The following is a 101,995-nucleotide window of genomic DNA, read 5'->3' on the forward strand; positions in this document are numbered from 1 at the left end:
TGACAATATACAGCCTCTTTCTGAGCTTCAGATAGGGGCTTTGTTGTTTTTGCTGAAGTTGCCCTACCTGTTAAACTGTAGTTTATACCATTTTTTTAAAGATGTGATAGAGATAAAGAATGTAAAATCCAAGACCATCCGGTGAGAAAACCAATGACGCGAGCGGTGAAAGATGCCAAAATTTCACAATAGAACAATAAACAATATTCTTTGGAGGTGGAACAGTTAATGAAGTTAACTCCTTCTAAACGCCGCTTTTATCAATCAACAAGGTATGCGGGCTGCAACCCTTCTACAGTCTATCTCGTAGACCTCTTTGTCACCCCCCCAGAAACAAGCTACAAAACTCTATCTCCAAGAGTATTCATTATTAGAGTCCCGACTTCTTAAAGAAGCCGGGACTCTAGCTACTTTTACAAATTGCAACTCATATCCCCAGATAATTGACTGAAACGGGCATTTTCCCGATAGTCTACCGGACAATCAATCACGCAAGGGACATCTTGAGCCAGGGCTTCTTTCAGAATCGGAATAAAATCGGTTGCAGATTCCACTCGATAGCCTTTTAAACCCATACTTTCCGCAAATTTCACAAAGTCGGGATTGCCAAATTTGACGAAATCGGAATGACCAAAATAATCTTGCTGCTTCCATTCAATTAACCCGTAACCGCCGTCATTAAATATCAGCGTCACAAAATTAGTACCGACTCGCAAAGCAGTTTCTAACTCTTGGCAATTCATCATAAAACCACCGTCGCCGGTGGCTGCTATTACTTTGCGATCGGGATAAACGAGTTTTGCAGCCACCGCACCGGGAATCGCAATTCCCATGGCCGCAAATCCGTTGGAAATCAAACAGGTATTCGGGCGATCGCAATGATAGTGCCGCGCGATCCACATTTTGTGAGCTCCCACATCAGAGATCAGAATATCTTCCGGGCCCAGGACTTGCCGCAAGTCGTAAATGAGTTTTTGTGGCTTAATCGGGAAACCGTCGTCGGCTGCATATTGTTCGTAGCCAGCGCGAATATCCGCCCGCAATTGCTTAGCAAAAGGGTCTACTTTCTCCATGCGATCGGCCCGCTGCAAAATTTCATTGAGGGAATCAGAAATATCTCCCACAACTTCTATAATAGGAATATAACTGCTGTCAATTTCTGCTGGCAAAGATCCAATGTGAATAATCGGAATTTTTCCTTCTGGATTCCACTTCTTCGGGGAATATTCAATCAAATCGTAGCCGACAGCAATCACTAAATCCGTTTCTTCAAAAGCACAGCTAATGTAATCGCGTTTTTGCAAGCCCGTCGTCCAAAGCGCCAAAGGATGAGTGTAAGGAATTACACCTTTGCCCATGAAAGTATTAGCTACAGGAATATTCAATCGAGTAGCAAATTGTGTCAAAGCATCGCTGGCGTTAGCGCGGATCGCGCCGTTTCCTACTAAAAGCAGAGGACTTTTTGCCTTGGAAATTGCCACAGCGGCTTTATTCAAGCTTTGGTAAGCGCCAAAAGTTTTTTCGCGGTTGTCCTTGGTGAGTGGCTGTCCTTCAGCAGGCATTGCTGCGATGTTTTCAGGTAAGTCAATGTGAACTGCTCCCGGCTTTTCACTTTGAGCTACTTTAAAGGCTTTGCGGACAATTTCTGCCGTCGTGCTGGGGCGAACAATTTGAGCATTCCACTTAGTAACTGGCGCAAACATGGCGACCAAATCTAAATATTGGTGCGATTCTATGTGCATTCTGTCTGTGCCGACTTGTCCGGTAATTGCTATTAAAGGAGCGCCGTCTAAGTTGGCGTCAGCAACTCCTGTCATTAAGTTAGTTGCGCCAGGGCCCAAGGTGGACAAGCAAACGCCGGCTTTGCCAGTGAGACGACCGTAAACGTCTGCCATGAAAGCGGCGCCTTGTTCGTGGCGAGTAGTAATAAATTTAATTGAAGAGTTTCTCAGGGCTTCTAAAACTTCTAAATTTTCTTCTCCAGGAAGTCCGAAGACGTATTCGACTCCTTCATTTTCTAAACATTTTACCAATAGTTGAGCTGTGTTCATTTCCGTTTTTTTCCTCGGTTTATGGGGGTTTTGGGTCTTTTTAAACCGATCGCAAAAATACTAAATGGGAATTTTTAACCGCAGGTAAACGCAGATAAACGCAGATTTATGTAGATTTGTGCGATCGGTTGATAGAGTGGGAGCTTATTTCACCCACACTGTTTTTATGTTAACAAATTCGTGCATTCCTTGGATGCTCAATTCGCGTCCGTAACCGGAGCGTTTGATGCCACCAAAGGGCAATCTGGGGTCGGATTTTACTAAACCGTTGATGAATACCGCGCCGGCTTCTAGTTCGGAAATAAAGCGATCGCTCTCTGAGTTTACTCTAGTCCAAGCTGACGCACCCAAGCCAAAAGATGTGCTATTTGCCAGTTCGATCGCCTCATCGATGCCTGCAACCCTGAATACTAAAGCTACGGGCCCGAAAAATTCTTCTTGACGGGCAGAGGCTTTCGGCGGAATATCTGCCAGAATAGTTGGCAAGTAGAAATTGCCGGCATTCTCTGACAATGGGCTGCCACCTGTCAGAAGTTTTGCTCCCGATTGGATGCAAGTTTGCACTTGATTGTTCAAGTCTTTGAGGATTGCAGGAGTAGCTAAAGGGCCGATATCTGTTTCTGGCAACATCGGATCGCCTACTTTTAATTGCTCGAATTTTTCGACAAATCCTGTGATAAATTCGTCGGCAATCTCTTCTGCTAAAATAAAGCGTTTGGCGGCGATGCAAGATTGACCGTTATTGAGCATCCGGGATGTCACAGCAGTTGATAAAGCTGCTGCTAAATCGGCGCTGGACATCACAATAAATGGGTCACTTCCTCCCAATTCCAGGACTACTTTTTTCAAATTTTTGCCCGCATTTGCTGCCAAACTTTCACCCGCTGGTTCGCTACCGGTGAGAGTTGCTGCTTTTATGCGATCGTCCGCAACGATATCAGCTACTTTGTCGGCGCCTACTAACAAAGTTTGAAAAACTCCTTCGGGAAAGCCAGCAAGCGTAAAAATTTCTTCGATTTTCAAAGCGCACTGAGGCACGTTGGAAGCGTGTTTGAGCAAGCCGACATTGCCCGCCATCAGTGCTGGCGCCGCAAACCGAAAAACTTGCCAAAATGGGAAATTCCAGGGCATAACGGCTAAAATAGGACCCAGCGGTTGGTAGCGGACAAAGCTGCTGCTAGCGTCGGTGGTTGCGGGTACGTCTGCCATAAATTGAGCGGCATTTTTGGCGTAATAGCGGCAAACTAAGGCACATTTTTCCACTTCGCCGAGCGCAGATTTGAGCGTTTTGCCCATTTCCAAGGTCATCATTTCAGCGTAAATTTCGCGATCGCGCTCCAAGATGTCGGCAGCTTTTTGCATCCACAGGGCCCTCTGCTCAAACGGCAGTTGGCGGTATTTTTTAAAAGCTTGCTGTGCTAATTCCAGCTTAGCTTCTATTACCTCATCCGCGATCGGCTCGAAAGTTTTCAGCGTTTCTCCCGTTGCCGGGTTGATAGTAGCAATAGCCATTGTTTCATCTCCTGTGTGAAAAACACAAAACTCCCTGCTAGTTTTGAGCCGAGGCAGGGAGTTGTATCAAGGTATTACAAAATAGGAATTTACCAGCCACGTTTTCTTTCAGATGTTGCCAAGTTGCAACTGCCGCGATTTGTTTAAATTTCTCTACTTTTAATTATAGTTCAGAGTCTCGATCGCAAATCTTAAGAAAATTTGTCTTTCTGAAATCACGCACAAATCACCAGAACACGCTAGACGGCCTGTTCTGTTCCACAAAAGTTAAATGTTCTTGTGGGGCGTCCCGCCCCTGACAGCTTGATTCACAATTAAAGGTGCAAGATGGAGGAAATATCTTGTCGGGTATCCCGCCCGCCTTGCATTCTCAAGAACAGGCTTTCCGGCCTGTTCCACTACAAATTTCTCAATTCCTCTCCCTCAAACAGACTGTTCCTGGACGTAATCCTGCACGTAAGACTGATAGTAATACCTGCTGCCTTTATCGTTATTCGCCACCATTCCCAACAGCGGAATTCCCGCCATTTTCAAATCTTCAAAAGCCAACACCAGCGCCTCCCGCTCAGTTTGATGCAGCCCTACTACCAGCATCAATCCATTAGTGTGAGCCGCCAACAAATTCGCATCCGCCAAACCTAAAAGCGGCGCAGTATCGTAAATAACCAAGTCAAAATGACTTGACAAAGCTGTCATTAAATGCTGCATTTTTCGGGAAGAAAGCACCTTTGTGGGATCGAGAGGAACCGGGCCGGAAGTTAACACAAACAAATTTTCATCGCGGGGCGATCGCACAATCACCTGTTGCACATCCACATCATCAGCAATAACATTGTGCAAGCCTTGCCAATTCGGTAAACCCAGCATTTCGTGTACCTGCGGGCGCCGTAAATCCCCATCCACCAACAGCACTTGCTGGCCCATTGCAGCCGCCGCCCGCGCCAGATTTACTGCTACCGTAGACTTGCCGTCACCTACTTGACAAGAAGTAATTACGCAAGAATTGATCGGAGTTTCAACGTTTAGTAAGCGAATATTCGCATTGAGCGATCGAAAAGCTTCCTGAAAAGCATCCGTCGGCATCGGCGAAATTGCCACATCCACCTGGCTTGCCTCAGCAGGAGGAAGTCTCAAAATTTTATCGCTAGCAGGAATTACCCCCAACAAAGGCAGGCGAATCGACTGTTTAACATCCTCTGGAGTTTGGAACACCGTTTTATTTTTAAACCGTTCCGCCAACTGCGCCGCCAGCATACCAAACAGCAAACCAGCCAATCCCCCCAAAGCCAAATTCAAAGGCATAATCGGAGCAACAGCCATCAACTCGCCATTTTTGTTACGCGGAATTTCCGGCTTAGCAATAACTTCCCAAGCCACCTCTTTTTTACCCACAGCTTCAAGCTGCAAAGCTTGCTGTTTTGCCAGCAAACCATTCAGCGTACTGTTAGTTAAATCCAACTCGCGCTGCAAATCCGAATAGCGCCGCAAAATCACCGGTAATCCTTGAGAGTATTGATTCAACTGCTTAGCAGCTTGTTCCAAAACTTGATTCCGCACGCCCAGCACCTGAATTAAATTAGCAGTACCAATAAACTGCTCGATTAACTTAATCCGCACCGGATCTTGAAAAGTTAGCACTTGCGAACTTACCTTAGCCAAATCAGTTCCCAAAACCTGTTGGGCTTCTTTCTTCAACAAAGGAATCAGGTTCTTGCGCTGTTCTCGCAACAATTGCATTTGCGGAGTTTCGTCTGTAAACGTAGCCGAGTTAATCGCAATTTGCCCTTCTAATTGCTGCAATTGAGTCAGCATCGCTTGATAGCGGGGAGCTTGACTTAGAGCCGAGGCCATCAGCGCTTGCTTCTGGTTCAGTCCGAGCTGATTTTGTAGATTGGAATAGAGCAATCTCTGCTGATTTAGCTGCGTTTGCGCGTCCAATCTTTGCGCTTGCAGTTGGCTGATTTGCTGCGCCAGTTGTTGGGTTTGAATTTGCGGGTCGATGAAATTGTACTGCTGCCGCAACTTTTGAATTTCTGTTTGCAGAGCTTGTTGGCGCTTTTGCTGGTTGGGAATTTGCGATTTCACAAAATCCAGAGTCTGACTAATTTGAGTTGTGGTATCTTGCACGCTGTAGTTGCGGTAGCCTAGCGCAACTTTTTCCAAAACAAACTGAATCTTTTTCGGGTCATAATCCCGATATTTAACTTCTATAATCTTGGTATTTTTGAATCGATTAATTGACAGCCTGGTTTCCTGAGACAACGGCAAATTATCTGCTTTTTGGTTCAAGAGGTAGTTGTAATTTATTTCGGGATACTTAGCCTGCAACTGTTTAATAATCGGCGACATTACTTGCGGGCTTTGCAAAACTTGAATTTGGGATTCGTAGTCAAAACCGCCCTTTTCTTGCGTCGCGGGGGCCGCTGGTTGCAGTTTCAGCTCACCCGAGTATATTTTAGCTAAAGTATTTTCCGTAACGGCTGGTTCTACTAATAATTGAAACCGCCCTTCGTACTCGCTTTTTTGATTTAGCGTCCAGGCAAAAACCCCGGTGGTTACTGCCGCTGCTACGCCGATGACTAAGATGGAGCGACTGCGGCAGACTTCCCAAAAACTTAACTCTTCTGCCTCGGTTTTGTTTCTGCCTAAAAATTGATCTTCTTCATAAAGCCCAGAAGACAGTTTTTGCAGATTAGCGGCTTTTTTATGATTAAACAGTGCTACTTGAGATTGTTTCCCTGGTTTCATTTGATTTCTACAACTTATTAGTTTAAACGTCTGTATTGGTAGCGGAGTTTCAGGAAATCGGTTGATTCCTAGATATTTCATTACCAAACCGCAATTTTTTTTATAAAGCGGGTTTCTGAGGTCTTAATGCCAGTCTATTCAAATTACCGAAAAATATCGAACAACCGAAATATTCCTAACAGCGGGCTGAGGGGAGCGAGAGTCCCGCCTACATTATCAGAGAACGTAGCGCGACCCGATCGCCTTACCATAATTACATCATTATTTTGCAATTTGGGATTAGTTTCTTCATTGGCAGTTGCGGAAAAATCAACCTTAACATTTAGCTGCGAAACGGTGCCGTTAGGATTGAGGCGAATTAAATTCACCGAATCCATTTCGGCCCGCGCTTTATTAAAACCTCCCGCTGCTACCAGCGCTTGATTTAAAGTAGTGTTGGGCAGCACCGCAATTGCTCCCGGTTTCACGACTTCTCCTACAATGTTCACCCTAATCGTATCCGGTGAAAAATTAGAATTAGCAACTTGTTCGTCTTGGGTTGCATCGAGATTTTCGGCTTTGGGGACGATTACTGTATCTCCCTGTTGTAGCGCTAAATCTTGAGATACATCTCCCCCTTCCAAAAGTTGCCACAAATTCACATTAATAATTTGTTCTGTACCCGCCCGCGTCAGGCGGCGAACTTGTATTTGTCTGATATCAGCTACCGGCGTAATGCCGCCCGCCATTTTAATTGCCCTCGTTACAGTTTGCTGCAAAACAGTTTCCCCGCCGTTGGTTTCCCTGGCAGCAAACAAACCAGAATTTTCCCCCATTTCATTCTCTTGTACCCTACTTTGAGCCTCTTTTGCCAAAGTATAAGTACCGGGGCGAGTTACTTCGCCCACCACAGCAATATTAATTGGTTGAGTGCTTTGTCCGGTAATGTTAGCTACTGCTAAAGTCGGTGCTTCTTGGCGGTTGAGGCTAGTTACAGTGGGAATAAATATAGTATCGCCGTCGCGCAAAGTCATATCGGCCCGCAAATCGCCGTTTTGCAATAATTCCCACAAATCCACACTAATAATTTCTTCCGGTGCGTTGCGCTGGGGGCGGCGGATTTTGATTTGCCGCACGTCTGCTGACTGGGTAATTCCCCCGGCCATTCGCAGAGCCCGCGATATTGTTGGCATTTGAGTTCCCATTTGCTCTGCTGTGCCTCCGGGGCCTGCTGCTGAGGATATTGTATAGGCTCCGGGGCGGTTAATTTCGCCCGCGATCGCAATTTGCAAAGGACGCGGCGCCAGCAGTTTGAGGGTAATCCAAGGACGTTTGAGGTATTTGCCGTATTTGTCTTTAACAGCATTAGAAGCTTGTTCTAAGGTCATCCCGTACACCGAAACGCTGCCAATTAACGGCAAACTCAGAGAACCGTCTGCCTGTACTTGGTGTTGACCGTTGGGGCCGCTGTATTCCGGGACGTTGAAGATGTCCATTTGAATACGATCGCCCGCGCCTAAAGTGTAAACTTCCGATCGTACACTTGAAGGTTCACTTGCCGGAAATCCCGGAAATCCCGGCGTTGCGGGTACTTGTACAGGAACAGGAGAACCCGCATCAGCAGGAGGAGGAGGAGGAGGAGGAGGCATAAACTGGGCCGCCGCAGGAGATGAACCCACCGCCGCGAACACTGACACTGTTAAAAATTTGACCGTGAAACCTTTGACAGTATTGAATTTTGAATAGTTTTTGCTCGCCATCGCCTTTTGCCCCTATCCGCTTCCTACCCCGCCACCATCAAATGTAACCCAACTCTTCTAACTTGCTCAGAACTTTTTTAACACTCTCTTCCACACTTTCTCGCTCTGTGTAACAAATAATCTCAGGATTGAGCGGTTCTTCATAAGGATCGTCAATTCCCGTAAAACCCTTAATTTCTCCGGCTCTGGCCTTAGCGTACAGCCCCTTGACATCGCGAACTTCGCACACTTCTAACGGCGCTGTGACATATACTTCCACAAAATTTGGCTCCATTGCTCTAATTTCGTCGCGAATTGCTCTGTAGGGGCTAATAGCTGCCGTAATTGCCACAACTCCATTGCGACTCAGTAAGTTGGCGACAAATCCAATCCGCCGAATATTAGTATCTCGGTCTTCTTGGCTAAATCCCAAACCTTTTGACAAGTTGGTGCGAACGACATCTCCATCCAATATTTCAACTTTGCAACCTCTTGCCTTCAATTCAGGTTCGAGAGCTTTGGTGATAGTTGTCTTGCCGGAACCGCTGAGTCCGGTGAACCACAAAATAAAACCTTTTTCCATTTTCAGCCGTTAATTAGTAACTCGGAAATTATTAAGACGTAAAACTTTATAGATGCAGTTCCCTTTTTTCTATTATCGTTATTCGCGGTGTCATATTGCCAATATTGGCGCGCCAAAAGTGAGAAATCAAAATTTGCGATCGCTCCTGCGGTCATTTAGTAACAAAATTGTGCGATCGCTCCATAATTCCCGATTTATTATTTGTCAAGTATTTACACAGTAAAATTCACTTCGCGATCGCCAACGCCGAACATCTATCCTCTGGGTGCTTGTGGTCGCACCTTACATGATGAATGAGCCTCTTGCAATCTAAAATCTAAAATCTAAAATCCTATTCCCCATGTCCCCAACCTTAAAAGCAGATGTTTTAGTAGTCGGTGGTGGCACCGGCGGCACCGCAGCAGCCGTCCAAGCAGCTCGCCGAGGTGCCAAAACTATTTTAGTAAGCGAATTCCCCTGGCTGGGAGGAATGCTTACTGCCGCAGGCGTTGCTGCCCCCGATGGCAATGAATTAGCAGCTTTTCAAACCGGTTTGTGGGGCGCGTTTTTGCGGGAACTCCAGCAGCGACAGCCGGGAGGTTTGGATTGGGGCTGGGTAAGTTTTTTTACTTACGATCCCCGCATCGGTGCTGAAATTTTCGCTGATTGGGTTAAATGTTTGCCGAACTTGCGCTGGATTTCGGGACAAAAAGCTGACGATGTGCTGTATGAAGGAGATCGCATTTCTGGTGTTCAGTTTGCAGATTTTACGGTTGCGGCCAAAATCACTTTAGATGCAACGGAATTGGGAGATTTGCTGGCTTTAGCGGAGGTTGGGCACCGCTGGGGTTGGGAATTCCAAGCTGAGTGGGGAGAACCCAGTGCGCCGACAGCCTCTAATGCTCTGACAGAGCGGTATTCGGTGCAAGCTCCGACTTGGGTGGCAATTATGCAGGATTTTGGTAAAGGTGCGGCCGGGCCAGAAATTCCCGCGCCGCCAGTTGAAAATCCCGATCAATTTATCGGTGCTTGGGACGGTTACACTCCCGAACAATTTCTCAATTACGGCAGGCTGCCGGGGGGATTGTTGATGATTAATTGGCCGATTCGAGGTAATGATTATGGTGAAGGAGTTGATCGACTAATTGCATCTGAAGCATCTCGACAAGAATTCCTGCAAGAAAGTCTGTGGCACACTCAAAGTTTCGCCCGCTTCATTCAAACGCAACTTGGCCGCCGGTACGGCTTAGCACAGAATATTTTCCCGATTTCAACGATCGAACATCAAAAAAAATCTTCCCTTCTTTCTTCCTTTGCCTTACATCCTTACTACCGAGAAAGTCGGCGCTTGCGAGGGATAAGTACAGTCACAGAAAAAGATATTTTGCCTATTGTCGGTGGCAGAGTCGCGAAGTTGCCGATAAATTCTGAGGGCATTTGTGAAACAATTGCGATCGGCAACTATGCCAATGACCACCACTACACCAGTGGCGACATTCCTCTGCAGCCAAAATCGATCCGCTGGGGCGGGCGCTGGACGGGAACTCCGTTTACCATTCCTTACAGCGCCCTAATTCCTGCGAGTACAGACGGTTTGCTAGTCTGCGAAAAAAATATTTCCGTCTCTCACATCGCCAACGGTGCAACTCGCTTGCAACCGACGGTAATGAATATTGGACAGGCGGCGGGGATGGCGGCGGCTTTGTGCGCCGAATCTGGATGTCAGCCGCGGGAGTTGCCGGTGAGAGTTTTGCAGGAAGCTTTGCTGCAAGATTCCGAGGCGAGTGCGGCAGTTATTCCTTTATTTAATTTGACACGGGGGCGATCGGACTGGCTGGATTGCCAACGCTATTATCTCGATCGACCCCAAGCATATCCCGCCAGCGGCGAATGTCAGGAGTCAGTAGAGAAACAAAGCAGTCAAACAGCAAATACCCAAAGCCAATTTTCTGGCATTTTCCGTCGCCTCGGCGAACAAGACTGGACACTAACGCTGACAAGCCCTGCATCCTTAGCCGGTCAAACTTGGCAACTCGTGACTTTGGACTCGGAAACCGACAGATTTTTACAGAATTGTGAAACCGAAAAGCCTCTGACAGTATGGGGCAGGCTGAATTCGGCAGGTGCTTGGCTGCTGGCGGGCTCAGTAGAATTGAAGGGGTAAGGTTTTTTGCAGAGATCCGAAAAATTCACAGAAATTTATCCTGATCGATCGGGGAGGGCCCGTATCAGTTAATAGACACTGACACGGATACTAACCCCATGCAAACTTACACACCAATTGCTTTACACAGTCTTTTGGGCGTTACTTTGAGCGCCACTGTCGTTCGAGCCTTTGAATCCCTAGTCGGACTGCTCGAAGTTGCCACCGCTTCATACATTTTATCCGCCCAAACCGAACAAAGGGGCGATCGTTCTCCAGAAAGAGGCAGCGGACGCCGAGAGTTCATTGAGCCTAATCTTTACACTCATCAACTACAAGCATTTTAATGACATTGGACGAAAGCTATTTCCGTTATTGAGTTAGTTTCTGCCGCCCGTGTCGAGCGCTCAATCTGATTTCCTGGGATGCTAGTTTTTTAGGTTTCCAAGGCAACTGCATTTCTTGTTTACAGTCATTAGGCTCTTCTTTTATGTGAGTGATGATAGCATATAAACCTTAAACCGCCATCTATAGAGAGATTGAATCTCCTATTTGGCGGTTTTGTAATTATTGCAACCGTCTGGGTAGTGCAATTAGGAATTGTTTTATTAGTGAAGCCAGAGATTGTATTTATTCGCTTTTACATCGACTTAAGACAGCTCTCATATATCAGATGCTACGCATCTAAAGTGTCTGTTGCTTCGGGAGGGGGAGATGGTGAGAAAGGGAGAGGGAACGATAATTTTCCGCTTTTTATACAAGGATTTTAGGAGACAGTTTAAATGCGCGATAGCTTAACTAAAGCCTGATTCCTTCTTCCTTTGTCCTTCTTTTTCTTCTTCTTCCTTCTGATTCCTGATTCCTGATTCTATAGTTTGATAATTTCAGGAAAATTAATCCTGATCAGCCTGGGTAATCTCGTATCTCTAAATAGATACTGACACGACGAATACTACCCATGAAAACCTACACTGCAATTGCTTTACTGAGCCTGTTGGGCATTACCTTGAGTGCCAGCGCCGCTCAAGCTTTTGAATCTCCACTCCCCATTGTCGAAACTGCCACCGCCCAATATATGTTATCAGCCCAAACTCAACAAAGGGGCGAGCGTGGTCCTGAGAGAAAGCGCATCCGCAGAAATTTTACTGAGCCTACTGTTTACACTCATCCGCTACAAGATTTCTAAGGGCATCGGACGCAAGTGATGACCACAACTGAGTTGCTTTGGGCCGTTCATTGGATCACTCGATCGGATTTTCTGGAATTCTAGTTTTTCAGGTTAAGCGACAACTGCACTTTTTGTGGACAGTTCTGAGGAGATTCTTTTTTGTGTTAAAAATGTTACTATATAAACGGGGAACCGCCATCTACCTAGAGATAGATTTAAGTATGTGGCGGTTTTGTATTGAAAATGCTTCAATTAAACCAGCACTAACCACAGGCCTCTGAGCATCTGGGTTTTTCAACCAATATCCCTCGCCTTCCACGCCTTATTTTAGCGTTGCACAATTTGACGAGGATTTTTGTGGGGTGTCCTGCCTGCTGTGAAAATACAGCGGACGGGCTACGAGATCCCATCCCACAAAACCATCAAAATCTTCCCGCAATTATGCAACAGCCTTATTTTAGTAGATCGAACCGGGTTTCGGCCTCCATGACTATTCAAGAATTAGGGGCTCGCAGTCACCTCAAATTCCTGGCATCGCAACAGTTATTTACCTTCTCCCCCCCACAGGTAGGGTTTAATTTTCAACCGCTGCACTATAATTAACTTGCGATAACTAACTTATATATAGGTAAACTGTCAGCGCAGAGGGTGCAGCAATCTACTTAAATTGGCCACCAATAAGAACCACTTATGCGGTGTGGATAGCCTTTAAGCCCATGCCCCTGTTACCTCAGGGAAATTAACTAACCTGAATATTAGGGTAGCTGGCAAGCTTTCCGGCGACAGTCGGCTATGCTTGATTCGGCGCTCTCGCAATAATTTAATGGAGGATGACAAAATGCCTCCAAATTTGGCTATTTCGGGGATAGTGATGAAAAATGACTCTTTGGATCTGGTCAAAAGCCTCAGCCCTAGTGCAATGGATCAGATCATGCTATATCTGGCGTTTAGCGCCATGAGAACCAGTGGGCACAGGCACGGGGCGTTTCTAGACGCGGCCGCAACGGCGGCTAAGTGTGCCATTTATATGACTTATATGGAGCAGGATAACAACCTGCGGATGACCGGACACTTGCATCACATTGAGCCTAAACGGGTGAAGGTGATTGTTGAGGAAGTCCGGGAAGCTCTGACTCAGGGAAAATTGCTGAAAATGTTGGGTTCCCAAGAACCTAGATATTTGATTCAGTTTCCTTATGTCTGGCTGGAACAGTATGGTTGGATGCCGGGACGCCCTCGCATTCCGGGAAACAATTTGACTGTAGATGAAAAAAAATATCTCGAAAGCAAGATTCCTCCGAATCCCCCAGACGCTCAACTGATCAATTCTTTTCAGTTTATGGAGTTGATCGAGTTTCTGCACAGGCGATCGCAAGAAGATATGTCTCCAGAAAGGCGAATGCCTTTGAGCGAAGCTCTAGCAGAACACATTAAGCGGCGCTTGATATATTCTGGGACAGTCACTCGCATTGATTCTCCTTGGGGAATGCCGTTTTATGCCCTCACCCGCGCTACTTACTCTCCCGCAGAGCAGGAAGAGCGGACATTTACTATGGTGGAGGATACGGCTAGATATTTCCGGCTGATGAAGGATTGGGCGGAAAAACAACCGAAGGTGATGCGAATTATGGAGACTTTGGATATTCCGCCGGAACGGCTCGACCAAGCTCTTGAAGAATTAGATGAAATTATTCGCAATTGGGCCGATCGCTATCATAAGCGGGGCGAACCGACGATGATTTTACAAATGGTTTTTGGGCCGCAAGACGACGCTTAGTTTGATTAACTATTAATCATTAGTCATGAGTTGATTGCTTGATACTAATGACTAATGATTAATAGCTAATAGCTCGCAAGGCAGAAACCTGGTTTCTCTGGAAAAATACTGCGTTAAGACCTTGAATTATCGTAACAAAGCCGGTTTCTTGGGTCGCGAATGCGTCCTAGCTTAACTAAGCTAAAAAAGCTCTCCAGGTCGCCGCTAAAATAATCGCTGCGATCGCTCCTATGAGTGTATTGAAAAAATTTACCACCTCGTTCGTCAGCCATTCAAACTTTGATTGCACCGTCGCCCCAATCACACTCTCGATGTTCGTGGCAATAAAAGCTGCAATAACACAAAAAACCATTCCTGTCAAGTCTATTAAACCGACGGCCCAACTTAAAAGCGCAATCAAAATTGAGCCGACAATACCTGCGATCGTTCCTTCCAAACTTACGGCTCCTTCAGTACCCCTAGGTACAGGCTGCAAACTGGTAATCAAAAAAGTCCGCTTCCCGTAAGCTTTGCCGATTTCACTGGCGCTGGTATCGGAAAGTTTGGTGCAAAAACTCGCCGCGTAACCCAGCAATAACAGGGAAATAGCATCTTGTGGCACAGGCATCTTGCCTGTCTCTCCTAAAATAGATAATACCAAAACTCCCACAGCGCTCATAGTAGCGGTCAAAGCAGAACCCCAGACATTTTCCGGGCCTCGCGCGCCTGAACGCTTTTCGGCTATGCCTTCTGCTTCTTTTTGGGCTTTTCCGATGCGGGTAACTCCCGATCCGACAAGAAAGTAAAACATCACGACAGCATAGCCTTGCCATCCCAAACAGCCCCAGATGAGGACGCCCAATACCCAGCCGTGAAATTGGCCAGCGGGAGTGAGCAATTTTTTAGGGGCAATGGTGGCGATCGCGAGTAAAACTGTATTTAGGGCGATCGCCACCAACCAAGGATTAGACCAAGATAAATAATTAAAGAACAATTCTGAATTCTGCATTTACTATCTCCATGAACCAAGTCTTATTTCATCTTGCCTTCCCCGTGACCGATATCGCCCAAACCAAAGCGTTTTATGTAGACGGGCTGGGCTGCGAACTAGGTCGCGAATCCCCGAATTCTGCGATTATGGGTTTGTGTGGCCATCAAATTGTCGCCCATGTCAGTCGCGAACCTTTAACGCCTCAGCGAGGCATCTATCCTCGGCATTTTGGGTTAATTTTTACTTCCGAAGCTGACTGGGAAGGGTTGCTAGAAAAAGCCCAGCAAAACAACTTAAATTTCTATCAAGAACCGAGACGGCGATTTGTCGGTTTGCCTACAGAACACCGTACTTTCTTCTTAGAAGACCCTTTCCACAATATACTTGAGTTCAAGTATTACTGCGAAGCTGAAGCAATTTTTGGTCGCAGCGAATACGCTGAAGTTGGGGATGCTGTTTGATTGCTGCGCGAAATAACAACCAGTTGCAGCATAAGCTGTTGGGCATCTAAATTGTCTTTTTGGGGCGGGCGAGACGCCCACCCCACAAGAATTTTCTTAAATTTGACTATACAATTTAAATGCACTTCAGCATATCAACTTTCGGATTGAATCAAATCACCTACTGGTGGATGTCGCCCTATAGCTTTGTCAGCAGTACGAATATTAATAACTCTTTCTCGATTTAAGACTAATGCTGTAACTGTAGCTCGTCCAATTGTAGTTAAACCAACTATTGATAATCCATCCGCCGACCAAATAAAATGTTCGTTCCAGGTATCTAGTCTGGGATTAAACAATGGTACTTCTACACTCGACTGGGTATCTATGGCTGTAGTTTTATCGGATTTTTGACGGTTGCAATGAAAGCAAGCTAGTGCCAAATTGTCAATATTGTTACTCCCTTTTTTAGTGAGAGGAATGATGTGCTCGATCGTAAACTCTACATACTGCCATTGTTCGGAAGCATGGCAATATTCACACAGACAGTTTGCTCTCTGACGAACTTGATTTTGGATATTCTCAGGAATTTGACGGCGAGCTGACATTTCTATACTGTAGGCTGAATCTGGCCCAAGAAAAGATTGCGGACAGTTCGATTGACAAAACTGAGGTAATCGTCGATTTCTTCGTAAAGATTCAGTTCTTGGTCTTCTTCGGGATTGAGTTGCAAATTTTGTTGTTTTTCCAACAGTTCTTCTATGCGATTTTTGACTGTTGTAGAGGCTCGAAAAATCGGTATTCCTTCCACTAATTCAATGCGAACGGCTCCTTCTATAGGCAGAGTGTCTCGCAGCTTTTCCAGTTTTGGCAGGACGATCATAATTGTTGATTTTATGGGTGTCAATTAAGATTATATCAATAAATTTTAAATCCGTCTAGCTAGACTCGAAAATACCGAAGACCGAACCCCTACTTTTAAAAAAAAATCGAGGTTTTCAAAGCAGAGCGTTTTACTTTACAGCCAGCTATTTATCAATCTTTAATGGTTCTGACAGTGCTTCAGCGACCGCTTTTAAACTGCTGGAATGCCTCGCCATCATGGCATGGGCAAAAACCGACAATTTTACTTCTTTGGCAACAGATATTTGGGAACTAGAAGCCGGTACGATGATGAAATCCCAATCTGTCCAAATCGAAGTAAAATTGAGCTTTTCCAACAAGGCAGAATCTCGATTTAAATCTTCCAGAAAAGCACTGCCAGGACGCATTTGGATACAGCCTTTTCCCCAGAGAGTGTAAGCCATCCAAGTACCGCTGTGAGGAGAAGATATGGCAATAAAGCGCTGCACTCGCTTAATGCCGCCTAACCTTTGCAGGTAGTAGCGAGTTACTAAACCGCCCATGCTCAATCCTACTATATCTATATACTGTTCTGGCGCAAAGGTTTTGTCTATATAATCTCCTATTTGTTTGGCTAATTCGTCTATGCTGGCGTTGCCCCAATGGGGCGAGAGATTGAGGGTGTAGACTGACCATCCCAGTTGGGTCAGGTAGGCAGACATTTTGTGAAAAATTCCCGATTTTCTGAAAATTCCGTGAATTAGCAAGACTGGATTGCGGCTGAAATTGCTATTCATTTTTAAGTGGGAATTTTATTTTCTATAGGTGCTTTGAGTTCTTCAACTAATGCGTTAATACTTAGGGGTTCTGTCACCATTTGGCGGTGCAGCAAAACGTTGACTTTAACTTCTTTACCTACTGGCATTTGGGAGCTGTTCGCCGGTACAATCATGATGTCAAATGGCGTCCACATTGATGTAAAATTTATGCGTTTGAGCATTGTCACATCTTGATTCAAATCGCGCAGCAAGCCACTATCGGGGCGCATATCCAGGTATCCTGGTAGGCGTAGGGAATAGGCGGTGATGGTGCCGTGGTGAGGGGATGATAGGGTGATGAAACGCTGTACGCGGTTGATTCCTCCGAGTCGCTGGACGTAGTAGCGACTGACGATGCCGCCCATGCTGTAGCCTACTATGTCTAAAGGCTGTTCTGGATCGAAGGTTTCAGAGATGTAGTCTGCGAGTTGCTTGGCCAGTAAGTCGAGCCCGAGGCTGCCGTCGTTGGGGGTGAGGTTGAGGCTGTGGACTGACCATCCGAGTTGGGTGAGGCGGGCGGACATTGTGTTGAAAATAAGCTTTGTGTCCCAGATGCCGTGTAGGAGGATGACGGGATTGCGATCGAGCGAACTGTTCATTTGAAAAGAAAATTGCTGGCTGATTACAGCATAAATCACTCCCCTAGGCAGTTTTACCCGTACTAGGACAGCTAGCGAATCGGATCGAGGTACGATCGACAATTAGTGGGAATCGCTAACAAATTCTGAGATACTTGTAAATAAGTGCAAAGCACTGCGAGTATTTATACCTAAAATTTGCTTTGATGAGCTAGCTTAGATATAGCCCAATGTAAATTTTGATGAATAAATGTAGACAAAGGTTGCCCTAGCTCGTAATCTAACTTTGTTGACAAGCTTGTACAAATTTCTCTAAAAGAACAAAAGGAGTAAGTCTAATGTTTGGTTTTATCAAAAATTTCTTCGGCGGTATTTTCGGCTTTTTTGCCAGACTGTTGGGCTTGAAAAAGTCTGAATATTTCCTAGATTTGGGCGAATCGGGAGCGAAGGAACCAGCAAAAGTTGCGCCTGCGAAAGCTGAGCCTGTTGCGATCGCACCGGCAAAAGTTGAGTCTGTTAAGTCTGAGAAGTCTGAACCAGCTAAAAAGGCTAAGGTAGAGAAAAAGTCGCAGAAAGAAAACGAACCAGTCGCTAGCGTTCCTGCTAATAATGCAGCACCCGCGAAGGTACCGGCAGCGGCAGCAACTAACGGCAAAGTGCCGAGTAAAGCTGAATCGAATGGGACTTTTGCTCCTAATAATTTAATGCCGACACCAACAGCAAGTCGTCGCACCCCCGGCCCTAGCATGAACAATTTCCGGGAAATGGCTCGTCAGGTAAAAACGAAGTAGAAAATTGGGAATTGATAATAGGGAATTGGGCATTGGATAATTCCCAATGCGGGCGTTAAAAATTTTAAAAATGGTATTACTCATTTTTAATTTTAACTCTTGGTTCTATTCCCTATTTTCTTGGTTTCTGAGGAAGGCTAATCCGCTGTATAGCTGAAAAGCTGAGTCCCAAGGAGTTTCGGATTTCCGCTCGACTTCTATATGGGATTCTATCTTGCTCAACATATTAGTGTAATCGAGCACGGTCTCGGCAAAGGGCGTAAATTCTGACCAAACTGTAACGTCAATCTGGCGATCGAATATTTCCAGTAAGTTATTCCAGTTAATTCTGGTGGTACTTTGAGGAATTTGTGGAGAGTTTTTGACTCTCGATGTTTTGTTTTTCTGGTTCGGTGAAGTGGGGATCTCGGCTGAAGCTTTGGTGAAGTCAACTCCTTGTTGAAATTCGTAACTTTGGTCGCAAATTCGCAGAATGCAGTTTCTGCTGGGAATGTGTAAGTCACAGATTTGAGCGTAATCTTGCCTGATTTCTCTGTGGCGAAATTGCTCGGTTCTTCGGTTGGGGGAGTAGTCCATGACTTCGATGAACATCGGCAACAAGCCTTCTACTCTTTGGGTAACTTCTGACCAGCTAAATTCGATCGCACCGAGTCGTGAGAGTTTATCTTTGCAAACAACGGCTGGGGAAGAGAGAGACTGGAAGTGTTGCACTCGGAAGATTTGGATTTTTTGAATATCGCTTAAGGTTGCCCAAAATACGGGAATGCCGGCGTTGAGGAGTTCTTGACCATAAATTCGGAGTTCGGCGATGGGGCCAGTTTTGTAGAGTCTCCAGCCGCGGCTTTGGATTTGCATCCGGGTTGTGTAGGCGTCGATTTTAAAGATTCTGCTGATATTTTGAATGGCGGCGGGTTTGTTTTCGGGACTCACGGGTTCGAGGATGAGGAGTCCAGGTTCGAGGTTGCTGGGGTCGTTTTTGGCAGTTTCTATGGCTTTTTGGCGGAGGTTTTGTTGTGCGATTTCAATCCGTTGAATAGCTTGGCGGGTCTGGGAGACAATTTTGGGGTTGGTGATGTCGCGGAGTATTTGTTTATAGGTTGTTTGGGCTTTTTCGAGGTTGTTGGTGAGTTCGTAGTAGCGGGCGATATAGTATTGCACCCACGGACTTTCGGGGGATTCTTTTTGTAGTTGTTTGATGAGTTGGGCAGCTTGTTTGTAGTCTTTACCCTCTAGGGCGGCGGCTATTTGGTTGATGTCTGTCATGGCGATTGTGGGAATGGCGTTGTTTCTATCTTGGCTGATGTTTGGTTGGTTCCGCCACTGGTTAAAAATTTTTGCTGTTGTGTTAACTTATAGATATGATATGAAACTATGACAATCATTGAAAAAATACGTGTCAAAATTGTCAAAAATGATTTTGAGCTTTCACAACACGCAGTAAACCAAAGCATAGTTCGCCGTATCAGGGTACAAGAACTCCGGGAAGCAATAATGGCTGGTGAAGTTATCGAAGAGTATCCCGATGACAAATATGGCCCAAGCTGTTTAATTTTCGGTTTGACCATTGCCAATAGACCTTTGCACGTTCAGTGCAGTTATCCATCTCGTCCTTTGGTAAAAATCATTACTGTATACGAACCAGATCCGAAAATTTGGATTGATTTTAAGTTAAGGATAAATCAAAATGAACAATAATGTTTGGCAAGAAACAATGGTGCAAGAAAAAGTAAGTTATACCCTGGAAATCAATGGTAAGTTTATTATTATTGAAAACGTTCCTGCTAGAGTGTGTGTGGAAACGGGAGAGCGTTTTTTTTCACCTGAAACTGTGGAACATTTGCAGAAGATGATTTGGGAAGATAGAAAGCCTATTAGGGTGATTGAAACACCTGTTTTTGAGTTTGCTTAGCACTTAGTTTAAATTGAGTTAAAGCTGATTGGAATTAACGCTTAATGTGTAAGTACCTTTGCTTGTGCGATCGCTTCCTTTAAAAACTATTTTATAAGTGCCGTTACTAGGCAATTTTATGGTGAGTTGAGACTCTCGGCGATTCTGGGAGTTACCTGTTGTTTGGGCAATATTTTTGCCGCTGGTGTCGAACAGTGTTATGTTGTGGTCGAATGCTCTGCTTTTAAGGTCGATCGTAATAGATTGACCTGCCCGTCCTTGAAAGGTGTGTTCGCTGGGGCCGCCGTCTTTGAGGGTTCCCCGCTGCTGTAGGATGGAAAGGGAGGTGAGTTTGGGGCGATCGACATTGCTCAATTCTAAGCCGTAATTGGTCACGGGTGCTTCAGGGCCATTTCCTTCTCTGACTACGATGATAAAAGCTGTTTTGTTGTTGATATCTCGGACTATTTTGTCAATAAAATTGGCTTGTATTTTTTGTTCATTTATAGGTTTTGGTTGATTAAAATTTGGTTTCGATATACAGAGAAGTACGCCTCCATCTTGATAGCGGGCGGCGTAGAACCAATAGTTTTGACCGTTAGTTGTAAATTCGTTTCTGCTAAAGATAGTGAATCTTTCAAGTTGCGGTAATTGCTGGTTGCGCTGGCAATTTTTATCGATGTAGATTGGGTTGGCTGATGGCTGTTGCTGGGCCAAAACTGCTGGTACGATGGTGGTTAAAATTGCTGAGATGACGGTGAGGGTGAGGGTGAAGGTCGATCGGCTTTTCATAAATACTTGTTTCTCTTTATGGTTGTCAGGTTTTGTACGCTGTACTTCCTATTTTATCTCTGTTTTACATACTGTTCTAGTTCCGCAGTGCGCTGTTTCGTCATCCGATCCAAACATTCAGTGAGGAAACCTCCATAACCGCTACCACCACGACTTTTATAAACTTCAAATTCACAGGTTTTATCTCTTAACTGAATCCACCCTAATTGTGCTTCGGAAAGTAGCGATCGCTCTTCTTCGCTCAATTGCGACATCAGTTGTTTGTAAACCTCGTTCAGTCGTTGATCCGAGGCCTCATACTTCAACCGAATACAAGTTCTGACTTGTGCATCTCCTTGGGGGCGATCGCAATTAATCTGTTGAGCAATGGGAAAAATCGGAGATTGTGCAGAAACTGATGTTGTACCGAAATTTGCCAAAAGTGCGATCGACCAAAAGGGCCAGCGACTTTTCCTCAACTCTATTTTCATGACTCGTCAACCCATTTATCTGATAATTCCTCTTAACACGAGACAGAGTGGATTTGATTAATTTAAGTATTTTTTTATATTCACTGAATAAAAACGCCTTTTTTTATCAGATTCCCAAAGTGTGCTTGAGTGCTGCATCTACTGCCACCATATCCGACAAAATACCAATTTTGCGATCGATTTCAACTTCTAGAAGCGTCACAAGATTGTCTGTCATAATTACCGAGTCAGCTAGCAATCCCGTTTGCTGCCCTTCCGGTGTTGCTAGGGAAACAAAAACCCGGCTTGGGTGTCCTGAACGGGCTAAGTTGCTAGTAATCATTGCCGTAATTGTTTGCCCTAAACCAGTCCCCAGATTATTAGCTTGAACTATCAAAGCTGGACGGCGTTTGGCAGTACGCAAATCCGAACTGGGGAACAAAACCAAAACCACATCACCGCGACTATAAGGCATCGTAAGCATCCATCTCCGGTAGTTCCCAATCAGGAGCAAATCTACTCAACCGAACCCGTAAATCTGCTGCTTGTTCCTGGTTGATACCGCGAGATTGCAAGTTTACTAACCCTACTTTTGGCATGAAAGTAACAATAACTTGCGCTTCTTCTATGTCGGCGGGCATTTCCAATAACTCAATTTTGCCATTTCGGTATATCCCCTCTACTGACTGTAACATATTACTCCTCTGATAATTATCTATTTACATTTTAGCTGCGATCGCCAAACCCATCAAGTCTCCGATCGGCTTGGTGGATATTAGCACTTCTCAAAAGCCGCTCCAACTAAAGATAAAGCCACAATCGGTGCTGTCACCGCTCTTAAAATTCTACTGCCCAAAGAAACAGCTTCAAAGCCCAATTCGATCGCCCTTTGCACCTCACCTTCAGTCCATCCACCCTCCGGCCCAACAGCAATCACAATCGCTAATTCTCCCCCAGGGGGCGGGCACGGGGGCACCGCCCCTACAAAGGGGGGATAGAAAATACCAATCAAACAATCCCACAAATGCCGATTCTCCCCGCGAGCAACACAAATATATCGATATTTTTGACCGCAATCTTTCATAGCAACATCAAACGAAACAGGCTCTAAAATCGTCGGCACAATTTGACGTTCCGACTGTTCCGCCGCCTCCGCAGCAATTCTTCTCCACCGCTCAACTTTTTGATCGCTTGGTTTGAGCAAAGTTCGATCGCTCGTCACCGGCACAATACTTACCACACCCAACTCCGTGGCTTGTCTCACAACCTCGTCAAAGCCGTTTCCTTTGGGCAATGCCGCCATCAAAGTCACTTCCACGGGTAGCTCCCTGTTCACAGCAATCTCCTCGACTATCAAGGCAAATAGCCCGGTTTCCCGTACTTCTAGGACTGCTAACCACCAATGCCCTCGACCGTCCATCGCAATAAATCGATCGCCCGCTTGCAAACGTAGCACTCGATTTAAATAATGCTGCTGTTCTCTAGTTAAGTCGATTTGGCGATCGCAAATTTGAGCGGCAGTAATTGCTAATCTTTGTAATTGAGGCATTGAATTTGGGATTGTTAGTTTTCTATTAGAGATTTTTTTTATTTAACCGCAGAGAACGCAGAGAACGCAGAGGAAGAGAGAATGAGAGGAGATAGGCAGGCGGGGTTTCAACTGTTCAAAAAACAATAAAGGCAAAGCATCTACAACCCGAATTATTTTACAAATTCAAGTTTTTTTTTGCAAATGCTCTGCCTTTATATTACTTTTGCCAGAAGTCTATTGAATACAATCGAAAATCACAAATTGAAAATCGAAAATCGGCTTATCCTTCCTCCTTAATCTTCTTTAAATAAGTGGAAATGGCTTCTGTAGCTAGCTGCGTGATTGGCTTGCCCTGACGGGCTGCTTCTTCCTTGAGCTCGTTGTAAATTTCATCGCGGACGCTAATTCGACGGCGGACTTTGCCACCGCCAGCAGTGGCAGTCTCGTTTTCATCGCCGTTACTAGACGTAACTTCTAATTCATTAATCTCAGTTGTCATCGAGTCAGCAGATTGGTAGTTGGTTACAAATTGACGGATAGATTCTAACCCGACGCGATCGCAAAAATTGCCAAAACTCTCGCTCAGTTGCCGTTTTTGCTTGAAATAAACAAAAATTGGCTCCAGAAAAGCTTCAAAATCCTTGACGTGCAGCTTTTCCTCAATTGGTTTTGCCAGCCGCGTTTGGTCGGGAGAACCGCCCAGCCAAATCTGGTAGGATTCCGGCGAACTCCCGACAAACCCCAATTCTGCCATATAAGGGCGGGCGCATCCATTTGGGCAACCAGTCATCCGCACCACTAAATGCTCGTCTTCCAAGCCCACTTTGGTCAAAAGTGCCCGAATCCGCTCTAAAATACTCGGCATCACGCGCTCAGACTCGGTAATCGCCAGCCCGCAAGTCGGCATTGCCGGACACGCCATCCCATAGCGCACCAAGGGGTCGATCGCAGTTTCCCGCTGAATGCCGCATCGATCGAGTATTCCCTGAATTTCTTCTTTAATATCCGGCGAAATATCGTAAATCAGCACGTTTTGGTGTGGCGTCGCCAGTATCGGCAAGTTGTACTTCTGCACAATTTCCCGCAAAGCTGTTTTTAGCTGAAATGAACCTTCATCTTTAATCCGGCCATTATCCACAGAAATGCCGACAAACAGTTTACCGTCTCCTTGTTCATGCCAGCCCAAGAAATCAAAATACTTCCACTCAGGCAGCGGTTTAAAGGCTTCTAGCGGCTTGCCAAAATATTCGGCTACTTTTTCGCGGAACCACTGTACGCCTTTGTCGTTAATCAGGTACTTTAGTCGCGCGTGCCGTCTGTCTGTGCGATCGCCAAAATCTCTTTGGGTTGCTACAATTGCCTTGACCAAATCGTAAACATCATCCTTGGCAACATAGCAAATCTCGTCCGCCACCCGCGCAAAAGTCTCTTCTTTGTTGTGAGTACGGCCCAAACCGCCGCCAGCAAACACGTCAAAACCTTGCAACTCGCCAGCTTTATTGGTAATTACCACCAAGCTCAAATCCTGAGAGTACAAGTCTATTGAATTGTCTCCCGGCACGGTAACGGAACACTTGAACTTGCGCGGCATATAATGGCTGCCGTAAATCGGTTCTTCTTTGTCGTCGCTAAAGATTGTGCCGTTGGCGTTTTTCTGTCTCGCGGCCTTCACTGCGGGGTCTTCCTCAGCCGAAACAGCTTTTTCGCCATCCAACCAAAGTTCATAATAAGCACCGGTTTGCGGTGTCAGCAAATCGGCGACATTGTTAGCGTATTGCAGCGCATACTTGTATTCTGGGCGATTTTTGTACGGTGCTGGAGGTGCCATGATGTTGCGGTTCAAGTCGCCGCAAGCTCCCAAGGTTGACCCCATATTTTTAATAATTGAGGAAAACACTGCTTTAAGATTTTTTTTCAACACGCCGTGAAGTTGGAAACCTTGGCGCGTTGTGACGCGGAGTGTGTGGTTGCCGTATTCTTCAGATAGCTTGTCTAAGGCTAGGTATAATTGCGGCGGAGTGAACCCGCCGGGATTGCGGGTGCGGAGCATGAACTGATAGTCTTTTTCTTGTCCTTTAACTCGATTGTCGCGGTTGTCTTGCTGGTACGAGCCATGAAATTTGAGAATCTGAAGCCCCTCTTCGGTGAAGTGGGTAGTTTCTTGTAACAGTTCAGTCGCAACGGGTTCTCGTAAATAATTGCTGCGTTCTTTGAGACCTTCTGATTTAGAGGGCTTGCGCGCAACTGGGGTTGAAGTGGAAGATGTGATCATGGGAATGTATAGTGCCAGTTATAATTAGATACAGCCGATCGAATATTTCTTGACAATTTGACACTTGACAAATTTGCACTTGACAAATCTCCTCAGAAATGCTGTGTCGGATATGTTGACAACTCGGTTAACAAGTCAGTTAACAAGTAAGTTAATAACGGTAATCCGGTAGGAATTCTGATGTTGTTCAATTGTAACACGATCGAGCCGGGCCTGAAAAATTGTAATTAAGAGTTTATACTTTGGTTTGCTTAAGTGTACGAAACTTTAGAAATAATTAACCTCAACCTTTGAAACTATGTCACTGTATGACGAAGACACCTTTGTGGTGTTAGAAACAAACCAGCCAGAGCAGTTTTTGACTGCGGCGGAACTGTTAGAAAAGCTGAAAGCCGTGTTAACTGAGGAACACGAAGATTTGCCGCAGGACTTGCATAAAATATCTGGCGTGGAAGCTCAAGCGAAGTATTTGATTGATACTTATTGTGAATTAGATGTCGGGCCTGGAAAATTTTTGCAGTGGTATGCAGTGCGCTTAGAAAAGTAATTTTGGGCATCGGGCATCGGGCATCGCGCATTGGGCATCGGGCATTGGTTATTAGAACCAACCAGTAACAAATAACAACCAACAGGTAACAAATAGCAAATAGCAAATAACAACCAACAAATAACTTATGCCCGATGGCCGATGCCCCATGCCCGATTCCCAATTCCCAATTCCCAATTCCCGATTCCCAATTCCCAATGGTTAATCTTCTAACTGTTGAACCGATGATACTTCTACTGCGGTAACATCGATCGTACCGGGCGGTGTCAAGCGACTAAAATGACCTTCCTCTATTTGCAGAGGTTCGCCGCAGTTGGCACACTGAAACTGAGTTTGATTTAAAGCTGTAAATTCGTATTGACAAACTGGACACTTATCTTCAATTAAATTGCGTTTCAGCCACCACTGAAGCGCGAAAAATGCGACCACAGGTGTCAGCAACAAAAAAGCTACTACAATCAACACTGATTTAACTATCCAACCCAAACCAATAGACACCAACAAACACGCGATGCCCAGCAGTATCAGCCAATTACTAATACGGGGTAGCTTGAAAGATATTTTGGGGCTGCCTTGGTTCACGGTGGTCTCCTTGGGTGTCTTTGCAGGTAGGCATAACTCTATCCTACTCAGAAATTCAGGCGGTCGATCGAGTTAATTTTCCCATTGTACACCCAGAAACCGCTCTCTACGGCATAAGCTTATCTGAGTCAGAGGGTTTAAAAATTCCTAGTAAGGATTGACAAAGGGATTCAAAACTAAATCTTGCGAGGGTTTGTTCCCTCAACCAGTGGCGATCGCACCTTTTATCCTCTCCTCGCAGCATTTCCACACAAGCAAGCGCTACTGCTGCTGAATCTCGGTGAGGAACTCGCCATCCCAGTTTACCATCTTGCAGCGGATCGGCAGACCCGTCCGCGTCCCCCGCAAGTACGGGTACTCCGCAAGCCAGCGCTTCCAAATAAACTATACCGAACCCTTCCTGGGAGGGCATTACATAAGCATCGGCCAACTGGTAATGTGCTGGTAAATTTTCTGTCGGTACAAAACCGGCAAATATTACTCTTTCGGTAACTCCCAAATCATCAGCGAGTTTCGCTAATCTAGAGCGATCGTCTCCGCGTCCAATAACTAAGTATTTCACATTGGGAAACGTTTTTGCTATTTGTGGTAAAGCTTGAATTGTGACATCGACGCCTTTGTAAATATCCGTCGATCGCAATCTGGCTACAGTCATCAATATTTTAGCATCAACCAGATTGTACTGCTCTAATAAATCCTGTGGCTTGGGCCCAGTGGTAAATATATTTTCATCTACAGTACAAGGCACTATTTGGAATTTTTCGGGATTTAAGTTGTTAATTTCGCAAGTACGCGCGGCGAAGCTATCCCGTAGGGAATCGCGCGTGTACCTGCTAATAGTCCAAATACTGTCAGCTTTACTCATTGCTGTTTGATATTTGGGCCCAAGCGGTTCCCACACTTCCTTGCCGTAAGTTAAGATTGTGTAGGGAATTCCCAAGGGTTGGCACAGAATTTGAATTAGCGGTGCGAGTTTGATGTGACCGCAAAAAACCCGCTGCGGTCGTTTTTGCAGCAAGCGAGTTAGTAATAGTGTAGCAAACTTAAGACGACCTAAGCCGGGATTCTGGGTTTTGAGGTAATAAAATTTCAGATTTCTTGACTCGTAAGCATTGTTGCAGTGTGGGGAATCTCGCAGCAGCAAAACTTCAGCTTGCGGCGAGTTTGTCCCTGCGGTTATGGACAGGTAAGCTTTGAAAATGTCTTTAACGTAGGATTGAATGCCACCTTCGCTGGCAAATATTTCTAGGAAACAGAACACGTAATTTGTCGATCGCATCTCAGATTTACCCATTGACAGCGCAGACAATTATTGCAGTATAGTGATTTTGCCAATCCGGGCGATCGCCATTGTCCAGAGCTTTTAAACCATGTCATGATGACTGTAATTGCAGGTTTTACAGACAAATATTAGACTCCCCCACTCTCACCGTTGGTTTTGAGCGACAATCTGCTTTTTTACTATGGCTTTTTAACGGGTGGCATGGGTGAGTGCGAAACTTTGTTTGCAGTTTACTATAATCTACCGTAATTGACTGTAAACTTAATGATTTTTTACAATATCCTACCCCAACCAAAATTTAAGATTTATTGAGTTGGTGCGGTGCATCCGACCAGACTGCGGAGCAGCATATCGGTGTCGATCGAGGCTCTCCCATCATTAGTTTTTGCTAAAAGTTTTGTCTATCCAAAGATAGATATCGAGCCAGTATTGAACTGTTATCATCAGCAAACATAGAGAGTTAAATTCAATATGACTCTGCCAGGTTTTAAAAACAATTTCTGAAAAATTTTGTCGAAAATATTCTCCTAAAATTTTCTCAACCACTGCAAAATTTAATGCTCATAAAGCATTTAAAAAAAATCAAGCATCGTTGATTTTTTTTGCAGGGAGGACAGAGACTGGATATTTGTATCTTGTCTGTTTGCAAAAGCAGTCTAACGAGCCGAGCCAGAAAGTTTTACGAGAAGAAAAGAAACAAGGTTTGGTACAATCATGTACGAAGAAAAGCCTGTCACCTAAAACATTAGGTATTTGAGCTTAAACCTAACAAAGCTAATGTTAGGTTGGCAACGTCATATTTACGAGCGACTCTCTCCAAACGAGCCTTCATTGGAGTTTGAGGTGAAACGAGTAACGATCGCACTCAGTCTTTTTAGTCTACTCAGCAGCACTCTGGCAAGTTGCACCGCAGCTTCCCAGAACGCTCAAAACAGCACACAACCAAGCAACTCCGAACTTTCATCAGTTGCTGTAGCAGTCCGTGACCTCGGCAATCCATTCTTCGTACAAGTTGGCAAAGGTGCTGAGGCCGCAGCCAAGAAAATCGGCGGTCCAAACGTGAGGACAACTCTCGTTTCCAGCGGCGACGATTTAAATCAGCAATTTAATCAAATCGAAAACTTTATTGCCTCTAATGTCAGCATGATTGTACTCAATGCTGCGGACACCAAAGGCATTGCACCCGCTGTCGAAAAAGCCAAGCAAGCCGGAATTCCGATAATTGCAGTTGATACCGCTGCCGAGGGAGGCGTTGATGCCACAGTTACTTCAAATAACGTGCAAGCTGGCGAAGTAAGCTGTCAATATATAGCCGATCGCTTGAAAGGAAAAGGCAGCGTTGTGATTATCAACGGGCCTCCCGTCGCTTCAGTGGTCGAGCGAGTTCAGGGTTGCCAGAATGTGCTCTCCAAATATCCCGATCTCAAGGTTCTTTCCAAAGATCAGAACGCTGAAGGCAGCCGCGATGGCGGATTGAGAGTCATGAGCGATTTGCTTACTTCCTTCCCAAAAATTGATGCTGTTTTTGCAATTAATGACCCCTGTGCCATCGGTGCAGAATTAGCAGCCAAACAAGCACAAAGAAGCGAGTTTTTCATTGTGGGAGTTGATGGTGCACCTGAAGCTTTAGATGCGCTCAAGCAGAACAACAGTCTCTTTGTGGCTACAGCAGCTCAAGATCCATTTCGCATGGCAGCCAAAGCCGTTGAAGTCGGGAACGACATTCTGAAAGGAAAAAAGCCAGCCAATCCAAACATTCTGATTCCAGTCGCGCTGATTACTCGCGAAAACGTCAATCAACATAAAGGCTGGACAAGTGAGTGACCTTCTTCGTGTCAAGTTAAGACTAAAACCCTTGAGGAATCCCGTTTTTTCCCGAGTCTAGATCCCCCTAAATCCCCCTTAAGAAGGGGGACTTTGAGAAGAATCTTCTCCCCCCCTTGTTAAGGGGGGCTAGGGGGGATCTAAGTTTAATAGTCCAGCAGATTTTCTTACGGTATTTACGATGGTAAATAGCACTCAACCTTCAATTAAAACTAAGCCCGTCCTGGAAATGCAAGGTATTAAAAAAACCTTTAACGGTTTTGTAGCCTTGCACGATGTAAATATCACCGTTTACCCGGGCGAAGTCCACGCCCTCATGGGGGAAAACGGTGCGGGCAAAAGTACGCTGATGAAAATTCTGGCCGGAGCTTACATAGCCGATGCAGGCGAAATCAGAATTGACGGCGAAGCTGTTAAGATGACCGACCCCGGTCAAGCCAGAAATTTAGGGATAGCGATTATTTATCAAGAACTCAATCTCGCCCCCAATCTGACAGTTGCTGAAAACATTTTTATGGGCAGCGAGCTGAAGAAAGGAGGTACATTTTTAGACCAAGATGAAATGCGGCGTAGGGCCGCTGAGGTATTAAAAAACCTCGATGCAAATTTTGAGGCTGGAGACCTGGTTTCGACACTTTCAATTGCCGAACAGCAGCAAGTGGAAATAGCTAGGGCGCTCAAAGACAACAGCCGAATTTTAGTGATGGACGAGCCGACCGCCGCGCTTTCAGACCGCGAAACAGATAAGCTTTTTGAAGTGGTTCGCCGCTTGCGGAATGAGGGGATTGCTATTATTTATATCAGCCACCGGATGGCAGAAATTTATGCCCTTGCCGATCGCGTGAGCGTCATCCGAGATGGCGGGTATATTGGCTCTCTTGAAAAGCACGAAATTTCTGCCGAACGCCTGGTGGAAATGATGGTAGGTCGTTCTTTACAGGATTTGTACGAACACAAGCATCAAATAACACCGGGTGCAGTAGTTCTTGAGGTAACAAATTTAAGCGACGGCCACAAAGTAAAGCCGGCCAGTTTTCAACTTCATGCGGGCGAAATTCTGGGTTTGGCGGGTTTAGTTGGCGCTGGCAGAACAGAACTTGCTCGCCTAATTTTTGGTGCAGATCGGAAGGTAAGTGGTGAAATAAAACTGGAAGGTCGCCCTCTCAATGTCTCGACACCCAATGAAGCAATGGCCGCAGGAATTGCTTACGTGCCAGAAGATCGCAAAGCTCTCGGACTATTTTTAGAGGCTAGTTCGGGTGAGAATATTACCATGAATGTCCTCGATCGAGAAACAAAAGCTGGCATTATTAACTCAAATTTTCTGTTAAAAGTTGTCAATGATGCTATTAATAATTTGCAGATTCGCCTTGCAAGTCCGAGCATCAGGGCAATGGATCTTTCTGGGGGAAATCAGCAGAAGTTGCTGCTAGCGCGTTGGTTGGCTATCAACCCAAAGGTACTTTTGCTAGATGAACCGACGCGAGGTGTGGACATTGGCGCAAAAAGCGAAATTTATCGAATTATTAGCGATTTGGCAGCCAAAGGTGTAGCTATTTTGATGATTTCCAGCGAACTGCCTGAAATTGTGGGAATGAGCGATCGCGTCTTAGTGATGCGCGCAGGAAGCCTTGTCGGTGAAGTAGGCGGATCGACTGGGGAAAAGATTACGCAAGAAAACATTATGGCTTATGCCACTGGTGCAAAAGAGGTAGTAAAATCATGAGTCAAACGCAAACAAAAACCAGCAGAAGTTCAGGGAGCGATCGCCAAAAAGCCAGTAAATCTCAAGCTTGGAGAAATTTTATCCAAGTGGCCGGTATCCTGCCGATTTTGGTTGGCATCTGTATAATTTTTTCCCTGGTAACGCCCAACTTTCTTTCCGTAGGAAATTTGATCAATGTCATCCGGCAAGCATCGATCAATATTGTCCTAGCTACCGGCATGACTTTTGTGATTTTGACGGGCGGGATTGATCTTTCTGTCGGCTCAATTTTGGGTGTGACTGCCGTAGTCGGGGTACTGGTTTCCTTAGTCCCAGGTCTGGGTTGGTTTGCCGTACCGGCGGCGTTAATAGCCGGAGTCTTTTTGGGATTGCTTAACGGCTCCCTAGTTGCCTATTTAGGTTTGCCTCCGTTCATCGTAACCCTGGGTTCTTACACAGCTTTGCGGGGAGTTGCTTATTTAGTAGCTAACGGCACTACAGTTATCAATAGAAATTTGAATTTCGCTTGGGTAGGTAACAATTATGTCGGGCCAATTCCCTGGTTGGTTATTATCGCTTTTCTAGCAGTTTTAGCGAGTTGGTTTGTCTTGAGACGGACTGTTCTAGGGAGGCATATTTACGCCGTGGGAGGCAACATTCGGGCAGCACGATTGACAGGTATTAAGGTGAGTCGCGTGCTGTTATTTGTCTATGGCGTGAGTGGGTTGCTTTCTGGTTTAGGTGGAATTATGAGCGCGTCGCGCCTCTACAGTGCGACGGGAATGTTGGGGCAAGGCTACGAATTAGATGCGATCGCTGCTGTAATTTTGGGAGGAACGAGTTTTACAGGTGGAATTGGCACTATTTGGGGTACTTTGCTGGGGGCTTTAATTATTGCCCTGCTCAACAATGGACTAACTCTCATGAATGTGTCTTTCTTCTGGCAGTTAGTTGTCAAAGGTCTGGTGATAATTATCGCCGTGACGATTGACAAAGTTCGCACCGGTTCAAGCGCAGCGTAAAGGTATAGAAGAAGGAAGAAGGAAGAAGGAAGAAGGAAGAAGGAAGAAGGAAGAAGGAAGAAGGAAGAAGGAAGAAGGAAGAAGTCCCCTGCCCCCCTTGGGGGGAAGGAAGAAGGAAAAAGGCAAATGCAATAATACCAAGGGTTACAGCTATTAAGAACGTCCTAACAGTCTAGAAGGTGGCTGTATTGCTCATTCTGGCGATCGGTTCCTTATGCGGAGCTTTGTCCTATGCACATCCAGCATTTTTTTCACCTGATTACTGCTTTTATACTCGGAACACCTGGTGTATTTCTACTAACATCATCCCCAAGTTTGGCGGCCCCAATTGATAGATTAGTTGCTCCTGAACCGTTAAATACCTTGACAGAAAAACCCTTCGCGCAGGTGAATTCTGTCTCTCAACTCTCGGATGTAAAACCCACTGACTGGGCGTTTCAGGCGCTGCAATCTTTAGTTGAACGCTACGGCTGCATTGTCGGTTATCCCGATGGAACTTACAGAGGAAACCGGGCGCTGACGCGGTACGAATTTGCCGCAGGATTGAATAGCTGTCTCGATCGAGTCAGCGAACTAATTGCCGCAGGAACAACCAACCCGATTACTGCGGAAGATTTAGCGATCGTCCAAAAGCTGCAAGCAGAATTTGCCACTGAATTATCGGTGTTGCGGGGTCGAGTCGATGCTCTCAATGCACGCACAGCCGAACTAGAAGCGAATCAGTTCTCGACTACGACGAAGCTGAATGCGGAAATTATCGTGGTGGTAACAGATACCTCCGGCAACAGTGTTGGGGATTCGCGCGATCGCACCAACACTATTGTTGCCAACCGGGGGCGATTAAATTTTGAAACCAGCTTCACCGGTCGCGATATGCTGAGAACCCGTTTGGAATTCGGCAACTTGGGCAGGATTGCCGATGAGACGGGTACAAATATGACGGCCTTGAACTTTGATGGCAATGTCGATAACACAATCACCGTCCCTCACGTATTGTATGTCACCCCGCTGACCTCTAATCTGGCGCTGACCGTCGGCCCCACAGGTGTCGGGTATCCCGATATTACGGATTTGCTGACTCCTCCCACGATCGCCAGCGATAGTGAGGGAATTCCCTCGAAGTTCGGACAATACAATCCCCTCTACCGCCGGGGAGGTGGCGGTGCTGCTGTCAACTGGACGATCGTCAAAAACCTCACCCTGACTGTGGGCTATGTCGCAGGCAATCCCAACCTCTCGCAGCAAAGTAACGGTTTATTCAACGGTTCGTACAACGCTCTGGTTCAGCTTGCCTACCGGGGCGATCGCGGAGCAATTGGCGTAGCCTATTCTCGAACCTTTGCACCAAGCGGTAAAGCCGATCTCACAGGCGGTACGGGCAGTTTTCTGGCTGCGCGACCGTTTGGCGACAATATTGCTACATCCAGCGATTCTGTAGGCGTACAAGGATTTTACCGCCTTGCTCCCCGCTTCCAAGTTCACGGCTGGGGCGTTTATACTCGCGCTAATGCTGAAAATTCCGGTGTTAGCAGCGTTTCTGATGGTAGAGGTGGCGTGGTTTTGCTAAATGTTGACGGTGACGATCGCGCCGATGTTGTGTATGCAGCGATCGGGATCAGTTTCCCAGATGTTGGAGGTCAAGGCAACCTACCGGGGATTTTGGTGGGTTTGCCAGGTCGCGTGACGAGCAGTAATGTGCGCCGCGAGCGAGATACTTCCTATCACATTGAAGCGTTCTATCGCTTTCAGGTCAACGACAACATTTCCATCACCCCTGCTGCTTGGGTCGTTGTTAATCCTGAGAATGACAGCCGCAACGACACTCAATGGGTTTGGTTGCTTCGCACGGGCTTTAACTTTTAACCGGACAGATATTTTAGTAACCTAGTCTTGGACGCAAAAACCCAGTTTCTTGACGTAATTGCCTCATTTGAGACGATAATCGCGAGAAACCGGGTTTTTTAGACTGAGAGTGCATTCAAGGCTTCAATTCTATGCCACACAACAAAAAACCCCTACCATCGCTGGCTGGGGTAGAAAATTATCAGGGTGCATCTACTAATATTTGCAACTATAACATACATTTGCGGGGTGTCACCCTCCAGGGGTGACACCCAACGAAGATTTTGAGTCAGAATAAATTATGATTCAATATGCCAATGATTAACAAAGCTGCTATATCATCTCGTTCTGTCCCAGCCGCTCTAAAATTTAAGATTTAGAATAAATCTGTGCTAGACCTCAAATTAATCCGAGAAAACCCGCAAGCCGTGCAAGAAAGCCTCAACCTGCGCGGAGGTAACTATGAAATCGAGCCGATTTTGCAATTAGACAAACAGCAGCGGGAGTTGGAAGGCAAGCGATCGCAACTACAAGCCCGCAGCAACGAAATTGCCAAACTCATCGGTCAAAAAAGAAAATCGGGTTTACCCCTCGAATCACCCGAAATTCAGGAACTGCAGGCAGAAGGCAACGCAGTCGGCACCGAGTCGAACGAATTGCAAGCACAGGAAAAAGAACTAAAAGCTCAAATAGAAGCTTTATTGCTACCGCTGCCAAACTTGCCGGGTTCCTCAACGCCGATCGGCAAAAATGAAGAAGAAAACGTCGAAATCCGGCGCTGGGGAGACGAATACATTCCCCAAAATACGGGAATTTTGCCACACTGGGAAATCGGCGAAAAATTAGGAATTATCAACTTTGAACGGGCAGTAAAAATTGCTCAGCCCCGCTTTGTAAGCTTAATGGGAGCTGGTGCAGCCCTGGAAAGAGCGATTATTCAATTCATGCTCGATCGCCACACAAAAGCAGGTTATGTAGAAGTAATTCCCCCATTTTTAGTTAACACTGAATCCCTGACTGCTACGGGTCAATTACCCAAATTTGCTGAAGAAAGTTTCAAGTGCGACCAAGATGATTTGTGGCTGATTCCTACTTCGGAAGTTCCGGTTGTCAATTTGTACAGAGGTGAAATTTTGACAGCCGAACAGTTGCCAATTTATCACTGTTCTTATACTCCTTGTTTTCGGCGCGAGGCTGGCAGTTACGGCAAAGATACGAGGGGATTAATTCGATTGCACCAATTTAATAAAGTTGAATTGGTAAAACTCGTGCATCCGAGTACCTCCGAGGCAGAACACGAAAAGTTAGTGCAGGATGCTGAGGGAGTTTTGCAGGCGTTGAAATTGCCTTATCGGGCGATCGCACTGTGTACGGGCGACTTAGGTTTCGCGGCGGCAAAAACCTACGATTTAGAGGTGTGGCTGCCATCTGCGGGCAAATACCGCGAGATTTCCAGTTGTTCCAACGTCGCAGATTTTCAGGCGCGACGGGCAAATATTCGCTTTAAAGAAGCTGGTAAAAAAGGCACTCAATTCGTTCACGCCCTTAACGGTTCCGGTTTAGCTGTGGGCCGGACAATGGCGGCTATTTTGGAGAATTACCAGCAGCCAGACGGAACTGTAAAAGTGCCGGAAGCCTTACAACCCTATTTGGGACGGGAAGTTTTATAGACAACAAGATGATTCGGCAATTAACTGGTTGCCCAGGCTATGCCTGGGAACCGATGTCGAGAGGCTCTGCCTCGCTTGCTTGCGAAAATTGGAGGCAGAGCCTGGTAACGAGTAGAACTCTTGTGGTGTAGGCATCCTGCCTGCCATTGACTGGCTATTTACCAGATGTCTATTACAGTTTGAGCAACGCTTCTTTGATATTTAATGCCAAAAATCTATCCAATGCTAGATACATCCAGTAAACAGATAACTGACTATCACTGCTAGTCTTATGAAATCCTAAAGCCAGGGACTGTTTTTCGTACATGGGGTGAATCATCAGCGTGTACAAGTCGCAAAGATTTGGAAAATCTGTTTGCATTTCGCCTAAAACTTTTTGTGCGTCTTCGAGAAAAGCAATGCGGTATTCTGACAAATACTGCGGATCGATCATCCAACTGCGGACAAATACTGACTGGCAATTTATATCTCCTGGTAGCGCCATCTTGAAAGGATCGATATCGGAAATAGAACTTAAATGAAGCCCTTTACTAGGAGCATTAAAAAAATTTACTTCAGATTCGCTAGCTGTGGGATAAAGTAAGTAAAATCCGACTGGATTGAAATTATCTGAACGGCGTAAAACTCGCATTCCCTTTGAGTATTGACTGGCAAAAAGGCGGAGAATTTTAGCAATTTTGTGGGGAACGGCGTTAGTGTTGCGGTTCATCCAGTTGTAATTTGTGGCTAATAAATTGGCAACGGGAATCGCGTCGCACCGAGGGTTGAAGTCATCTAATTGGAGTTGTACTGGCTTTTGAGGTTCGGCGGTTTCTAAAATTTCTGAAACTGGTTGAATTTGAATTGCCGTAGCGTTACCATCAAAGTGTTTTGCGATTAATCCGAGTGCTGCTAATTTATCTAACATCATTCCGGCGGCGCGATCGCTCCCGCGATCGGAATCGGAGTAAAATAGTTCGGCGGCTTCCCGGTGAGTGCACTGCACTTCTGTTGCTGGCACTTCCAGTTTTGCCAGCGGTGGTTTGAGACGGGGCTGGCTTTCCTGAAGCTGTTTCACCGATAAGTAAACCCAAAGCCTGATAAAGCATTCAGCCCTAGTGCGAGTTACGCCTACTCGTTTCATCAACAGCGAAACAGCCGTGCGGCGTTGAGAAGAAGAATACCAAGTATCTAGTTTTGCAATATCCATTTCAGTCCGGAAGCTGCGAAGGAACTCTAGTTACATATTGGCTCAATTACATAAAACTTCACCCCGCTTCAGGTAACTTGTTGTCGCTGTTGCTCAACTTGCCTGATTTCCGGCGACTCTACAAGATAGCTGCTTCCTCCTTGCAAGTTCACTGCTTCACAAAGCACCATCAATTTTAGATATTTTATGGCTTGATTTAACAAAGCAACGAACCTGAGTAAATTAGCAACTTTGGAGGTTTACCCCATGTACAGTGCTTATATCAATCGGATGGGAAAATTTTTGCCGGGAGAACCGATTAATAATGATGAGATGGAAGAATATCTCGGTAAAGTTGCCTCGCGCCCTTCGAGAGTCAGGCAGCGAATTCTCAACAGTAACGGCATTCAACAGCGCTACTACGCGATCGACAAACAGCAGCAAACACTATATTCTAACAGCCAAATGGCAGCGTTTGCCGTCCGTGACGCGATCGCCCAGGCAAATCTGGAACCAGGGGCGATCGACTTACTGGCCTGCGCTACTACTTTACCAGATTTATTAGTACCGGGATTTGCCAGCACAGTACATGGGGAACTTTCCGAATTATCTCCCCTAGAAATAGTGTCAACTCAAGGAGTTTGCTGTGCCGGAGTTAGTGCTTTAAATTACGCCGCCTCTCAAATCGAACTCGGCAAAAAACAAACCGCCATTGCCGTCGCTTCCGAATTTCCCTCGCGCCTGTTCAAAAACACCAAATTTGAAACAGAGACTTCACTGCAAGCGGGAAAAACCCTGTCTTTCGATACAGAATTTCTCCGCTGGATGCTCTCCGACGGTGCCGGAGCATTGTTGCTCCAAAACCATCCCAGCGCAACAGGAATTAGTTTAAAAATAGAATGGATTGAACTCGTTTCTCACGCCAATGCTTATCCTGTTTGTATGTATTCAGGATTAGCAAACGAAACATCCACTAAAAGCTGGTTAGATTATTCCTCCTATCTCGATGCAGCCACAGCGGGAGCTTTTGACTTGCGGCAAAATATTCGCTTGCTGGACAATGTAATGAAATTAGGCGTTGAAGGTTGGCTGCGGTTGATTAAAGCCGGGAGAGTTTGTCCGCAGGAAATCGACTGGCTGCTGTGCCACTATTCGTCTCACTTTTTCCGGGGGCAAATTGTGGAACTTCTGGAACAAGCAGGCTGCATGATTCCTGAAGAAAAATGGTTTACCAACTTATACACAAGGGGAAATACAGGCTGCGCCTCGATTTATTTAATGTTAGAGGAATTGTTCAATTCTGGCAAGTTGCAGCCGGGACAGAAAATCTTTTGTTTTGTCCCGGAAAGCGGGCGCTTTACAACGGCATATATGATGTTAACTGCTGTGGAAAATACCCATAAGCCTATGAGTTCTCAATTTTCTAACTTTCATGAGGTTCCCGAAGCTTCGCCTCTCGAAAGCGTTAAACCCGAACACCCCAACTCTCCGCAAGCTTATTTGTTGCGGGAGTTAGCATGGATTTGGCTGAAGTTCGATCGCGAAATTCGTTCTGTTCCTATTGTCCGCAAATTGTACCGAGGAGAGTTTACAATAGAAGATTATCAAGCTTTGCTGTGCAATCTCCGGCCACAAGTTGTAGAGGGAGCTCGCTGGATTGCTCGCGCTGCTTCTAACATGAGTGACTTTCGCCTGCGATCGACTTTTATCGGCCACGCCCAAGACGAACACCGCGACTATCAAATGCTAGAACAAAATTATGTTTCTGTGGGCGGTGAATTGGCAAAAATTGTGGAATATGATAAGAATATTGGCAGCGAAGCACTATCAGCTTTTATCTTCCACCAAGCATCGCGGGAAAATCCGGTTGATTTAATTGGCAGTATGTTTATTATCGAAGGATTGGGAAATCAGTTGGCGGGAAAGTGGGCAAAACAAATTCAAGAAACTCTCGGTTTACAAGATGAACAAGTATCGTTTTTAGCGTACCACGGAGCTAATGACGAGTCGCATTTAGCCAAACTGGAAAATTTGATTAATGCCGAATGGATGACAGATGATATTGCCCGCCGCATTGTCAAAACCGCTCGCGTCACTGCTCGTTTATATTTGCTGCAATTGGAGGAAATTCGCTAATGCAAAAGCTGCAAAAACAAGATACCGAAAATCTCCCAGATCAGCGAAAAATACCTTACGCTACCAAACCCTACAATCGCCGAGATCCGAATGTTTGGGATGTGCTGTTTTGCGATCGATCTATTCCCGTCGATTTAGTAGCAAAAGCATATATGATCCGGGATTTGCAAAACTGGACTCGTAGTTATTTGCTGATTCCGATAAAAGTAATTGCTAACTTGTTGCTGGCGGTAATTATGACAACAAAGCGTTTGTTGCCATTTCAATTCCGCGCTTACACTTTAATGCACAAATCGGCTGCATTTTTCCTAAATAATTTTGTATCGCCAGAAGCTTGTTATTTAATTGTCCGACACATCTGCATCGGCTCCAACATTATCAACTTCTTGATTGACAACGGGCCCGACACCCAGATAGAAAAGTCAAAGCTTTATCCGCGCACTGTTAACGATTTAGCTGAAAATGCGTTTCTCGAACACGACTTAATTCTCTATAATTTTGTCTGGGATTACAACCAGGCAATGCTGACACATCCTAACTGGTTGCAACTCGTCAAAAAACGGGGAATAAATTATGATAGCATTCAACCAGTAGAAGTTGCTATAGATTTTGAAAAACGCAGATGGCTAAACATTCTGGATTTAGAATCGGCGATCGAATTGTTTAAAGTATTTTATTCTCTGTGTTTGACTAGCGACGAATTTGCGCGAGCAGTGATGTCGCTTCAGTTAGATGAAAACTTCGGAGTGTACGTCAGCGAGATTACCGGAAATTGCGACTGGAATCATGTAATTGTCAATCGCCATCCGCTAGCGCCCAACAGTCCATTTAATGCGGCACGCGACTTGTTTTTGCACGGGATAATTTCGGAATATCTCTATCGGTATTTGGAACTGCAAAAAGAGATGAGAAATGTTTCAAAGTAAGGTGCTTAGGTAAGCACCTTACGAATATAAGTAGCGCGTCCAATAACTTTTTGCGTAAGTCCTGCAGTTTGAAATAATGGTTAATTTTTAGGTCAAGAATTAATATGAGAACTCAAGCTGCTGCTAGCTGTGCTTGTTCTGCTGCTTTGGGCAAAGTCTGATTTACCACAATCCACTTGCCTGTAAGTGGGTCGCGATAAGTAATAAACGGATTAGATTTTAAAGGTTGACTGCAAGGTTTAGCGGCCATTTCTACACACTCCCAATAAATGGTATTGAATAACTACTACAACACCATACCTTTAATAATCGGCTATTTTGCCTCAAATCCGCGTGATTTATACCTGAACAATAGGTGATATTTTAGGTATATTTTGGTGACATAGAACACTGCATGATGTGATTTAAAACTGCGTTGGCAGTGAGCAGTATCACCAAAAACCTTCCGTAAAAAAAATCTGCCTTCTGGTTTTTACCTTCTACCTTTAAGAGGGCCACTATTTTTAGTATACATCTGATATTATTAAGTAAGGTAAAGACGTTTATCATAGATCCCCTCACAAACTTATGGTGCTATTTGGATTTGGCAAAAAGTCGAGCCTGCCCTCTCCCCAAGAGGCATTACCAGGACGGGCAGAGTCGATGTCGGTACCGGCAAGTCACTTTGTTAACGGCAATCCGCTCAAACCTCCCTTTCCAAACGGCATGGAGACTGCGTTGTTTGGCCTGGGCTGTTTTTGGGGAGCGGAACGCAAATTTTGGCAGCAAAATGGAGTTTTTTCGACTGCTGTTGGCTACGCAGCCGGGATTACTCCGAATCCTACTTACAACGAAGTTTGCAGCGGGATGACGGGACACAATGAAGTAGTTCTGGTTGTGTTCGATCCGAAAGTAATTAGTTACGAAACGCTGCTCAAAGTTTTTTGGGAAAGTCACAATCCTACTCAAGGAATGCGTCAGGGCAATGATTCTGGTACTCAGTATCGATCGGGCATTTACACGTATTCAGCCAGCCACATGCAGTTAGCTGAAGCTTCGCGAGATGCTTACCAGCAGGCTTTGACGGCGGCCGGTTACGGCAAGATTACTACTGAAATTATTGATGCTCCTGAGTTTTATTACGCAGAAAGCTATCATCAGCAGTATCTTGCTAAAAACCCGAATGGTTATTGCGGTTTGGGCGGTACAAAGGTTTGTTTGCCTGCTATGTCTCAGGCTTAAAACTTTTACAAGGGGTATTTTGAGGCGGTGGCAATACTCCGGCAGTCTGGCAGGGGTTTAAACCCCTGCCTCAAAGCTTAAGTCGTCTGAAGACGACTGAAAGGTTATTGAGATGGTAAAAGGGATTAGTTGAAAGCAGGTAAAATAATGCTGGCTGGTGTGGTAATTATCAATTTAATGATATCTCTGGTCTGTTTTTATATCGCTGCGAAAGTGTGGAAAATCAGGCGGACGATCGCACGTTTGGAACTTCGGATCGCAGCAATCGAACGCTGTAGCAGCAATGTCCTCACTATGTCGCCGGATTTCCTTGGTAAAAGGCAGCAAGGTACCCACCAACTGCGACTACGTTATCAACAACTAGAATTGCAACTGCAACAGGTTCAGCAACTTTTGGGATTGCTGGGTTTGGGGCGGATGCTTTGGTCCAGGCGCGATCGACCTTTCAGGTAAGCTATCCTAAAATTGCCGCCCGTGCTGACTCCCTAGGATTTTCAACAATATTTCTACCTTTGTAAATGGCTGCGATCGGGCAAACGCCCCTAAAATTGGTGTATGGAGAGAAGTTATACAAATGTCAACTAAACGTTCAGGATTCTTTATTGGCGGTTTACTTGTAGGTTCTGCGATCGGGGCCGTGACTGGCTTGCTGATGGCACCGCGACCAGGCAAGGAGACGCGGCAGATATTGAAAAAATCGGCCGATGCTTTGCCGGAGTTGGCGGAGGATTTATCCACTAGCGTGCAGTTGCAGGCCGATCGACTTTCTGAAACTGCAATCCGAAATTGGGACGAAACTTTGATTAGACTCAAAGAGGCGATCGCGGCGGGTTTGGAAGCGACTCAGCGGGAACGGCAAACACTGTCGGAAGCTGAAACTGAAGTGAGTCCCCCGTCGCGCCCTCCCATCCGCTAAATGGCATGAAATTCTCAACCCCCAATCCCAGATTCAAGTGAGTGATCCCATATTTTGGCTAGGACTTTCAATTTTGCTAGTAGCAGTTAGCCTGACTGCTGTTTTAGTGACTTTAATACCTGCGGTGCAAGCGCTGGCACGCGCAGCCCGCAGCGTGGAAAAGCTCGCTGACACGCTTTCTCGCGAATTTCCGCCCACTTTGGAGGCGATTCGGTTGACGGGGCTGGAAATTAGCGAGTTGACGGATGATGTCAGCGAGGGAGTGCAAAGTGCGGGCGAGGTTGTCAAACAGGTCGATCGAAGTATTGGTAGCGCCAAAAAGCAGGCGCAAAACGTGCAGGTAACTACTCGCAGCGTGGTGACTGGGATTAAGGCTGCTTGGAAAACTTTAACTCGCAAGCCACCGATGTCTGGGACAAATCGCCGTTCAACAGAGAGATTGTCGCCGAGTCAAAGAAGTGCGCTGGCGCTGAGGGAGTCGGGTTTGGAGGACAGATATTCTGGGGGTTACGGTGCCGGTGCGAGTAATGGGGAATCGCCCAGGTTGAGGAGTAGCGAGGGTTCGGGTTTGCCGGGGAATGCTGAAGAGTTTGAGGAAGTGCGATCGAACGATTCTTGATTGCACCCAATTCCCGATCATCCCTCGACAGCACAGCCATCCCACCAGCAAGGATTCTTATCAATAAAATCCATCAAAGCATCATACTTAGGCGAACCCTTTTGTTCCACATACTCCAAAGCGCCCCAACTTCCCCACTTACTAAATGAACTCACATCCACAAAGTGCATGAAAAGAGTCCCTCCAGCTTGTTTCCAACTATTCAGTAATTGGGTGTAGATATCATACATTTCTGGACGCCTATTTAATTCCATAAAAAACTGAGTCAGTTTTTCGTTATTCTCAACTCCTTCAATACCTACAATATGTTGACCGCCCTCGTAAACAAATAACTTGAGGCCTTTTTTTTGAGCCACATCTAAGAAATACTTAAAGTCATTCTCAACATCGGGCAAACTATCTTTGAACCCCGGCAGTAACCCGCCCTCTCTTAATTGCTTAAAAGCTTTGCTAAATCCGCCATCTGCGTCATTCAACCAAGACTCTACTGTACTAACACTTTCTTTCGCGCCCAAGTTTCCGCTAAAATATCCCGCTATGGCTACGGCATCAATCCCGTGTTGATAACAAGGTTTATTGCCCTCAGCTACCCAATAGGAACACTCTAAAGCATAAGTTTCTAACTCTCTCCAGGCTCTTTGAGTTCCTAACACGCAGACAACTCGATTCTTTTGATCCCCAAAAACACCTTTCCAGATATCGCACATTTGAGCCGTACGCATTCCGTACCATTGCATAAAAGCATCGCCTTTATCTCCCCACTTCGCTTTACCTTGTTCCAAAGCATAATTCGATTGTGGAAATGACCAATTCCAAACCTCATTAGAATACTCTACATAAACTTTCAGCTTGGTATCTAAACTATCTTTGACCATTTTAGCAAAGTTAGTCATATATTCATCCGTAGCCTGATGTGGCATATTAAACCAGGGTTCTTCTTGGACTTTGTTAGCTAAATTCACCATAACTTCTATGGGAACATTTCCTCTGTCAGCATAGGATATACTCTCTGGTTTAGGTCTGTTTGACCATTCTTTTTGTTCTGAACCATTTGTCCCCATCCAGTCCATAAAACGCAAGACTCTAAATTTTTTAATCTTGTCTATAAACAGCGGATTAAATATTTCACCACGTTGAAAAAGCTGTTCATCTTGGGAGTGAACAACTTTAATATTGCGGATATAGTTCCCTGTTTTCTTGGGATCGGTAGCAGTAATTATAATCATGATGCCTCCGCCTTGCGTGGCATCGACATTAAGGATATCCCTCCCAGGTTTCGACGCAGCCTCATCTTTTTTGGCATCAAAGCCATATTCGATCGCACCTTCACCCTCATAAGTAACAATATATTGCCCTGAAGGATAGCGATTGGGGATTTCCCTAAGTAATAGCGTACTTACCCTGGTATATTTAGGAGCATCTTCGGGGGATGGGAGAGACTTCACCCACCCATTTTCATCAAGATTTAAAAGATTATACTCCTCTGTATCCCATTCACCTTTACAGTTTGGTTGTCCGCTAACGCATTGAGTTATCCATTGTCTAGAAGATTTGAAAGCATCTAAAAAGGGTAATTGTGTGGAGTAGTCAGCAATACCATTAAGCCCAACTCCTAAAGAAGAGCGAGAATTTGATGTATTTTGTACATCTGCACGCACCGCTACTTTGTTATCTACTTGCCGTACTGGTGTGGGAGCAATATTAGTTGTTAAAGCCCAACATCCGGGAATAAAAATGACAAAAATTAATAAACCCACCACAAAGCCCAGAGCTTTGTTGTTCGATCTGATACTTAATCGAGACATAAATTTGACTAATTTGATTATTTTAGGTAAAATCGCAACGGGTGCGACCAGTTTTAATTTTGATATTTTATCAAAAAGTTCCTTCTCAAACTATCAGCTATAAGATTATTAACATTTTTGCTTCTCTGTGCAGGGGCGATAGCCGTTTCTGTCCCCAAGTGCGATCGCCCATCTAATCGTCTTTATCCAAATCTTCTTTTTTCGGAGTTTCCTCAGTAGATGGGAATTCTAGTCGAATGTTAATATCAATTGATATTGTATTTTTCTCAATCACACCTATACCAACTATTTTTACTAATGCTTCTGTGGGTACAGAATTATTTATTTTAAATTCAGGAAAAGACAGAATTTTCTATCCGGCTTTCTGTAGCCGATCGCAAATATTGCGCCAATTTCCTACAGGTTCGTTAGGTACATCTGCGAGTTTTTTAACATATTGGTATAAAGTTTTACATAAATAAAATTCTGCACTTTTGGAACTCTGAAACAGTTGGCGAGCGATTTCGGCGGGACTGCAACCGGAAAGCAATCCTCGGAGGTAAAGTTTTTCTGTTTCTGTTAGTCCCCTTCGCGATCTCATAATTGTAAAGTGCTGACAACAAATTACAACGGAGACCATAACAGCGGCGACGATTTCGATCGGGTTCCCACCTCCAATTTTTAGCTGGGCTGCCCAGGTGAGATGCTCCCCACTCTGCTCCCATTAAGCAATTTTTTTATAGCCTAACTAAAATTAGTTGGCAAGAGGTATATTCAAAAAACCCCCAAAACTATTTGGATAAAATTTAAAAATTTGCTCTATTGATAACTGATGAATCAATCAAATATGAGGCATTGAAACATCTAGCTAAAAACAATCCTGGAAGCGAAAAAATACGATCGAGTTGTTCAGATTGCTAAAATTCTAGGGCTAGAGCGAGTCAGAGTTACTTCTTGGGGGTTTATTGTTCCTCCCGATTTGTAAAGCTAGTACGGGCAACTAAATTAACAACTCATTCTCTTTGTCTCTCGCCCCTGCCCATCTCTGGATCAGGGCGATCGCCGCCGATCCCCCAGCATCTCGCATTCTCCTCAATTCATACTTTATGCGGATGAAAACGCTGGCCCCAATTTGAGAAACTGAGAAGTGGCGTTACCCTTTTTTTAGCGATGGCAAACCGAGTTTTGATTGTCGGCGGTCGGGGACGAATTGGCAGCAGCGTTGCCCAAGACCTTGTTACCCATACCGACGCGGAAATTACTGTTACCGGACGCAATTCTGAAGCCTCTATTGGGCGGGGATTGCCGCCGGATCGGGTGCATTTCCAAACTTTAGATTTAGCAGACAGTGCAGCCCTGCACCAAGCGGTTTCATCCTCTAATCTCGTCGTTCACTGTGCCGGTCCTTTTCACTACCGAGACGCCAGTGTATTGAAAACTTGCATAGAAGCAGGCGTTAATTATACTGATGTCAGCGACAGCCGCAGTTTTACTCGCAGGGCTTTAGAGTTGCGCGAAACTGCTAAGAATGCTGGGATAACGGCTATTATTAATACGGGAATTTTTCCCGGTGTTTCTAATAGCATGGTGCGGCGAGATGTAGAACAATTAGATGAAGCAGAACACATCCATTTGAGTTATGTTGTCGGAGGTTCGGGCGGCGCTGGCGTTACCGTCATGAGAACCACTTTTTTAGGTTTGCAAACCCCTTTTGACGTTTGGGCCGATCGCAAGTGGCAGCAAGTACAACCCTACAGCGATCGCGAAACAATTGAATTTCCCGCACCCTACGGCAACACAGGGGTTTACTGGTTCGATATGCCGGAAGCAATCACTTTGCCCGAAACTTTCCCCGTCCAATCAGTTGTGACTAAATTCGGTACGTCTCCCGACCTTTACAATCACCTTACGTGGTTTGTTGCCAAGTATTGGCCGGCTAGCTGGCTCAAAAATAACTCCGTGATTGAATTTCTCTCCTATGTCAGTTATGGGATGACCAGTGTTACTAATAGTTTTAGTGGGGTTGGTGTGGCAGTGCGATCGCAAGTGACTGGTCTCAAAAACGGCAAACCGACTAAAGTTTGCTCGACAGCGGTACACCCCAGTGCTGCCGTCGCTACGGGCATCGGTACTGGCAGCATAGCTCAATTAATGTTAGAACGTAAACTGGAAAAACCGGGCGTTTGGTCGGTAGAGCAAGCTCTTTCTACTGAGCTATTTGAACGAGCTATGCAGAACAGAAACCTAGAGATAGAGCAGGTGGTTTTGTAGTGAGTTAGGTTATTTATAGCAATTTAAAATGTTCAAAAATGGAATTTTTTCCAGAACTGCGAAGATGCGAAAGACGCGCCGAAAAAGAAGAGTCAGGGGCTTCGTAATTGATGAAAAAACCCCTAGATAGGGTTCCTCGCAGGAATTGCGAGCGCCCATCATAGGAGATGAGTTCCGCTTGTATAACTAATCTATCTTTTGGTAGAAGTAATAGTAACAAGCAGGCGCTTAAGATATGGGATGTCACGGGAAACATCCCTTTTGGCTCGCTCTAGATGCGGTAGCTGCGACAAAGATTGCGCTTGAACCAAGGTTGTAAATGTGCGATCGCAGTGAAGGGGCGACAAACACCATAATTTTTGCGGAAAAATACGAGGAGAAGTTGATATGAAGCGGGTTTTCAAAGCTCTCGGAAAAACATTGAGCCAAAGCGTTTTGCTGGTCTGTACCCTGGCTTTCATTGGTCTGTTAAGTCTAGCGGTAGTACCCAGTCAGGCTGCCTACGCAGGCCAAGACAGAACTCAGGCGCCGCCAGAAGCTAAAATTACTGACCCCGCAGAAAGTTTCGAGGATCTCAATCCCCAAGCAGCTTACGAAGAAATAGTCAAAACCTCTCAAAATCCTGCAAAGGTTGAGAAAGCTTACGACGAAAGCTTAAAGGAGTACAAGGGAGAACACCCGCAAGAAGGAATAGTTCAAAAAGCTGAAGATTTGATCGAAAAGGTCACGGGCAACTAATAAATCAAGAGATTTATATCTAACTCAAGTTGCTGGTAAATACACAGCTTCAGCGAGTAGACATTTGAGCCGAGTTCAGAACTCACTTGAAAAGAATTATCTAGGGTGCGCCGAGGCGCACCTTATTGTTTAAGAGTAGCGTGTAAAACTCGTTTTTGAGTCAAAAAGTATGTTCTCATTTCCCTTCTTTTTAAGCTAGCAGATTCATCCTTAAGGCAGATGAATAGATATGAATTTAAAAGGTAAATTCAATAATAGTTACATTTAGATAAAAGGAAAAAATATCATGAGCGATGACAAAAAAACGGTACATGAACCTGATGCTAACCTCGACCCGCTTTCGGGGGAAACAGGGGCTCATCCAGTGGCAACGGGTATCGGTGCGGCGAGTGCCGGTGCTGCGGGTGCTGCGATCGGCGGTGCCATCGGCGGGCCTGTAGGAGCAGTTGTCGGCGCTGTGGTGGGTTCGTTTGGCGGCGGTTTGGTGGGCAAAGGTGTGGGCGAGGCGATCGACCCCACGGTAGAAGATGCTTACTGGCAAAGCAACTACAGTTCCCGTCCTTACGTGGACACTAGCGCAACTTATGAAGACTATCAGCCTGCATACCGCACCGGTTATGAGGGATACAGCCGCTATGGCTCTACTGGTAAGAAATTCAACGAGATCGAACCGGATTTGCAGCGCGACTACGAAACAAATCGCGGTAAGTCTAAAGTGAGTTGGGAAAAAGCTAAGCACGCCACGCGCGACGCTTGGGATCGGGTGGAACGGGCTGTTCCTGGCGACATTGACAAAGACGGCCGCTAAGGGCTTACGCCAAGTATTTCTCTGTCTTGGAGACACACAAACTCAAGCGTTCCGGTTATTTTTAGCCGGGTACCGGAATGGAGTGAAGTGTTTGATCAAAAAAACCCGGCTGCAGCGTCTTGGACTGTTGTTGATAGATAGCACAGTTTTTAACGCGAGTTTAGCGAAGTTTTTGGGGATTTTAAGCCCCTCTCTATATCGGAGAGGGTATTTTTATGCTCCCTTGAAATCGCATTTTTCAGCACGATTCTTATTTCACAGGACGGTTCGCTGTGAGAACTCGCTAGAGACGTAGAGGCTTTGCTGTGCGGGACGATCGCACTCCTAAAAAATGCTTTTTACCAAATCGGGAGGATTCCGTTTGAGATTAACATTTTTTTTTGACTATTAGCCTTAAAATTAAACTTATTCAGGACTGAGACATCGAGCGCGATGCGCTTTCTTCAATCGGAGCCGGATCGTAAAGCGTCGGTGGCTTCAAGTCCGATAATTGTTAATCTAAATTCTCTCATTCAAAATTGGTATTACTTGTGGATGAAATGTTGGAAAGAGCTTGGACACTCAAGCAAAATTTAATTGACTTTGTGCTGGATGCTGAGGGAGAGTTGGCCGTAGCTTTGGAAGCTTATGCTGCAGCTCGATCCACCGGCGAGCGCTACGATATTGCTCAGCAAAATCAAGTGATTGACAGTTTTACCATCGAAGGTAAAGTCGGAGAGAAAACCCCGATCGAGCTATTTGTCGAAAGTCAGCCAGATTTAACCGAGGGCGATCGTAGCTTGCTCGAAAGTTGGGAACACAGAAGCTTCACCGGCTTATTTGAAATCACTCAACTTTCCCCCGACAGGTTTGAACTGATGAACTGGCTGACGGCTAAGCACTACGTGGTCAAGCCCAACAGTTCTAATTTTCTTGCAGAAATGTCTCGCTTTAAGTTAGGAGAAATCTTGCGGGCTCGGATTGCTCCTCTCACCGATGACTGGTGGATACTATCGGGCCCTCCGATACCGATGGGGAAATTGGGCAAGCCGAAGTTGGCGGTGGCGATCGGCAATTTCAAGCAAAATCACAAACATAACCTATACAGCGATGCGCCGGAATTGTTAGAGCAAGCTTGGCATTCGGTAGAACAGTACCACGAAGATTTTACCGAATTTTTTGGCAGCGAGGAAGTTACGCTATCGGGATATCACCTGAATAAACAGTTGGCTGAATTTCAGGAATTCATCACTAAAAAACGCCTAGCGGATATCGGCATTGATGAAAGTAAATCTCTGGCGGATATCGTTGAAGATGCCGGAGTCGATGCAGAAGAAATTAAAGCAGCAGCTATAGCAGCAGCCGGTGCAGATCCGTCTTCAGTGGAGGTAGGGATCGATAGCGATCCTCACTCAAAAATGGTAATGCCGAAAGTTGAATTGCCCGATCGCTTTAAGAAAGCCGAACAGGTGACAGCACTTTCTCATCCACGCTGGGGACAAACCTTTTTGTCTACTTACGCTCAATTTACTGCACTGCTAGCAGCCGAAGATTTTTCAACCGTTCCCGGTTACGAAAAGCTGGTGCGTAACTATCTGGAAGATGCTGGAATTAATGTCTGGATTTGGCAACGGTTAGCTAAAGTTAATCCAACGAAATTAGAACAAATTTTGCAAACTGTATTGGAACGTAAAGACTTTCAGATCGAACGCGATTTAGATGCTTTGCTGCAAGAGTTTAAAAAACCCTTAGAACCCGAACTCCCCGAAATTGCAAGCGTTCCCGTGCACCTGCACAACTTATTTCAGGAAGCTTTAGGCGAAGTTAATAAGTCAAAGTCTAAACCGCAGGAGAAAAAGAAAAGCTCTAAAGGCTTTAAATCCTAAGCAACCGAGTTTGTGGCATACTCACAGCTAACTGTGAGCTTATTGCCCGGTAATATCACTCAAATAGCTTTGCAGTCAGGACTTGAGTTTTTCTTCACCGCGATCGAAAAAACTGAAGTCCTCACTACAAACACTTTTTTTAATCTTCAACTTGTCGAACAGCCATGCGTTGCAGCGGCAGACTGAGTATGCTAGAAGCAGTCAACAAGTAAGAAAGAACAGTAGTCAGCTTCAAACTGAGCAATAACCAGCTATCTTCTGGTAGGTGAAGTTTTAGCCCGAAAAAAGAGATGCAGTACACTATCCAGTAAGTAAAGCTCATCTTGATTAGGATTTCTTCGCTCAAAGTGCGCTCGTCCGTTGGCTGCGAGTTGCGATTATCACCCAGCAGGACTAGACCCGCAATAGAAGCCACAAAAGAAACCATAACGAGATAGTCATGCCAGTTAAGCTCAACCATTTCTAAACTCCGCTTTTATCCGAATTTTTGGAATCAGACATCAGTCTAAAGGATAAGTTTTCCCGGTCAAAGCAATAGTTACAAATTGAAACAGCCGCAGTTACAAATCGCAATGAAAATTCCCCGCAACCACCAGCCACAGGCTCGTTTAGTCAGCCGCCAAGGACAATTGCCCTTAAATATTGTCAAGTTGGGAGTACCGCGCCTGCATTTTGCCGACCTCTACCACAGGCTACTAACTCTTTCTTGGCCACAATTTTTCATCCTGATTTGTCTCTCCTATACAGTCACGAATTCTTTATTTGCCTTAGCTTACTTGGCGGGAGGAGATTGCATTGCTAACGCGCGGCCGGGTTCTTTCCCAGATGCCTTTTATTTCAGCATCCAAACAATGGCGACGATCGGCTACGGCTCTATGTATCCGCGCACGGATTACGCTAATACTATAGTCGCGATCCAAGCGCTTTTTGCTTTGTGGGGAGTCGCGATGGTGACGGGACTCGCTTTTTCGAGATTTTCCAGACCAACAGCTAGAGTTATCTTCAGCCGCGTAGCTGTGATCGCTCCTTTTAACGGCGTTCCGACTCTGATGTACCGCACTGCAAATCAGCGTTTTAACCAAATTTTAGAAGCGCAGCAGCGAGCTACTTTGATCCGTGACGAGGTAACATCGGAAGGAGAATTTATGCGGCGTTTTTACGATTTGCAATTGGTGCGAAGTCACTCTCCGGTTTTTGCATTAACTTGGACGGTTATGCACGCAATTGAGGAGAGCAGTCCTTTGTACCAACTTACTGCTCAAGACTTGATGGAACAGCAAGCGGAAATTGTAATTACGTTAACAGGAATTGATGAAACTGTTTCGCAAACTATTCATGCGCGACATTCTTTTGTGGCATCTGAAATTATGTGGAATATGCGGTTTGTAGATATTTTTTTGAAATCGGCGACGGGAGGGCGGGTGGTTGATTATACTCGGTTTCACGATGTGAAGCCTGTGGAATGAAAGTTTTGATTTAGCCACCAGTGCTAGAATACCTGTATGGCAAAAAAAATTAATATTCATGACCTCAATAATTGCAAAGATGACACTGAAAGAATTGCAACCGCAACTCTTGGCTTTAACTCCAGAAGAGAAGGCTCAAGCTATAGAATTACTAGCCCAAAGTTTAAGAAAATTTTGGTCGGGAATTCAAAAGACTCCCGGCGTGTGCGGCGGCGATGCTTGCATCAGACAAACGCGAATTCCTGTTTGGGTGCTGGTGAATGCTCGCCGTTTAGGTATTTCTGAAGCTGAACTCCTAGAAGACTATCCGACTCTGCGTGCCGCTGACTTGGCGAATGCTTGGGCTTATGCTGAGGCATATCCTGATGAGATTGAAACAGAAATTCAAGAAAATGAGGAAGATTGAAAAGTGGCGCGTTTCTATTAAAATCAACAAAATACTCCTTGTACTATGCGAATAATTCATACTGCTGACTGGCATTTAGGGCGACGTTTTCGAGGGATCGATCGCACTTTTGAAATTGCGATCGCCCTCGAACAGATTTTGAAGCAAGCAAAAGCATTGGATGTCGATGCTGTGCTCGTTGCCGGCGACATTTTCGACGTGCCCAACCCTCCCGCTTACGCCGAACGCATTGCTTATAACTTTTTCTGCGAACTCCAAGCAGCAGGAATTCCCGCAATTGCGATCGCCGGTAATCACGATTCGGCATCCCGCATCGACAGCATCGCGCAATTGCTTTCTCTCGCCGGTGTGCGCGCTTTAGGCAAACCCAGGCTTTCCGCCGACGGTGGCACGATTACTCTTAATACAAAAAGCGGTAAACTTTGTGTGGGAGCGATGCCTTTTGCTTCCGAACAAAGACTGTTAGATGCTAATTCTCTTTGGCAGTCTGGCGATGCCGATCGCCGAAAAGATTACCGCGAAATCGTAGCATATTTACTCGAAGATTTAACCAGAGATTTTAGAGACAATACTGTCAATTTTCTCATGGGACACATGAGCATTGACGGCGCTCGATTGGCAAAATCTGAAGCCGCTTATTACACGCGAGAAAAATACCTGCTGTCCTCGCAAACTCTGCCCCCGGAAGCTCAGTATGTTGCCCTCGGACACATCCACATTCACCAACGGATTTCTGAGACTTCTCCCGCTTATTATTCCGGTTCTTTGATTCAGTTAGATTTTGGAGAAGCGGAACAGGAAAAAGGATTTTGCTTGATAGAAGTTGAGCCGGGAAGTCAGGCAAAGGTGGAATTTAAGCCTGTGGCTTGCCACAAGCCGTTAAAAGTGCTTAAATGTCATAACGACAATCTTGATGAAACTTTAGAAGCTCATCAGTACCATCCGGGTTTCTTGAAAGTAATTGTCGAACTAGACAGTCCGCAAATCGGACTTGCAGATCGTGTGCGCCAAATCTGTTCTCAAGCGCTGTTAATTGAACCGCGCTATCCAGATGCAGCGCTAGAAGCAACAGAAATAACTAATATCGATCCCAATAATTTCGATCCGGCAACCGAGTTTTGCAACTATTATCAAAACCGATTGGGAACGACACCGAAACTGGCAGTATTGGAGGAATTTAAAAATTTGTACAAGAAGTTTAAGGAAACAGTTAACAATTAAATGGGTAAAAAGATACAATCCAAAATCCAAAATCTCAAATTTCAAATAGTGTTAAGACTGAAACCCACGCTCAATGTCGCTTGTAGTCGAGTCTAGATCCCCCTAAATCCCCCTTAAGAAGGGGGACTTTGATAATACTCTTGTCCCCCCCCTTGTTAAGGGGGGGTAGTGGGGATAGGGAAGACTGTAGACCTGAATATAACAATCTAAAACCCCAAATCCTAAAACTAAAATCAATATGCGTCCACTCGAACTTATTCTCGAAGGATTTACCAGCTTCCACCAGGAACAGCGTTTAGATTTTGGTCAACTCGATTTGTTTGCAATTACTGGTGCTACAGGTGCGGGCAAATCTTCACTGTTAGATGCCATGACTTACGCTCTTTTTGGCACTACTACTCGCAGTGGCAAACAAGTAAGTGATTTGGCAAGTCAAGGTAGCGAGAATTTAAAAGTGCAGTTGCGTTTTGCTGTGGGTTCGGCACAGTATCGGGTGACGCGAAGGTGGCGTTTTCGTCCGAAATCTCCCGAAAATAAGGTGATTTTGGACAACTGGCAAAATGGTCAATGGGAAACTTTGGGGACGAGTATCGTTGCTGTTCAAAATACCATTGAACAGATTTTAGGAATGGATTTTGATACTTTTACGCGAGCAATTGTTCTGCCTCAAGGCAAGTTTGATGAGTTTATTAAAGGGGATACATCCAAACGTCGGGAAATTTTGCGGCAGCTAGCGGGATTTGAGATTTTTGAGCAGATGCGGAAGGAAACAAATGAACTCGCAAAGTTGCTGAAACAGGAACGGGAAATGGTGGAAAGGCAGCTAGCGGATTTGAGTGCGCCGACGGCTGATGAGGTGGCTCAAAGACGATCGCAACTTTTGATTTTAGAGCAGCAGTTGCCCCAGTTCGATCGCGCTGTGATGAAAGCTCAGAAGGATCTAGATGAAGAGGAACAGCTATTTTCGCAAATCGCTCGCTGGCAAGAGCTGCAACAACAACTGACCCAATTAAATGCTAATTCTGCTGAGGTTGCAATTTTAGCACAGCGTTTAGAAAGAGCGCAAGCTGCCAATCATTTACAGGGAGATTGGGCTTTAGTGCGATCGGCTCGCAGTCATTATGAAACTGCCGAAAGTGCCTCGGTGGCAGCGCGAAAGCAGTTAATTAAAGCTCGATCTGAGCTAGCAGTAGAGCAGCAGCAACTTGACGGGGCAAAAGCTAAAGAAGAGGTGCTAGCGCCACAAATTAAGGCTCGCGAAGATGCTCTAGCTGCTGCTAAAGTATATGAAGAACAACGCGCTCAATTAGAAAAAGAAGTTGCGCTTGCCCAAAAAATTCAACAGGAAAAACTCCGCTTTTTTATGGCAGCAGATAAAGAACTGCAAGCTGCTAACACTAAAATTCAAGGCGCGGGTTTTCGAGTTACTCAAGCAGCGGCACAGCTCGCACAGTATTCGCAGGGAGGGAAGCGTTTAGAGCAATTGCAGCAAATTTCACCCTTATTGATGGAACTTCAGCTAATTACCAAGCAGGGAAAAGCTCAGCAGCAACAGTTGGATAAATCGATCGCAGATAAGGAAAAAGCTCAACAGAGTTATGTGGAGGTTGCCACTAATTTAGAAGCAGCCGAAATCAGGTTAAAAGAGTGTGCCCGCGAGTTAGAAGTGGCCCAAACCGCTAATGCGGAAGCGGCACGTTTAGAGAGTGTTGCTGCTATCAGAATGTCGCTGAATTCTGGCGATACTTGCCCGGTGTGCGGGGGGGTGCATCCTGAGAGCGAGAACCTGCCTCCTTTGCCGAATTCTAATATTGTCGATGTCGCTGATTTGCGGCAGAAATTGGCGGCAGCAAATCAGGTTTTTCAAGATGCTCAAAGGTTGGCTGCTGAGGCAAAAAGTACAGTTTCAGCTTGCCAGCAAAAAGAGTCGGAAATTGCTCAAATGCTGGAATTAACGGGGAATAGAGTTGCCGAATTGCAGCAGCAAATTACTCAAGTTCTGGAAGATTCTCAGTGGGAAAGCTTGGGGTTGCAGCAGGAGTTGGCAATCCTTAAAGAGAGCGATCGCCAATACCGCGAAACCGAACAGCAGTTCCAACTGGCATCATTGGAATATGATAATTTTCAGGAAAGATTTAATTTGGCGGTGGCGACTCAAGCAGCTAAACAGCAGGAATATCAAGATGCGATCGCCGAATCAGACCGCCGCCAGCAGCAGTTCCAAAGTTGTGTAAATGCGCTTTATCAAATTACGGAATATCAACCTTATGCTAATTTAGCAAAAGTCTTAGAACAAGACAAGCAAGACTTGGCCAATCTGCTGAAAGTGGCCGAAAAATCATATCAAACTGCTCAAAATAAGGTTATTCAAGCAGCAGAGAGAGAGCAACAAGCTGGAGAGGCTTTTGGGCAAGCCCAGGCTCATAAACAGCAGCTAAACCTCGATTGGTCAGCAAAATTAACGGCGGCTGATTTCACAGAAGAGACATTTTTAGCAGCGGTTGCGACAGTTAAGGAACAATCAGAATGGGAAAATGCTATTCGCTCTCACCGCGAATCAAAAATTCAGTTAGAGACGCGGGCGAAAGATTTGAGCGAGGCGATCGCAGGCAGAACTACGGATGAGGATACTTTAGCACAAGTGCGATCGGCAAAACATACCGCCCAAGAAAACCTTAAACAAGCCAACAACAACCGCGCCGAACTGTTAGCTTGGATTCAAGTAGCAGCCCAAAATCTCGAACAAGCCGAAAGACTGTCACAGCAAATCACCAATTTCACAGAACAAGAGCAAACTTATCACACCTTAGCGCAGAATCTCAAATCCAACGAATTTCAATCCTACATTTTAGAACATTTAGAAGCAGAATTAGTCGGCAGCGCTACATTAATTTTGCAAGAATTAACCGAAAATCGCTACAAACTAATAAACCAAGACGGCGAATACTGGGTAGCAGATAATTGGAACGGCGGCGAAGCTAGACGAGTGCGAACCCTTTCCGGTGGCGAAACCTTTGCCACTTCCTTATCAATGGCTTTAGCTTTGTCAGAAAAGCTGTCTCAAGGAACTCACTTGGGCAGCTTATTTCTCGATGAAGGATTTGGTACTTTAGATACCGAAACTCTCGAAAGCGTTACTCAAATTTTAGAATCTTTGCGGCAGCGAGATAGGCTGATTGGAGTGATTACCCACGTTCGAGAATTGGGCGAAAGATTGCCCGCACAAGTTAAAGTTTCTAAATCCCCGCAAGGTTCTAAAATAGAAGTACATAGATCCTGAAGTGGAGAGGCGAGTGCGTGAAATAGTAAACTTGCTTCAGGACGTACATTATTACGAAACCTGCCCTACAATTACCTATGATATATGATGAAAAATCACCCGACTCGAATGCAATCGGTACAGTCGCCAATAATTCCAGTAGTTGGCGAACTGATCCGCAAAAATCCGGGAACAATATCTTTAGGACAAGGGGTAGTTTACTACCATCCGCCACAAGAATCATTTGACCGAATTCCCGAATTCTTCGCAAATACCGATAATCACAAATACAAAGCCGTGGAAGGAATTCCACAATTACAAGATGCTATTGCAGCCAAACTTAAAACCGATAACGACATAGAACTTAACAGGAAAAACTGCATTGTAGTTACTGCCGGCAGCAATATGGGATTTACCAACGCCATTCTCGCCATCACCTCGGCGGGAGACGAAATTATTATCCAATCACCTTATTACTTCAACCACGAAATGGCGGCTATTATGGCAAATTGCCGACCAGTGATAGTAGAAACCGACGCCAAATATCAACTTAATATCGATGCTATAAAAAAAGCAATTACCGACAAAACGCGAGCCATAGTTACCATTTCACCAAATAATCCCACTGGTGTTGTTTATTCGCTCGAAGCACTCCGGGAAGTTAACGAAATTTGTCGCCAGCACAACATTTATCACATCAGCGATGAAGCTTACGAATATTTTACTTATAACGGCGTCAAACACTGTTCCCCCGCCGCTTTTCCCCACAGCAGCGAACATACAATTTCTCTATTTAGCCTCTCCAAAGCCTACGGTTTTGCGAGTTGGCGGATCGGGTATATGGTAATACCAGAACACTTGCTCGTTTCAGTGAGAAAGATTCAAGATACAATCTTGATTTGTCCGCCCGTAATTTCTCAGTATGCAGCGCTGGGAGCCTTGCAAGTTGGTAGAGGTTACTGCGATAATTATGTAAGGGCGATCGCATCCGTGCGCCAAGTCGTATTAGACGAACTCAATACTATCCAAAATTTGTGTACAATTTCCCCTGCCTGCGGAGCATTTTACTTTTTCTTGAAAGTTGATACTGAACTCGATACAATGGAATTAGTAGAACAATTAATTCGCGAATATCACGTAGCAGTGCTTCCCGGTACAACCTTCGGCATGGATAGCGGCTGCTATTTGCGCGTTGCTTATGGTGCTTTGGAAAAAGCAACCGCCACCGCAGGTATTAGGAGATTAGTTAAAGGCTTGAAGACAATTTTAAACAAGTAAAATAGGAAATTTAAACATGGTTGCCACGAACTTGAAAGCAAATACAAATATTCAAGATACCTCCGCTGCAAAACTGGCAGACTTGCGCGATTTGATGGCCGATTATGAATTAGATTGCTATTACATCCCAGCGGTTGACGAACACTTAAATTTATCAGTTCCAGCAGCTAAGCAGCGGCGGGCTTGGATGTGCGGTTTTACGGGTTCCGCTGGTGATTTGTTGGTTGGCAAAGATTCCGCTTGGTTGTTTGTGGATTCCCGCTACTACGAACAAGCCGAATTGCAAGTCGATACTGGAATTATTCAAATATCGAAACTCGGCTTAGAAGGAAATTTAACCTTAATTGAAACTTTAGAAAAATTGGCTGTAGAATCAGCCAAAAAATCAACTAAAATTCGCATGGGTTTTGACCCGTTTACCGTAGCGACAGAGCAATATCAAAATTGGGTGAAAAAATTTGCCACTGCGGAGATTGAACTCATACCAATCCGGGAGAATTTGACCGACAAAGTGCGATCGCAAACTCCTTGGCAAACAGCAGAGACTTTACCCGCGATTGATGCAGATCCCATATTTAGCTTACCTGTATCCCTGACAGGAGAAACCGCGGCCGAAAAATTAGCCAGAGTCAGGGAAGCGATGCAAAAAGCCAATATCGATGTGCTTCCGATTACCAACCTCAATCAAATAGCGTGGCTGTTCAATCTCCGAGGCTCGGATATTCCCCACATTCCCATTTTCATATCCTATGCCATTGTCACCACAGATTCAGCGTTTTTGTTTACAAATCCTGAACGAATTTCCCCCGAAATCAAGCAAGAATTGAGGGCGGATGTAACTTTGCTTCCCTACGCAGACTATCCGCATACATTAGAAACTTGCGTAAATTTGCCACATAAAGTTCGGGTACTTTTAGACCCAAAACACAGCACAGCAGGCACGTACCAGTTAATATTAAACCATCAAGAAGCACAGTTTTACAACATCGAAATAGTTTTTGAGACACATCCGGTAGAAGGGATGAAAGCTCGCAAAAATCCCGTAGAAATCGAGCAGATGAAATCAGCCAATTTCAAAGCAAGTCGAGCGAAAACTTTGACTTTAAAGTGGTTGACAGAACAGCTAAAAAATGGTAAGGTAGTTACCGAGTTTGATGTCAAAGAAAGCATCGAACATTTTTACCAGCAAGAAACAGATTTTCAGACTTTAACTTTTAGAACGATCGCCGGTGCGGGAGCCAATAGCTCGATCGTACATTACGGAACCCCCAGCCCAGAAATAACGTTAAAACCGGGGGAACTGCTGCTGCTTGACTCAGGCGCGCAATATTTAGCAGGTACAACCGACGATACGAGAACAGTAAGTATCGGAGAACCGACGGCGCTACAAATAGAACACTACACAACAGTCTTAATCGCGCACATCAACTGTGCAATGCAGCAATTCCCCAAAGGAACAACGGGAGCGCAATTAGATGCGATCGCCCGTGCGGTATTATGGCAAGAACAGCTAGACTACGGACACGGTACAGGGCACGGAGTCGGCGCATTTTTAGCTGGTCACGAAGGGCCAAACGGCATCAGCAAATCTGTGCAGTATCCCTTGGAAGCCGGAATGGTAACGAGCATCGAACCGGGATATTACGAACCGGGATGGGGCGGAATTCGCATCGAAAATCTCTATGTTGTCAGGGAAATGCCATCCAAAAACGGTACGGTTTGGTACGGATTTGAATCGCTGACGTATATTCCGTTTGAGCGCAAATTAATAAATGTCGATCGGCTGTCAAAGACTCAACTAGCATGGTTGAATAATTATCATGCTGCTGTAGTCGAGAAACTGGAACCGGTACTTGATGCAGCAACAATTGAATGGTTGACACAAGCCTGCGCTGCGTTAGGTTAAGCCTTGTAATTTGTCGCACATTTAACTTGTGCACCTATTTTTCGGGAAACTCTTGTGGGGTGGGCACGCGAGCCCGCCCCAAAGGTACAAAATAGCACATATCAGATAGGGACACGGCACTGCCATGTCCCTACTGTATTTAATCCGATATTTAATCCGATTGAAAACTGCTATAAAGCTGGTGACAGGATTTGAACCTGCGACAGGCTGATTACAAATCAGCTACTCTACCAACTGAGTTACACCAGCAGTGAAACTTAATATAGCAAACTTATAGTCATCAGCGCAACCCCCCCAGCCAATTTTTTTTTCAAATTCCCCCAAAACCCCTCCCCGTAAGGGCAAAACCGGAATTGTCTGCCCGCTGCCCACAGCCCACTGCCAATTAACTAATCGCAGCGCCAAATCTTAATCGTCTGATCCGCACTGCCGCTGGCGAGCAAATTGCCCGAAGGTGCGATCGCCACCGAGTACACCGTACCCGAATGTCCCTTCAGACTGCTCAACAACTCCCCCGTCTGCAAATTCCAAATATTAATCGTATTATCATCGCAGCCACTAACCAAAGTCAAACCGTCCCCACTGATAGCAACCGAATCGCCTCGGCTCACATAATTCTGCAAAATATGCACCGCCTCATTCGTTCCTAAATTGGCTACACCCTTTCCCTTCGCATAATTAGTATTTAAAATCCGCAACAAGCTGCCCGTGTGCAAATTCCGCAGCTTAATCGTATAATCATTGCTGACGCTAGCAAGAACCTGACCGTCTGGGGCGATCGCCACAGAATTCACCCCAACATTCAACCCCGAAAGAGTCCGCAGCAACTTGCCACTTTCCACATCCCAAACCTTACTCGTCGCATCCGAACTGCCACTCGCCAATATTTTACCGTCCGGGCTAAAAACCACCGCATTCACATTGTCAGAATGACCCTTCAAAGTCCGCAGCAACTCACCACTCCGCAAATTCCACAGCTTAATCGTATTATCAGCCCCGCCGCAGCTAGCAATTACCAGGCGCTTCGGGTTAATTGCCACCGAATTTACCTCCATAGAATGTCCTGGAAAAGTACACAGCAAATCGCCACTGTGTAAATTCCAAAACTTAATTGTTTCGTCCGAACTGCCGCTGACCAACATTTTTCCGTCATAGCTAATAGCCACCGAATTTACGCGATCGGAATGTCCCGTCAGATTGCCAATTAATTCCGCTGTTTCTAAATTCCAAATCTTAATAGTTTTATCCCAACTACCGCTAGCCATAATTTTACCGTCAGGGCTAATCGCCAGAGAATTCACAAACGATGAATGTCCCGGCAGCGTATATACACACCGCCATTTTTGATGTTTTAATTTGTGAGCTAATTCCTTCACCCGCTTAGCTGCCGCCTCAGCTTCCTCTCTACGTTTGAGTTCAGCCTCCTCCAAACGCTGGCGTTCCGCCTTAGCTTTTGCCTCTCGCAGCGCCAGCCGCCGCATCTCTCCCTTATAGACTATTCGCTGCTGCTCCTGAATTTCTTTAAGAGTTTCAATATACGGTTGGGCCCAATCTTTAGAAAACCATTCATGAGCAAATTCCGCCTCTAATTTAAATAACTGAGGTTCGTGAGTAAAATCGATATTTAAATAATACAAATCAGCTAAAAAAGCGGCCAATAACTTGTGAATAGTCACAATTATTTGCCGAATAATCCGCAGGCTCAGCTTTTGATCTTTCCCCTCCGCCTCCAACTGATGATAAACCTCTTCCCAATTCCAAGGCTGCATCGCCACTAGAGAAACGCTCTGATTGATGACTCCCCAAAAACCCACATGAAAATTAACTTCATAATCGCTGATATCGCTGTACAGTATAGCTGTCGGTACGGGAGACAACACAGTCTGCAACCGCTCCACATCAATATCAGAAATGGATTTTTTGAAATAGTCTCCGTAAAACTGAACCGGGCACAACTCTCCGTGCGGGGGGTAGTGCTGGTTCAAAAAAGCTCTTAACTTAGCCGGCAGCTCGATATTCAGATTGTGGCGAAACGAATCGGGGCAATCTTGGCTAATTTTTGCGGGAGCAACTAACAGCAGCAATCGGTGCTGTTGCTGCTGCAAAATCTGTTCAGTTTCCTGCCTGCTCAAATTAGAAAACCAGTTGTCCCTGTCCCAAATTGTTTGAATTTCGCTCAGCTTAACTCGAATTGCTTCTGATTGAAACTCCCGCATTAAGTCGCGGCAAAGCCGGCTAATTGCCCGCTTATCTCTTACTTCTTGTGCCTTAATTCGATTAGCCCGTTCTTCCTTTACCCTTTCTTCTGCGTCGGCGATCGCGATTAATTCTTGTTCTCTGGCCTGCTGCCGCTGCAAATATCTCACTTGTGCTTTAATCCAGCGGGGGTCTTTTTTGATTTGCTGGTTCAAAGCTGAAGAACCAGATGGCTCAATTTCTGCATAGCGTTCGTTGACAGCGCTTGCTCCCAATCTTTCTCCCAATTCCGAGGCTACAGGCTTCAACAGTTCAATTAGGGTGTCTGAGACGGGGCGGGGTAAGGGCATACCAGTTAAAACTTTTTCTTACTTAAGGGCGATCGCGCGAGTCAATCGATTTTAGATTTTAGATTTTAGATTTTAGATTTTAGAATTGAAGCATTGACCCCACGGATAAATTCGGGGGCAAGTTTATCGGATACAGGTTTTTTATTTCTGGACGGATGAATCCGGGGGCTTGTATCCTGGATGCTTTCGCTCAGGCATATCTCGATGGGGCGGGGGATCTTGGCATGAGCCCTACATTTGGGCGATCGGTCAACGTAAGTAATTGAACAGAATTAATTACACACTGATTCTTTGCTGATTCTTTACTAGACAAGGCTTGTAGCCAAGAGTGTTGTGTAATTAATTGTGTCCTACTACTTATCTATAAGGCGAATCGTGCAGCCGCGCCAGCTTAGCACCTTAACTCAATAAGAGTATTTATACACTTTACATTTTACCCCGAATCTGAATCCAAAGCACCGACGGAAAAGACTTCAGGATATGCGATCGACCCTGAGTTCCCCCAATTTGTTTTTTTTGTTGCCTTTTGACTCGCTCTTGTCTATAATCGTACTTCACAACCATAATTACGGTATTCCTACCCAAGAACCGTAGTTTATCTAGAGGAACAAATATAATGAGCCCGTGGCAACGCCTAACTCAACACCTTTACTGGCCGCAACAGCGATCAGCCAGCACAAATCAATCATTTACTGCCATGAGAAGATTTGTATCGCTATTTTTAGTGGGAATAACTTTAAGTCTGGCCGTTGCATCCTGCGGCCAGGGAACCACCAACAATCCTGCAGCCACTCCAGGCGGTGCTAGCCCAGCAGCCAACAAAGGCAACGTAGAATTAACTCTAGTATCCTTCGCCGTCACCAAAGCCGCCCACGAAGCGATAATTCCCAAATTCGTAGAACAATGGCAAAAAGAAAAAGGCCAAACCGTCACCTTCAACCAAAGCTACGGCGGTTCCGGTTCCCAAACTCGGGCCGTAATTGACGGTTTAGAAGCAGACATCGTACACCTAGCCCTCGCCCTCGACACCGCAAAAATCGAAAAAGCCGGACTCATTGAGCCCGGGTGGGAAAAAGAAGTCCCTAACGAAGGCATAGTCAGCAAATCCGTAGGAGCAATAGTCACCCGCGAAGGCAATCCCAAAGGCATCAAAACCTGGGAAGATTTAAGCAAAGACGGAGTAAAAGTGATTACTGCCGATCCTAAAACATCAGGCGTTGCACGCTGGAATTTCCTCGCACTTTGGGGTTCGGTTGTTAAAACCGGAGGAGACGAAACGAAAGCATTAGACTTTACTAGCAAAGTCTACAAAAACGTCCCGATTCTGACTAAAGACGCCCGCGAAGCCACCGACGTATTTTTCAAACAAGGCCAAGGTGACGCCTTAATTAACTACGAAAACGAGATTCTTCTGGCCGGTGAGAAAGGCGAAAAACCGACTTATACTATTCCCGAAGTCAATGTTTCGATCGACAATCCGATTGCCATTGTCGATAAAAACGTTGATAAACACGGTACTCGCGAAGTCGCCGAAGCATTTGTCAAATTTCTGTATACCCCAGAAGCTCAGCGAGAATTTGCCAAAGTAGGCTTCCGCCCAGTAGATGCGACAGTAGCGGCGGAACCAGAATTTGTCCAAAAATATGCCCCCATCAAAACCCTATTTACAGCTCAAGACTTAGGAGGTTGGGGAGATATTCAGAAGAAATTCTTCGATGATGGAGCTGTTTTTGACAAAATCCAAGGTTCAATTAGACAGTAGTGGCCGGGGGGGTTTACGAGATGATTGGTTTTAGGCAATTATTTTTGGTAAAACCCGCCCCGGAGCGCAATTATTCTTTCCAACTCAAAACTATTGACTTATGGCTGAATCATCTGCAATCAGTAACCCTCAATCTCCGATCGAAAATATCAAAAGGGCGATCGGCAAAATCACATTACCTTGGGGAATCACCCTAGGCTACCTCAGCTTAATGCTATTGCTCCCAGTTGCAGCAATGCTGCTGAAAGCCAGCACAGCCAACCCCGCCGAATTTTGGGCAATTGCCACCAGTCCGATCGCCATTTCCGCCTACGATGTCACCTTCTTTACGGCATTAATTGCGGCATTAATTAACGGAGTATTCGGCACATTAATTGCCTGGGTATTAGTCCGCTACGACTTTCCCTTAAAACGGATTGTCGATGCAATCGTCGATTTGCCTTTTGCACTGCCCACCTCGGTCGCAGGTTTAACTCTCGCCACTGTTTACAGCGATAACGGCTGGATTGGTTCGCTTTTTGCACCTTTGGGAATCAAGATATCGTTTACTCGATTGGGCGTAGGTATAGCGATGATATTTATTTCTTTGCCATTTATCGTTAGAACCGTACAGCCAGTTTTAAACGAAATGGAAAAAGATATCGAAGAAGCAGCTTGGTGCTTAGGGGCTTCTCAATTTGAAACCTTCTGGCGAGTAGTTTTGCCGCCACTATTTCCGTCTATTTTGACCGGAGTAGCACTTGGCTTTTCGCGAGCGGTTGGCGAGTACGGATCTACTGTAATTGTAGCTTCTAACATACCGTTCAAAGATTTGATCGCGCCAGTTTTAATTTTCCAAAGGTTGGAACAGTACGACTATGCAGGAGCAACAGTTATTGGCACTTTCATGTTAGCTATTTCCCTGGCAATGCTGTTCGCCATAAATCTATTACAAGCATGGAGAAGACGCTATGACGGCTAATATCAATTCACCCGCTGGTTACAAATTTCCGCCCAGTGGTTCTAGCCGGAGTCAGGAAAAAGCTTGGGTAAAACCAACTTTGATCGGAATTGCGATCGGCTATCTCGCTCTGGTCTTATTTATCCCCACTCTCAACGTTTTTTATCAAGCTTTCAGAAAGGGATTTGAGCCATTTTTGTCTAACTTAACTTCGCCGGATTTTCTGCACGCAGCGCAACTTACCCTGGTAATTTCTCTGATAGTTGTGCCTATAAATACAGTATTCGGTTTGTGTGCAGCCTGGGTAATTGGTCGCAATAAATTTCGGGGCCGCACGCTATTAATCAGCCTTTTAGACGTGCCTTTTGCCATCTCTCCCGTAGTTGCAGGTTTAATGATTGTACTGCTTTACGGTCGAGTGGGATGGTTCGGGCCATGGCTGGAGGCGGCCAATATCAGGGTTATTTTTGCCTTCCCTGGAATGGTGCTAGCTACTGCCTTTGTTACCTTGCCTTTTGTGGCGCGCGAAGTGATTCCTGTTTTGGAAGAAGTGGGAACAGATCAAGAAGAGGCGGCGAAAACTTTGGGAGCAAATGACTGGCAAATTTTCTGGAATGTCACGCTTCCGAGTATTCGCTGGGGATTGCTTTACGGAGTAATTTTGACCAATGCTAGAGCAATGGGAGAATTTGGAGCCGTCTCTGTGGTGTCGGGAAATATTGCTAAAAAAACGCAAACTTTGCCTTTGTTTGTAGAGGATGCTTACAAGCAGTACGCGACGCAAGCCGCATTTTCGGCGGCGGTAGTTCTCGGTCTTTTAGCAGTTGTTACCCTCGTGCTTAAGGAGATTTTAGAACGAAAAACTAGGATCAAAGAAGTTGCAGAATAGTCATTAGTCATTAGTCATTAGTCATTAGGGTGCGCGCTGTGAACCTCATCCCTCAAACGAGTCATTAGTAAAATGCGGCGCTATCGACAATCTGGTTGGAAGCTCGAAAATCTCACAGCGACCCATTCTACAAGATATTGCTGCAAAGTGTAAACTGAAACAAAAATTAGGAGTCCCAAATGTTAGCTAACAATACTAGCGAATCGGAATTTGAGGCGATCGGCGATTTTCACAGAACCCACGAATCAGATATTCCCCACTCTGATAGTGGTGACAGCAGACCAACTCAAACCCGCATTCGCATTCGTGTTCCTAAAGAATACCATCAGGAACCTGTGATCTCTAACCTGATTTCTGAATACGGTTTGACGGTGAATTTTAATGCCGCTTTGTTGGGTGTTAAAACTTTAGATGATGGTTGGTTTGACTTAGAACTTAACGGTACAAGTAAACAGATTGAAACGGCTCTGATTTATCTCAATGATTTAGATGTGGAAATCTGGAGCAATTCCAATCATCCCGATGAAGAAACTTGGTAATTAGTGAGCCTTGGATGCCCCAAATGGAAGAGGAGTTAATATTCTGGACGGTCACGCCAAATTTTCTTTCCTCTTCCCGACCTATTGAGTATAATAATAGTGTCCATAAATATTAGTCATGAGTCAGGATTTATCAGTCCTATCTATTTTTGTAAAATAACTGTTCTAACTTTTGTAGTGAGGAATGCCAGTCTTCATAAAACTCACAGGACTTGCATTCCTCACTACAAACAAATTTGATGGCGGTTGGTCATTAGCGAAGCCCTCGAAGAGGATCGCACATACCGATAATTAAGCAGCAAACAACTACCAAATAATACTAGCTTACAGCTAATAATCGTGACTGATGACTCTTGATTAACCAATATTGATCGTCATCAGCTAACTATTGGATTGACAATTTTTATAAAATCTGGTGTTTTCTCCATCTCAGGTGTATCAATAAACAGCGCAAGTCTTTTCCAAAATTGTTGTAACAGCCGGAACAATATCCCCCTTTAAGACTTCTCAACAATCAAACTAACTCAGTTAGGGCAGGGGAGCATAGAAAAAGGTTTTTGTCAATATTCAATTTAGGTGAAAGTTAGGGGCGATCCTCTTCGAGGGCTTCGCCAACGAATCTCATCCGCGCTGGAAAAAGATCGATCGCTGCTGCGGTTGGTTTGTGATATGAATTTGATGTGTGCGTGTACCAGGAGAATTTAAACGTGGAACTCTATAAAGAACGGAAACACCAGATAGTTTTTGCAGATTCACAAGTTAAAGATTGCGAAAGTTTAACAGAAACGGTCAATCCCGATACAGAAATTGTTATTCTGAATGCCGATCGCGACGGCATCGAGCAAATCGCCGAAACACTTAAACAGCGGCAAAACATTGCAGCCGTCCACATTTTGTCTCACGGCGCAGCAGCCAGCTTGCAACTGGGGGGTACAGAACTTAATCTCAGCAACATTGAAACCTACCGCAATTATTTAGAAACATGGTTTGCTTTGCCAACAACTGAGGCAAACTCTAACTCTCCAATTACAGCTAAACCCGAAATTCTGCTTTACGGTTGCAACGTCGCCGCCACAGAAGCAGGTGTCGCCTTCGTGGAAAGGCTGAGCCAGCTCACGGGAGCAAATATTGCCGCTTCCGATAACTTGACCGGCAGTGCGGCACTGGGTGGAGACTGGGTGCTGGAAGTGACTACGGGCAAAATAGAAACACCTTTGGCATTTTCGGCAGAGGCGAGGGAAGCTTACAGTGCAGTTTTGGTCGCCACATTTGGCGAACTGCGAGATGCGATAACTCTGGCTAACGCTTTGCCCAATGCAGACACGATCGCCATCACCGGCAACATCACCTTCGGGGTGGGACAGGTTCTGCCCAGAATTTCCACCCCCATCACGTTTACCGGCGGCGGTTTCACCCTAGATATGGGCAATAACCGGGGCTTCTTCATAGACAGCGCCACTACCCCAGTCACATTTTCCAACTTGACATTGACCGGTGGTCTAGCGCAAGGCGGTCCCGGTACGGGGGGGGGTGGCGGTGCGGCAGGCATGGGCGGCGCACTATTTATCAACAGCGGCAATGTCACAGTTAACAACGTTACCTTCAATGGCAACAGCGCGAGGGGCGGCAATGGCAGCGCCCCCGTCGCGAACGCCGCCGGAGGCCCTGGCGGCAACACCGATTTTGCAGGCCTGTTTCCCTTCGTTTCCGCAGGCGGCCCCGGTCAAGCAGGCCTTCCCGGCCTGGTAAATAACGGCGCAGCAGGTGGGCCCGGCGGCCCTGGTGGCAGTGGTGGCGCTGGCAGTGGCGGATTGCCAGGAACCGGTCTCAACGGCGGAATTGGTGGCGCGGGAGGGGTTGGTGGCAGCGGTACACCGGGCGGTACTAATGGCGGAGTTGGAGGCATCGGCGGCATCGGTGGCACTGGAGGCTTGGGTGGCGGTGGCGGTGGCGGTGGCGCTGGCGGCATCGGCGGTCAGGCAGGTACGGGCACTGCAGGCGCTGGCGGCGTTGGTGGTGCTGGCGGCGCTGCCGGATTCGGTGGCGGTGGCGGCGGTGGCGGCGCTGGCGGTACCGGCAGTGTGGCAGGTGCGATCGGCAACGGTGGTGTCGGCGGCTTCGGTGGCGGAGGTGGGAGCGGTACAATAGGCGGACCCAGCACGACCGTCGGAGCTTTCACCCCAGGCGGCGCCGGCAGCCCAACCGGCGGCGGCGGCGGTGCTGGTTTGGGAGGCGCAATTTTTGTTAATAGTGGTAGTTTGACCCTGAACAACAGCACTTTGTTCAACAACACAGCAACCGGAGGCGCGGGGGCGACACCGGGCCAGGGCGCGGGGGCCGCGATTTTTGTCAACTTCGGCGCTAGTGCAACTCTCACTAACAACACCATTACTGCTAACACTGCTACTGCTACTGCCCCTGCTCTTGCTGTGGGCGGGGGCATTGCTACTAACGGCGGTACTGTGAATGTCAGAAATTCGATCGTCGCAGGTAATATTGGCGGCGCGAATCCTGACGTGTTCGGAACCTCTTTCGCCGCCACCAGTATCAACAATTTGATCGGGAATGTTGCTGGCAGCAATTTACCTGCCACCCAGCAACTGACCGTTCCTCTAGCAAATGTCATCGCCCCTACCCCAGGATTGAACCAGGCTACAGGCGTTCCTGTCACCTATGCTTTGGCGGACAGTCCTAATCCGGCGATCGATGGCGGCGACGCCGCCGCGGCTGCGGCTGCCGGGGCAACTGACCAGCGGGGTGCTGGCTTTCCCCGGACGATCGGCGCTAGTGTTGATATCGGTGCTTATGAGTACGGCCCGATCATTACAGGGGTTAAATTCAACGATTTTAACGGGGATAGCCTGCAAGGTGCCGCGGCGACTGAACCAGGTCTTCCGGGCTGGGTGATTTCTGTAGGCACGAAGAGCGCTACTACCGCAGCCGACGGCACTTACATCATCCGCGACGTAAAAACAGATACTCCGATTACAGAAGCGCCACCCGCTGGAACCCCTGCGACTGCTTGGGTGCAGACCCTCGGCCCGACTCCGGCAAATACGGGTATTGTTAATGTTACGGGTGCCAACTTCGGTAATTTCCAGAAAACATCGATCGCAGGCAAGACCTACACCGATCTCGCGGGCAACGGCTTCACGCCCGATGACACCGTATTAAACGGCATCACCGTTAACTTATACAAAGACACCAACAACAACAACACGCTAGAAGTCGGCACAGATACTGTTGTCGGAACTGCACAAACCACTGCAGGAGCAGGAGATTACACATTCTCGGAGATAGGCCCCGGCAATTACCTGATACAAGCCACTGCCCCAGCCAACTCCAGCATCTCTTTCCCCGCTGCCGCAATTCTCGTTAGTGCCCAAAGCGGTACTCCCGTCACCGGTCAAAACTTCGGCGTTTTCCAAAACATCACCGTTAGCGGCACCAAATTCACCGACCTCACAGGCAACGGCTTCTCTGCTGACGACACCCCCCTCAACGGCACTACCGTTCGCTTGTTCAAGGATACTAACGATAACAGCACTTTAGATAGCGGTGATGCGGAAATTGCCTCTCAAGTTACCGGGACAGCGCCAGCGGCTGCTGGGACATATAGCTTTGCCAACGTCGGCTCCGGTAGGCACTTCGTGAGAGAAGACGTACCGACTGGTTTCTCACAAACCGCCGGCCCGACTTTTTATCCAATTAACCCAGTCAGTGGCACAAACATTACGGCTCAAGACTTCGGCAACTTCCAGTTGGGCAAAATCAGCGGGATTAAATTTAACGATCTCAACAAAAATGGCATCCAAGAAGCGCCAGCAGAAGAACCCCTAGGAGGCTGGACAATCTACCTAGATGCCAACAACAACGGCGTCCAAGACGCAGTAGCAGCCGAAACAGGCACTAACGCCGCCGTCACCGATGTCGCCGGTAAGTACCAGTTCACCAACTTGCCCGCCGGCACTTATACAGTGCGGGAAGTGCCACAAACAGGCTGGACGCAAACTGTACCCCCGGTAAATGCAGCTACGCCTACTCTTCCCGGCGCGTTTACGATCGCCGTCACTAGCGGTACCGACTCCCAAAATAACAACTTCGGCAACTTCAAGCCCAATAGCATCAGCGGTCTGAAGTTCAATGACCTCAACAACAACCGGCTACAAGATACCGGGGAACTAGGGCTTGCCAACTGGCAATTCTTCCTCGATACCAACGATAACGGCACTCTCGACACCGGGGAACCGAACACCATTACCGATGCCGCAGGCACCTACAAATTCCTCGATTTGTCAGCCGGAACCTACAAGGTGCGGGAAGTCTTGCAACCTACTTGGACGCAAACTACCCCCAACCCGGATGACATCACTGTCACCAGCGGTCAAGACATCGCTAATATCAACTTCGGCAACTTCCAGTCGAGCACTATTAGCGGTCAAAAATTCAATGACCTCAACAACAACGGCCTTAAGGATGCCGGAGAATTGGGGCTAGGTAACTGGCAAATATTCCTCGACAGTATCAATCCCGATGGCATCTTTCAGCAGGGCGAACCCACTACCATCACTGATGCAGCGGGCAACTACACTCTCCGAGATATACCGGCAGGTACTTACCAGGTAAGGGAAGTCCAGCAAAATGGCTGGACGCAGACGACCCCCAACCCCGCCCCCGTTACGGTTAATCCCTCTGATAACATCACAGGCATTGACTTCGGCAACTTCCTGCCCCAACCGGGGGCGATCCGAGGTCTGAAGTTCCAAGATACCAACAACAATGCCACTCAGGATGCTGGAGAACCGGGTTTACCCAATTTCCAAATTCAGTTAACCAATGTTGTAGCTGGAACTGCTCCTGCTCCTGTTACCACTACCACAGACAACAGCGGCAACTACCTGTTCGCGAACCTAACGCCGGGAACCTACCGCGTCAGGGAAGTCAACCAACCTGGGTTCACCCAAAGCACACCCGAACCCGCCGACATCACCCTAACTTCAGGCGCTATTGTCAGCGGCATCAACTTCGGCAACTTCCCAGCGCCGACGCCGACGCCGACACCTGAACCGACTCCGACGCCGCCACTGCCACCTACACCGACGCCGACGCCTGCACCTGTAACGACGCCGACGCCTGCACCTGTAACGACGCCGACACCTGCACCTGTAACGACGCCGACACCTGCACCTGTAACGACGCCGACACCTGCACCTGTAACGACAGATTTGGTTTGCCCTGAGAACTTCCCCAGGATCGCTACTCCCAATCAGCCCGGCACTCCTTCAGCGGGTGTGAGCAACGGCCCTAACGGCGACGATACGATCGTGGGTAGTGTCGGCAGTGACTCTATCTTCGGGTTGGGTGGCAACGATTTGATCTTTGGTCGAGGGGGCGGTGACTATATCAATGGCAATATAGCCAACGATACTATCTACGGAGGCATCGATAACGATACTCTCTTTGGTGGCAAAGGGTTTGACCTGATTTTTGGCGATCGCGGTAACGATACGATTTATGGCAATCGTGGCAACGACTCTCTTTCTGGCGACGAAGGCAATGACATATTGTACGGGGGCAAAGCCGATGACGTAATTTTGGGAGGCGCGGGCGACGACGTGCTATTTGGCGATCAAGGCAATGACACTCTCTGCGGCGGCGAGGGTAACAATACCTTAATTGGCGGCAGCGGCGATGATTTGCTTTTTGCTGACACCGGCGATGACTTGCTCTTTGGCGGCATTGGCAGCGATACCCTCGTCGGCGGCAGTGGCAGTAATGGCTTTGTCTTGTCAGCGGGCGGAGGAATTGACACGATTTTCAACTTCACCGCAGGAGTTGATTTGATCGGGTTGGTGGGAGGCTTGGACTTCAATCAACTGTCATTGACCGAAACTAATGGCTCGACGGCGATCGGAATCGCCAACAGCGACCAGATTTTGGCTATACTGAGGGGCGTACAGCCGAGCCAGTTATCGGCTCAGAGTTTTAACTTGCTGGTTTAGTCCCCACATAAAACTCGGCAGTTGCAACCGATCCTACAATTGCCTCTCGTCCCAACAGAGGGACTACCCGAAAGCAGAGCCTCGAAGCATGGGTTTCGAGGCTCTGCCAAAGAAGGGGAACGAATTCCGTTCCCCTTCTTTTGTCAAATTTGTTCGAGATACTTCAGCAAGTCGGCCATTTCTTGCGGACTCGGTTGAAACTGGGGCATTGGTGGGGTTTGCCCGCTGGTGACTTGCCGGATCAGATCGAATTCAGATTTGCGCTCGGACACTCCGTGCAAGTTGGGCCCGACTTGAGTGTCTGAAACGGATATGTGACACCCCGCACAGTTCATTTGAAAGATGGCGGAACCCTGAAACGGGTTGCCCGTGAGGGATAATACGCTTTTTACGTAAGGATCGGCGACTTGAAATTGACGTATTGTGATAATTGCCAACATGATGGCAAGCAACACCGCTAGCACAAATATGGCAAGTCGCTCGATCGGGTTTTTAATTTCATTCCTGGCAAGTTGGTTATTCAAAGGAGTTCAATTAAAAATAGTATCTACAAGAAAATTTATTTCTCATAACATAGCTTAATCGTTCGCAGCGGGGAGAGCAAGATCTAATACTCCCGTAAGGGGGTTTTTCGGAAAATTCATCTGTGTAAGTGCTGGTAATATTAAAAATAGGTTGTTAAATCTTAACGTTGAGGAGCTCTCATGGTAGAACCGCTACTTTCAGGTATTGTTCTGGGTCTAATCTTTGTTACTCTGGCGGGGCTGTTTTTTGCTGCTTATCAGCAGTACAAGCGCGGCGATCAGTTGGGTATCAATAAGTAAAAGGGGTCTACAGTCCCTAACTCAGGCTGTCAGGGGGAGGGGGAATTGGGAATTGGGAATTGGGAATTGGGCATGGCGCATGGGGCATTGGTCATTAAATCGGCCTACTGACTTCTTCCCTTTTCCCTCTTCCCTCTTCCCTCTTCCTTCTTCTCAACATCCGTTACATCCCTTACATCCGTTACCAAATCCGTTGCCGAACTTCCTTCGTTAAAGATATCGATCGAGAATAGCAGCAGTTTCCAAGCCTGTTTTTTCCCAGCTAAATTGTTTTGCTCTGGCTAAACCGAGCTCCCGCAAGTGCGATCGAACTTTGGCATCGACTGCAAGCTCTTGCATAGCAGAAGCAATTTCCTCGACGCTGTAGGGGTTGACTAATAAGGCGCCGTCCCCCGCCACTTCGGGCATTGAAGACAGGTTAGAGGTGATGACAGGAGTGCCGCAGGCCATTGCTTCGAGCACGGGGAGGCCGAATCCTTCCCAAAGACTGGGGAAAACCAGGGCGATCGCTTGGTTGATGACTTTGAGCAAGTCGGCTGCGGGAATGTAATCTAAGAATTTTACTCGATCGACCAATCCCAATTCTTGAACCTGTGCCTTCAGCAGCGGCGTATAGCGTTTGTCTTCCGAACCTGCTATCCACAATTCGTATTCGGAATTATGATGCAAAGCAGCAAAGGCTGCTACAACTCGCTGCACGTTTTTATAAGGATTGTGGCGACCGATATAAAGAAAATAATTGCTTGTTGGCAAGTCTAAAAAACGGAAAAAACTGGTATCATATCCGGGGAAAATTGGCGTAATTAAATTAGTAGGAATATTGCAAAAATTATTGATATCTTTAGCAGTTGCTTCCGAGTCGCAAATGATGTGTTCAGCCTGCCGCAGCACTTGGGGAATGTAATAGCGGTGGTAAGGCGTCAGAGGATCGAAGCGGCGGGGAAATCGCAGCGCTATCAAGTCATGTACTGTAATTATATAGCGGCAACCTGCAAATAAAGGAGCTTCGGGAATTGGGGAAAATAACAGGTTTGATTTTAGCTGTTTGTAAATTTTGGGGAGTTGGGTTTGTGTCCACAGCAATCGGTTGATGTGTCCTTTGGTTCCTTGTTCTGGTGTGAGGTTTGGGGGGATTTGGTAGCAATTACTATTGGGGAATTTTTCGGCTGTTAGTAATGTTGGATTGAGGGATTTTAGATGGGGAAATAGGTTTTTGGCGTAGATGGCTAAGCCGGTTGGTTTGGAAATTAGGAAGGAAAGGTTGATTAGTAAGTTAGATTGGGGATTGGGCATGGGATAATATGTAGATTGCGGTTTTTGGTGGGATTTTTTTAACCGCAGAGGGCGCAGAGGACGCAGAGAGGAGAAAGGAAGAGAGGGAAGATTTAAAGATATTGTTGTAAGATGTTGGCGGTTGCTGTTCCGGTTTTGTGCCAGCTAAATTGAGATGATCTGGCTAAACTAGCAGTTTTTAAGTTCGATCGCACTTTTGAATCTGTTGCTAGTGTTTGCATGGCTTCGGCTATTTCTCCGACGCTGTAAGGATTGACTAATAATGCGGCATCTCCGGCTACTTCTGGCATTGATGACAGGTTGGATGTGATGACGGGTGTGCCGCAAGCCATTGCTTCTAAAATTGGCAAGCCGAATCCTTCCCACAGTGTAGGAAAAACTAGGGCGATCGCCTGATTCATCAATACGGGCAATTGAGAATAGGGAACGTAACCGAGAAACTTTACCAAAGATTGTAAACCTAATTGTTCCACTTGTGCTGTCAACTGCGGTGTGTAGGCATTGGGAGGCCCTGCTAGCCACAATTCGTAGTTTGTGCGATCGGGCAAACTCGCAAATGCAGCAATTAATCTCTCCAAGTTTTTGTAAGGATCGTGTCTACCCGTATAAAGAAAATAATTTTTGGTTGGCAAGTCGAGATATCTAAAATTAATATTATCGCAAGCTAGGGGAATGGCGGTCATCTTTTTAGGAGGAATTTGGAAAAAGTTAGCAACATCTGCCGCTGTTGCTTGAGAATCGCAAATAATGTGTTCTGCTTGCCGCAAAACCTGCGGTATGTAGTAGCGAAAATAAGCTGTTAATCGAGAAAACCGTCGGGGAAATCGCAAAGGAATTAAATCGTGAACTGTGACAATGTAGCGACAGCCGGAATACAAAGGTGCTTCGGGAATAGGGGAAAATATCAGGCTTGACTGCAATTTTTTGTAAATTTTAGGTAAGTCAAATTGAGTCCACAGCAGCCTGTTAATTTGTCCTTTTGGGCCGCGATTCGGTGTCAGACTTTCGGGAATTTGGTGGCAAGTATAATGGTTAATTTGCTGGGAAGTCAGTAATGTTGGTTTTAGCTTTTGCAGTTGCGGGAAAAGATTAGCTGCATAAGTTCCGATTCCCGTTGGTTCAGGACTTAAGAAGGATAAATTGATTAAAAGTGGGTTAGACACGCTTGAATTAGCCTTTAAGTTCGATCGAGCATTTGAGCTATATCGGCAGGATTTGGCAGCCGAATTGTAGCATACTCTTGATGAATAATATCAAAAAAACTATTGACTTTTTTTTCAAAATGTGAAAGTCTAAAGTTCTGACTGCGTTGCTGTGCACCAGCTTGAAGTTCTGCTAGCAAATCAGGATTAACAATTAGTTGATGTGAATGCTGACAAAGTTCCTCAATGGTATTGAACACAAAGCCCGATCGCCCATGTTCCACAATTTCCGGTTGGCCACCGCCGTTGAAAACAATCGGAGCACAACTGTTGTGCATTGCTTCCACAGTCGCCATCCCGAAATGCTCAAATCTTTGAGGATTGACTTCACCCAAACCGCAGCCGTGCCAAAATATGCTTGCTCTAGCATAAAGCGATTTTACCTCATCGAAGTCAACATTGACTTTTAGCTCGATCGCCCTTGAATCTTGCTTCAATAAATTCTGAACAGTCTTTAAATAAGGATTTTTCGGAATGCTGCTGCCAACCAAAATTAGTCGCCATCCTTGAAAATCTTCGGGATAATCTGCTAGCAAACTACGGAAAGCTTTAATTAGTTCAATTTGCTTTTTTGTTCCCCCAGCTTCAAACTGTCCCACAGCTAAAATGATGTTTTCTTTCGGCACTTTAACTGTTGCCATTTCCACGGGCGGATAAAGCAGAAAAGTGGGCTGTAGGTTCCAGCGTTTCTCCAACCACTTGACGGTAAACTGACTGTTGGCAATAATGAAAGTGTAATCATCAACAGCAAAGTGACGGTTGCGGAAGGTATTGGGAAAGTGGCAGAAAAATACTGAGATCGGCGACAGTGGTTTTACTTTTTCCAGTTGGTTCGCATTGATAAAAATATCGTAGTTTTTGCTTTCTCTGGCAATTTCATCAAAGGGATTTTCCATATCTTCCACGATGATGCTGGAATCGATGCACTGCATTCCGCGTTTCTCGTAAAACGCCAAGGGCATAATTTTAATTTTGCATCCTGAAAGGTTGAGTCCGTACCAGGATTCTAAGTCGGAAACAGCAACTGGTTTGTTGGCGATAAAAGTAATGTCAAATTCATTTTGTAGCAGCGAGGCGAGGGTAGCCACGTATTTTTGGCCGCCACCAATAAAATGCAGTCCGTGATCGTAAATGGCGATCGACATTTTGCGATCCCCCCGAACCACCTGCAATCGAGACAAAATGCGATCGATCTTCAGGCGACTGTAAATCACCGCCAACTTTTCCGACAACTGCGGCAATACAGTTTCAATGATTTCTGGTTTCTGATAATCAAGCAGCTTTTTAATCGCTACAAACAAACTCTCGAACAGCAAATCGTACTGCTTGTTAGTGAAAAAATCCGAAGTATGAATTCCTTTGACTAATTGCAAAGGTTCATGTTTTGCCAAATACAAAAACCGATTGCGGTTGCAGAAATACTCGGTAAGTTTGCTGCCTTTACTCGAACCTCTATATTCGTGATGGGCGATAGCGGCGGGAGTATAAAGCATTTTCCAACCGCGTTTGTGGCAGCGTTTTGCAAACTCTACATCCTCAAAATACATCACAAAATCTTCATCTATCGGCCCCACATCTTCGAGACATTTCCTGCGGAAAAGCACCGCCGCCCAACAAAGCCCTTCGACTTCCCGTTCTGTATCGTACTGTCCCGCATCTTTTTCGCCAAAGCCGACATCTTGCCAATAAAAATTAGGTAATTGCTGAATACCAGCGCTGTTAATTCGCCCGTCTTTAAACAACAATTTGCCGCTAGCCGCACCTAATTCTTTATTAGTTTCTAGCCGTTTTACAAGAATCTCTAACCAGCGACTGTCAAGGGTAGCATCGTTATTTAGAAAGCCGATATATTGCCCTTTTGCTTCGCTGATGCCGAGGTTGAGGGCTTTCGCAAAGTTGTTGGCAGTATTGACAAAAACCCGAACTTTGGGAAAGAGTTCGCGCAGGGAATTAACGGAATCGTCTTTAGAGCAATTATCAATTACAATTAAATCTAGTTGCTGTTCGGGATACGCAAGTTTTTGTAGAGATTTTAAGCAATCTTTCGTGTGGCGCAGACCGTTATAGTTGACGATAATTAACGAACATATGGGCAGTGCAGTCATTCGATTTTAGATTTTAGATTTTAGATTTTAGATTGAGTAATTGAAGGATTGAAGAATTTTAGATTTTCGATTTGGAATTGAAGAATTTTAAATTGAAAAATTGAATGATTGAGGGATTTTATATCTGGGCTTTGGGATTTTAGATTGAGGAATTGAATAACTTTAGATTTTTGATTAAAGCATTGCTCTCGCGAATAAATCTGGGGCCTTGTGACCAAATTATTTTGGGTCATCTTTGATGCTTTATTTTTGTTGATCGAGTAATTGAGCGGTAATCTTCTCTAAAATAGCAGTATGTTGCTGCTGCACTGCTTTAATTTGCTCTATTTCAGACTGAAAAGTTGCGATTGCTCTTTGCTGAGTCTCAAGCTGTGCTGTAACTTCGGGATATTCGCTGCTGAATTCCGATTCAATTTTTTCAAAGATAGTTTGTTGATTTTCTTGCAATTTTTGCAGTTGTGTGCTTAATGTATGCACGACCCGCGTATTAGCAAAATTGTAAATTACTTGTCGTTCGAGTACCGGTCTGAGCAATTTTCGGACTATTTTCCTAACGACGATGACTGCGGAACCGAGTCGCCTTTGGTAAGAGGTAATGGGGATATTATAAATGTCGAAACCTGCCTTTAAAAGGGCGATATCTTCATCATCTTCATTTTGGGCGATCGTACTATTTTCTGTTCCCAACAGCGACAGCTCAGCAATACCAATTCGCGGCTCCAAAGTTTGCCGCAATTTATGTATTATCTGTTGAGTTGGTATTTCTTCGTACTGCAAACTTCCGTCTCCTTTAGATAACTTACTATGATTTAGTATGGAACAGGCATCTTGGGTGCTTGAATAATAATTGTAACTAATTGTGGAACAGGCATCTTGCCTGTTCAAGGGCGGGCAGGATGCCCAACCCTACTCCCCAGAAGAAAATTCTTCTCTTGTTAAATCAGGATTATTGCTTCCGATATTGGCAATATCTCAATTTAAGCTATAGCAATCCTAAATCATTTGTGAATTTCTTACTCCCTCCCCGAACCCGCGGGGAGGGTTGGGGTGGGGTAAAAAGTTTACGACTCCTGCAAGGATTGCTATAACTCAATTTGACTGTCATCACCAATCATAAACCGCAGAGCTTTTGGACGAGCAGGTGCATTGGTGAGTTGAGCTCGCTGCCCGATCACGCTGTCAACAATTCGCTGGTGAATGCCAACTATTTTCGCCCCTTGCAATATTACACTGTGTTCGATATCCGCATCAATCATCGTCACGCGATCGGCAATACTGCTGTAAGGCCCGATAAAGCAATTTTCAATGCGGCAATTTTCCCCAATTACCACTGGCCCGCGAACTGTAGAATTAATGATTTCCGTTCCTTCTCCTATTTGCACTCGCCCGATAATTTGACTTTTCGCATCTACTTTTAATTCAGTTGAAGCTACGATGCAGCTATCTAAAATGATTTGGTTTGCACTCAGCAAATCATCTTTTTTCCCCGTATCCAGCCACCAACCCTCTAAATTGCAGGCTTCTACGTGTTTTTCCTGATTGATGAGCTGTTGAATGGCATCGGTAATTTCGAGTTCGCCCCGGGGCGAAGGTTGAATTTGATCGATCGCCTCGTGGATAGTAGGAGCAAAAAAGTAAATTCCCACCAGTGCTAAATTTGACGGCGGAACTTTGGGTTTTTCTACTAACTGCAAAACTCTGCCTTTCTCATCAACTTTTGCCACACCGAAAGCAGAGGGATTGGAAACGGGACGCAGCATAATCAGAGCGTCTAGTTTCTGCTTGTTAAAAATCTCTAAAAACGGATCTAACTGATTCTGAATTAAGTTATCTCCCAAATACATAATAAACGGAGAATCGCCCAAAAATGGTCTGGCAACTTTTACCGCGTGAGCGAGTCCTGCCGGCTCTGCTTGCAAGATATAAGTAATTTTCGCCCCGAAGCGAGATCCATCTCCTGTTTTCGTCTTCACCTCTTCCCCGGTTTCGGGACTAATAATAATCCCAATATCAGTAATCCCAGCCGCCACAATTCCTTCAATTCCGTACCACAGTATCGGCTTATTTGCTACAGGAACCAACTGCTTAGCACCCGTATAGGTGAGGGGACGCAAGCGTGTTCCTTTACCGCCAGAGAGGATGAGTGCTTTCATTGGGTGAACTCTGAGTTATCCTTTAGGGTTTGCGGTGCTGGCAAATATTGCCTGCACTTGTTAGCTCTCGTTGATTTTAAACCACCGCTACCCCGCTGGCAATAGTTGCAGTGTATCCTGACACAAATGATTTATTTTGCTCATACTTTTATAGTGCGGGAGGCACAGAGTGTCAGAAACCAGGTTTATTGCCACAGGAAGCAGTTAAAAGCTGAGGTTTTTGGTCAAAAAAACCCTTTCTTAAGGTCGCGGTTGCGCCCGTTCCGATTTAATTGCGTACCCTTTTAATAGCGGCCATATCGGGCAATCAATTGACTACCACTATTGTTTTGATTTGTCAACCAAGCCCACATCTGATCGCCCTGACAAAAATGCCACCATTCGTTAGGATGTTGCTGAAAACCCGCAGCTATCATCGCATTTTTTAATATTTGCCTGCGACGGTGATATTCCTGCTTTTGCGACTCCTTGCTATTACAAAAATAGTCGGGATAAGAACGTTCTGATATTTCATCAATCGGAGAACCCATATCAATTTGCCGATTGTTTTCATCCACTAAAGTTATATCTAAAGCTGCACCTGTACTGTGAGGAGGAGGGGTTGCGCGATCGAGGCTGGGTACTGCCCAAAATTGATAGACGTGTTCTATAATCACTTGGCGTTTGTCTTCGGAAACCGGAAATTCGCAGCCTTGAGCTAGGGCAATTTGATTAAAAGTATAATCTACCATAAATTGCTGCACTTCCACCGGCCGATAAGCGTCAAATATCAGAATTTTCCAATTTTGATAATTTTGCTGTAGCTGGGTTTTAGCGGCGATTAAACTATCTACAACTCCTTGCCGCAAGTAGTAAGGGGAATCTGCTTTGCTGTTGTGATACGGTGCACCCAACTTTTGATAAGGGTGCGGCATTTCAAATGCAAAATGTTCTGCTGGAATAGGGACTAAAGGTTCGCCACATTCGTCGATCGCTATTTGCTGGTATGGTTTCATATCAAGGTTTTAACCTACTTTATGATTACTTATAAACTACAATACTCAGTATATGCTTTTCACTTGATTCCGTCGCGCTGCAAATAGCAAACCAGCTAGAATATCTTTATATTCTAAATCCTCATAGTCATCTATAATCTCTTTAGTATTCATACCCGAACTAAGTAATTCAATAATTAATTATACTGGATATCGGAGACCGCGCATACAGGGTTTTCCGTGACAGATATTTGGATCGAGTGTGATGCGCTGCAAAAGTTTGTTTTCCATATTTTAGGAACAAATATTAAATATATCCTAACCTAAAGAGCGTAGCTTTCGATCGGTTTGTAGTAAGGACTTTAGTGTTTTCCATCTCCACCTAAAGTACTAAAGTCCTTACTGCCCCAAAATCCTAACTTTGGCGGTAAGCAACTACCGCATAAAACGGATCGCCGCTTGGTATTCGCAGCATTTGCATAAAACTCGGCAAGTTAGGCTTGCGAACAATTACTTCCGGCTTGCTAAATCCAGGTATATTCACTCCTTTGACAGAATCAAAGTAACCTTTAACTAATTCGACCCGATCGCCCTCGGAACCTTCCCGCCAAGCCGCGATCGCCTTTTGATAAAACATCCGGTTGGAAAAGCTCATAATTGCTACGCCACCCGGCTTCAATATCCGGTGAATCTCGGCAAAAATCGCATCTGGGTGCTGCAAATACTGTACCGAAACACAGTTGACAACGGCGTCAAACTCTGAATCCGGCAGTGGCAATTTGGGATTTGCGTTCAAATTCTGCACAAAATAATGATTCAGCCTGCGATTCTTTGCCAACTCGTCTTCATTCATGCCGTGCCCTTCAACATGGGCAAATTGCATCTCGTCGGGCAAGTGAGAAACCCAACTGCTCATCATATCAAAAATCCGAGTATTCTGTTTCAGCCGTTCCCGATATAAATCGGTTAGTTGCTGAATGAATCCATCGTCTACGTGCGTTACAAACCGGGGATAGGAGTAGAACAAATTGTCGTCGGTGTCGTCTAACTTGGTGCGTTGGTCGGCTGGAAGCAACATAAATTCTGATCGCGAACTAGATTTACTCTTTATAGTTTAAGAACAATAAGAATTGTTAACATATCCGGCAGAGGGCGGATTCCCGGTTTTAGCGTAGCAGTCGATCGCAAAATAACCGACTTGCACCCTTTGGGCTTGTGGCAAGAAGACGGTTTGCCGACTTCCAGCATTGGCGACAAACTGCAAGAGGTAGGCGGGACGCTGACAGGCGCGATCGATCGCATGGAAGAAAGAGGCCTATTCCGCCGGAAGAGAGACACGCGCGATCGGCGCATTTGGCGCATTTGGCTGACAGACTCCGGCATACAACAGAGCGGGAAAGACAACGCACAGAGCAAGAGCGACTGGCGAAGGAGCAAGTCCAGCAACGTGTAGAACGCTTAGAGGAAATGCTGCGATCGCAAGGTATCGATCCCGATCGATTGCCGGATGCAGTGGATTCTGGCGATTGAGATAGCGGTCTTAGTTTTCCGGAACATTGTCTTTTCTTCACCGCGATCGGGACTACTCCTACGCTGTTTCTGGCTCGTCTAGTTCCAGAAAAAGGCCCTCAGCATTCATGACTAAATCTTCATCAGACAGCGGTGGAAAGTCTAAATAAGCTGTGATACCAACTTTGGTCGTAACCTTTAGTGATATAAATTAGATCGCTAGGCTTACCCCCGTATTCAAAATAAATCTTTTGCTGAATTCCAAAACTAAAGATTTAGAATTACTTAGCTATACAGTTTTAAAAACACCTGTTCAAATAGATCCTAGACATTGTGCAGGCTAACGTTGCCCATCACCCGCCGATAGCCTTTGCATCATAACCGATCAACTTTCGGCGGTCGGTGTGCATGGGCGTTGTTATACAGTGATCACAAAGACTTGATACCTTCAGCTTCAAGACGCTCTTTAATAGATTTTCCTCCTCCTGCGACCCTATCTAGGAATAAGGACATACTTTGAATAGCACCCATAATATCTTCAATTCTCTTCAACTTCTGCCCTTGCCCTGTCTCTATATAAAAATTCAGCAATCTATCAAACCAGACTCTACTTTCTGGATTTTGCAGCAATTGACAAAACTCACGGTAGGTTATCAACCTTTTCTCGCTTGCAAGATACATATCGTTTCCAATGCTTGGCTGTATCAAGTAATAGATTCCGTAATCTTGTCTAAAACAACGACTTAGTATCGTTATTAAAGTTATAAGCTCTGTATCATCTTTTTTGCTAAGTCGAAGATATGAAAGCTCTTGCCTGATCTTATCTAACTGATAAAATAAACGAGCTGTCATGTAGCATGATGAGATCAAGTAGCAGCCGTAATTGTTAAACCATTCAGGCGATTGTTCAGAAATTTCTTTAACATTAGTTATATAAAGCAATTTTTCGTTCTTTTCACCATCGTTAGCTATTTTCTTTAAGATTTCAGAGAGACGAAAATAGTTTTCAACTAAGTAGAATCTTAAAGGGTTTAAATAAGTCGAAACAATTCTGTCAGCTTCCTGTTTATCTTTAGCTTTATTTTCACGGTAAGAGTTGAGTCCGTAGGTAACAAGTACAACTAAAACCGAGGTAAATGCTGAAATTATTGCGGTCAAAACTTCTTTCACGTTGTCCTTACCTCTTAGCGATTATCAGACCATCTTAAATACTCAACGATCAATCAATCTCTGAGTACCTCCATTTCAGAGCGAGGGGGAGTTGCAGCTATGCGATCAAAGCGTTCGCGGTTGCTCTGTTCCCAATACTGCCGAGTTTCTTCGGCTGATTTCACAACTTCTTAATACTCAGCTTCTACATCTGTCTGGTGCGCCTCAATGTAGGAAATGGCAAATGGCAGCGCCCAACTCCTCATCCGTAAGGTTAAATACATCACGAATGAATTTAGGGGGATACTGGGCTTTGAGATGATCTATTACATCATAAAGAGTTATTGGTGTTCCCGCGATCGTAAGCCCCCTTTCTGTGCGGACGATAGTCACTTTTCCATTAGGTTGTGGAGCCATATCCCTAACCATCCAAAAACTACATCCATATTACCTTTTTCTGGGAATTACCCACAGGCTAAGAAACCCGGTTTCTTCGATAATCTTAATTGGGATACGAAATATCTCGAAAGAAAGCTGGTTTCTGGGAATTACCCACAAACTAATATCATAAATTTAAAATTATTTGTAAACTAAACAACTCTATGGTATACTAGAAGATTGTGAATATTAATCAAAAGTAAAGTAACAAGCCGGGAGAAATCAAAATGACACAGCAAACCCTGCACGGAACCAGCCGCAAAAGAAAAAGAACATCCGGTTTTCGCGCCAGAATGCGTACCGCAACTGGTCGATTGGTAATCAAAGCTCGCCGCAGCAAAGGTCGCCACCGCCTCGCAGTCTAGCACTGCATCAAGGTTGAGAGGCCTCCACGATCGCCCTACGCCATGTTGCCCGAGACAAACCGACTTAAGCACCGAAAAGACTTCAGCGCCGTATACCGCAAGGGAATGCGCCGTAACTCGGCCCATTTCAGCTTAAGAGCTCTGCGTAAACCAAAAAGCGTCGAATTAAGCAAACCGACAGCCGAGAAATCCTTGCAGCCGACTCGCACAGGCATTTCCATCAGCCTGAAAGTCAGCAAACGCGCTGTAGTCCGCAACCGGATTAAGCGTCAGATTCGGGCAGCTTTGCGACAGCTATTGCCCCGATTAAAATTCGGGTGGGATTTAGTAATTGTCGTGCGTCCGATCGCACAAGAGTGCAATTATGCAGAAATTCTGCAAGAATTAGAGCAGTTGTTGGTAGAAGCCGAGGTACTAGATGGGAATTCGAGAGGAAGTATATTATGAAGGCGGCCCCGCGCCGGGAGACTTGATCCTCAATTTACTCCTGGGGCTGACTGTGGTGGGAATCCCCCTAGCAGTAGGAGCAATTGTCCGGGCTCTGTGGCTGCGCTATCGGATCACGAGCCGCCGAGTGTCGGTAACTAGCGGTTGGATGGGGGGCGAACAGACAGACGTTATCTACTCAGATATAGTCAAAATCGTCACAGTACCTCGCGGTTTCGGGACTTACGGAGACATGGTGCTCACCATGAAAAATGGCAGCCGCTTGGAACTCAGAGCTATGCCGAAATTTCGAGCAATGTATGACTACATTAACGAAAAACTGCCCATAGCCGCTCAAAAAGCAAACGCGGCCCAAGCTAAATAACCGAACCGCTTCGCCCTCAAATCAGGGTAAAGTGAGTGCGAGTATTGGCAAACTCATTAAAACAAACCCGCAGACCGGGCGGTCGATCGACGGGCCATGTCCTAAGATAGAGACAAAACCCTAAAAATTGAGGCGGCTCGCCTTCAGCGGGTAAAAATAGTTCTCAACAGCAAACATAGAGCACCTAAATTAACTCAAAGCGAATGGATTTCGGTATCTCGTTTCTCTCCAACAACCTCATGCTCCCGATCCTAGATTTTTTCTACGGGATCGTGCCAAGCTACGGTTTAGCGATCGTAGCACTGACGCTCGTGATTCGCTTTGCTCTTTATCCTCTCAACGCAGGCTCTCTTCGCAATATGCGGCGCATGAAAGTAGCGCAGCCGTTGATGAAAGAGCGAGTAGATCAAATTCAAAAACTCTATAAAGACAATCCTGCCAAACAGCAGGAGGAAATGAGCAAAGTATACAAAGAATTTGGTAATCCTCTAGCAGGATGCTTCCCCTTGGTGCTACAAATGCCAGTGCTGTTTGCACTGTTTGCAACGCTCAGGGGTTCGCCGTTTTCTGACATAAATTACAGCGTCAACGTTCAAGTTTTGCCTAAAGAACAAATCGAAACTGTTCAACCGCAAGCTTTTGCGACACCGCCCCAAAATATTTACGTCACAGGTACTTTTCATGCTCCTGTTGTGGGCGTAATTCCAGGCGGCGACAAACTCGCAGTCGGCGACACAACCAAGATTAATTTTCAAACCCCAGAGGGCAAACCTCTCAAAGTTTTAGCTGCAGAAAATAAGAGCGAAATCGACTTTGAACCCGGCTGGAAAGTCATCAAAGGCGAAGATCTGATAAAGGTAGATGAACAGGGAAACATCACGGCATTAGCGCCCGGTGAAGCCACAGTTCAAGGCACAATCCCCGGATTGGCTAGTAACAAAGGATTCCTGTTTATTGAAGCTCTAGGCCGCGTTGGCGCGATCGACTCAGACGGTACAATCCACTGGGATATTTTGGTAATGATCTTGGGCTTCGGCATCAGTTTGTACATCAACCAAACCCTTTCAGGACAAGCACAAGGACCAAACGACAACCCCCAACAGGCTACAGTTAACAAACTGACGCCAGTCATATTTTCAGGGATGTTTTTGTTCTTCCCGCTGCCCGCCGGTGTGTTGATGTATATGCTGATTGCTAACATCTTCCAAACAGTTCAATCGTTTATTTTGTCGCGAGAACCGCTGCCAGAAAACCTCCAAAAAATAGTGGACGAAGCAGAGGCGAAAACCCAAAAAGAACAAGGATTAGATGCACTTCCCTTTGAGCCCAAGCGTTCTAAGAAAAAGGCTTGATTTTAACAACAATGAAAGACTCTCAAATGCAGCGCGGACAGGCATGGTTAGAAGAATTGCTACAACTGTCCGCAATTCCTTCAAAAGTGGTATGCGAACAACAAAAAGATTGCTATTGGATGACAATAGATGAAAGCAATTTGACTCCAGAACAAGTTGCAATCTTAGTCGGGCCAAACGGTAATGTAATAGATGCCATTCAGTACCTCTGTAACACGGTTCAGAATATAGGTCAGGAAGTAGAGGAGTCAATTCCTTATACAGTTGAACTAAATGGCTATCGCATCCGCCGCCAAGAGGAATTGCGATCGATGGCAGAGTACGCAGCAGATCAAGCCCGATCGACGGGAGTTGAAGTTGAAATAAAATCGCTGTCTTCGGCAGAACGCCGTCAAGTCCACAGCTTTTTGAGCGAATGTGAGGACATAGAAACTTACAGTCAAGGACAAGAACCCGATCGGCGTTTGGTAGTGCGCCTGCGCTGACGCTAAAGAGGGAAGAAGGAAGAAGGAAGAAGGAAGAAGTTAAAAATTAACTATTCCTTTTGACCTTTGAATTCAAGAAGTAGGAAGGCAAAAGATTATGGAGACAATTTATATCCCTCATCTACTCACAAAAAGTGAGCGGAAAGAGGTCATTGATTTTGAAGAATTTATCCCCGATTTAGAAACTCTTACTCCGGTGCGAGGACGACTGCAAGTGACTCACCAAGGGAATTATCTTGAGGTGAAGGCGAAAGCAGAAACAATAGTTACTCTCACCTGCCACAGATGCTTGAAACAATACAATCATCGTTTGGCACTCAACTCATCGGAACTAATCTGGCTCGAAGAAACAGCAAATCAAACAGATTCCAGTTCAGCAGAAATAGAAGTTGCTTTAGAAGATTTGGTGGAAAATTTGTCCCCAGGTGGCTATTTCTCTCCGGGCGATTGGGTGTACGAGCAAATGTGTTTGGAACTTCCGCACAAACAGATATGCGATATTGAATGTCCGGGAATTTCTTTAACTGATGATGCAAATACAGAAAGCACCGAAACAGTCTCAGACAGTCGCTGGGCGTCTCTGGAAGCACTTAAACGGCAATTGCCTTAGTCAATAGTCAACAGTCATTAGTCATTAGTCATTAGTCATTAGTCAGTAGTCAGCAGTCAGTAGCTAAGAACTAATAACTGTTGAATAAGGACTGCAAAAAAAATCACATCGACTAACATCTAATAACCAATAACTAAGGACTAAGGACTAATGACTAATAACCAATGACTAATAACCACTGACAACTGACTAATGACTATTTTTAGCGACGAGTTTGAACTGCTGCTGCGATCGCGCTACCCCCTAATTTACATTCCCACACGGGAAGAAGAGCGCGTAGAATCGGCGATCGCCCAATGCGCCAAAAAACAGGGTTCTCGCGCTGTCTACATCTGGGATTTTGTTGATGGCTACCAAGGCAATCCCAACGATGCCGGTTTTGGCAAGCGCAACCCGCTACAAGCTTTGGAATTTCTCGAAAAATTGCCAGCCACCGCGCCGGCAATTTTTATTCTGCGCGACTTTCAGCGGTTTTTGGAAGATGTCTCGATTTCCCGCAAGCTGCGGAATTTGGCGAGACTCCTCAAATCTGTACCCAAAAATATTGTCATTGTATCTCCTCTAATTTCGATCCCGGAAGACCTCAGCGAAGTGATGACTGTTTTGGAGTTCCCCCTGCCTGCGGCGGGGGAAATTAAAATTGAGGTAGAAAGGCTGTTAGGGGCAACCGGACAAGCCATTGAAGGGCGTTTGCTGGACGAAACAGTGCGCTCCTGTCAAGGACTGTCGCTCGAACGAATCCGTCGAGTTTTGGCCAAGGCGATCGCAACCAGAGGCGAACTCCACCCCGACGACGCGGAACTGATTTTAGAAGAAAAGCGCCAAACAATTCGCCAAACTCAAATTCTGGATTTTTACCCAGCCCGCGAAAATATATCGGATATCGGTGGTTTGGACAATCTCAAAGAATGGCTGCTGCGACGCGGCGGTGCTTTTTCCGATCGAGCCCGCCAATACGGTTTGCCGCATCCCAGAGGTTTGTTGTTAGTCGGAATTCAAGGAACCGGAAAATCCTTAACAGCAAAGGCGATCGCCCACCACTGGCATTTGCCTTTACTACGCTTGGATGTCGGGCGTTTGTTTGCCGGATTAGTAGGAGAATCGGAATCCCGCACCAGGCAAATGATTCAGCTAGCCGAAGCTTTGGCCCCCTGCGTGCTGTGGATTGACGAGATTGACAAAGCTTTTGCGGGATTAGACGGTAAAGGGGATTCCGGCACAACTAGCCGGGTGTTCGGGACATTTATTACTTGGTTAGCAGAAAAAACTTCGCCGGTGTTTGTGGTAGCAACAGCCAATAACATCCAGTCTTTGCCGCCAGAAATGCTGAGAAAAGGCAGGTTTGACGAAATATTTTTTGTGGGTTTGCCCAGCCAGGAGGAACGGCGGGCGATTTTTGAGGTACATTTGTTGCGGTTGCGATCGCACAGCATCAAAAATTACGATTTAGAACGCTTGGCTTACGAAACTCCCGATTTTTCAGGGGCCGAAATCGAGCAAACTTTGATTGAAGCAATGCACATTGGGTTTAGCCAAAATCGAGACTTTACGACAGATGATATTTTAGAATCAGCTAGTCAGATGGTGCCCTTAGCCAGAACGGCTCAAGAACAAATCCAGTTTCTCCAAGATTGGGCCGCTGCTGGAAAAGCTCGCCTTGCTTCTAGATACGGCAGTCTGAGCCGCCGGATTCAAGGTTAAGCTTTTGAAGTCAACCGTCAACCTTCTATCCGTTACATCCGTTGCACAATCCGTTGCCGAACTTCCTTCATTTGCGGTTTTATGAACAGTGTATATAGCGTTTTCAAATTTTTAGTAGGTTTTCTGCTAGCGATCGTCCTGATGGCAGGTGCTAGCGTGGCTGCTGCACTTTACTTTGCCGCTAAGCTAACTACTTTGCCCGAAAAACCAATTTTTTCCAACGACAAAACACCAGCTCAGGTTGCGGGCGCTGCGCCGAAGTCAACAGCCCAGGCTAGCCCTGTTTCTACATCTAGCGATGCCCCGTCTCCCAAACCCCTGGAACCGGGAGCTTACCGCGCGATGGTGACTCAGCCGATCGGCTTAATTCTCCGGGATACTGGTAGCCGAGACTCGAACCGCATTGGCGGTGTTGGTTACAAGGAAAAAGTCGTGGTTTTGGAAGAGTCGCCGGATAAAGAGTGGCAGCGAATTCGGGTTGAGGATGGCAATCGCGAAGGTTGGGTCAAAGGTGGCAATACTGAAAGAATTGAGGGCGAATAAAACTTAGATATTAATTAGACAACAAATATAGCCTTTCTCAGTAACATGAGGTGATCATAGGCCTCCGTGAGCATAGGCCTCCGTGGGCATAGGCATAGGACTCGCCCCCATACCTGACAACGCTTGAGAACCATTATATATCCATTTCATTGTGAGGGCAGCGAAGCAATCGCAGTGTGAAAATTGTTCACCAACGCCGGGTTTTTACCTGTTTATTGTTGCCAATAGCGAGATACACATTTATCCCGTAAAGTCAAGTTAATTTTATTTACGATATTTGAGATTGCAGTTTGATGCGCGGACACTGCGGGGGCGATCGCCTCTGCAAAATCCTGAATTTGACATAAAAGCCCAGCAAACAAAAGGTTTCAAGAGCTAAAACTCAACATAAAAACTCGAAAATATATAATCCTAACTTATGTTATTCAAGAGAGTATGTTAAGAAAATTAGCAAAATTTTAAGGTTAGTTGCAAAACGCAGGCTGTTATCACCGCCACAGAGGCAAGAGTGGTAGCTTGGATTACAAGATGTAAGTTTTCAGCTCTTCAGCTACCAACAATAAAAAATATGTACGACAAACGTCCCGATCGAGATTTGGCGACTGCGGCTGTTACTGCGGCTTTGGGAGCTGGGGTCGTTACCTCTTTTGCGGTTAGCAGAGGTCAAAACCCCCTGGTAGCCATCGCAATTACTGTTTTTGCAGCGGGAGTAGCTGTAATTTGCGATCGGTTCGGCTTAATTTAAGCGATCGTCTATTTTTTAATACAAAGTCAACTTATCAAAAAATCCCCGCCCTATTTGCAATTAGCAAAAGTGGGGATTTTTAGTAGCTAGTTTTTTGGTTAATCAGCGGTACTTTCCCAGATGCACTCGCCACATAAAAAAGCCGCGTTTCTTAACAAAAAACCTGCGATTTCAGGCTCTTTACCCGACAACAAATTAAGGTGATGACAACCTGCGCCCAAGTCTTGTGGTAATTTCTGCTGCAGCCAGATAAAATATTAGCCAGCACTACCCCAGAACTTATTCTTTTTTGGCCTTAAAGGCTAAGACTATGCCTGCAAACTTTTTTGCTGAGTCTCGCGCCTCTAGAAGCAGCGATGCTATCTTAGTTGTTACCTGTAATTATTTTTGACGGTAAATTTTTTAGAAAAACGGGTGCTTCGCGCTTTCCAGGTAGAACTTAGCGTTGATAGAATCCAAGCCAAGCGTGCCAAAAATCATTTTTGGCAGTTTGCTCACACAACCCACCCACAATTTCACACTAAAAAATTATGGAATCTCTTGCTTACCTCGAACTTGCTCTTGTTTGCGAAGCACCCACAGAGTCGAAAATTTTTGATCAGCCCAAGTGGCAAAACCTATCGAGTCAGACTTACGTCCGTTTGTTGTCTCTGGCTTTGATGCTCTCGGTTTTGAGTGCAGCCGGTGCGGCTTTTGCTCAAATAGATCCGGGATATCCCAATGTGCGAGCGATTCAAGACAGGTTGCGGGAACTCGGTTATTTTCCCAGATCATCGACAGGTCAACTCGGCCCGGTTACAAAACAAGCGCTGACTAACTTTCAGCGAGACTATCAACTGTCGCTGACTGGCAGGCCCGATCGAGCTACTGTGATAGCACTCAACAGTTTTGCCGGGGATGACGATCGACCTTTTAATACTATTTATACAAATTATCGGGAGCTGCGTTTTGGAGACGCAGGTGCAGGTGTTTCTGCTCTCCAGCGCAGGTTGAAGCAGCTAGGCTACTTCAACGCGCATCCCACAGGGAGTTTTCGGGAAGTGACTCTTCATGCGGTGAGATACTTCCAGCGAATTAATCGACTGCGGGTGACTGGAGTTGCTGACAGGCAAACTTTAGCTTTGCTGTTTGGTTCCACCAGGCCGATTCCCCCCGTTACGCTTCCAGGGAATATTTCAGGAAATGGCGGTTGCAAGGGGCTGCGGTTCGGAGACAGAGGAGCGACGGTAGACTTGATCCAGCGGCAATTAAAAGCTTTGGGCTATTTTGAAGGTGGCGTTGACGGTAAGTTTCGGGAACGCACTCTCTACGCTGTGACTCGTTTTCAGCAAGATTACAATCTGGTTTCTGACGGCTGCGCTGACACTGCTACTTTGACTGCTATCGATGCCCAGATGAGGCAATCTGAAATTACCTCATGGACGGAGGAAGATGACCAACAGAGTAATGGCGGAGATTTTCTGGAGTTGGGCGACAGAGGCAGACAAGTAGAATTTGTGCAGCGGAGGCTGCAAGAATTGGGTTATTACAGGAGCCAGATTCACGGTTGGTTCGATCGACCAACTCAAGCAGCTTTGATCCGCTTTCAGAGAGATAGCGGGCTGTTCGGGACTGGAAGGGTCGATCGCAGCACTCGATCGGCTTTGCAGCAAGGCAACAGGCAGGCAGGAGCGCCTGTGCCGCAAATCGCCGCTGGTCTGCGACGGGGCGATACTGGGCCTGCTGTCCGACAACTTCAGTCTGCGCTCACCAGTCTGGGCAAAAACCCCGGCCCGGTGAACGGAGTATTTGGAGCCGAGACCGAGTTTGCGGTGCTGTCGTTTCAGCAGGAACGCAATTTGTCACCGGCGACGGGTATTGCCACTCCGGCGACTTTGGCTGCGCTCCAAAATGGATTAGCTGGGCGGGTAGCTGTTCATGCTGTTCCCATTAACAGCAGTTTCAACTCTCGATCGAGCATTCAGCAATTACAAAGGCGACTGCAAGACCTCGGCTTTTACACAGGCTCGATCAGCGGAGTTTTGGATACTTCGACGAGAGACGCTCTCGATCGAGCTCAGCGCAGTTACGGGGTCAGCAGCGACGATTTGTTGAGCCAAACTTTTTAGCCCCACGCTTGCGGACGCTACATCAAAGAAATCGGGTTTCTTGTTTCCGGCTCATTCCTGAAATGATGTATTTTTCCTAAGAAACCCGGTTTCCGCGTAACTGTGATCGCACTTGGGCTACCAAGTTTTGTTAAAAGTTGTAACAAGTCATACTTGAAATGCGAAAATAGTGTAATGTCACTCGATTGAATCCGGGGCGCTGCTGCCGTTGTGGGCGATCGACCTCGGACAAGACCAATTGCTGGAAACCAAAGACGGCCATCCCATCCGCAAAGCTTCGTGACACACCGTATGAATGGTTAGCTGGCAGTCTAGCAGGTGCAACCCAGACTTTTCAGCTTGCTTCATGCCAATTTTCAAAATCGAATCGTTGTTAAATTCGATCGTTCTGTTGCACTGAACGCAGACTAGGTGGTGGTGGTGATGTGGGTAAGGCTGGTTTATTTCATAGTGTTTGTGACCTTCTGCTAGTTCGAGTTCGCGGAGGAGGCTCATCCTTGCCATTAACTTTAAAGTTCGGTAAATGGTGGACAAGCTAATATTTTCTCCGCGATTTTTTAACAAAGTGTACAAATCCTCCGCACTCAGGTGATTGCCTTTGGGGAGGTTCTGAAACACGTGCAAGATGGTTTCCCGTTGGGGAGTCATCCGCCAGCCTTTGTCATTGAGTTCGGATTTGAATGAGGACGCGGTATAAAGTGCCATAGTGACCCTCTCAAGAAAGTCTGCCTATTGACAATAATACACAACGATCGAGATATTTTGCAAATATCACAGCTTATTGAAAAAAGATTGAGGAAAAAATTTGGTTTTTGATATTTTTTGACTTTTAACAAGCTTTATGACTGAAAGCATCCAGGATACAAGCCCCCGGATTCATTCCTTCGGAGACTCAGGACCCAGAAATAAAAAACCTGTATCGGATGAAACTTGCCCCCCGAATTTATGCGTGGGGTCAATGCTTCAATTCTAAAATCTAAAATCTAAAATCTAAAATCCATTGACTGAAAGCATCCAGGATACAAGCCCCCGGATTCATTCCTTCGGAGACTCAGGACCCAGAAATAAAAAACCTGTATCGGATGAAACTTGCCCCCCGAATTTATGCGTGGGGTCAAGGCTTCAATTCTAAAATCTAAAATCTAAAATCTAAAATCTAAAATCTAAAATCGATTGACTTGCTGCAGAGGACAGAGAAGTGGTTGAGAAGTAAATATTGTTACTTCTGCCGAATGCCTCATGCCTTCTGCACAAGTGCCAAATGCCTTGCTCCCTGATTAATCGCGCTGACTGACCGGCCAAATTTAAGTCAGAGACTCCAGATAGTCGCGGACGCGGTTGCGACGCTTAGGTTGGCGGAGTTTTTGCAAAGCTTTGGCTTCAATTTGACGGACGCGCTCGCGGGACAAGTCGAGGGCGCGACCGATTTCTGCCAGCGAATAGGGGTGTCCGTCACCCAAACCAAAGCGCATCAGAATTACATCTCGCTCGCGGCTGGTCAAATCTGCCAGCAGTTGCTGCAAGTCGCGGTGCAAAGCTTCTCGCATCAGCATTTCTTCTGGGGAGATGCTGTCGGTTTCTAGCAAGTCGCCCAACTCTGTATCTTTTTCGTTGCCCACTTTAGTTTCCAAAGAAACAGAACGGGGTACTCGCAACAAAACTTCTCGGACTTGGGGCGCTGTCATGTCCAACTCGACAGCGATGTCTTCGATCGTAGCTGTCCGACCTTTTTCTTGAGAAATTTTGCGCTGGGCTTTTTTGATTTTGTTAAGTTTTTCGGTGATGTGGACGGGGAGGCGAATGGTGCGGCTTTGAGTGGCGATAGCCCGCGTAATTCCCTGCCGAATCCACCAGTAGGCATAGGTGCTAAACCTATAGCCCCGCGTCGGGTCAAACTTTTCTACAGCTCGCTCCAGTCCCAGAGTACCTTCTTGTATTAAGTCGAGCAATTCTAAACCGCGATTTTGATATTTTTTCGCCACCGAAACCACCAGGCGCAGGTTCGCCTTAATCATGTGGTCTTTAGCTTCGACGCCTTCAGCTTGAATTCTTTCGATCGTCTCGACCGTCATCTCGGCTAACTCGGCCCACTGGCGCTTGCCTTCAGACATAATTCGCTTGAGTTCTGGCACGTCACTGACACCGGCGGTTAATGCCCAGCGTTCCAGGGAAGGTTTATGTCCCAACTGTGCTGCTAACCGATCGCGCACCTCAATTAAATGCACGAAGCGCCCAATTAGCCCTTCTTCCTGGGAGGCGACGGTGTTGCGTAATTCCAGCAATTTGATATAGCGCTGAACTTTTTGAGCTTCCGAGACTTCTTCGTCTCTACCCAAGAGACGAACCCGACCTATTTCTTGGAGGTACAGGCGCACTAAATCTGTAGTGCGACGGCTGGCATTTTTTTGCAATTTGGCTGCTGGGTCTGCATCTTCGGTCTCTGCTGGGTCTTGGTCGAGCAGTTCGTCTCCAGCTTCTTCAGCATCTTCATCCAACACATCACCTTGCAAGGGATTGACTCGCAGTTGTTCGTCGAATTCAGCTTCAGCGTAAAAAGAGGTGGCTGGCATAGTGATTTTCTCAGTGGCTCCGGGTGAAAAGATGCTACGCTTAGCGGTTATTTATAATTAAGATGCCCATTTGGTTAAGACGAAGCATCACCGCTTTGTGTTTCTTTAGTAACTTTTCTGACTTTTCTGCTGTTGTTCGATCGAACTTTTGCTGCCCCACTTGTTTTACCAAGATTCTGGAAAACGCTAAGAACTTTCTGATGTAACAGGTTGAAGGCCCGAAAAGTGTGTTGTACTTCTTTGTTTATGTAGCTAGTATAGATAGTGACTGGCTAGAAACAAGTGACGTTAGTCAGAAGTTAAGTTAATCTTCATCACCGATAACCTGGTTCCCGATCACTTCGGAAAATTAGCCATTTTTTTAATAAAACTTTATATAACTCGGCGCTCTTGATTAAATACGCTGTTGCGAGCGCAGAAGTTTAATCTATTACAGCATATGAGCTTCAGAGTTGCTATAGTCCGCAGTACCGAGTTATTGACTGACGCAAAAACCGGGTTTCTTCCTCAAATTTCTGGATTAAAACCTAGAAGTTTGAGCAAGAAACCCGGTTTCGGGATCTCTTTTGCCTAAGTCGCGACTTTGAGGCGGCGATCGGCTGATATTTTTTTTGCTGTTGGCCATTGGTAACAAGTTAAGCTAAGAAAGCATTTGTCAATCAGCAACTAGGCTCAACATTTACTCGGATTTTGGGCATAAAACTGAGATGTGGGCGATCGAGGAATCATGCCTCCCATGATGTTTATACCTACTCCCTCTCAAATCGTAAATTTTCCACTCCTAAAAAAGCAGTTTTTTTGAGTAGTATTACTGATTGACAAATGCAATTAAGTCTTAACTTGTCACCAATGGCTGTTGGCTACTGCTTCCCGCTTAACATCACGCCCCGAACACCAGCATCTGAAACCGGGTTTTTGGCCCTGGGTCTGCATATCAAGCGCAAGTTTTTCCTCGCTGTTACCCGGTTGATCGGGTTTTAGTGAGAATGGTGCGATCCTCTTCGAGGGCTTCGCTAACGGGCGCGAGTCAACTCAAATTAAAATTGCTAGCGTGGATAAAGTTTCATCAGTTCCCTTACCTGTTCGGCGTGATAGGAACTGCGAGTTAAGGGAGAAGCGACAACTTGCAAGAATCCCAAAGATTCGCCAAACTTTCTCCAAGCATCAAACTGTTCTGGAGGCACAAAGTTTTCTACGTTCAAGTGCTTTTGAGTCGGTTGCAGGTACTGTCCAACTGTTAAAATATCGCAGCCGACAGCCCGCAAGTCTTGCATTGCCTCCCGAATTTCGGCGTCTGTTTCTCCCAGTCCCACCATGATGCCGGATTTGGTGTAAACCCCAGGTGCGAGTTCGCGGCTTCGCTGCAATAGTTCCAAGGTGCGATCGTACTTTCCTTGCGGCCGCACCTTCCGGTAAAGTCGCTTTACGGTTTCGGTATTGTGGTTGAGTACCTCTGGCCGGGCTGCGAGAATGATTTCTAAAGCTTGCCAGTTGCCGCACAAGTCGGGAATCAAAACTTCTATAGTTGTATCGGGCATCGTCGATCGCACTGCTTGAATGCACTCGACAAATTGAGACGCCCCCCCATCTGGCAAATCGTCCCGGTTGACAGAGGTAATCACGACGTGGTTGAGTTTGAGCCGCTGAACCGCTTGCGCCAATCTTTGGGGTTCTGTGGGATCTAAAGATTGAGGCTTTTTCTCAAAATCGATGTCGCAGTAAGGACAGGCGCGGGTACAAGCCGGCCCCATAATCAAAAATGTCGCAGTACCTGCGTTGAAGCATTCGCCGATGTTCGGACACGACGCCTCCTCGCAAACCGTATTTAGGGATAAATCCCGCAAAATTTCTTTGACGTTGCCGACGCGCTCCCACTGGGGGGCTTTAACTCGCAACCACTGGGGCTTAACTGTCACGTCTGTCTCCGCCTGAGTAGTATTTTACAAATAATTATATACGAGGTTGCTAAATTTTTACTTGAATGTGATAAGCTTAAAATCTAGTGACTAATTTCGGGATGTAGCGCAGCTTGGTAGCGCACCTCGTTCGGGACGAGGGGGTCGCAGGTTCAAATCCTGTCATCCCGATTATAAAATTAAAGTGGATATGCCCCAGCAAGTGAGTTTGTTTTGGGCGATCGTCCGGGTGTGTAGATTTCTGGTACGCATAAATTAGTCGATCGGGCGATTCTCTACGGGATAGCTGCGCTTCACGGGCGTTTGAATTCCCCTTTGCTAAACAATTAGCTGTAGCGACTGTTTTGGCAGAGCGAACTATAGAATAAAACGTAAACAATCAGATCGGCAGTAGAGAGTAGAGAACAAGTCTACAAGTCTTCGCCTTCTCAGTCTGTGATGATTGGGGACTGTGTTTAATCACACCTACTTGCTCGATGCTGAGAACTTTGACCAAGGTTTGAAACCGGAGACAAGTATAAATACTGCAATAATTCTTAAATACAAGTTCATTAAGATTTACATCTTGAGATAGATGAATTAATAGCTGAATGAGCTTATAATATAACAGAGTAGTTAGCCTGCCTAAAATTAACCTAAAAACCGGAGGATATTCCAATGCAAATAAGTGGCAAAGCCTTCGGCTCCTGCTCTCGCTGCGAAACAGTACCCGCAAAAATAGAGGGCAGCGGAGGTCTATACCTGTGGTTTCCAGTATCGCACACGCTCAAAAAGGTTATTTCTGCATTAACCAAGACTGAACTTGAATTCCGGCTGTTAGAAGAAAGCAAGTGTTTGTACGTTATGCTTGAGGGAATTGCCAAAGAAAAGTTTAGCGCCCTAGCATCATCTGTACTGACAACTCAAGAGTTGAAAGAAACAAAAGTTTTGTGGATGCGCGAAGTTCAAAAGCCACAACTTAGCGATTTTTATCGCAGCACTTCCTTATGCTCTTTTATTAACTTCAGCCAGTCGGACTGGCTGTTAGATTTGTTGTGGGAAGAACGCATTACTACACATTTTCAGCCCATTGTTTATACCTCAGATACTTCTAAAATTTTTGCCCATGAAGCCCTACTCCGAGGAATTGACGAGCAAGGAAACTTAATTTATCCGGGTCGGATTTTTGCCCAAGCAGAATCAGCCGGTCTGATTTTTCAACTAGATGTTTTAGCTCGGACTCGCGCTATCCGCGAAGCCCATGTTTACGATATCAAAGAACTACTTTTTATTAATTTTTCTCCGACTTCAGTTTACGATCCCGCTACGTGCCTGCGAAGAACTGTACAGGCTATTGATGAAGCGGGAATTCCTCACAGCAATATTGTTTTTGAAGTAGCGGAATCTCAGCACCCTCCTGATATCGATCACTTGATTAATATTCTGAGATTTTACCGAGAGGCAGGATTTTTAATCGCCCTGGACGATTTTGGCAGCGGTTCTTCTAATTTAAATTTGATGCACCAACTGCGTCCAGATTTTATTAAGTTGGATATGCAATTAATTCGCAACGTCCATCAAGATTATTATAAGGCACTCATTACCGAAAAGATGTTAGAAATTGCCGCTCAATTAGAAATTAAAACTGTTGCTGAAGGTGTAGAAACTTTGGAGGAGTTTGAGTGGGTGCGAGAACGGGGAGCAACTTTGGTTCAAGGTTATTTGATTGCTAAGCCGACTTCTCCCCCGATCGCAGTTACGAGCTATATTGGTGCTGAACCAGTACCTATTTCTGCTTAGATGGTTTCCAGTTGAGATTGGGCGCTACATTTTGCTCGTAGCCCGGCAGAGCCTGGGGACAGATATCGGGAGGCTTTGCCTCCATTAAAATGAGACAAGAGTTTGAAGGCAGAGCCTCCGGGTTTTCATTACCAGGCAAACCTGGCAACGAAAATAACTAGCATTTTAAACGCTCAAATTGCGCCGCAGAAAGCTTTCTAGGGATTCCATTCTCATGCCGTAGATTGATTCCAAGTTTTGCACTTGTTCGGGAGTGCAGAAATACTCGTTACCCAGCAATACCCGCAAAGTTCCTAAGTCTTTTTGAGCTTGACGATTCAATAAACCCAAGGCATTTCTCAAACCGTCAAACACAACCAGCGGCGGGTTGATTACGATCGGTTCCCGATTGAATATGCGTGCAAAAATGCGGGGAATGTCGTCTCTTGTCAGCACATCCGGACCACCGACTCGCAGAATTTGGTTGCGGGCGCCTTCGACAGTTGGCGAGTCTGTGGCAATCTTTGCTAAGTCGTCGGTACTGACAACAGAGGTGCGGTTTTTGCCGTCGCCAATCAGCAGGTAAAGTCCGGTTTCTCGAAATCTTTCTGCTAGCGGTAACAAGCTGGAAGCAAAACCGGCAGGCCGCAAGATTGTATAATTCAAGCCGCTGTTTTGCAGGTATTTTTCAACTTCTCGCTTGGCTTTGAATACTGCGGAATCTTCGTATCCTCGATCGACTCCCAGTACCGAAATAAAGACAAAGTGCTGCACTCCGGCTTCCTTGGCGCAGTCGATTAATTCTATGTTAGCGCGGTAATGTACTGCTTGAACGTCCCCGCCGGTGCCGTGACTGCTGATGATGTACTGCACGCCTTGGCAGGCTTTTTTAATATCTTTGTCTTGTTTCAAGTCGCCGATAAAAATCTCGGCGTCTCGGTTTTCTAGTTCAGAGTAGCGAGATGCGAGGCGAACAAATGCGCGGACAGGCTTTTCTTGCTGTCTGATTTCTCGTACAATTCGGCGGCCTAGTGCGCCTGTTGCTCCGGTTACTAAGAACATGATTTTTAGTTGTTGATTGTTACTTACATATTGCACTTTTCTCAATAGTGGGCAAGATGCCTGTTCCACAAAGATTGAATTTTCTTGTGGGGTGGGCATCCTGCCCGCCCATCCAAGGCTTATTGAGAATGGTGCAATATCTCAGTTGCTCTTAACCTTATAACTTATAAATCAAATTTCGACAATTACGGGGGCGTGGTCGCTGGGTTTGATTAATTTTCTAGGAGCAATATCTATTGTACAGTTTTTGGCTTGTTCGTAGAGGGGAGGGCTGAGATAATGGTGGTCGATTCTCCAGCCGTTGTTGCGTGGAAATGCGGCGGCGCGGTAGTCCCACCAGCTATAATGACCGCCTTCTGTGGTGAATTTCCGAAAGGGGTCGTTTAATCCTAATTCTATGATTTCTGTTAGCGCGAGGCGCTCGGCGACAGACAAGCCGACGGAGTTAGCATTGGCTTTGGGATTGTGGATATCTCGATCGTCCGGGACGATGTTAAAGTCGCCGCAAATGCACAAGTTGGGGGATTTATCTAGTGCTATTTTGAGGTATTCTTGCAGCAGTTTGAGCCACTTTAGCTTGTAGTCATATTTCTCGCTACCAACTTCGGAACCGTTGGGAACGTATACGCAAATAATGCAAATATCGTCTATAACCCCGGCTATTAGGCGTTTTTGTTCGTCAAAAATACCTGTGGTTTCGTCGCCGAGAAGGGGGGCAAATCCGCTGCTGATTTGCGTTAGGGGCGATAGGCTAAAAATGGCGACACCGTTGTAGGATTTTTGACCGGAAATGTAGCAGTTGTAGCCAAGGTTGGTGAAGGGTTCTAGGGGGAAGTCTTTGTCTGTAACTTTGGTTTCTTGGAGGCAGAGAACGTCTGGGGAGTTTGTGTGCAACCAGCTAGTAACGTGTTCTAGGCGGGTGCGGATTGAGTTGACGTTCCAGGTGGCGATTTTCATTAATACAGTAATCCTAACGGTGATGTGGGGAACCCAAATTCGGATGACTCGGCGGTTGAAAGAGACTGTTGGCGAATCTCTGAGGGTTTCACCCCTCAGAGATTCGCCATCCTGAATAAGCAGAATGATGGTGTAATCACGCAGCGTATTAAATAATTTATTATGACTCTTCACCCCCGCCACTGCTCGTCAATTCCAGAGATGACAGCAACTGTTGCACGAACATCCTTTCCCAACGGAAATCCATATATAGCAATCCTAAGTGATTTTCTAGATCCGTAAAATCTGAAAGTCTTGCTATATAACATGTCTAGGAAGACTAGAGGGCATTGTGTTGTGAGACTCAGATCGGATTGCTATATCCCTCTTTTGTCACTTTCGGGGAAAAAATAATCAGGAACACTTAGAGCATAAGACTTTTACCAAAAATCCTGATTTCAGCTATTCTGTTAGAAAATAAACGCTCAAATGCTCGCTATAAGCTGTCGAGCATTTAAACTACATATTGTCTGTTCCCTGTTTCCCGTTTCCTGTTCCCTTTCACCCAATCCTCACACCCTATTTAAATGCACAACAGCTTATCTACAGTTAAAAATTTGGCTCTTATTTTTATTTTCCCAGAGTAACAAAAGAGGGTTATATCTCGCTTCAGTAGCAATTAGGACACTTCATCGGGATTAACCTCAGTCCACTCTACTTATTCCTCTTTTACCATGATAACCATTAGTCTTTCAGCAACGCCGGAGTATCCGGTCAATACCGCTTCTTTTGAACCCATTTGAGATATTTATGACGCTCGACAGACAACGGACTCTCGACTCGCAGCCTCAAAGATGTCAAATGGGTTCTCTAGTCCAAGTAAGCGCCATCATCATAAAATACGGCTTTTGGCCCAAAAAAAGACCCCATAGTTATAAAGAGGAGTCAGCCAGGGATACCGGAGTAGGCCATAAATGCCGAAACCCTTGCTGTATATAGGTTCAAAAAAAAGTCAAAAATATTTTCGCAAAACGCTTGACAACTCTGGGGAGAGTTGATACATTAATAAAGCGCCAGAAGGGAAGCGGTTCACTGAACCACGAACTAAAGGTAAAAAACTGAACCTAGAAAAAAGAATAGTTTGAAAGCTTAAAGCACTATTAACCTCGTCAAAAAAATCAAGATAGAGAGTAAA

Annotated in this window: 89 protein-coding genes, 2 tRNA genes and 2 pseudogenes; 50 read left to right on the forward strand and 43 right to left on the reverse strand. The window is 45.8% G+C overall.

Annotated elements, in window-relative coordinates; all coding sequences use genetic code 11:
• Positions 1-413: 413 nt before the first annotated feature.
• From QUA03_RS05785 to cysC, 5 genes are all read right to left on the reverse strand, one after another.
• Entirely contained in the window at positions 414-2,051 is a 1,638-nt protein-coding gene (locus QUA03_RS05785) for an acetolactate synthase large subunit (protein ID WP_333210458.1), read from the reverse strand.
• A 144-nt stretch (positions 2,052-2,195) separates the two neighbouring features.
• Positions 2,196-3,563 (reverse strand): NAD-dependent succinate-semialdehyde dehydrogenase, encoded by a 1,368-nt coding sequence (locus tag QUA03_RS05790; protein WP_333210460.1) that lies wholly within the window; start codon positions 3,561-3,563, stop codon positions 2,196-2,198.
• 423 nt (positions 3,564-3,986) lie between these two features.
• Entirely contained in the window at positions 3,987-6,311 is a 2,325-nt protein-coding gene (locus QUA03_RS05795; protein ID WP_333210462.1) for a polysaccharide biosynthesis tyrosine autokinase, read from the reverse strand.
• A 143-nt stretch (positions 6,312-6,454) separates the two neighbouring features.
• Complete coding sequence (locus QUA03_RS05800; protein ID WP_333210463.1) at positions 6,455-8,050, reverse strand: SLBB domain-containing protein; 1,596 nt, start codon at positions 8,048-8,050, stop codon at positions 6,455-6,457.
• Positions 8,051-8,087: 37 nt separating this feature from the next.
• Entirely contained in the window at positions 8,088-8,612 is a 525-nt protein-coding gene (gene cysC / locus QUA03_RS05805) for an adenylyl-sulfate kinase (RefSeq protein ID WP_333210465.1), read from the reverse strand.
• A gap of 340 nt (positions 8,613-8,952) precedes the next feature.
• Between cysC and QUA03_RS05810 the strand changes: the two genes are divergently transcribed.
• The 4 genes from QUA03_RS05810 to hetR all read left to right on the forward strand — a co-directional run bounded on the left by QUA03_RS05810 (position 8,953) and on the right by hetR (position 13,679).
• Positions 8,953-10,755 carry an FAD-dependent oxidoreductase gene (locus QUA03_RS05810; RefSeq protein ID WP_333210467.1) on the forward strand — a complete coding sequence of 601 codons (1,803 nt, stop codon included), beginning with the start codon at positions 8,953-8,955 and terminating at the stop codon, positions 10,753-10,755.
• A gap of 98 nt (positions 10,756-10,853) precedes the next feature.
• Positions 10,854-11,081 (forward strand): heterocyst-inhibiting protein PatX, encoded by a 228-nt coding sequence (gene patX / locus QUA03_RS05815; RefSeq protein WP_190663642.1) that lies wholly within the window; start codon positions 10,854-10,856, stop codon positions 11,079-11,081.
• 611 nt (positions 11,082-11,692) lie between these two features.
• A complete protein-coding gene (locus QUA03_RS05820) occupies positions 11,693-11,920 on the forward strand; it encodes a hypothetical protein (RefSeq protein ID WP_333210469.1) in 228 nt (75 codons plus the stop codon).
• 853 nt (positions 11,921-12,773) lie between these two features.
• Positions 12,774-13,679, forward strand: coding sequence for a heterocyst differentiation master regulator HetR (hetR, locus tag QUA03_RS05825; protein WP_333210583.1), 906 nt, complete (start codon positions 12,774-12,776; stop codon positions 13,677-13,679).
• A gap of 175 nt (positions 13,680-13,854) precedes the next feature.
• Here hetR and QUA03_RS05830 read toward each other — a convergent pair whose 3' ends face one another.
• On the reverse strand, positions 13,855-14,667 hold the full coding sequence (locus QUA03_RS05830) for a TIGR00297 family protein (protein ID WP_333210470.1): 813 nt from the start codon (positions 14,665-14,667) through the stop codon (positions 13,855-13,857).
• A gap of 11 nt (positions 14,668-14,678) precedes the next feature.
• Between QUA03_RS05830 and QUA03_RS05835 the strand changes: the two genes are divergently transcribed.
• Positions 14,679-15,110, forward strand: coding sequence for a VOC family protein (locus tag QUA03_RS05835; protein ID WP_333044474.1), 432 nt, complete (start codon positions 14,679-14,681; stop codon positions 15,108-15,110).
• A 134-nt stretch (positions 15,111-15,244) separates the two neighbouring features.
• On the opposite strand, the gene QUA03_RS05840 is transcribed toward QUA03_RS05835, so the two are convergent.
• The 4 genes from QUA03_RS05840 to QUA03_RS05855 form a co-directional block, all read right to left on the reverse strand.
• Positions 15,245-15,697, reverse strand: a complete 453-nt coding sequence (locus QUA03_RS05840) for an HNH endonuclease (protein WP_333210472.1) — start codon at positions 15,695-15,697, stop codon at positions 15,245-15,247.
• Positions 15,698-15,699: 2 nt separating this feature from the next.
• Positions 15,700-15,972 (reverse strand): hypothetical protein, encoded by a 273-nt coding sequence (locus QUA03_RS05845; RefSeq protein ID WP_333044472.1) that lies wholly within the window; start codon positions 15,970-15,972, stop codon positions 15,700-15,702.
• Positions 15,973-16,117: 145 nt separating this feature from the next.
• Positions 16,118-16,729 (reverse strand): alpha/beta fold hydrolase, encoded by a 612-nt coding sequence (locus QUA03_RS05850; RefSeq protein WP_333210474.1) that lies wholly within the window; start codon positions 16,727-16,729, stop codon positions 16,118-16,120.
• Between the two features lie 2 nt (positions 16,730-16,731).
• Positions 16,732-17,349 carry a triacylglycerol lipase gene (locus QUA03_RS05855; RefSeq protein WP_333210475.1) on the reverse strand — a complete coding sequence of 206 codons (618 nt, stop codon included), beginning with the start codon at positions 17,347-17,349 and terminating at the stop codon, positions 16,732-16,734.
• Between the two features lie 317 nt (positions 17,350-17,666).
• Here QUA03_RS05855 and QUA03_RS05860 point away from each other — a divergent pair, with 317 nt between their 5' ends.
• Positions 17,667-18,119, forward strand: a complete 453-nt coding sequence (locus tag QUA03_RS05860; protein WP_333210477.1) for a hypothetical protein — start codon at positions 17,667-17,669, stop codon at positions 18,117-18,119.
• 105 nt (positions 18,120-18,224) lie between these two features.
• On the opposite strand, the gene QUA03_RS05865 is transcribed toward QUA03_RS05860, so the two are convergent.
• On the reverse strand, positions 18,225-19,382 hold the full coding sequence (locus tag QUA03_RS05865; RefSeq protein WP_333210479.1) for a tetratricopeptide repeat protein: 1,158 nt from the start codon (positions 19,380-19,382) through the stop codon (positions 18,225-18,227).
• Positions 19,383-19,490: 108 nt separating this feature from the next.
• On the opposite strand from QUA03_RS05865, the gene QUA03_RS05870 reads away from it, so the two are divergent.
• Positions 19,491-19,814: a DUF4258 domain-containing protein gene (locus QUA03_RS05870; RefSeq protein WP_333210481.1), complete on the forward strand. Its 324-nt coding sequence runs from the start codon at positions 19,491-19,493 to the stop codon at positions 19,812-19,814.
• Positions 19,804-20,028, forward strand: a complete 225-nt coding sequence (locus tag QUA03_RS05875; RefSeq protein WP_333210482.1) for a YgiT-type zinc finger protein — start codon at positions 19,804-19,806, stop codon at positions 20,026-20,028. Before QUA03_RS05870 ends, QUA03_RS05875 begins: the two co-directional genes overlap by 11 nt.
• Before the next feature lie 18 nt (positions 20,029-20,046).
• Here the strand turns inward: QUA03_RS05875 and QUA03_RS05880 are convergent, their stop codons facing one another.
• The 6 genes from QUA03_RS05880 to sir form a co-directional block, all read right to left on the reverse strand.
• Entirely contained in the window at positions 20,047-20,799 is a 753-nt protein-coding gene (locus QUA03_RS05880) for a PPC domain-containing protein (RefSeq protein WP_333210484.1), read from the reverse strand.
• 53 nt (positions 20,800-20,852) lie between these two features.
• Positions 20,853-21,269, reverse strand: coding sequence for a lysozyme inhibitor LprI family protein (locus QUA03_RS05885; RefSeq protein WP_333210485.1), 417 nt, complete (start codon positions 21,267-21,269; stop codon positions 20,853-20,855).
• Between the two features lie 106 nt (positions 21,270-21,375).
• Positions 21,376-21,723, reverse strand: a complete 348-nt coding sequence (locus tag QUA03_RS05890) for a type II toxin-antitoxin system PemK/MazF family toxin (protein WP_333210487.1) — start codon at positions 21,721-21,723, stop codon at positions 21,376-21,378.
• Entirely contained in the window at positions 21,713-21,943 is a 231-nt protein-coding gene (locus tag QUA03_RS05895) for a hypothetical protein (protein ID WP_333147873.1), read from the reverse strand. The genes QUA03_RS05890 and QUA03_RS05895 overlap by 11 nt, the downstream gene beginning before the upstream one ends.
• An 80-nt stretch (positions 21,944-22,023) precedes the next feature.
• Positions 22,024-22,797 (reverse strand): 16S rRNA (uracil(1498)-N(3))-methyltransferase, encoded by a 774-nt coding sequence (locus QUA03_RS05900; RefSeq protein ID WP_333210489.1) that lies wholly within the window; start codon positions 22,795-22,797, stop codon positions 22,024-22,026.
• Positions 22,798-23,059: 262 nt separating this feature from the next.
• On the reverse strand, positions 23,060-25,051 hold the full coding sequence (gene sir, locus QUA03_RS05905) for a sulfite reductase, ferredoxin dependent (protein ID WP_333210491.1): 1,992 nt from the start codon (positions 25,049-25,051) through the stop codon (positions 23,060-23,062).
• A gap of 298 nt (positions 25,052-25,349) precedes the next feature.
• Between sir and QUA03_RS05910 the strand changes: the two genes are divergently transcribed.
• On the forward strand, positions 25,350-25,598 hold the full coding sequence (locus QUA03_RS05910) for a chlororespiratory reduction protein 7 (protein WP_333210493.1): 249 nt from the start codon (positions 25,350-25,352) through the stop codon (positions 25,596-25,598).
• A gap of 201 nt (positions 25,599-25,799) precedes the next feature.
• On the opposite strand, the gene QUA03_RS05915 is transcribed toward QUA03_RS05910, so the two are convergent.
• Together QUA03_RS05915 and QUA03_RS05920 are read right to left on the reverse strand one after the other, a co-directional pair.
• Positions 25,800-26,180, reverse strand: coding sequence for a hypothetical protein (locus QUA03_RS05915; RefSeq protein WP_333210495.1), 381 nt, complete (start codon positions 26,178-26,180; stop codon positions 25,800-25,802).
• A 106-nt stretch (positions 26,181-26,286) separates the two neighbouring features.
• Complete coding sequence (locus QUA03_RS05920) at positions 26,287-27,474, reverse strand: glycosyltransferase family 4 protein (RefSeq protein ID WP_333210497.1); 1,188 nt, start codon at positions 27,472-27,474, stop codon at positions 26,287-26,289.
• A gap of 765 nt (positions 27,475-28,239) precedes the next feature.
• Between QUA03_RS05920 and QUA03_RS05925 the strand changes: the two genes are divergently transcribed.
• From QUA03_RS05925 to serS, 6 genes are all read left to right on the forward strand, one after another.
• Positions 28,240-29,286, forward strand: a complete 1,047-nt coding sequence (locus QUA03_RS05925) for an ABC transporter substrate-binding protein (RefSeq protein WP_333210499.1) — start codon at positions 28,240-28,242, stop codon at positions 29,284-29,286.
• Between the two features lie 181 nt (positions 29,287-29,467).
• Entirely contained in the window at positions 29,468-31,012 is a 1,545-nt protein-coding gene (locus QUA03_RS05930) for a sugar ABC transporter ATP-binding protein (protein WP_333210501.1), read from the forward strand.
• Positions 31,009-32,013: an ABC transporter permease subunit gene (locus QUA03_RS05935; protein ID WP_333210503.1), complete on the forward strand. Its 1,005-nt coding sequence runs from the start codon at positions 31,009-31,011 to the stop codon at positions 32,011-32,013. Before QUA03_RS05930 ends, QUA03_RS05935 begins: the two co-directional genes overlap by 4 nt.
• Positions 31,979-32,170 carry a hypothetical protein gene (locus QUA03_RS05940; RefSeq protein ID WP_333210505.1) on the forward strand — a complete coding sequence of 64 codons (192 nt, stop codon included), beginning with the start codon at positions 31,979-31,981 and terminating at the stop codon, positions 32,168-32,170. The genes QUA03_RS05935 and QUA03_RS05940 overlap by 35 nt, the downstream gene beginning before the upstream one ends.
• A gap of 74 nt (positions 32,171-32,244) precedes the next feature.
• Positions 32,245-33,876 (forward strand): iron uptake porin, encoded by a 1,632-nt coding sequence (locus QUA03_RS05945; protein WP_333210507.1) that lies wholly within the window; start codon positions 32,245-32,247, stop codon positions 33,874-33,876.
• Positions 33,877-34,244: 368 nt separating this feature from the next.
• On the forward strand, positions 34,245-35,525 hold the full coding sequence (gene serS, locus QUA03_RS05950) for a serine--tRNA ligase (RefSeq protein ID WP_333210509.1): 1,281 nt from the start codon (positions 34,245-34,247) through the stop codon (positions 35,523-35,525).
• 172 nt (positions 35,526-35,697) lie between these two features.
• Here the strand turns inward: serS and QUA03_RS05955 are convergent, their stop codons facing one another.
• Positions 35,698-36,714 carry a hypothetical protein gene (locus QUA03_RS05955; RefSeq protein WP_333210511.1) on the reverse strand — a complete coding sequence of 339 codons (1,017 nt, stop codon included), beginning with the start codon at positions 36,712-36,714 and terminating at the stop codon, positions 35,698-35,700.
• A gap of 246 nt (positions 36,715-36,960) precedes the next feature.
• Between QUA03_RS05955 and QUA03_RS05960 the strand changes: the two genes are divergently transcribed.
• Both QUA03_RS05960 and QUA03_RS05965 read left to right on the forward strand, forming a co-directional pair.
• Positions 36,961-38,829 carry a 3-oxoacyl-[acyl-carrier-protein] synthase III C-terminal domain-containing protein gene (locus QUA03_RS05960; RefSeq protein WP_333210513.1) on the forward strand — a complete coding sequence of 623 codons (1,869 nt, stop codon included), beginning with the start codon at positions 36,961-36,963 and terminating at the stop codon, positions 38,827-38,829.
• Complete coding sequence (locus QUA03_RS05965; RefSeq protein ID WP_333210515.1) at positions 38,829-39,755, forward strand: DUF6999 family protein; 927 nt, start codon at positions 38,829-38,831, stop codon at positions 39,753-39,755. Before QUA03_RS05960 ends, QUA03_RS05965 begins: the two co-directional genes overlap by 1 nt.
• A 112-nt stretch (positions 39,756-39,867) precedes the next feature.
• On the opposite strand, the gene QUA03_RS05970 is transcribed toward QUA03_RS05965, so the two are convergent.
• Complete coding sequence (locus QUA03_RS05970; protein WP_333210516.1) at positions 39,868-40,005, reverse strand: hypothetical protein; 138 nt, start codon at positions 40,003-40,005, stop codon at positions 39,868-39,870.
• Between the two features lie 317 nt (positions 40,006-40,322).
• On the opposite strand from QUA03_RS05970, the gene msrA reads away from it, so the two are divergent.
• The 4 genes from msrA to QUA03_RS05990 all read left to right on the forward strand — a co-directional run bounded on the left by msrA (position 40,323) and on the right by QUA03_RS05990 (position 42,511).
• Positions 40,323-40,976, forward strand: coding sequence for a peptide-methionine (S)-S-oxide reductase MsrA (gene msrA / locus QUA03_RS05975; RefSeq protein WP_333210518.1), 654 nt, complete (start codon positions 40,323-40,325; stop codon positions 40,974-40,976).
• A gap of 129 nt (positions 40,977-41,105) precedes the next feature.
• Positions 41,106-41,429, forward strand: coding sequence for a hypothetical protein (locus QUA03_RS05980; protein WP_333210520.1), 324 nt, complete (start codon positions 41,106-41,108; stop codon positions 41,427-41,429).
• A 121-nt stretch (positions 41,430-41,550) separates the two neighbouring features.
• Positions 41,551-41,892: a YtxH domain-containing protein gene (locus QUA03_RS05985; RefSeq protein ID WP_333210522.1), complete on the forward strand. Its 342-nt coding sequence runs from the start codon at positions 41,551-41,553 to the stop codon at positions 41,890-41,892.
• A 37-nt stretch (positions 41,893-41,929) separates the two neighbouring features.
• On the forward strand, positions 41,930-42,511 hold the full coding sequence (locus tag QUA03_RS05990; RefSeq protein WP_333082968.1) for a DUF948 domain-containing protein: 582 nt from the start codon (positions 41,930-41,932) through the stop codon (positions 42,509-42,511).
• A gap of 17 nt (positions 42,512-42,528) precedes the next feature.
• Here the strand turns inward: QUA03_RS05990 and QUA03_RS05995 are convergent, their stop codons facing one another.
• Both QUA03_RS05995 and QUA03_RS06000 read right to left on the reverse strand, forming a co-directional pair.
• A complete protein-coding gene (locus QUA03_RS05995) occupies positions 42,529-44,316 on the reverse strand; it encodes a cellulose-binding protein (RefSeq protein ID WP_333210523.1) in 1,788 nt (595 codons plus the stop codon).
• Between the two features lie 352 nt (positions 44,317-44,668).
• On the reverse strand, positions 44,669-44,896 hold the full coding sequence (locus QUA03_RS06000) for a hypothetical protein (protein WP_333210525.1): 228 nt from the start codon (positions 44,894-44,896) through the stop codon (positions 44,669-44,671).
• 569 nt (positions 44,897-45,465) lie between these two features.
• On the opposite strand from QUA03_RS06000, the gene QUA03_RS06005 reads away from it, so the two are divergent.
• From QUA03_RS06005 to QUA03_RS06020, 4 genes are all read left to right on the forward strand, one after another.
• The gene (locus tag QUA03_RS06005; protein ID WP_333210527.1) at positions 45,466-46,566 is read left to right on the forward strand and encodes a saccharopine dehydrogenase NADP-binding domain-containing protein; all 1,101 of its coding nucleotides are present in this window, start codon (positions 45,466-45,468) and stop codon (positions 46,564-46,566) included.
• 387 nt (positions 46,567-46,953) lie between these two features.
• Positions 46,954-47,304 (forward strand): hypothetical protein, encoded by a 351-nt coding sequence (locus QUA03_RS06010; RefSeq protein ID WP_333210528.1) that lies wholly within the window; start codon positions 46,954-46,956, stop codon positions 47,302-47,304.
• A gap of 286 nt (positions 47,305-47,590) precedes the next feature.
• The gene (locus tag QUA03_RS06015; protein ID WP_333210530.1) at positions 47,591-48,112 is read left to right on the forward strand and encodes a hypothetical protein; all 522 of its coding nucleotides are present in this window, start codon (positions 47,591-47,593) and stop codon (positions 48,110-48,112) included.
• 530 nt (positions 48,113-48,642) lie between these two features.
• Positions 48,643-49,977 (forward strand): hypothetical protein, encoded by a 1,335-nt coding sequence (locus QUA03_RS06020; protein WP_333210531.1) that lies wholly within the window; start codon positions 48,643-48,645, stop codon positions 49,975-49,977.
• A gap of 139 nt (positions 49,978-50,116) precedes the next feature.
• Here QUA03_RS06020 and QUA03_RS06025 read toward each other — a convergent pair whose 3' ends face one another.
• On the reverse strand, positions 50,117-50,404 hold the full coding sequence (locus QUA03_RS06025; RefSeq protein WP_333210533.1) for a hypothetical protein: 288 nt from the start codon (positions 50,402-50,404) through the stop codon (positions 50,117-50,119).
• A 145-nt stretch (positions 50,405-50,549) separates the two neighbouring features.
• Between QUA03_RS06025 and QUA03_RS06030 the strand changes: the two genes are divergently transcribed.
• The 6 genes from QUA03_RS06030 to QUA03_RS06055 all read left to right on the forward strand — a co-directional run bounded on the left by QUA03_RS06030 (position 50,550) and on the right by QUA03_RS06055 (position 59,513).
• A complete protein-coding gene (locus tag QUA03_RS06030) occupies positions 50,550-51,443 on the forward strand; it encodes an ion channel (protein WP_333210534.1) in 894 nt (297 codons plus the stop codon).
• A 79-nt stretch (positions 51,444-51,522) separates the two neighbouring features.
• Complete coding sequence (locus tag QUA03_RS06035) at positions 51,523-51,849, forward strand: DUF433 domain-containing protein (protein WP_333210536.1); 327 nt, start codon at positions 51,523-51,525, stop codon at positions 51,847-51,849.
• Between the two features lie 45 nt (positions 51,850-51,894).
• Positions 51,895-53,070, forward strand: a complete 1,176-nt coding sequence (locus tag QUA03_RS06040) for an exonuclease SbcCD subunit D (RefSeq protein ID WP_333210538.1) — start codon at positions 51,895-51,897, stop codon at positions 53,068-53,070.
• Between the two features lie 238 nt (positions 53,071-53,308).
• Positions 53,309-56,350, forward strand: a complete 3,042-nt coding sequence (locus QUA03_RS06045; RefSeq protein ID WP_333210540.1) for an SMC family ATPase — start codon at positions 53,309-53,311, stop codon at positions 56,348-56,350.
• An 87-nt stretch (positions 56,351-56,437) separates the two neighbouring features.
• Positions 56,438-57,607, forward strand: a complete 1,170-nt coding sequence (locus tag QUA03_RS06050; RefSeq protein ID WP_333210585.1) for a pyridoxal phosphate-dependent aminotransferase — start codon at positions 56,438-56,440, stop codon at positions 57,605-57,607.
• A gap of 16 nt (positions 57,608-57,623) precedes the next feature.
• Positions 57,624-59,513: an aminopeptidase P family protein gene (locus QUA03_RS06055; RefSeq protein WP_333210541.1), complete on the forward strand. Its 1,890-nt coding sequence runs from the start codon at positions 57,624-57,626 to the stop codon at positions 59,511-59,513.
• A 176-nt stretch (positions 59,514-59,689) separates the two neighbouring features.
• Here the strand turns inward: QUA03_RS06055 and QUA03_RS06060 are convergent.
• A tRNA-Thr gene (locus QUA03_RS06060) sits at positions 59,690-59,762 on the reverse strand.
• Between the two features lie 140 nt (positions 59,763-59,902).
• Positions 59,903-62,059 (reverse strand): WD40 domain-containing protein, encoded by a 2,157-nt coding sequence (locus tag QUA03_RS06065; RefSeq protein ID WP_333210543.1) that lies wholly within the window; start codon positions 62,057-62,059, stop codon positions 59,903-59,905.
• 616 nt (positions 62,060-62,675) lie between these two features.
• On the opposite strand from QUA03_RS06065, the gene QUA03_RS06070 reads away from it, so the two are divergent.
• From QUA03_RS06070 to QUA03_RS06090, 5 genes are all read left to right on the forward strand, one after another.
• The gene (locus QUA03_RS06070) at positions 62,676-63,821 is read left to right on the forward strand and encodes a sulfate ABC transporter substrate-binding protein (protein WP_333210545.1); all 1,146 of its coding nucleotides are present in this window, start codon (positions 62,676-62,678) and stop codon (positions 63,819-63,821) included.
• Positions 63,822-63,921: 100 nt separating this feature from the next.
• Positions 63,922-64,782, forward strand: coding sequence for a sulfate ABC transporter permease subunit CysT (gene cysT, locus QUA03_RS06075; protein ID WP_333210546.1), 861 nt, complete (start codon positions 63,922-63,924; stop codon positions 64,780-64,782).
• The gene (gene cysW, locus QUA03_RS06080) at positions 64,772-65,650 is read left to right on the forward strand and encodes a sulfate ABC transporter permease subunit CysW (protein ID WP_333210548.1); all 879 of its coding nucleotides are present in this window, start codon (positions 64,772-64,774) and stop codon (positions 65,648-65,650) included. Before cysT ends, cysW begins: the two co-directional genes overlap by 11 nt.
• 179 nt (positions 65,651-65,829) lie before the next feature.
• Positions 65,830-66,189 (forward strand): NIL domain-containing protein, encoded by a 360-nt coding sequence (locus QUA03_RS06085; RefSeq protein WP_333210550.1) that lies wholly within the window; start codon positions 65,830-65,832, stop codon positions 66,187-66,189.
• 707 nt (positions 66,190-66,896) lie between these two features.
• Positions 66,897-72,191 (forward strand): DUF4347 domain-containing protein, encoded by a 5,295-nt coding sequence (locus QUA03_RS06090; RefSeq protein ID WP_333210552.1) that lies wholly within the window; start codon positions 66,897-66,899, stop codon positions 72,189-72,191.
• 143 nt (positions 72,192-72,334) lie between these two features.
• Here QUA03_RS06090 and QUA03_RS06095 read toward each other — a convergent pair whose 3' ends face one another.
• A complete protein-coding gene (locus QUA03_RS06095) occupies positions 72,335-72,715 on the reverse strand; it encodes a cytochrome c (RefSeq protein WP_333210554.1) in 381 nt (126 codons plus the stop codon).
• Positions 72,716-72,895: 180 nt separating this feature from the next.
• Between QUA03_RS06095 and petG the strand changes: the two genes are divergently transcribed.
• Positions 72,896-73,015, forward strand: a complete 120-nt coding sequence (gene petG / locus QUA03_RS06100) for a cytochrome b6-f complex subunit V (protein WP_006632329.1) — start codon at positions 72,896-72,898, stop codon at positions 73,013-73,015.
• Between the two features lie 210 nt (positions 73,016-73,225).
• Here petG and QUA03_RS06105 read toward each other — a convergent pair whose 3' ends face one another.
• The 8 genes and pseudogenes from QUA03_RS06105 to QUA03_RS06140 all read right to left on the reverse strand — a co-directional run bounded on the left by QUA03_RS06105 (position 73,226) and on the right by QUA03_RS06140 (position 81,820).
• Complete coding sequence (locus QUA03_RS06105) at positions 73,226-74,308, reverse strand: glycosyltransferase family 1 protein (RefSeq protein ID WP_333210556.1); 1,083 nt, start codon at positions 74,306-74,308, stop codon at positions 73,226-73,228.
• 92 nt (positions 74,309-74,400) lie between these two features.
• A complete protein-coding gene (locus QUA03_RS06110) occupies positions 74,401-75,471 on the reverse strand; it encodes a glycosyltransferase family 1 protein (RefSeq protein WP_333210557.1) in 1,071 nt (356 codons plus the stop codon).
• 14 nt (positions 75,472-75,485) lie between these two features.
• Positions 75,486-77,615: a glycosyltransferase gene (locus tag QUA03_RS06115; protein WP_333210558.1), complete on the reverse strand. Its 2,130-nt coding sequence runs from the start codon at positions 77,613-77,615 to the stop codon at positions 75,486-75,488.
• Positions 77,616-77,858: 243 nt separating this feature from the next.
• Positions 77,859-78,392: a hypothetical protein gene (locus tag QUA03_RS06120; RefSeq protein ID WP_333210559.1), complete on the reverse strand. Its 534-nt coding sequence runs from the start codon at positions 78,390-78,392 to the stop codon at positions 77,859-77,861.
• A gap of 305 nt (positions 78,393-78,697) precedes the next feature.
• Positions 78,698-79,768, reverse strand: a complete 1,071-nt coding sequence (locus tag QUA03_RS06125; protein ID WP_333083001.1) for a glucose-1-phosphate thymidylyltransferase — start codon at positions 79,766-79,768, stop codon at positions 78,698-78,700.
• Between the two features lie 284 nt (positions 79,769-80,052).
• A complete protein-coding gene (locus tag QUA03_RS06130; protein ID WP_333210561.1) occupies positions 80,053-80,763 on the reverse strand; it encodes a M15 family metallopeptidase in 711 nt (236 codons plus the stop codon).
• Positions 80,764-80,808: 45 nt separating this feature from the next.
• Positions 80,809-81,033, reverse strand: a pseudogene (locus QUA03_RS06135) (DUF433 domain-containing protein).
• 124 nt (positions 81,034-81,157) lie between these two features.
• On the reverse strand, positions 81,158-81,820 hold the full coding sequence (locus tag QUA03_RS06140) for a class I SAM-dependent methyltransferase (RefSeq protein WP_333210563.1): 663 nt from the start codon (positions 81,818-81,820) through the stop codon (positions 81,158-81,160).
• A 153-nt stretch (positions 81,821-81,973) separates the two neighbouring features.
• Here QUA03_RS06140 and QUA03_RS06145 point away from each other — a divergent pair, with 153 nt between their 5' ends.
• The gene (locus tag QUA03_RS06145) at positions 81,974-82,195 is read left to right on the forward strand and encodes a MarR family transcriptional regulator (protein ID WP_333210587.1); all 222 of its coding nucleotides are present in this window, start codon (positions 81,974-81,976) and stop codon (positions 82,193-82,195) included.
• A gap of 485 nt (positions 82,196-82,680) precedes the next feature.
• On the opposite strand, the gene QUA03_RS06150 is transcribed toward QUA03_RS06145, so the two are convergent.
• A complete protein-coding gene (locus QUA03_RS06150; RefSeq protein WP_333210565.1) occupies positions 82,681-83,421 on the reverse strand; it encodes a hypothetical protein in 741 nt (246 codons plus the stop codon).
• Positions 83,422-83,625: 204 nt separating this feature from the next.
• Complete coding sequence (locus tag QUA03_RS06155) at positions 83,626-83,817, reverse strand: hypothetical protein (protein ID WP_333210567.1); 192 nt, start codon at positions 83,815-83,817, stop codon at positions 83,626-83,628.
• Positions 83,818-84,065: 248 nt separating this feature from the next.
• On the opposite strand from QUA03_RS06155, the gene rpmH reads away from it, so the two are divergent.
• The 10 genes from rpmH to QUA03_RS06205 all read left to right on the forward strand — a co-directional run bounded on the left by rpmH (position 84,066) and on the right by QUA03_RS06205 (position 92,558).
• Positions 84,066-84,203: a 50S ribosomal protein L34 gene (rpmH, locus tag QUA03_RS06160; RefSeq protein ID WP_006632320.1), complete on the forward strand. Its 138-nt coding sequence runs from the start codon at positions 84,066-84,068 to the stop codon at positions 84,201-84,203.
• Between the two features lie 42 nt (positions 84,204-84,245).
• Complete coding sequence (rnpA, locus tag QUA03_RS06165) at positions 84,246-84,650, forward strand: ribonuclease P protein component (RefSeq protein ID WP_333210569.1); 405 nt, start codon at positions 84,246-84,248, stop codon at positions 84,648-84,650.
• On the forward strand, positions 84,622-85,014 hold the full coding sequence (locus QUA03_RS06170) for a PH domain-containing protein (protein ID WP_333106065.1): 393 nt from the start codon (positions 84,622-84,624) through the stop codon (positions 85,012-85,014). The genes rnpA and QUA03_RS06170 overlap by 29 nt, the downstream gene beginning before the upstream one ends.
• 203 nt (positions 85,015-85,217) lie before the next feature.
• Complete coding sequence (gene yidC, locus QUA03_RS06175) at positions 85,218-86,366, forward strand: membrane protein insertase YidC (RefSeq protein WP_333039172.1); 1,149 nt, start codon at positions 85,218-85,220, stop codon at positions 86,364-86,366.
• 11 nt (positions 86,367-86,377) lie between these two features.
• The gene (locus QUA03_RS06180; RefSeq protein ID WP_333039170.1) at positions 86,378-86,851 is read left to right on the forward strand and encodes a R3H domain-containing nucleic acid-binding protein; all 474 of its coding nucleotides are present in this window, start codon (positions 86,378-86,380) and stop codon (positions 86,849-86,851) included.
• 97 nt (positions 86,852-86,948) lie between these two features.
• Positions 86,949-87,461 (forward strand): YceD family protein, encoded by a 513-nt coding sequence (locus QUA03_RS06185; protein ID WP_333057959.1) that lies wholly within the window; start codon positions 86,949-86,951, stop codon positions 87,459-87,461.
• A gap of 192 nt (positions 87,462-87,653) precedes the next feature.
• Positions 87,654-89,162 (forward strand): AAA family ATPase, encoded by a 1,509-nt coding sequence (locus tag QUA03_RS06190; RefSeq protein WP_333210571.1) that lies wholly within the window; start codon positions 87,654-87,656, stop codon positions 89,160-89,162.
• An 81-nt stretch (positions 89,163-89,243) separates the two neighbouring features.
• Positions 89,244-89,705, forward strand: a complete 462-nt coding sequence (locus QUA03_RS06195; protein WP_333210573.1) for an SH3 domain-containing protein — start codon at positions 89,244-89,246, stop codon at positions 89,703-89,705.
• 568 nt (positions 89,706-90,273) lie between these two features.
• Positions 90,274-90,450 (forward strand): hypothetical protein, encoded by a 177-nt coding sequence (locus QUA03_RS06200; protein WP_006632312.1) that lies wholly within the window; start codon positions 90,274-90,276, stop codon positions 90,448-90,450.
• Positions 90,451-90,980: 530 nt separating this feature from the next.
• A complete protein-coding gene (locus QUA03_RS06205; RefSeq protein ID WP_333210574.1) occupies positions 90,981-92,558 on the forward strand; it encodes a peptidoglycan-binding protein in 1,578 nt (525 codons plus the stop codon).
• A gap of 177 nt (positions 92,559-92,735) precedes the next feature.
• On the opposite strand, the gene QUA03_RS06210 is transcribed toward QUA03_RS06205, so the two are convergent.
• From QUA03_RS06210 to lipA, 3 genes and pseudogenes are all read right to left on the reverse strand, one after another.
• Positions 92,736-93,263 (reverse strand): transcriptional repressor, encoded by a 528-nt coding sequence (locus QUA03_RS06210; protein WP_190742311.1) that lies wholly within the window; start codon positions 93,261-93,263, stop codon positions 92,736-92,738.
• Positions 93,264-93,862: 599 nt separating this feature from the next.
• Positions 93,863-95,128: an RNA polymerase sigma factor SigC gene (gene sigC / locus QUA03_RS06215; protein WP_333210576.1), complete on the reverse strand. Its 1,266-nt coding sequence runs from the start codon at positions 95,126-95,128 to the stop codon at positions 93,863-93,865.
• A gap of 1,046 nt (positions 95,129-96,174) precedes the next feature.
• Positions 96,175-97,050, reverse strand: a pseudogene (lipA, locus tag QUA03_RS06220) (lipoyl synthase); the annotation flags it as partial.
• 91 nt (positions 97,051-97,141) lie between these two features.
• Here lipA and QUA03_RS06225 point away from each other — a divergent pair.
• A tRNA-Pro gene (locus QUA03_RS06225) sits at positions 97,142-97,215 on the forward strand.
• A 486-nt stretch (positions 97,216-97,701) separates the two neighbouring features.
• Positions 97,702-98,823, forward strand: a complete 1,122-nt coding sequence (locus QUA03_RS06230; protein ID WP_333210578.1) for an EAL domain-containing protein — start codon at positions 97,702-97,704, stop codon at positions 98,821-98,823.
• A 165-nt stretch (positions 98,824-98,988) separates the two neighbouring features.
• Here QUA03_RS06230 and QUA03_RS06235 read toward each other — a convergent pair whose 3' ends face one another.
• From QUA03_RS06235 to QUA03_RS06245, 3 genes are all read right to left on the reverse strand, one after another.
• Positions 98,989-99,864 carry an SDR family oxidoreductase gene (locus QUA03_RS06235; protein WP_333210580.1) on the reverse strand — a complete coding sequence of 292 codons (876 nt, stop codon included), beginning with the start codon at positions 99,862-99,864 and terminating at the stop codon, positions 98,989-98,991.
• A gap of 171 nt (positions 99,865-100,035) precedes the next feature.
• On the reverse strand, positions 100,036-100,821 hold the full coding sequence (gene xth, locus QUA03_RS06240) for an exodeoxyribonuclease III (RefSeq protein WP_333210589.1): 786 nt from the start codon (positions 100,819-100,821) through the stop codon (positions 100,036-100,038).
• Positions 100,822-101,812: 991 nt separating this feature from the next.
• On the reverse strand, positions 101,813-101,995 hold a 183-nt coding region (locus tag QUA03_RS06245), incomplete at its 5' end, for a hypothetical protein (RefSeq protein WP_333210582.1).

This window comes from Microcoleus sp. S36b_A4, assembly GCF_036700645.1.
In the GTDB taxonomy this organism is placed as follows: domain Bacteria; phylum Cyanobacteriota; class Cyanobacteriia; order Cyanobacteriales; family Microcoleaceae; genus Microcoleus.

Excerpts from the sequence above, each read along its gene's own strand:
- QUA03_RS05785 (WP_333210458.1), bottom strand. The coding sequence starts at position 2,051 with ATGAACACAGCTCAACTATTGGTAAAATGTTTAGAAAATGAAGGAGTC.
- QUA03_RS05790 (WP_333210460.1), bottom strand. The coding sequence starts at position 3,563 with ATGGCTATTGCTACTATCAACCCGGCAACGGGAGAAACGCTGAAAACT.
- QUA03_RS05795 (WP_333210462.1), bottom strand. The coding sequence starts at position 6,311 with ATGAAACCAGGGAAACAATCTCAAGTAGCACTGTTTAATCATAAAAAA.
- QUA03_RS05800 (WP_333210463.1), bottom strand. The coding sequence starts at position 8,050 with ATGGCGAGCAAAAACTATTCAAAATTCAATACTGTCAAAGGTTTCACG.
- cysC (WP_333210465.1), bottom strand. The coding sequence starts at position 8,612 with ATGGAAAAAGGTTTTATTTTGTGGTTCACCGGACTCAGCGGTTCCGGC.
- QUA03_RS05810 (WP_333210467.1), top strand. The coding sequence starts at position 8,953 with ATGTCCCCAACCTTAAAAGCAGATGTTTTAGTAGTCGGTGGTGGCACC.
- patX (WP_190663642.1), top strand. The coding sequence starts at position 10,854 with ATGCAAACTTACACACCAATTGCTTTACACAGTCTTTTGGGCGTTACT.
- QUA03_RS05820 (WP_333210469.1), top strand. The coding sequence starts at position 11,693 with ATGAAAACCTACACTGCAATTGCTTTACTGAGCCTGTTGGGCATTACC.
- hetR (WP_333210583.1), top strand. The coding sequence starts at position 12,774 with ATGAAAAATGACTCTTTGGATCTGGTCAAAAGCCTCAGCCCTAGTGCA.
- QUA03_RS05830 (WP_333210470.1), bottom strand. The coding sequence starts at position 14,667 with ATGCAGAATTCAGAATTGTTCTTTAATTATTTATCTTGGTCTAATCCT.
- QUA03_RS05835 (WP_333044474.1), top strand. The coding sequence starts at position 14,679 with ATGAACCAAGTCTTATTTCATCTTGCCTTCCCCGTGACCGATATCGCC.
- QUA03_RS05840 (WP_333210472.1), bottom strand. The coding sequence starts at position 15,697 with ATGTCAGCTCGCCGTCAAATTCCTGAGAATATCCAAAATCAAGTTCGT.
- QUA03_RS05845 (WP_333044472.1), bottom strand. The coding sequence starts at position 15,972 with ATGATCGTCCTGCCAAAACTGGAAAAGCTGCGAGACACTCTGCCTATA.
- QUA03_RS05850 (WP_333210474.1), bottom strand. The coding sequence starts at position 16,729 with ATGAATAGCAATTTCAGCCGCAATCCAGTCTTGCTAATTCACGGAATT.
- QUA03_RS05855 (WP_333210475.1), bottom strand. The coding sequence starts at position 17,349 with ATGAACAGTTCGCTCGATCGCAATCCCGTCATCCTCCTACACGGCATC.
- QUA03_RS05860 (WP_333210477.1), top strand. The coding sequence starts at position 17,667 with ATGTTTGGTTTTATCAAAAATTTCTTCGGCGGTATTTTCGGCTTTTTT.
- QUA03_RS05865 (WP_333210479.1), bottom strand. The coding sequence starts at position 19,382 with ATGACAGACATCAACCAAATAGCCGCCGCCCTAGAGGGTAAAGACTAC.
- QUA03_RS05870 (WP_333210481.1), top strand. The coding sequence starts at position 19,491 with ATGACAATCATTGAAAAAATACGTGTCAAAATTGTCAAAAATGATTTT.
- QUA03_RS05875 (WP_333210482.1), top strand. The coding sequence starts at position 19,804 with ATGAACAATAATGTTTGGCAAGAAACAATGGTGCAAGAAAAAGTAAGT.
- QUA03_RS05880 (WP_333210484.1), bottom strand. The coding sequence starts at position 20,799 with ATGAAAAGCCGATCGACCTTCACCCTCACCCTCACCGTCATCTCAGCA.
- QUA03_RS05885 (WP_333210485.1), bottom strand. The coding sequence starts at position 21,269 with ATGAAAATAGAGTTGAGGAAAAGTCGCTGGCCCTTTTGGTCGATCGCA.
- QUA03_RS05890 (WP_333210487.1), bottom strand. The coding sequence starts at position 21,723 with ATGCCTTATAGTCGCGGTGATGTGGTTTTGGTTTTGTTCCCCAGTTCG.
- QUA03_RS05895 (WP_333147873.1), bottom strand. The coding sequence starts at position 21,943 with ATGTTACAGTCAGTAGAGGGGATATACCGAAATGGCAAAATTGAGTTA.
- QUA03_RS05900 (WP_333210489.1), bottom strand. The coding sequence starts at position 22,797 with ATGCCTCAATTACAAAGATTAGCAATTACTGCCGCTCAAATTTGCGAT.
- sir (WP_333210491.1), bottom strand. The coding sequence starts at position 25,051 with ATGATCACATCTTCCACTTCAACCCCAGTTGCGCGCAAGCCCTCTAAA.
- QUA03_RS05910 (WP_333210493.1), top strand. The coding sequence starts at position 25,350 with ATGTCACTGTATGACGAAGACACCTTTGTGGTGTTAGAAACAAACCAG.
- QUA03_RS05920 (WP_333210497.1), bottom strand. The coding sequence starts at position 27,474 with ATGGGTAAATCTGAGATGCGATCGACAAATTACGTGTTCTGTTTCCTA.
- QUA03_RS05925 (WP_333210499.1), top strand. The coding sequence starts at position 28,240 with ATGTTAGGTTGGCAACGTCATATTTACGAGCGACTCTCTCCAAACGAG.
- QUA03_RS05930 (WP_333210501.1), top strand. The coding sequence starts at position 29,468 with ATGGTAAATAGCACTCAACCTTCAATTAAAACTAAGCCCGTCCTGGAA.
- QUA03_RS05935 (WP_333210503.1), top strand. The coding sequence starts at position 31,009 with ATGAGTCAAACGCAAACAAAAACCAGCAGAAGTTCAGGGAGCGATCGC.
- QUA03_RS05945 (WP_333210507.1), top strand. The coding sequence starts at position 32,245 with ATGCACATCCAGCATTTTTTTCACCTGATTACTGCTTTTATACTCGGA.
- QUA03_RS05955 (WP_333210511.1), bottom strand. The coding sequence starts at position 36,714 with ATGGATATTGCAAAACTAGATACTTGGTATTCTTCTTCTCAACGCCGC.
- QUA03_RS05960 (WP_333210513.1), top strand. The coding sequence starts at position 36,961 with ATGTACAGTGCTTATATCAATCGGATGGGAAAATTTTTGCCGGGAGAA.
- QUA03_RS05965 (WP_333210515.1), top strand. The coding sequence starts at position 38,829 with ATGCAAAAGCTGCAAAAACAAGATACCGAAAATCTCCCAGATCAGCGA.
- QUA03_RS05970 (WP_333210516.1), bottom strand. The coding sequence starts at position 40,005 with ATGGCCGCTAAACCTTGCAGTCAACCTTTAAAATCTAATCCGTTTATT.
- msrA (WP_333210518.1), top strand. The coding sequence starts at position 40,323 with ATGGTGCTATTTGGATTTGGCAAAAAGTCGAGCCTGCCCTCTCCCCAA.
- QUA03_RS05985 (WP_333210522.1), top strand. The coding sequence starts at position 41,551 with ATGTCAACTAAACGTTCAGGATTCTTTATTGGCGGTTTACTTGTAGGT.
- QUA03_RS05995 (WP_333210523.1), bottom strand. The coding sequence starts at position 44,316 with ATGTCTCGATTAAGTATCAGATCGAACAACAAAGCTCTGGGCTTTGTG.
- QUA03_RS06000 (WP_333210525.1), bottom strand. The coding sequence starts at position 44,896 with ATGAGATCGCGAAGGGGACTAACAGAAACAGAAAAACTTTACCTCCGA.
- QUA03_RS06005 (WP_333210527.1), top strand. The coding sequence starts at position 45,466 with ATGGCAAACCGAGTTTTGATTGTCGGCGGTCGGGGACGAATTGGCAGC.
- QUA03_RS06010 (WP_333210528.1), top strand. The coding sequence starts at position 46,954 with ATGAAGCGGGTTTTCAAAGCTCTCGGAAAAACATTGAGCCAAAGCGTT.
- QUA03_RS06015 (WP_333210530.1), top strand. The coding sequence starts at position 47,591 with ATGAGCGATGACAAAAAAACGGTACATGAACCTGATGCTAACCTCGAC.
- QUA03_RS06025 (WP_333210533.1), bottom strand. The coding sequence starts at position 50,404 with ATGGTTTCTTTTGTGGCTTCTATTGCGGGTCTAGTCCTGCTGGGTGAT.
- QUA03_RS06030 (WP_333210534.1), top strand. The coding sequence starts at position 50,550 with ATGAAAATTCCCCGCAACCACCAGCCACAGGCTCGTTTAGTCAGCCGC.
- QUA03_RS06035 (WP_333210536.1), top strand. The coding sequence starts at position 51,523 with ATGACACTGAAAGAATTGCAACCGCAACTCTTGGCTTTAACTCCAGAA.
- QUA03_RS06040 (WP_333210538.1), top strand. The coding sequence starts at position 51,895 with ATGCGAATAATTCATACTGCTGACTGGCATTTAGGGCGACGTTTTCGA.
- QUA03_RS06045 (WP_333210540.1), top strand. The coding sequence starts at position 53,309 with ATGCGTCCACTCGAACTTATTCTCGAAGGATTTACCAGCTTCCACCAG.
- QUA03_RS06050 (WP_333210585.1), top strand. The coding sequence starts at position 56,438 with ATGAAAAATCACCCGACTCGAATGCAATCGGTACAGTCGCCAATAATT.
- QUA03_RS06055 (WP_333210541.1), top strand. The coding sequence starts at position 57,624 with ATGGTTGCCACGAACTTGAAAGCAAATACAAATATTCAAGATACCTCC.
- QUA03_RS06065 (WP_333210543.1), bottom strand. The coding sequence starts at position 62,059 with ATGCCCTTACCCCGCCCCGTCTCAGACACCCTAATTGAACTGTTGAAG.
- QUA03_RS06070 (WP_333210545.1), top strand. The coding sequence starts at position 62,676 with ATGAGCCCGTGGCAACGCCTAACTCAACACCTTTACTGGCCGCAACAG.
- cysT (WP_333210546.1), top strand. The coding sequence starts at position 63,922 with ATGGCTGAATCATCTGCAATCAGTAACCCTCAATCTCCGATCGAAAAT.
- cysW (WP_333210548.1), top strand. The coding sequence starts at position 64,772 with ATGACGGCTAATATCAATTCACCCGCTGGTTACAAATTTCCGCCCAGT.
- QUA03_RS06085 (WP_333210550.1), top strand. The coding sequence starts at position 65,830 with ATGTTAGCTAACAATACTAGCGAATCGGAATTTGAGGCGATCGGCGAT.
- petG (WP_006632329.1), top strand. The coding sequence starts at position 72,896 with ATGGTAGAACCGCTACTTTCAGGTATTGTTCTGGGTCTAATCTTTGTT.
- QUA03_RS06105 (WP_333210556.1), bottom strand. The coding sequence starts at position 74,308 with ATGCCCAATCCCCAATCTAACTTACTAATCAACCTTTCCTTCCTAATT.
- QUA03_RS06115 (WP_333210558.1), bottom strand. The coding sequence starts at position 77,615 with ATGACTGCACTGCCCATATGTTCGTTAATTATCGTCAACTATAACGGT.
- QUA03_RS06125 (WP_333083001.1), bottom strand. The coding sequence starts at position 79,768 with ATGAAAGCACTCATCCTCTCTGGCGGTAAAGGAACACGCTTGCGTCCC.
- QUA03_RS06130 (WP_333210561.1), bottom strand. The coding sequence starts at position 80,763 with ATGAAACCATACCAGCAAATAGCGATCGACGAATGTGGCGAACCTTTA.
- QUA03_RS06140 (WP_333210563.1), bottom strand. The coding sequence starts at position 81,820 with ATGTTGCTTCCAGCCGACCAACGCACCAAGTTAGACGACACCGACGAC.
- QUA03_RS06155 (WP_333210567.1), bottom strand. The coding sequence starts at position 83,817 with ATGGCTCCACAACCTAATGGAAAAGTGACTATCGTCCGCACAGAAAGG.
- rpmH (WP_006632320.1), top strand. The coding sequence starts at position 84,066 with ATGACACAGCAAACCCTGCACGGAACCAGCCGCAAAAGAAAAAGAACA.
- rnpA (WP_333210569.1), top strand. The coding sequence starts at position 84,246 with ATGTTGCCCGAGACAAACCGACTTAAGCACCGAAAAGACTTCAGCGCC.
- QUA03_RS06170 (WP_333106065.1), top strand. The coding sequence starts at position 84,622 with ATGGGAATTCGAGAGGAAGTATATTATGAAGGCGGCCCCGCGCCGGGA.
- yidC (WP_333039172.1), top strand. The coding sequence starts at position 85,218 with ATGGATTTCGGTATCTCGTTTCTCTCCAACAACCTCATGCTCCCGATC.
- QUA03_RS06180 (WP_333039170.1), top strand. The coding sequence starts at position 86,378 with ATGAAAGACTCTCAAATGCAGCGCGGACAGGCATGGTTAGAAGAATTG.
- QUA03_RS06185 (WP_333057959.1), top strand. The coding sequence starts at position 86,949 with ATGGAGACAATTTATATCCCTCATCTACTCACAAAAAGTGAGCGGAAA.
- QUA03_RS06190 (WP_333210571.1), top strand. The coding sequence starts at position 87,654 with ATGACTATTTTTAGCGACGAGTTTGAACTGCTGCTGCGATCGCGCTAC.
- QUA03_RS06195 (WP_333210573.1), top strand. The coding sequence starts at position 89,244 with ATGAACAGTGTATATAGCGTTTTCAAATTTTTAGTAGGTTTTCTGCTA.
- QUA03_RS06200 (WP_006632312.1), top strand. The coding sequence starts at position 90,274 with ATGTACGACAAACGTCCCGATCGAGATTTGGCGACTGCGGCTGTTACT.
- QUA03_RS06205 (WP_333210574.1), top strand. The coding sequence starts at position 90,981 with ATGGAATCTCTTGCTTACCTCGAACTTGCTCTTGTTTGCGAAGCACCC.
- QUA03_RS06210 (WP_190742311.1), bottom strand. The coding sequence starts at position 93,263 with ATGGCACTTTATACCGCGTCCTCATTCAAATCCGAACTCAATGACAAA.
- sigC (WP_333210576.1), bottom strand. The coding sequence starts at position 95,128 with ATGCCAGCCACCTCTTTTTACGCTGAAGCTGAATTCGACGAACAACTG.
- QUA03_RS06230 (WP_333210578.1), top strand. The coding sequence starts at position 97,702 with ATGCAAATAAGTGGCAAAGCCTTCGGCTCCTGCTCTCGCTGCGAAACA.
- QUA03_RS06235 (WP_333210580.1), bottom strand. The coding sequence starts at position 99,864 with ATGTTCTTAGTAACCGGAGCAACAGGCGCACTAGGCCGCCGAATTGTA.
- xth (WP_333210589.1), bottom strand. The coding sequence starts at position 100,821 with ATGAAAATCGCCACCTGGAACGTCAACTCAATCCGCACCCGCCTAGAA.